Source organism: Salmonella sp. 741265116_PST, from assembly GCF_046567715.1.
GTDB classification, from domain to species: domain Bacteria; phylum Pseudomonadota; class Gammaproteobacteria; order Enterobacterales; family Enterobacteriaceae; genus Salmonella; species Salmonella enterica.
Genome location: NZ_JBKFPH010000013.1, coordinates 1 through 111252 on the forward strand (window position 1 = coordinate 1; position 111252 = coordinate 111252).

Annotated in this window: 121 protein-coding genes, 8 tRNA genes, 6 pseudogenes, 1 riboswitch and 1 other annotated feature; of the genes and pseudogenes, 59 read left to right on the top strand and 76 right to left on the bottom strand. The window is 52.6% G+C overall.

Annotated elements, in window-relative coordinates:
* Positions 1 to 201: 201 nt before the first annotated feature.
* The 10 genes and pseudogenes from ACLD11_RS10940 to uvrY form a co-directional block, all read right to left on the bottom strand.
* A pseudogene (locus tag ACLD11_RS10940) lies at positions 202 to 492 on the bottom strand (cell wall hydrolase); the annotation flags it as partial.
* A 148-nt stretch (positions 493 to 640) separates the two neighbouring features.
* Positions 641 to 1733, bottom strand: a pseudogene (locus tag ACLD11_RS10945) (SH3 domain-containing protein); the annotation flags it as partial.
* Entirely contained in the window at positions 1675 to 1818 is a 144-nt protein-coding gene (locus ACLD11_RS10950) for a hypothetical protein (protein ID WP_259468490.1), read from the bottom strand. The pseudogene ACLD11_RS10945 and the gene ACLD11_RS10950, both read right to left, overlap by 59 nt.
* Positions 1819 to 1981: 163 nt before the next feature.
* Entirely contained in the window at positions 1982 to 2314 is a 333-nt protein-coding gene (locus ACLD11_RS10955) for a hypothetical protein (protein ID WP_183060130.1), read from the bottom strand.
* Positions 2315 to 2565: 251 nt separating this feature from the next.
* Positions 2566 to 2652 (bottom strand) — tRNA-Leu (locus tag ACLD11_RS10960).
* Between the two features lie 11 nt (positions 2653 to 2663).
* Positions 2664 to 2737, bottom strand: a tRNA-Cys gene (locus ACLD11_RS10965).
* Between the two features lie 51 nt (positions 2738 to 2788).
* Positions 2789 to 2864, bottom strand: a tRNA-Gly gene (locus ACLD11_RS10970).
* Between the two features lie 151 nt (positions 2865 to 3015).
* Positions 3016 to 3564 (bottom strand): CDP-diacylglycerol--glycerol-3-phosphate 3-phosphatidyltransferase, encoded by a 549-nt coding sequence (pgsA, locus tag ACLD11_RS10975; protein WP_001160192.1) that lies wholly within the window; start codon positions 3562 to 3564, stop codon positions 3016 to 3018.
* Positions 3565 to 3620: 56 nt separating this feature from the next.
* A complete protein-coding gene (uvrC, locus tag ACLD11_RS10980; protein WP_411014901.1) occupies positions 3621 to 5453 on the bottom strand; it encodes an excinuclease ABC subunit UvrC in 1833 nt (610 codons plus the stop codon).
* Positions 5450 to 6106, bottom strand: coding sequence for a UvrY/SirA/GacA family response regulator transcription factor (uvrY, locus tag ACLD11_RS10985; protein WP_000611323.1), 657 nt, complete (start codon positions 6104 to 6106; stop codon positions 5450 to 5452). The genes uvrC and uvrY overlap by 4 nt, the downstream gene beginning before the upstream one ends.
* A gap of 311 nt (positions 6107 to 6417) precedes the next feature.
* Here uvrY and ACLD11_RS10990 point away from each other — a divergent pair, with 311 nt between their 5' ends.
* Together ACLD11_RS10990 and ACLD11_RS10995 are read left to right on the top strand one after the other, a co-directional pair.
* On the top strand, positions 6418 to 6573 hold the full coding sequence (locus tag ACLD11_RS10990; RefSeq protein ID WP_411014902.1) for a hypothetical protein: 156 nt from the start codon (positions 6418 to 6420) through the stop codon (positions 6571 to 6573).
* Positions 6570 to 6794: a DUF2594 family protein gene (locus ACLD11_RS10995; RefSeq protein ID WP_000106483.1), complete on the top strand. Its 225-nt coding sequence runs from the start codon at positions 6570 to 6572 to the stop codon at positions 6792 to 6794. The genes ACLD11_RS10990 and ACLD11_RS10995 overlap by 4 nt, the downstream gene beginning before the upstream one ends.
* A 66-nt stretch (positions 6795 to 6860) precedes the next feature.
* On the opposite strand, the gene sdiA is transcribed toward ACLD11_RS10995, so the two are convergent.
* From sdiA to ACLD11_RS11040, 9 genes are all read right to left on the bottom strand, one after another.
* The gene (sdiA, locus tag ACLD11_RS11000) at positions 6861 to 7583 is read right to left on the bottom strand and encodes a transcriptional regulator SdiA (protein WP_183060132.1); all 723 of its coding nucleotides are present in this window, start codon (positions 7581 to 7583) and stop codon (positions 6861 to 6863) included.
* 232 nt (positions 7584 to 7815) lie between these two features.
* Positions 7816 to 8568, bottom strand: a complete 753-nt coding sequence (tcyN, locus tag ACLD11_RS11005) for an L-cystine ABC transporter ATP-binding protein TcyN (protein WP_411014903.1) — start codon at positions 8566 to 8568, stop codon at positions 7816 to 7818.
* Positions 8565 to 9233 (bottom strand): cystine ABC transporter permease, encoded by a 669-nt coding sequence (gene tcyL / locus ACLD11_RS11010; RefSeq protein WP_001158238.1) that lies wholly within the window; start codon positions 9231 to 9233, stop codon positions 8565 to 8567. Before tcyL ends, tcyN begins: the two co-directional genes overlap by 4 nt.
* Before the next feature lie 20 nt (positions 9234 to 9253).
* A complete protein-coding gene (gene dcyD / locus ACLD11_RS11015; RefSeq protein WP_411012182.1) occupies positions 9254 to 10240 on the bottom strand; it encodes a D-cysteine desulfhydrase in 987 nt (328 codons plus the stop codon).
* 153 nt (positions 10241 to 10393) lie between these two features.
* Entirely contained in the window at positions 10394 to 11194 is an 801-nt protein-coding gene (gene tcyJ, locus ACLD11_RS11020; protein WP_000761631.1) for a cystine ABC transporter substrate-binding protein, read from the bottom strand.
* Positions 11195 to 11340: 146 nt separating this feature from the next.
* Complete coding sequence (gene fliZ / locus ACLD11_RS11025; protein ID WP_183060134.1) at positions 11341 to 11892, bottom strand: flagella biosynthesis regulatory protein FliZ; 552 nt, start codon at positions 11890 to 11892, stop codon at positions 11341 to 11343.
* Between the two features lie 58 nt (positions 11893 to 11950).
* Positions 11951 to 12670, bottom strand: coding sequence for an RNA polymerase sigma factor FliA (locus tag ACLD11_RS11030; protein WP_001087453.1), 720 nt, complete (start codon positions 12668 to 12670; stop codon positions 11951 to 11953).
* Positions 12671 to 12866: 196 nt separating this feature from the next.
* On the bottom strand, positions 12867 to 14072 hold the full coding sequence (fliB, locus tag ACLD11_RS11035; RefSeq protein ID WP_411014904.1) for a flagellin lysine-N-methylase: 1206 nt from the start codon (positions 14070 to 14072) through the stop codon (positions 12867 to 12869).
* Between the two features lie 78 nt (positions 14073 to 14150).
* Positions 14151 to 15419 (bottom strand): FliC/FljB family flagellin, encoded by a 1269-nt coding sequence (locus tag ACLD11_RS11040; protein ID WP_411014905.1) that lies wholly within the window; start codon positions 15417 to 15419, stop codon positions 14151 to 14153.
* A 255-nt stretch (positions 15420 to 15674) separates the two neighbouring features.
* Here ACLD11_RS11040 and fliD point away from each other — a divergent pair, with 255 nt between their 5' ends.
* The 4 genes from fliD (at position 15675) to amyA (ending at position 19424) form a co-directional block, all read left to right on the top strand.
* Positions 15675 to 17078 carry a flagellar filament capping protein FliD gene (gene fliD, locus ACLD11_RS11045; RefSeq protein ID WP_031605229.1) on the top strand — a complete coding sequence of 468 codons (1404 nt, stop codon included), beginning with the start codon at positions 15675 to 15677 and terminating at the stop codon, positions 17076 to 17078.
* 14 nt (positions 17079 to 17092) lie between these two features.
* The gene (gene fliS, locus ACLD11_RS11050) at positions 17093 to 17500 is read left to right on the top strand and encodes a flagellar export chaperone FliS (protein ID WP_000287764.1); all 408 of its coding nucleotides are present in this window, start codon (positions 17093 to 17095) and stop codon (positions 17498 to 17500) included.
* A complete protein-coding gene (fliT, locus tag ACLD11_RS11055) occupies positions 17500 to 17868 on the top strand; it encodes a flagella biosynthesis regulatory protein FliT (protein WP_000204899.1) in 369 nt (122 codons plus the stop codon). The genes fliS and fliT overlap by 1 nt, the downstream gene beginning before the upstream one ends.
* Before the next feature lie 71 nt (positions 17869 to 17939).
* Entirely contained in the window at positions 17940 to 19424 is a 1485-nt protein-coding gene (gene amyA / locus ACLD11_RS11060) for an alpha-amylase (protein WP_411014906.1), read from the top strand.
* 39 nt (positions 19425 to 19463) lie between these two features.
* Here amyA and yedD read toward each other — a convergent pair whose 3' ends face one another.
* Complete coding sequence (gene yedD / locus ACLD11_RS11065) at positions 19464 to 19877, bottom strand: lipoprotein YedD (protein WP_000754694.1); 414 nt, start codon at positions 19875 to 19877, stop codon at positions 19464 to 19466.
* Between the two features lie 185 nt (positions 19878 to 20062).
* Here yedD and yedE point away from each other — a divergent pair, with 185 nt between their 5' ends.
* The 3 genes from yedE (at position 20063) to ACLD11_RS11080 (ending at position 22149) form a co-directional block, all read left to right on the top strand.
* Complete coding sequence (gene yedE / locus ACLD11_RS11070) at positions 20063 to 21268, top strand: selenium metabolism membrane protein YedE/FdhT (protein WP_001531105.1); 1206 nt, start codon at positions 20063 to 20065, stop codon at positions 21266 to 21268.
* Positions 21265 to 21498: a sulfurtransferase-like selenium metabolism protein YedF gene (gene yedF / locus ACLD11_RS11075; RefSeq protein WP_000790504.1), complete on the top strand. Its 234-nt coding sequence runs from the start codon at positions 21265 to 21267 to the stop codon at positions 21496 to 21498. Before yedE ends, yedF begins: the two co-directional genes overlap by 4 nt.
* Positions 21499 to 21762: 264 nt before the next feature.
* Positions 21763 to 22149 carry a hypothetical protein gene (locus tag ACLD11_RS11080; RefSeq protein ID WP_077944706.1) on the top strand — a complete coding sequence of 129 codons (387 nt, stop codon included), beginning with the start codon at positions 21763 to 21765 and terminating at the stop codon, positions 22147 to 22149.
* A gap of 120 nt (positions 22150 to 22269) precedes the next feature.
* On the opposite strand, the gene fliE is transcribed toward ACLD11_RS11080, so the two are convergent.
* A complete protein-coding gene (gene fliE, locus ACLD11_RS11085; RefSeq protein WP_000719037.1) occupies positions 22270 to 22584 on the bottom strand; it encodes a flagellar hook-basal body complex protein FliE in 315 nt (104 codons plus the stop codon).
* A 216-nt stretch (positions 22585 to 22800) separates the two neighbouring features.
* Between fliE and fliF the strand changes: the two genes are divergently transcribed.
* From fliF to rcsA, 14 genes are all read left to right on the top strand, one after another.
* The gene (fliF, locus tag ACLD11_RS11090) at positions 22801 to 24483 is read left to right on the top strand and encodes a flagellar basal-body MS-ring/collar protein FliF (RefSeq protein ID WP_023202360.1); all 1683 of its coding nucleotides are present in this window, start codon (positions 22801 to 22803) and stop codon (positions 24481 to 24483) included.
* Positions 24476 to 25471 (top strand): flagellar motor switch protein FliG, encoded by a 996-nt coding sequence (gene fliG, locus ACLD11_RS11095; protein ID WP_023202361.1) that lies wholly within the window; start codon positions 24476 to 24478, stop codon positions 25469 to 25471. Before fliF ends, fliG begins: the two co-directional genes overlap by 8 nt.
* On the top strand, positions 25464 to 26171 hold the full coding sequence (gene fliH / locus ACLD11_RS11100; RefSeq protein WP_000064158.1) for a flagellar assembly protein FliH: 708 nt from the start codon (positions 25464 to 25466) through the stop codon (positions 26169 to 26171). The genes fliG and fliH overlap by 8 nt, the downstream gene beginning before the upstream one ends.
* Positions 26171 to 27541 (top strand): flagellar protein export ATPase FliI, encoded by a 1371-nt coding sequence (gene fliI, locus ACLD11_RS11105; RefSeq protein ID WP_000213257.1) that lies wholly within the window; start codon positions 26171 to 26173, stop codon positions 27539 to 27541. The genes fliH and fliI overlap by 1 nt, the downstream gene beginning before the upstream one ends.
* Positions 27542 to 27562: 21 nt before the next feature.
* Positions 27563 to 28006, top strand: a complete 444-nt coding sequence (gene fliJ / locus ACLD11_RS11110; protein ID WP_000046981.1) for a flagellar export protein FliJ — start codon at positions 27563 to 27565, stop codon at positions 28004 to 28006.
* Positions 28003 to 29226, top strand: a complete 1224-nt coding sequence (gene fliK, locus ACLD11_RS11115; protein ID WP_411014907.1) for a flagellar hook length control protein FliK — start codon at positions 28003 to 28005, stop codon at positions 29224 to 29226. Before fliJ ends, fliK begins: the two co-directional genes overlap by 4 nt.
* A 104-nt stretch (positions 29227 to 29330) precedes the next feature.
* Entirely contained in the window at positions 29331 to 29798 is a 468-nt protein-coding gene (gene fliL / locus ACLD11_RS11120; protein ID WP_411012189.1) for a flagellar basal body-associated protein FliL, read from the top strand.
* Between the two features lie 4 nt (positions 29799 to 29802).
* Positions 29803 to 30807 carry a flagellar motor switch protein FliM gene (fliM, locus tag ACLD11_RS11125; protein WP_000502811.1) on the top strand — a complete coding sequence of 335 codons (1005 nt, stop codon included), beginning with the start codon at positions 29803 to 29805 and terminating at the stop codon, positions 30805 to 30807.
* Positions 30804 to 31217 (top strand): flagellar motor switch protein FliN, encoded by a 414-nt coding sequence (fliN, locus tag ACLD11_RS11130; protein ID WP_001282115.1) that lies wholly within the window; start codon positions 30804 to 30806, stop codon positions 31215 to 31217. The genes fliM and fliN overlap by 4 nt, the downstream gene beginning before the upstream one ends.
* A complete protein-coding gene (fliO, locus tag ACLD11_RS11135) occupies positions 31217 to 31594 on the top strand; it encodes a flagellar biosynthetic protein FliO (protein ID WP_000978276.1) in 378 nt (125 codons plus the stop codon). The genes fliN and fliO overlap by 1 nt, the downstream gene beginning before the upstream one ends.
* Positions 31594 to 32331 carry a flagellar type III secretion system pore protein FliP gene (fliP, locus tag ACLD11_RS11140; protein WP_001253414.1) on the top strand — a complete coding sequence of 246 codons (738 nt, stop codon included), beginning with the start codon at positions 31594 to 31596 and terminating at the stop codon, positions 32329 to 32331. The genes fliO and fliP overlap by 1 nt, the downstream gene beginning before the upstream one ends.
* 9 nt (positions 32332 to 32340) lie before the next feature.
* On the top strand, positions 32341 to 32610 hold the full coding sequence (gene fliQ, locus ACLD11_RS11145) for a flagellar biosynthesis protein FliQ (protein ID WP_000187355.1): 270 nt from the start codon (positions 32341 to 32343) through the stop codon (positions 32608 to 32610).
* Between the two features lie 8 nt (positions 32611 to 32618).
* Entirely contained in the window at positions 32619 to 33413 is a 795-nt protein-coding gene (gene fliR, locus ACLD11_RS11150; protein WP_108638430.1) for a flagellar biosynthetic protein FliR, read from the top strand.
* Positions 33414 to 33694: 281 nt separating this feature from the next.
* Positions 33695 to 34318, top strand: coding sequence for a transcriptional regulator RcsA (rcsA, locus tag ACLD11_RS11155; protein ID WP_000103971.1), 624 nt, complete (start codon positions 33695 to 33697; stop codon positions 34316 to 34318).
* 38 nt (positions 34319 to 34356) lie between these two features.
* On the opposite strand, the gene dsrB is transcribed toward rcsA, so the two are convergent.
* Positions 34357 to 34551, bottom strand: coding sequence for a protein DsrB (gene dsrB, locus ACLD11_RS11160; RefSeq protein ID WP_000867218.1), 195 nt, complete (start codon positions 34549 to 34551; stop codon positions 34357 to 34359).
* Positions 34552 to 34679: 128 nt separating this feature from the next.
* Here dsrB and yodD point away from each other — a divergent pair, with 128 nt between their 5' ends.
* Entirely contained in the window at positions 34680 to 34907 is a 228-nt protein-coding gene (gene yodD / locus ACLD11_RS11165; RefSeq protein ID WP_079944175.1) for a YodD family peroxide/acid resistance protein, read from the top strand.
* A gap of 309 nt (positions 34908 to 35216) precedes the next feature.
* Positions 35217 to 36032 carry a mannosyl-3-phosphoglycerate phosphatase-related protein gene (locus tag ACLD11_RS11170; RefSeq protein WP_023137972.1) on the top strand — a complete coding sequence of 272 codons (816 nt, stop codon included), beginning with the start codon at positions 35217 to 35219 and terminating at the stop codon, positions 36030 to 36032.
* On the opposite strand, the gene dgcQ is transcribed toward ACLD11_RS11170, so the two are convergent.
* From dgcQ to ACLD11_RS11185, 3 genes are all read right to left on the bottom strand, one after another.
* Positions 36011 to 37723: a cellulose biosynthesis regulator diguanylate cyclase DgcQ gene (gene dgcQ / locus ACLD11_RS11175; protein WP_411014908.1), complete on the bottom strand. Its 1713-nt coding sequence runs from the start codon at positions 37721 to 37723 to the stop codon at positions 36011 to 36013. The genes ACLD11_RS11170 and dgcQ overlap by 22 nt on opposite strands.
* A gap of 161 nt (positions 37724 to 37884) precedes the next feature.
* On the bottom strand, positions 37885 to 38070 hold the full coding sequence (locus tag ACLD11_RS11180) for a YodC family protein (RefSeq protein WP_000232161.1): 186 nt from the start codon (positions 38068 to 38070) through the stop codon (positions 37885 to 37887).
* Positions 38071 to 38146: 76 nt separating this feature from the next.
* Complete coding sequence (locus ACLD11_RS11185) at positions 38147 to 39064, bottom strand: DUF808 domain-containing protein (protein WP_411012200.1); 918 nt, start codon at positions 39062 to 39064, stop codon at positions 38147 to 38149.
* 169 nt (positions 39065 to 39233) lie between these two features.
* Here ACLD11_RS11185 and yedA point away from each other — a divergent pair, with 169 nt between their 5' ends.
* A complete protein-coding gene (gene yedA / locus ACLD11_RS11190) occupies positions 39234 to 40154 on the top strand; it encodes a drug/metabolite exporter YedA (protein WP_411014909.1) in 921 nt (306 codons plus the stop codon).
* Here the strand turns inward: yedA and ACLD11_RS11195 are convergent.
* From ACLD11_RS11195 to drpB, 4 genes are all read right to left on the bottom strand, one after another.
* Complete coding sequence (locus ACLD11_RS11195) at positions 40143 to 40613, bottom strand: very short patch repair endonuclease (protein WP_219558732.1); 471 nt, start codon at positions 40611 to 40613, stop codon at positions 40143 to 40145. The genes yedA and ACLD11_RS11195 overlap by 12 nt on opposite strands.
* The gene (locus ACLD11_RS11200) at positions 40594 to 42024 is read right to left on the bottom strand and encodes a DNA cytosine methyltransferase (protein ID WP_411014910.1); all 1431 of its coding nucleotides are present in this window, start codon (positions 42022 to 42024) and stop codon (positions 40594 to 40596) included. The genes ACLD11_RS11195 and ACLD11_RS11200 overlap by 20 nt, the downstream gene beginning before the upstream one ends.
* A 73-nt stretch (positions 42025 to 42097) precedes the next feature.
* Complete coding sequence (locus ACLD11_RS11205) at positions 42098 to 42793, bottom strand: phosphohydrolase (RefSeq protein WP_411014911.1); 696 nt, start codon at positions 42791 to 42793, stop codon at positions 42098 to 42100.
* A 79-nt stretch (positions 42794 to 42872) separates the two neighbouring features.
* Positions 42873 to 43184, bottom strand: a complete 312-nt coding sequence (gene drpB / locus ACLD11_RS11210; protein ID WP_350389490.1) for a cell division protein DrpB — start codon at positions 43182 to 43184, stop codon at positions 42873 to 42875.
* 649 nt (positions 43185 to 43833) lie between these two features.
* Between drpB and ompS1 the strand changes: the two genes are divergently transcribed.
* Positions 43834 to 45012 (top strand): porin OmpS1, encoded by a 1179-nt coding sequence (ompS1, locus tag ACLD11_RS11215; protein ID WP_411014912.1) that lies wholly within the window; start codon positions 43834 to 43836, stop codon positions 45010 to 45012.
* Positions 45013 to 45272: 260 nt separating this feature from the next.
* Here the strand turns inward: ompS1 and ACLD11_RS11220 are convergent, their stop codons facing one another.
* From ACLD11_RS11220 to ACLD11_RS11240, 5 genes are all read right to left on the bottom strand, one after another.
* The gene (locus tag ACLD11_RS11220; RefSeq protein ID WP_024131109.1) at positions 45273 to 45461 is read right to left on the bottom strand and encodes a hypothetical protein; all 189 of its coding nucleotides are present in this window, start codon (positions 45459 to 45461) and stop codon (positions 45273 to 45275) included.
* 10 nt (positions 45462 to 45471) lie between these two features.
* Positions 45472 to 45684 carry a cold shock domain-containing protein gene (locus ACLD11_RS11225; protein ID WP_000208509.1) on the bottom strand — a complete coding sequence of 71 codons (213 nt, stop codon included), beginning with the start codon at positions 45682 to 45684 and terminating at the stop codon, positions 45472 to 45474.
* Positions 45685 to 46141: 457 nt separating this feature from the next.
* Complete coding sequence (locus ACLD11_RS11230; protein ID WP_411014913.1) at positions 46142 to 47410, bottom strand: Y-family DNA polymerase; 1269 nt, start codon at positions 47408 to 47410, stop codon at positions 46142 to 46144.
* Between the two features lie 2 nt (positions 47411 to 47412).
* Complete coding sequence (locus ACLD11_RS11235; RefSeq protein ID WP_023200548.1) at positions 47413 to 47832, bottom strand: translesion error-prone DNA polymerase V autoproteolytic subunit; 420 nt, start codon at positions 47830 to 47832, stop codon at positions 47413 to 47415.
* 589 nt (positions 47833 to 48421) lie between these two features.
* Positions 48422 to 48511: transfer RNA gene (locus tag ACLD11_RS11240), tRNA-Ser, on the bottom strand.
* 88 nt (positions 48512 to 48599) lie between these two features.
* Between ACLD11_RS11240 and mtfA the strand changes: the two genes are divergently transcribed.
* The 5 genes and pseudogenes from mtfA to ACLD11_RS11265 all read left to right on the top strand — a co-directional run bounded on the left by mtfA (position 48600) and on the right by ACLD11_RS11265 (position 50703).
* Positions 48600 to 49397: a DgsA anti-repressor MtfA gene (mtfA, locus tag ACLD11_RS11245; protein WP_000598926.1), complete on the top strand. Its 798-nt coding sequence runs from the start codon at positions 48600 to 48602 to the stop codon at positions 49395 to 49397.
* Positions 49398 to 49497: 100 nt separating this feature from the next.
* A tRNA-Asn gene (locus ACLD11_RS11250) sits at positions 49498 to 49573 on the top strand.
* Between the two features lie 179 nt (positions 49574 to 49752).
* Positions 49753 to 50017: pseudogene (locus ACLD11_RS11255) on the top strand (Arm DNA-binding domain-containing protein); the annotation flags it as partial.
* 168 nt (positions 50018 to 50185) lie between these two features.
* Positions 50186 to 50261: transfer RNA gene (locus ACLD11_RS11260), tRNA-Asn, on the top strand.
* A gap of 163 nt (positions 50262 to 50424) precedes the next feature.
* A complete protein-coding gene (locus tag ACLD11_RS11265; protein ID WP_411014914.1) occupies positions 50425 to 50703 on the top strand; it encodes an Arm DNA-binding domain-containing protein in 279 nt (92 codons plus the stop codon).
* A gap of 317 nt (positions 50704 to 51020) precedes the next feature.
* Here the strand turns inward: ACLD11_RS11265 and ACLD11_RS11270 are convergent, their stop codons facing one another.
* Positions 51021 to 51362 (bottom strand): winged helix-turn-helix transcriptional regulator, encoded by a 342-nt coding sequence (locus tag ACLD11_RS11270; RefSeq protein WP_023137514.1) that lies wholly within the window; start codon positions 51360 to 51362, stop codon positions 51021 to 51023.
* Between the two features lie 114 nt (positions 51363 to 51476).
* Here ACLD11_RS11270 and ACLD11_RS11275 point away from each other — a divergent pair, with 114 nt between their 5' ends.
* A complete protein-coding gene (locus ACLD11_RS11275; RefSeq protein WP_023201872.1) occupies positions 51477 to 52034 on the top strand; it encodes an NAD(P)H-dependent oxidoreductase in 558 nt (185 codons plus the stop codon).
* 917 nt (positions 52035 to 52951) lie between these two features.
* Here ACLD11_RS11275 and ACLD11_RS11280 read toward each other — a convergent pair.
* Positions 52952 to 54406 (bottom strand): AMP nucleosidase, encoded by a 1455-nt coding sequence (locus ACLD11_RS11280; protein WP_076935361.1) that lies wholly within the window; start codon positions 54404 to 54406, stop codon positions 52952 to 52954.
* A gap of 45 nt (positions 54407 to 54451) precedes the next feature.
* Here ACLD11_RS11280 and ACLD11_RS11285 point away from each other — a divergent pair.
* Positions 54452 to 54612: pseudogene (locus ACLD11_RS11285) on the top strand (cytoplasmic protein).
* Here the strand turns inward: ACLD11_RS11285 and ACLD11_RS11290 are convergent.
* The 4 genes from ACLD11_RS11290 to ACLD11_RS11305 form a co-directional block, all read right to left on the bottom strand.
* Positions 54601 to 54927: a DUF1493 family protein gene (locus ACLD11_RS11290; protein WP_000228159.1), complete on the bottom strand. Its 327-nt coding sequence runs from the start codon at positions 54925 to 54927 to the stop codon at positions 54601 to 54603. The pseudogene ACLD11_RS11285 and the gene ACLD11_RS11290 sit on opposite strands and share 12 nt — an antisense overlap.
* Entirely contained in the window at positions 54921 to 55385 is a 465-nt protein-coding gene (locus ACLD11_RS11295; protein WP_001537992.1) for an STM2901 family protein, read from the bottom strand. The genes ACLD11_RS11290 and ACLD11_RS11295 overlap by 7 nt, the downstream gene beginning before the upstream one ends.
* A 421-nt stretch (positions 55386 to 55806) precedes the next feature.
* Positions 55807 to 55882, bottom strand: a tRNA-Asn gene (locus ACLD11_RS11300).
* A 140-nt stretch (positions 55883 to 56022) separates the two neighbouring features.
* Positions 56023 to 57480 carry an EmmdR/YeeO family multidrug/toxin efflux MATE transporter gene (locus ACLD11_RS11305; RefSeq protein ID WP_001542574.1) on the bottom strand — a complete coding sequence of 486 codons (1458 nt, stop codon included), beginning with the start codon at positions 57478 to 57480 and terminating at the stop codon, positions 56023 to 56025.
* Between the two features lie 159 nt (positions 57481 to 57639).
* Between ACLD11_RS11305 and ACLD11_RS11310 the strand changes: the two genes are divergently transcribed.
* Positions 57640 to 57715, top strand: a tRNA-Asn gene (locus tag ACLD11_RS11310).
* 225 nt (positions 57716 to 57940) lie between these two features.
* Here the strand turns inward: ACLD11_RS11310 and ldtA are convergent.
* From ldtA to pduF, 23 genes are all read right to left on the bottom strand, one after another.
* Entirely contained in the window at positions 57941 to 58870 is a 930-nt protein-coding gene (gene ldtA / locus ACLD11_RS11315) for a L,D-transpeptidase (protein WP_411014915.1), read from the bottom strand.
* Between the two features lie 71 nt (positions 58871 to 58941).
* Positions 58942 to 60018, bottom strand: a complete 1077-nt coding sequence (cobT, locus tag ACLD11_RS11320; RefSeq protein ID WP_411014916.1) for a nicotinate-nucleotide--dimethylbenzimidazole phosphoribosyltransferase — start codon at positions 60016 to 60018, stop codon at positions 58942 to 58944.
* 26 nt (positions 60019 to 60044) lie between these two features.
* Positions 60045 to 60788 carry an adenosylcobinamide-GDP ribazoletransferase gene (gene cobS, locus ACLD11_RS11325; protein ID WP_064043502.1) on the bottom strand — a complete coding sequence of 248 codons (744 nt, stop codon included), beginning with the start codon at positions 60786 to 60788 and terminating at the stop codon, positions 60045 to 60047.
* Positions 60785 to 61330, bottom strand: coding sequence for a bifunctional adenosylcobinamide kinase/adenosylcobinamide-phosphate guanylyltransferase (gene cobU, locus ACLD11_RS11330; protein WP_411014917.1), 546 nt, complete (start codon positions 61328 to 61330; stop codon positions 60785 to 60787). The genes cobS and cobU overlap by 4 nt, the downstream gene beginning before the upstream one ends.
* A complete protein-coding gene (locus tag ACLD11_RS11335; protein WP_411014918.1) occupies positions 61327 to 62847 on the bottom strand; it encodes a cobyric acid synthase in 1521 nt (506 codons plus the stop codon). The genes cobU and ACLD11_RS11335 overlap by 4 nt, the downstream gene beginning before the upstream one ends.
* Positions 62844 to 63659, bottom strand: coding sequence for an energy-coupling factor ABC transporter ATP-binding protein (locus tag ACLD11_RS11340; RefSeq protein ID WP_411014919.1), 816 nt, complete (start codon positions 63657 to 63659; stop codon positions 62844 to 62846). The genes ACLD11_RS11335 and ACLD11_RS11340 overlap by 4 nt, the downstream gene beginning before the upstream one ends.
* Positions 63660 to 63667: 8 nt before the next feature.
* Positions 63668 to 64345: an energy-coupling factor ABC transporter transmembrane protein gene (locus ACLD11_RS11345; protein ID WP_411014935.1), complete on the bottom strand. Its 678-nt coding sequence runs from the start codon at positions 64343 to 64345 to the stop codon at positions 63668 to 63670.
* The gene (locus ACLD11_RS11350; protein WP_000753212.1) at positions 64332 to 64613 is read right to left on the bottom strand and encodes an energy-coupling factor ABC transporter substrate-binding protein; all 282 of its coding nucleotides are present in this window, start codon (positions 64611 to 64613) and stop codon (positions 64332 to 64334) included. The genes ACLD11_RS11345 and ACLD11_RS11350 overlap by 14 nt, the downstream gene beginning before the upstream one ends.
* Position 64614: 1 nt before the next feature.
* The gene (gene cbiM / locus ACLD11_RS11355; protein ID WP_000764336.1) at positions 64615 to 65352 is read right to left on the bottom strand and encodes a cobalt ECF transporter S component CbiM; all 738 of its coding nucleotides are present in this window, start codon (positions 65350 to 65352) and stop codon (positions 64615 to 64617) included.
* On the bottom strand, positions 65349 to 66062 hold the full coding sequence (locus tag ACLD11_RS11360) for a cobalt-factor II C(20)-methyltransferase (RefSeq protein WP_350409831.1): 714 nt from the start codon (positions 66060 to 66062) through the stop codon (positions 65349 to 65351). The genes cbiM and ACLD11_RS11360 overlap by 4 nt, the downstream gene beginning before the upstream one ends.
* Positions 66059 to 66853: a sirohydrochlorin cobaltochelatase gene (gene cbiK / locus ACLD11_RS11365; RefSeq protein WP_000709784.1), complete on the bottom strand. Its 795-nt coding sequence runs from the start codon at positions 66851 to 66853 to the stop codon at positions 66059 to 66061. Before cbiK ends, ACLD11_RS11360 begins: the two co-directional genes overlap by 4 nt.
* Before the next feature lie 2 nt (positions 66854 to 66855).
* Positions 66856 to 67647 carry a cobalt-precorrin-6A reductase gene (locus ACLD11_RS11370; protein WP_001001975.1) on the bottom strand — a complete coding sequence of 264 codons (792 nt, stop codon included), beginning with the start codon at positions 67645 to 67647 and terminating at the stop codon, positions 66856 to 66858.
* Complete coding sequence (locus ACLD11_RS11375) at positions 67644 to 68369, bottom strand: precorrin-3B C(17)-methyltransferase (protein ID WP_411014920.1); 726 nt, start codon at positions 68367 to 68369, stop codon at positions 67644 to 67646. The genes ACLD11_RS11370 and ACLD11_RS11375 overlap by 4 nt, the downstream gene beginning before the upstream one ends.
* Positions 68369 to 69424, bottom strand: a complete 1056-nt coding sequence (cbiG, locus tag ACLD11_RS11380) for a cobalt-precorrin 5A hydrolase (RefSeq protein WP_411014921.1) — start codon at positions 69422 to 69424, stop codon at positions 68369 to 68371. Before cbiG ends, ACLD11_RS11375 begins: the two co-directional genes overlap by 1 nt.
* Positions 69405 to 70178, bottom strand: a complete 774-nt coding sequence (locus ACLD11_RS11385) for a cobalt-precorrin-4 methyltransferase (RefSeq protein ID WP_023219321.1) — start codon at positions 70176 to 70178, stop codon at positions 69405 to 69407. Before ACLD11_RS11385 ends, cbiG begins: the two co-directional genes overlap by 20 nt.
* A complete protein-coding gene (locus tag ACLD11_RS11390; RefSeq protein WP_183059244.1) occupies positions 70162 to 70740 on the bottom strand; it encodes a decarboxylating cobalt-precorrin-6B (C(15))-methyltransferase in 579 nt (192 codons plus the stop codon). The genes ACLD11_RS11385 and ACLD11_RS11390 overlap by 17 nt, the downstream gene beginning before the upstream one ends.
* Positions 70730 to 71335 carry a cobalt-precorrin-7 (C(5))-methyltransferase gene (locus ACLD11_RS11395; RefSeq protein ID WP_000958841.1) on the bottom strand — a complete coding sequence of 202 codons (606 nt, stop codon included), beginning with the start codon at positions 71333 to 71335 and terminating at the stop codon, positions 70730 to 70732. The genes ACLD11_RS11390 and ACLD11_RS11395 overlap by 11 nt, the downstream gene beginning before the upstream one ends.
* Positions 71329 to 72468 carry a cobalt-precorrin-5B (C(1))-methyltransferase CbiD gene (gene cbiD / locus ACLD11_RS11400; RefSeq protein ID WP_001292910.1) on the bottom strand — a complete coding sequence of 380 codons (1140 nt, stop codon included), beginning with the start codon at positions 72466 to 72468 and terminating at the stop codon, positions 71329 to 71331. The genes ACLD11_RS11395 and cbiD overlap by 7 nt, the downstream gene beginning before the upstream one ends.
* On the bottom strand, positions 72468 to 73100 hold the full coding sequence (locus ACLD11_RS11405; RefSeq protein WP_000558986.1) for a cobalt-precorrin-8 methylmutase: 633 nt from the start codon (positions 73098 to 73100) through the stop codon (positions 72468 to 72470). The genes cbiD and ACLD11_RS11405 overlap by 1 nt, the downstream gene beginning before the upstream one ends.
* A 10-nt stretch (positions 73101 to 73110) precedes the next feature.
* A complete protein-coding gene (gene cbiB / locus ACLD11_RS11410; RefSeq protein ID WP_000153655.1) occupies positions 73111 to 74070 on the bottom strand; it encodes an adenosylcobinamide-phosphate synthase CbiB in 960 nt (319 codons plus the stop codon).
* Positions 74067 to 75446: a cobyrinate a,c-diamide synthase gene (locus ACLD11_RS11415; RefSeq protein WP_411014922.1), complete on the bottom strand. Its 1380-nt coding sequence runs from the start codon at positions 75444 to 75446 to the stop codon at positions 74067 to 74069. The genes cbiB and ACLD11_RS11415 overlap by 4 nt, the downstream gene beginning before the upstream one ends.
* A gap of 96 nt (positions 75447 to 75542) precedes the next feature.
* Positions 75543 to 75718: riboswitch (cobalamin riboswitch) on the bottom strand.
* Between the two features lie 325 nt (positions 75719 to 76043).
* Complete coding sequence (gene pocR / locus ACLD11_RS11420) at positions 76044 to 76955, bottom strand: transcriptional regulator PocR (protein WP_097363194.1); 912 nt, start codon at positions 76953 to 76955, stop codon at positions 76044 to 76046.
* Positions 76956 to 77171: 216 nt separating this feature from the next.
* Complete coding sequence (pduF, locus tag ACLD11_RS11425; RefSeq protein WP_411014936.1) at positions 77172 to 77966, bottom strand: propanediol diffusion facilitator PduF; 795 nt, start codon at positions 77964 to 77966, stop codon at positions 77172 to 77174.
* Positions 77967 to 78490: 524 nt separating this feature from the next.
* Here pduF and pduA point away from each other — a divergent pair.
* The 21 genes from pduA (at position 78491) to pduX (ending at position 95259) form a co-directional block, all read left to right on the top strand.
* Positions 78491 to 78775 (top strand): propanediol utilization microcompartment protein PduA, encoded by a 285-nt coding sequence (gene pduA / locus ACLD11_RS11430; protein WP_001183618.1) that lies wholly within the window; start codon positions 78491 to 78493, stop codon positions 78773 to 78775.
* A complete protein-coding gene (pduB, locus tag ACLD11_RS11435) occupies positions 78772 to 79584 on the top strand; it encodes a propanediol utilization microcompartment protein PduB (RefSeq protein WP_000097500.1) in 813 nt (270 codons plus the stop codon). The genes pduA and pduB overlap by 4 nt, the downstream gene beginning before the upstream one ends.
* 18 nt (positions 79585 to 79602) lie before the next feature.
* Positions 79603 to 81267 (top strand): propanediol dehydratase large subunit PduC, encoded by a 1665-nt coding sequence (gene pduC / locus ACLD11_RS11440; RefSeq protein WP_001256899.1) that lies wholly within the window; start codon positions 79603 to 79605, stop codon positions 81265 to 81267.
* Positions 81268 to 81277: 10 nt separating this feature from the next.
* The gene (pduD, locus tag ACLD11_RS11445; RefSeq protein WP_411014923.1) at positions 81278 to 81952 is read left to right on the top strand and encodes a propanediol dehydratase medium subunit PduD; all 675 of its coding nucleotides are present in this window, start codon (positions 81278 to 81280) and stop codon (positions 81950 to 81952) included.
* Positions 81953 to 81966: 14 nt separating this feature from the next.
* Positions 81967 to 82488 (top strand): propanediol dehydratase small subunit PduE, encoded by a 522-nt coding sequence (gene pduE / locus ACLD11_RS11450; RefSeq protein ID WP_001090599.1) that lies wholly within the window; start codon positions 81967 to 81969, stop codon positions 82486 to 82488.
* Positions 82489 to 82497: 9 nt separating this feature from the next.
* The gene (pduG, locus tag ACLD11_RS11455) at positions 82498 to 84330 is read left to right on the top strand and encodes a propanediol dehydratase reactivase alpha subunit PduG (protein WP_001268884.1); all 1833 of its coding nucleotides are present in this window, start codon (positions 82498 to 82500) and stop codon (positions 84328 to 84330) included.
* Entirely contained in the window at positions 84320 to 84670 is a 351-nt protein-coding gene (pduH, locus tag ACLD11_RS11460) for a propanediol dehydratase reactivase beta subunit PduH (protein WP_097363188.1), read from the top strand. Before pduG ends, pduH begins: the two co-directional genes overlap by 11 nt.
* Positions 84671 to 84688: 18 nt before the next feature.
* A complete protein-coding gene (gene pduJ, locus ACLD11_RS11465; RefSeq protein ID WP_001057755.1) occupies positions 84689 to 84964 on the top strand; it encodes a propanediol utilization microcompartment protein PduJ in 276 nt (91 codons plus the stop codon).
* 3 nt (positions 84965 to 84967) lie between these two features.
* Positions 84968 to 85450, top strand: a complete 483-nt coding sequence (pduK, locus tag ACLD11_RS11470) for a propanediol utilization microcompartment protein PduK (protein ID WP_078054881.1) — start codon at positions 84968 to 84970, stop codon at positions 85448 to 85450.
* A complete protein-coding gene (locus ACLD11_RS11475) occupies positions 85450 to 86082 on the top strand; it encodes a phosphate propanoyltransferase (protein ID WP_000356732.1) in 633 nt (210 codons plus the stop codon). Before pduK ends, ACLD11_RS11475 begins: the two co-directional genes overlap by 1 nt.
* A complete protein-coding gene (pduM, locus tag ACLD11_RS11480; RefSeq protein ID WP_001012966.1) occupies positions 86079 to 86570 on the top strand; it encodes a propanediol utilization microcompartment protein PduM in 492 nt (163 codons plus the stop codon). Before ACLD11_RS11475 ends, pduM begins: the two co-directional genes overlap by 4 nt.
* Before the next feature lie 3 nt (positions 86571 to 86573).
* Positions 86574 to 86849: a propanediol utilization microcompartment protein PduN gene (gene pduN / locus ACLD11_RS11485; RefSeq protein WP_411014924.1), complete on the top strand. Its 276-nt coding sequence runs from the start codon at positions 86574 to 86576 to the stop codon at positions 86847 to 86849.
* Positions 86850 to 86858: 9 nt separating this feature from the next.
* On the top strand, positions 86859 to 87869 hold the full coding sequence (gene pduO / locus ACLD11_RS11490) for a two-domain cob(I)yrinic acid a,c-diamide adenosyltransferase PduO (RefSeq protein WP_001029486.1): 1011 nt from the start codon (positions 86859 to 86861) through the stop codon (positions 87867 to 87869).
* Positions 87866 to 89260 (top strand): CoA-acylating propionaldehyde dehydrogenase PduP, encoded by a 1395-nt coding sequence (pduP, locus tag ACLD11_RS11495; RefSeq protein ID WP_411014925.1) that lies wholly within the window; start codon positions 87866 to 87868, stop codon positions 89258 to 89260. Before pduO ends, pduP begins: the two co-directional genes overlap by 4 nt.
* A gap of 11 nt (positions 89261 to 89271) precedes the next feature.
* Positions 89272 to 90384, top strand: a complete 1113-nt coding sequence (pduQ, locus tag ACLD11_RS11500) for a 1-propanol dehydrogenase PduQ (RefSeq protein ID WP_411014926.1) — start codon at positions 89272 to 89274, stop codon at positions 90382 to 90384.
* Positions 90381 to 91736 (top strand): cobalamin reductase PduS, encoded by a 1356-nt coding sequence (gene pduS / locus ACLD11_RS11505; RefSeq protein ID WP_411014927.1) that lies wholly within the window; start codon positions 90381 to 90383, stop codon positions 91734 to 91736. The genes pduQ and pduS overlap by 4 nt, the downstream gene beginning before the upstream one ends.
* Before the next feature lie 2 nt (positions 91737 to 91738).
* Positions 91739 to 92293: a propanediol utilization microcompartment protein PduT gene (gene pduT / locus ACLD11_RS11510; RefSeq protein ID WP_000075777.1), complete on the top strand. Its 555-nt coding sequence runs from the start codon at positions 91739 to 91741 to the stop codon at positions 92291 to 92293.
* Complete coding sequence (gene pduU / locus ACLD11_RS11515) at positions 92293 to 92643, top strand: propanediol utilization microcompartment protein PduU (protein WP_000441100.1); 351 nt, start codon at positions 92293 to 92295, stop codon at positions 92641 to 92643. Before pduT ends, pduU begins: the two co-directional genes overlap by 1 nt.
* A gap of 4 nt (positions 92644 to 92647) precedes the next feature.
* The gene (gene pduV, locus ACLD11_RS11520) at positions 92648 to 93100 is read left to right on the top strand and encodes a propanediol utilization protein PduV (protein ID WP_000826277.1); all 453 of its coding nucleotides are present in this window, start codon (positions 92648 to 92650) and stop codon (positions 93098 to 93100) included.
* Complete coding sequence (pduW, locus tag ACLD11_RS11525) at positions 93085 to 94299, top strand: propanediol utilization propionate kinase PduW (RefSeq protein WP_097363183.1); 1215 nt, start codon at positions 93085 to 93087, stop codon at positions 94297 to 94299. Before pduV ends, pduW begins: the two co-directional genes overlap by 16 nt.
* Before the next feature lie 93 nt (positions 94300 to 94392).
* Positions 94393 to 95259: an L-threonine kinase PduX gene (gene pduX / locus ACLD11_RS11530; RefSeq protein WP_001533066.1), complete on the top strand. Its 867-nt coding sequence runs from the start codon at positions 94393 to 94395 to the stop codon at positions 95257 to 95259.
* Between the two features lie 33 nt (positions 95260 to 95292).
* Here pduX and ACLD11_RS11535 read toward each other — a convergent pair whose 3' ends face one another.
* From ACLD11_RS11535 to ACLD11_RS11570, 8 genes and pseudogenes are all read right to left on the bottom strand, one after another.
* Positions 95293 to 95628: a DUF496 family protein gene (locus ACLD11_RS11535; protein WP_000450405.1), complete on the bottom strand. Its 336-nt coding sequence runs from the start codon at positions 95626 to 95628 to the stop codon at positions 95293 to 95295.
* A 244-nt stretch (positions 95629 to 95872) separates the two neighbouring features.
* On the bottom strand, positions 95873 to 96931 hold the full coding sequence (locus ACLD11_RS11540; protein ID WP_001200858.1) for an FUSC family protein: 1059 nt from the start codon (positions 96929 to 96931) through the stop codon (positions 95873 to 95875).
* 118 nt (positions 96932 to 97049) lie between these two features.
* A complete protein-coding gene (gene sbmC / locus ACLD11_RS11545) occupies positions 97050 to 97517 on the bottom strand; it encodes a DNA gyrase inhibitor SbmC (RefSeq protein ID WP_000384326.1) in 468 nt (155 codons plus the stop codon).
* 150 nt (positions 97518 to 97667) lie between these two features.
* Entirely contained in the window at positions 97668 to 98840 is a 1173-nt protein-coding gene (gene dacD / locus ACLD11_RS11550) for a serine-type D-Ala-D-Ala carboxypeptidase DacD (RefSeq protein ID WP_031610656.1), read from the bottom strand.
* 123 nt (positions 98841 to 98963) lie between these two features.
* Entirely contained in the window at positions 98964 to 99728 is a 765-nt protein-coding gene (gene phsC / locus ACLD11_RS11555) for a thiosulfate reductase cytochrome B subunit (protein WP_411014928.1), read from the bottom strand.
* Positions 99725 to 100303, bottom strand: a complete 579-nt coding sequence (gene phsB / locus ACLD11_RS11560; protein WP_001016236.1) for a thiosulfate reductase electron transport protein PhsB — start codon at positions 100301 to 100303, stop codon at positions 99725 to 99727. The genes phsC and phsB overlap by 4 nt, the downstream gene beginning before the upstream one ends.
* A gap of 14 nt (positions 100304 to 100317) precedes the next feature.
* A complete protein-coding gene (phsA, locus tag ACLD11_RS11565; protein WP_411014929.1) occupies positions 100318 to 102594 on the bottom strand; it encodes a thiosulfate reductase PhsA in 2277 nt (758 codons plus the stop codon).
* Between the two features lie 259 nt (positions 102595 to 102853).
* Positions 102854 to 102946, bottom strand: a pseudogene (locus tag ACLD11_RS11570) (heavy metal-binding domain-containing protein); the annotation flags it as partial.
* A 266-nt stretch (positions 102947 to 103212) separates the two neighbouring features.
* On the opposite strand from ACLD11_RS11570, the gene sopA reads away from it, so the two are divergent.
* Complete coding sequence (gene sopA, locus ACLD11_RS11575) at positions 103213 to 105561, top strand: SPI-1 type III secretion system effector HECT-type E3 ubiquitin transferase SopA (protein ID WP_411014930.1); 2349 nt, start codon at positions 103213 to 103215, stop codon at positions 105559 to 105561.
* Positions 105562 to 105690: 129 nt separating this feature from the next.
* Here sopA and ACLD11_RS11580 read toward each other — a convergent pair.
* Positions 105691 to 105768, bottom strand: a pseudogene (locus ACLD11_RS11580) (hypothetical protein); the annotation flags it as partial.
* A 135-nt stretch (positions 105769 to 105903) separates the two neighbouring features.
* On the opposite strand from ACLD11_RS11580, the gene sbcB reads away from it, so the two are divergent.
* Positions 105904 to 107334 (top strand): exodeoxyribonuclease I, encoded by a 1431-nt coding sequence (gene sbcB / locus ACLD11_RS11585; RefSeq protein ID WP_183059550.1) that lies wholly within the window; start codon positions 105904 to 105906, stop codon positions 107332 to 107334.
* 135 nt (positions 107335 to 107469) lie between these two features.
* On the opposite strand, the gene plaP is transcribed toward sbcB, so the two are convergent.
* From plaP to ACLD11_RS11605, 4 genes are all read right to left on the bottom strand, one after another.
* Positions 107470 to 108828, bottom strand: a complete 1359-nt coding sequence (gene plaP / locus ACLD11_RS11590) for a putrescine/proton symporter PlaP (protein ID WP_001519005.1) — start codon at positions 108826 to 108828, stop codon at positions 107470 to 107472.
* Positions 108818 to 108880: a membrane protein YoeI gene (gene yoeI / locus ACLD11_RS11595; RefSeq protein ID WP_096335044.1), complete on the bottom strand. Its 63-nt coding sequence runs from the start codon at positions 108878 to 108880 to the stop codon at positions 108818 to 108820. Before yoeI ends, plaP begins: the two co-directional genes overlap by 11 nt.
* A 233-nt stretch (positions 108881 to 109113) precedes the next feature.
* Positions 109114 to 110028: a LysR family transcriptional regulator gene (locus ACLD11_RS11600; protein WP_411012345.1), complete on the bottom strand. Its 915-nt coding sequence runs from the start codon at positions 110026 to 110028 to the stop codon at positions 109114 to 109116.
* Positions 110029 to 110073: 45 nt separating this feature from the next.
* Entirely contained in the window at positions 110074 to 110898 is an 825-nt protein-coding gene (locus tag ACLD11_RS11605) for an SDR family oxidoreductase (RefSeq protein WP_000754712.1), read from the bottom strand.
* A gap of 162 nt (positions 110899 to 111060) precedes the next feature.
* Here ACLD11_RS11605 and hisL point away from each other — a divergent pair, with 162 nt between their 5' ends.
* Positions 111061 to 111111 carry a his operon leader peptide gene (hisL, locus tag ACLD11_RS11610; protein WP_001364200.1) on the top strand — a complete coding sequence of 17 codons (51 nt, stop codon included), beginning with the start codon at positions 111061 to 111063 and terminating at the stop codon, positions 111109 to 111111.
* Positions 111087 to 111210, top strand: a sequence feature (His leader region). (Overlaps the previous gene by 25 nt.)
* Positions 111211 to 111252: the final 42 nt, after the last annotated feature.

Genomic DNA, 111252 nt, shown 5'->3' on the forward strand with positions numbered 1-111252 from the left:
TATACCCAAAATAATTCGAGTTGCTTAAAGGCGGCAAGGGAGTGAGTCCCCAGGAGCATAGATAACTATGTGACTGGGGTGAGCGACAAATCTGCCGGGAGCAGATTTGAACGTCGCGTGCGACGGCCCGTCAGGGCGAGGCCCATGGATGGGCCGAGTAATCCGTAGCCAACACATAAGCGACTTGAAGTATGAAGGGTATATATAACCAAGCTGAAACAGAACCTTACCAGCCAGCGATATCAGTTCAGGATTTTCAGGATAAAAACGCAGTAACGGCAAAAATACCGCCTCACCGATAATGCTCCGGCTATTAGCATGGTTTGGGCGCAATCCCCAGATATTCTGATAAGTGACCGGCACGACCTGTCCATTCATGCTTGTGTTACCGATATACAGCATAATATGCCCTGGAATATAGACCAGCGTAGTAAACGGTTTTCCGTATCTGGTGAGATAATCGATCCGCATTTGGGGATTTTTATGACTAAGAGCCTATCCCACCAGGCGTTATTGGCGCAGCCAGTTTGGATACGGACAGCGCGCAAAAAACGGAGCGTACACGTAGTACGTGAGGATTTTGAGCACTGCCCAGGACCAAAATGGCAAGTAAAATAGCCCTAATGGGATAGGCTCTAAGATCGACTACCCGTCCAGCAGCTTCTACCTGCGCGGATGAATGTCTGGCCAGGAATATGCCAAACGGCATTAACAGGCTGCGGACTTCGGCTGAACAATCATTATAAAAGTTAAAATTTCCCCAACCGTAGGGGGCGCCGTGCATTGCTTTTATTAGCACGGCGATATTTTCCACGGCATAGCCGTAAACTCGTTACCGCTTAGCCAGACCCAATGGATAAACGCGCGACCGTTGCTGTCGCGAACTGGCGCCGCAATCAGAAACTGGCCCGCCCGTTGATGTCGGAACGGTAAAATAGTGCCCGGCCGCCCGGTGAAATAATAGACGCCTGCGGCATGGACAGAAACCGGCGCGTTGATAAATGCCCCCAGTTGCTTGTGAGCAAGTAAAACCCACTGTGTTATAAATTTCTGATCCGCACTGGCAATATCTTCACTATGAACTCAGCCTGTTACCGCTGGTGAAACGACATATTGCCAGCGTTGGTCTTTGTTCTCCGTCAGCGTATAGACCGGCGTACCGGGACGCAGCGAAGACATTTGTAAATTATCAAACGGGTACCCCTCGCCCGCCTGACGGGGATCGTTAAAGAGCGGATCATCCGTTGGCAGCGCTCTGACTAAACTTTCTCTGACCATAATGCCTCGCCGGGAGGCATGATAGATATTGTCAATCTGCGTATCCGTATTCCCTCTAACTCCCGCTTTCCAGTGAGAGGTATAAAGTCTGAAGTTTTCCCCCCAATAAGCACTGCCGTTGCTAAGAAACTGCTTAATACTGGCATCCCGCGCCTGTGCTGCGCTTTTTTTCAGCAACGCGGTAATATAAAAACTATTCCACGGCGAGTGAGCTTCACTGTCCATTCCGAAATAATGAGATTTTAGTGCGCTAAAGTAGCGTTGTTGGGTTGCACTATCAATAACCGGAATAGTGTAATCAGCCGAGTCCGGAGGTATCCATTTATCAACCGACTGTGAATAATCCGCTAACGGAAAGCGTGTTTTGTCGGGTCAATATAGCTCCCTGCGAGAATTTCATATTTGGCTGTTGATCGGCAGGTCGTCTGGTGGCAAGCGGTGAGGCACAATGGCATCAATAAAACGACCCAGGTTTTCTTTTGCATCATCATCGCCATAAAACGGGGAAAGCATAATATAGAGACTGACCAAAACCACCATTCACGAAACCCGAAATTATCTATAGTTGACCCGTTATTAAGACAATATTGCAAAACGTGATTAAAGCATGATGCGGATCACATTACCTTGCGATGAATATTAGCCCGCTATCTACCTTTAATTAAATTGTACAGAAAATACCCCTGAACAGTTATATACTCGTTTAATCTGCATAAATACTCCACTGACCCGCCCCTGTTTTTTTCAGACAATACATACTGTAGCGCGTCAGTTCTACTGTTTTTATATACTCGGCAAAATCATTTGCATCGACGTAGCCAATAAAATTACGCGCATCACATGTCGAAGAGGAAAGCTCACCTGGAAGAGAGTAGGTTACGATTGCACTATCAGGCTCATGCAAAATAAAAAAAAGTAGAAAAGTGCAACCTACAATCCCAATATTAATGAAGCTAATAAATAATTTTGCATTATCGGTATATTTCACTGGCAGACCTACTCTCTTTAATAAAGCAGGCATAAAACATATCAGCATTTTTTATAGAGATTAATGGATTTTATCGGCTGATTTACCCGACGTTTAGTATTTACCAGGCATAAGTTCTTGCGGGTCGGTAGCACGATAACTACTGTACTGGCAGAAATGCCGCTACCGGTGTTTTTTTACTGTGTATCGCGCTGGAGAGTTCACGCTCGCGGTCGGCATACAAACTGAAGGCACAAAAAAACCACCCGTAGGTGGTTTCACGACACTGCTTATTGCTTTGATTATTCTTGTCTTTCCCATGGTACCCGGAGCGGGACTTGAACCCGCACAGCGCGAACGCCGAGGGATTTTAAATCCCTTGTGTCTACCGATTCCACCATCCGGGCTCGGGAAAAATTGGAGGCGCGTTCCGGAGTCGAACCGGACTAGACGGATTTGCAATCCGCTACATAACCGCTTTGTTAACGCGCCAAATTTTTTTGGCTTTCAGCCAGCATCCGCTTTACGCCAATGCTTTTAAACTGGAGCGGGAAACGAGACTCGAACTCGCGACCCCGACCTTGGCAAGGTCGTGCTCTACCAACTGAGCTATTCCCGCAGTATCAAGCAACTTTGTTAATCACTTGATTTTGTTATCGTCTGGCAATCAGTGCTGCCGTTCGATGCGTTGCATTCTACTTACCTGACGCACTGAGTCAACGATATTTTTCGTCACTCACGATCGTTTGCTGAAATTTGCGGCGAAACGATCACTGATCAAGCAAATCTCCGCGTGCAGCGCTCAAATATTGCAACATGGACCACAACGTTAGTACCGCTGCGACAAAGAAAAGCGCGATCCCGGCATACTCTACCCAGATATTCGGACGCCACAAGAGCCACGCCAGCGCCACCATCTGCGCGGTAGTTTTGACTTTACCGATCCAGGAGACCGCTACACTACTGCGTTTGCCCAGCTCCGCCATCCATTCACGCAGAGCAGAGATAATAATTTCGCGGGCTATCATCGTCGCCGCAGGTAACGTCACCCACCAGCTATGATAATGCTCGGTGACCAGCACCATGGCGATCGCCACCAGCACCTTGTCGGCGACGGGGTCGAGGAAAGCGCCGAAACGCGTACTCTGGTTCCAGCGTCGCGCCAGAAAGCCGTCAAACCAGTCGGTAATAGCGGCAATACAGAAAATCAGCGCGCTGACCATCGGCGCCCAGGCGAACGGCAAATAAAACACCACGACAAAGAATGGAATCAGGATGACGCGAAACAGCGTGAGCAACGTAGGGATATTAAATTGCATAGTGACGGGTAACTATCTGTTGTCAGTGAAATTACCCCTATGTTGCTACAGTGGCCTCAATGTTTCAACGACCAGAAGATCTTTTCTGCCAGACCTTGCGAAATACCCGGCACTTTTGCAATTTCTTCTACGCTGGCGTTACGTAGTCCTTGCAAACCGCCCATATATTTCAGCAGCATCTGGCGACGTTTAGGTCCAACGCCTTCAATAGTTTCCAGCGTACTGGTATTTTTAACCTTCGCGCGTTTTTTACGGTGCCCGCCGATCGCGTGATCGTGCGACTCATCGCGAATATGCTGAATAACATGCAGCGCCGGCGAGTCCGGCGGCAGGCTAAACCCCTCGCCTTCTGGTTCAAAAAAGAGTGTTTCCAGACCAGCCTTTCTGTCCGCGCCTTTGGCGACGCCGAGCAGCAAAGGGCGATGCTTATCCCAGGGAACATCCAGCTCAGCGAAAACGGCTTTCGCCTGGGCGAGCTGCCCTTTTCCGCCGTCGATCAGAATAACGTCCGGAATCTTACTTTCTTCTATGGCCTTGCCATAACGCCGACGTAGCACCTGATTCATCGCCGCGTAGTCATCACCCGGCGTGATGCCCGCGATATTATAACGACGATACTCGGCGCGTAACGGCCCGTTAGCGTCAAATACCACACAGGATGCGACCGTTTGCTCCCCCATGGTATGGCTGATGTCAAAACATTCCATCCGCTTGATCGCAGGAAGTTTTAATACCGCCGCCAGCGCAGTCAAACGCTGCGTGATGGTGGACTGCTGCGAGAGTTTAGTGATTAAGGCCGTTGCCGCGTTGGTCCGCGCCAGCTTGAGATAACGGGCGCGATCGCCGCGCGGTTTTGTCTGGACATGAATACGCCGTCCGGCAAGTTCCGACAACGAGTCGGCCAACAGCGTTTTATCACTAAGATTAAAATCGAGCAGTATCTCGCCCGGTAGCGTGCGCATCTGGCTACCCTGCAGGTAAAACTGCCCGACAAAGGTTTCCACCACTTCGCCCAGTTCCGTACCACCAGGCACTTTTGGAAAATAGCTGCGGCTACCCAGCACCTTACCCTGGCGAATAAACAGCACATGCACACAGGCCATACCCGCATCAAAAGCCACGCCGATAACGTCGAGATCGTCGCCCGCATTGGAGACAAACTGTCTCTCCGTGACCCGGCGTACCGCCTGGATCTGATCGCGAATACGCGCCGCCTCTTCAAATGCCAGATCCTGGCTGGCCTTTTCCATCCGGGCAATCAGCTGTGTTAAGACCTGGTCGTCCTTGCCGGACAAAAACAACCGGACATACTCCACCTGTTGCGTGTACTCCTCCTCGCTGACCAGTCCGGCAACGCATGGGCCTAAGCAGCGGCCAATCTGGTATTGCAGGCAAGGACGCGAGCGGTTGCGATACACGCTGTTTTCGCACTGGCGGATAGGGAAAATTTTCTGTAACAGCGCCAGCGTTTCCCGCACGGCATAGCCATTAGGAAATGGACCGAAGTACTCGCCTTTCGCATGTTTGGCGCCACGGTGCATCGCCAGACGCGGATGGGTATCGCCGCTCAGAAAAATAAAAGGATAGGATTTATCATCACGTAACAACACGTTGTAACGCGGTTGATACAACTTGATGTAATTATGCTCAAGCAGCAGCGCTTCCGTTTCGGTATGCGTTACCGTGACATCAATGTGTTGAATTTGCGCAACTAGCGCTTCAGTTTTACGCGAAGCCAGGTTGCTGCGAAAGTAGCTGGAAAGACGCTTTTTCAGGTCTTTTGCTTTACCGACATAAATAACCGTACCGCCGGCGTCATACATACGATAGACGCCGGGTTGGCTGGTAACGGTTTTCAAAAACGCTTTTGCGTCAAACATTTCACTCACTGGCTTGTTAACGTCTCCGCATTACACAGGCCATGGCGGATTGCCAGGTGAGTCAGCTCAACATCACCATGAATGTTTAATTTACTGAACATACGATAGCGATAGCTGTTCACCGTTTTAGGACTGAGATTCAGCTGTTCTGAAATCTCATTGACCTTCTGACCCTTGGTGATCATCAGCATAATCTGCAACTCGCGTTCAGACAAACTGGCGAACGGCGTTTCCGTTTTTGCAGGCTCGATCTGACTGAGCGCCATCTGCTGAGCGATATCGGAGGCGATATAACGTTGTCCGGAATACACCGAACGAATAGCGCTCACCACCTCCTGAGGCGCAGCGCCTTTGCTGAGATAGCCAGCTGCGCCAGCCTGCATCACTTTGGCGGGCAACGGGTTCTCCGTATGGACGGTCAGCATGATCACTTTGATATCCGCTGTCGATCGGGCAATTTTACGCGTCGCCTCAAGGCCGCCAATACCGGGCATGTTCATATCCATCAGCACGACGTCAACGGCGTTAGTACGGCACCATTTTACCGCATCCTCTCCGCAGCACGCTTCACCGACAACTTTAATGCCCTTTATATCTTCAAGAATGCGTCGTATCCCTGCGCGCACCAGTTCGTGGTCATCAACAAGAAGAACGTTGATCAAAGGAATATCTCCAGAATAGGGATAACGCTACTGATAGTTAATCGTCCTTATATTAGCTGGTTTTATCTCAACTTTGAAACGTAAAAAAACACCGGGTATTCGATTTTGCTCTCGTTTTTGGAAATTATGTTGTACGTCATGCGGAAACTGCCAACGTTGTCGCCCCTTCTGGCGGCGCTGTTCCGGGCTGTCATTTCATAATGGTGACAAAAATTTCACGTTCCGCTGTCTAAACACTAATTAGGGAATCAACTTTGTAACAATAATTAACGAATGAAATACGCGTAATAAACAAAGAATGAAGAAAATATATGCATCGCGCGGCAACGTTTATTTTGTGGGTAAACCTTCCGCTTCTTGATCAAAAAACAACCACTGCTATTTTTAGCGTAGCTTATGGTATACTCCGCCGCCTTAACATCTGCTATCGCACATTTTCACTGAAACATAACGAGGAAAATAAATGAGTACGCCTGATTTTTCCACCGCTGAGAATAATCAAGAACTGGCTACTGAAGTCAACTGCCTGAAAGCCATGTTAACGCTGATGCTGCAGGCGATGGGCCAGGCCGATGCAGGGCGCGTGATTCTTAAAATGGAAAAACAGATCGCGCAGATGGATGATGAAGCACAAGCGGCGGTATTTTCCAGTACGGTTAAGCAAATTAAACAGGCTTACCGCCAGTAGTAAAAAACCGGCTGTTAGCATCGCTTTCAGCCGGTTTCGCGTCTGGCGCGAAGCATCGTCAGCACGTCATATCAGACCTGTCGCCGCAGCGTAGCAGGCAATCTGTGTTTTATTTGGCGCATTGAATTTCTTCTGCATGTTTTTCTGATGGAAGTTAACGGTATTTTCAGAAATCGACAGAATAATGGCGATCTCCGATGAGGTCTTCCCTTCCGCCGTCCACTTCAGAATCTCTTTCTCACGTTTACTGAAACGCATCTCAGGCGCCATCACCGTGTCGTCTTCAAGTCTTGTCAGCGCCGAAAGACTCTCCCGCGCCAGCAGTTGCAACCTCAGTTCCACTTCATCGTAGGTAAATGAGGAGCAGCGTAAACTGCTACGGGAAACAGATAAAAAGCCCAGCGCCCGGTTCGGCAACATCACACACTGGGTTACGCCTCTGCGTAATCCGAAACGCTGAGCGGCATCCCACATTGCCTGCGCTTCATGAAATAGCACGTCATCCCAATGTAAATGACCCTGCCTGAAATTTTCCGGCTTTAATACCGGATCGATCGCAAAATAGTTTTCGGACTGGTAATGCGTTACCCACGCCGGAGGATAAGTGGTACGAAGCGATATTTTAGGCCGGGTAAAGGGGACGGGATGACGAACACACAGGGCATAATAATCAAATTCCAGCCGCTGTGTCTGATATTGCAATTCAGTATAAACATCCTCTGCTGCCGCCATCTCCTGAAAGCGTAACAACATTGCGCGTCGCCAGGTGAAGAAATCATTTTCCTGCATATTTTATGGTCACGCCTTTGATATTGATAATCATTATTATGAATGACTTAAATTAACACATAAATAGCGTTTATATATAAGAAATATCGGACGAAACGTAGAATACTTGAGCGGCATTACAGTTTTTCGGCTTCCGCCAGAGAGCGAGGTTAATAATCTGGCAGAATGACTTCATAATTATTCATTGCGCTCGCCCAAGGCGCGGCTAATTCGGGCGAGCGTTGAAAAGGTATTATTTCACTAAAAATTTCTCAAGGAACTGGCGGGTACGCGGATGCTGAGGATCGGCGAACAAGGTTTTCGCCGGCCCCTGCTCAACGATTTGCCCCTGATCCATAAATATTGCCCGGTCAGCCACGTCACGCGCAAAGCTCATTTCGTGAGTGACGATCACCATCGTGCGCTTTTCCTGCGCCAGCTGGCGAATCGTATTAAGCACCTCGCCGACTAATTCAGGATCAAGCGCCGACGTGGGCTCATCAAACAGAATCACTTCCGGGCGCATCGCCAGCGCACGCGCAATCGCCACGCGCTGCTGTTGCCCGCCCGACAGGCGGCGCGGATAACGGGTCTCTTTACCGGCCAACCCGACTTTGGCTAACAGTTCCCGCGCCAGCGCCGTCGCCTCGGCTTTCGGCTCTCCCTTTACAATCACCGGACCTTCAATGATATTTTCCAGCACGGTACGATGCGGGAACAGGTTAAAACTCTGAAAGACAAAGCCGACATGCTGACGTAGCTGGCGAATCAACCCTTTTTGCTGGCTGAATGGGCGGGCGGTATCGATGATAATATCGCCCACTTTAATGGTGCCCGCTTCCGGTTGTTCCAGCAGGTTAATGCAGCGTAATAACGTTGTTTTCCCTGAGCCGCTCGGACCGATAATGGCGACGACTTCTCCGGGCTCCACCTCAAGGTCGATACCGTGCAGCACCGTTTGACCATGAAATTTTTTGACCAGGTTGGTGACTTCGATCGCACTCATTTTGGCTCTCTCTCCTGGCGGTTAAGCTGGTTTTCAAAATAGTTTTGCAGTGCCGATAAGACGGTCGCCATTACCCAGTAGATTAACGACGCGGCCAGATACATGGTAAACACCTCCAGCGTTCGCGAGGTAATTAACTGCGCCTGGCGGAACAACTCCGGCACCTGGATCGTCGCGGCGAGCGACGTATCTTTCACCAGGCTGATAAAGCTGTTGCTCAACGGCGGAAGCGCAACGCGAGCGGCCTGCGGCAAAATAGCGCGACGTAGCGTTTGCCACGGCGTCATGCCAATGCTCGCCGCCGCTTCCCATTGTCCCTTGTCGATAGCCGAGATCGCCGCGCGCAGCGTCTCGGACGTGTAAGCCGCGGTATTGAGCGATAAACCAATCATCGCCGCCGGGATAGGGTCCAGCTCAATACCAAATTGCGGAAGGCCGTAATAGATCATAAATAACTGGGCGATAAGCGGCGTACCGCGAAAAATCGAGATATAAAAGCGCGCCAGCCAGCGAACCGGCCATAGCGGAGACATCCGCATCAGCGCCAGCACAAATCCCAGCAGCAGACCAAAAAACATACCGCCAATACTCAGTTGCAGGGTAAAGACGGCACCTTTAAGCAAATACGGCAGCGATTCAATAACCAGTTGGATACTTTCTTGCATTCGCGTTGATTACCTGGAGGTTATACATGAGGATGGTAGGCAAACAGCGCAGGCGCCCCACCGGTGTGAATAAAGAGAATCGGCCCGTCATCGTTAAAGCGTTTCTGGCTGATGCCGTCTATCAGACCCGCCATCGCTTTGCCGGTATATACCGGATCCAGCAGCACCCCCTCCAGGCTCGCCAGCAGTTTCACCGCCTCCATCCCCGCGTCATTTGGCACGCCGTACCCCGGGGCAAAATAGTCATCCCATAAATGAATATCCGCCGTCGCCGTCAGCGCCAGCTGACCGGCAATAGCCTGCTGTAAGGCAATCACTTTGGGTTTCTGCTCGGCGACAGAACGTGAAACGGTCACGCCAATCAGTTCGACATCCGGCATCAGATGTTCCAGCCCGACAGCTAACCCGGCGTGCGTTCCGGCGCTGCCGGAGGCCACCACCACTGAAGAGAGCCCGACGACCTCTTCACACTGCTGGGCGATTTCCAGGGCGCTCTCTACGTATCCCATTGCCCCCAGCGCGCTGGAGCCGCCGACCGGAATCACATAGGGCCTGAACCCTTGCGCTTCAATGCGCGTCGCCAGCGTTTGCAGCTGCGCATCCGGATCGGTCAGCGCATCGCACATCTCAATTTGCGTATTAAATAAATCCAGTAACAGGCGATTACCATTCGTCAGGTAATTTTCCGCGGTGGTACCGATTGGATTTTCCAGCAAAGCGACGCAATGCAGCCCCAATTTGGCCGCGACCGCCGCCGTCTGACGGACATGGTTCGACTGAATCGCCCCTGCGGTTATCAGCGTATCCGCCCCTTCTCGCAGCGCGTCGGCCACCAGAAACTCCAGCTTACGCAGTTTATTGCCGCCCATTGCAATGGGCGTAACGTCATCGCGCTTAATGTAAATCTCACGGCCAAGAAAATCAGACAATCGCGGCAGGTATTCGAGCGGGGTCGGCGCGCCGATAAACTCCAGGCGAGGAAAGCGCGTTAAGTGATGTAGTGGCATTGAGCCTCCGGTAACGTTGTGGTGTGTTCTTTTTATTATGCACGTTGATCTAACGGAAATAAAAAAGGCGCCGATTCACGCGCCTCCGTTTGCTGACATAGTATGAGGTTGATATTGCCCGGCGGCGCACTGCCTGCCGGGCAACGTAGAGCATTATTGGGTCACGTCAGCGCCAAACCATTTTTCAGAGAGCGCTTTTAAGGTGCCATCTTTTTGCATTTCCGCAATGGCGTTATCTACCGCCTTCAGCAAGTCTTCGTTGCCTTTACGTAACGCAACGCCGGACTCCTGACGCGAAAACGCATCACCGGTGACGGCCAGCGTACCTTTGGTTTTTTTCACCAGATCCAGCGCCGCCAGACGATCGACTAAAATCGCGTCAATACGGCCTACGCGCAGATCCTGGTATTTTGTAGGATCATCGTCATAAGTACGGATATCCACGCCCTGAACATGTTGACGTAGCCACTCTTCATAGTTAGTCCCCAGCCCAACGCCGACTTTTTTGCCCTGCAGATCGGCCGCCGTTTTGATCGTGCCTTCATTGCCTTTTTTCACCAGCGCCTGAACGCCGGAGATAGTGTAAGGCGTAGAGAAATCATATTTTTTCTTACGGACGTCTGAAATCGTGACCTGGTTTATCACTACATCAATGCGTTTAGCGTCCAGCGACGCCAGTATTCCGTCCCATTTGGTCGGCTTCAACGACGCTTTAACGCCCAGATGTTTTGCCAACGCCTCGGCGAAATCGACTTCAAAACCGGTTAATTTGCCGTCTTCGCCCTGAAAGCTAAACGGCGGATAGGTACCTTCCAGCCCTACCAGCAGCGTGCCGCGTTCTTTAACTTTGTTCAGCAAACCCTCATCGGCAAAGCTCTTCGCGCTCATTCCCGCCACCAGCGCTACAGCCATTACTCCCATCAGTGCCTGACGTCCCAGCAGTGCTAATTTCATAGTAACCCCGAATATTGCCGTTAATGACCATAGACTGTGTCCCGCCATGGCGCATCGTCACGTCTCGCGAACCTTTGGGGGACTCAGCCTAATGTAGAAGGTTTGCCACGTTTCACCAACACGACTCTGCTACATCTTATGCTTTTTTAATATATATCAGAACTGGCGGTAAAGGGGGATTTCTGTCTGGGCGCAATCTGCTGATGCGCTTTATATTGCTGGTATTTACGTAGTGCGATACGGTAATTACTGGTGCTGGTTTCCGGCAACCATGGCGCCAGGCTTTCATCGAGAAAACCGTCCTGCAGCAGATCGTGGGAAATGTTTTGCTCGCTGAGGTAATTGCCAAGACGTCGTAAACGCACGACATATTCCCGCACCGTGCCATGGCTCATCTCGGTTTGTTCAAACAAATACTGTTTGAAACCGATAATATCGAAAAAATCACTCTGCTTTTTGCAGTGCAAATCGCCGCAAAAGCGACACAGCGCCACCCACTCCTTCTGCTCCCGCTGCCAGGCAGCGTCGTCAAGTAGCATATCCAGCTGTGAAATAGCGATTTTATTAACGATCTTGCCACGGCGAACCAGCGTAATGCGGTCGAGCAGTTTGTGACAATGCGCGCAATGCGTCTGGCTGTGTTTAAAGTCTTTAAGATAGCGGCTCAAGGGCCGCCTTTTAGGTTGCTGCACCGTCATGAGAACTCCTGGTAGTCTATACGTTGTGCGGCACTTTTCGGGTGCGACCATGCGCGACCTATAACTTACCCAGTTTGGTGCGTAATCGTTTGATGGCCTGACTATGCAACTGGCTGACCCGCGATTCGCCAACTTCCAGTACCGCGCCAATCTCTTTGAGATTGAGCTCTTCCTGGTAATACAGCGTTAACACCAGTTGCTCGCGTTCCGGCAGCGATTCAATCGCATCCATTACCCGCTGTCGCAGGTCGCCCTCCAGCAGTTGATGTAACGGGTTTTCCTGTTGATGTTCTTCAGTCACCAGTTCGATGCTATCGCCATGCTCTTCCCGCCACTCATCGTAAGAGAAAAGTTGGCTGTTGTTGGTATCGAGCAACATCTGACGATACTCCGCAACAGGAATGCCAAGACGTTCCGCCACTTCGGTTTCCGTCGCATTACGCCCCAGTTCCTGCTCCAGTTGTCCCATCGCCTGCGCCACTTCGCGGGCATTACGCCGGACGCTACGCGGCACCCAATCGCGGCTGCGTAATTCATCCAGCATCGCCCCACGAATACGCTGCACTGCGTAAGTGGTAAATGCCGTTCCTTGCAAAGCGTCATATCGGTCGACCGCATTTAATAACCCGATGCCGCCCGCTTGTAGCAGATCGTCCAGTTCCACGCTCGCCGGCAATCGCACCTGCAGGCGCAATGCTTCGTGACGCACCAGCGGTACATAACGCTGCCACAGCGAGTGTTTATCCATTACACCTTCAGCGGTATACAGTGAATTCACGATAAACAGCCCTGCGTTAAATGAGTTATCGGCATGATTATCCGTTTCTACAGAGGGTTCTATCGAAGGAATAAGGCTATAAAAGAAGGGTTATTTCACTTATGTAACCTGTAGCGCCTTTTTAGCGGCTCAAAGAGCAGAATAAAATCAGCCAGATAGGATAAACGGGATGCGCAAAAGCCCACCCCGAACAAAACTATGTCAGAAGATGAATCATCGACAGATCGTCGCCAGTACGCACCGTTTCTATATGGCGATGAAAATTCTTCGCCACCTCACTGTTATGCTGGCTGCGGGAGTGAAAACTATACACAATATTAGTAACGTCATCCCACTCAAGCCGCCCGCGCTCATACACGCTGGCTGCCGTTAATAGCTTAATAAAGGCATATTCCGCCACGATAATATACAGCGCGCGTAACGGGTCGACATTCGGCTGGTTGGGGAAATTATTTTCCCAAATTTTATAGAGAATTAAATTTCTGAAGGCCCAGTTCTTCTGCTGCTCATCCGCCTGTAAACAGCGCGCAAATGAGGACTCAATATCGCTCACCTTCTGCTCCATTGAAACGCCCTCTTCCGCCGTCAGCACCCGCAGAAGGCACTGGATGTAGTGATCGAGGACATAGCTTCCTCTGCTCGGTGGGAGCGCCCTGAAATAATCCTGCATCAACAGTACCAGGGATGTTTTGAATTTCTTATCCGGCGTAATATTAGCGAGTTCCTGAGTTAACGAACCGGACTGCAGCTGGGAAACTAACGTGCCATACACTTGCTCAATCTCCCCTAATGCAGCGTCATCAATCCGGGGAAACTTCTGCACATACATTACAAACTTGATCAACGCGTATAATGCCGCATCCGGATTGCTGGCAGCATGGTTAATCAAACTCAGGCAAAACAAGTTAAGTAGTTTTTGCTGTGGGGAGAATAGCGGCGCGGTATTGTACTTCTGCTGAATGATCGCCTTTTCATTGAGTGTTACCGCATCGGGGTCGTTTAAAAGATGAGCTGTCACTTCCGGGCAGGCAAGGCTTAGAGAATGTCGTACCTCGTTTTTATAAGTATGGAACACCCGCGGAAACGTAGTGCAGGTATAACTTAATGCTTTAGCTCCCAGTGTTTTTTGTACCCTGCACAAACGATCGTCATCCAGATAAGGGCAGCTTCCTGTCCCAGATGGTAATTTAATCTCCCCCCAGTTATTTGGGTCTTTCTTTAAAAGAATAATACTATTTTTGGCAATCTCTCTGATGGTTACATCCTTGCTGGTAAGGTACTTTTTGACCGTCGTCTTATCCAGCGTGATTTTCCAGCCCTTACAACAGTGGTCGCGGCAGGCCGAGCCAGAACAGGAAAAGCGGGTGACAAAGGCAGGTTCAGTGACGGTGATTTCTTTCATTACACAGGCTCCGGAATTAAAAAAGGCAGCTTTCGCTGCCTTGATTGTGTACCACGTGTCGGTGAATCAATCGCCGGATTAACGCAGTAAAGAGAGGACGTTTTGCGGAACCTGGTTAGCCTGCGCCAGAACGGAAGTACCAGCCTGCTGCAGAATCTGCGCGCGAGACATGTTGGAGACTTCGGTCGCGTAGTCGGAATCTTCGATACGGCTACGTGCAGAAGACAGGTTGTTGACGGTGTTGCCCAAGTTAGTGATGGCAGATTCAAAACGGTTCTGCACCGCACCCAACTGGCTACGGAAAGCGTCAACGGTTTTAAGCGCATCATCGATTTTTGCCAGCGGATCAACGTTTGCAGCCAAGTCTACGGCAGTACCCTCTGTTGTTTTACCGTCCGCGGCAAACGTGACAGATTTGAAAGTTGCATTTCCGTCTTTATCTAAGGTTTGGATAGCATAGAGATCTTTACCCTTATCATCTTTATATTTCACTAAAGACTGATCGGCTTTTAGATCTGCTCCATCAAATTTCACTTCACGTGATAAGGTAGTTACTGCTGACGGAGTCCCCGCAGTTGCAGTTACATCTTTATCCGAATCAAAACTAATTTTACCCGTTGTCGTATCTACGGTAGCTGCATAGTATTTAGCCGTCGCAGTAACATCTTTGACAAAGTAATTACCTTTATCATCTTTTGTCAGAGATAATTTATCTGCAGCCGGACCACCAGTTGTTTTTGCGTTATCGAAATCAGCTGCCGCAATTTTTACATCACCAACTACCGAGGCTCCAGAGCTTACAGTGGTTGCGATTCCTTTAGTCACATCTAATTTATCTAAGCCCAGCTCAGTTTTATCGATTTTCTGAAGATCGATTGTGATAGTTTCGCCGTCATTCGCCCCAACCTGAATGGTCAGCTGTCCATCCTGGCTTAATACTTTTTTCCCGTTAAAATCGGTTTGTTCCGCGACACGGTTAATTTCGTTCAGGCGCTGATCGATTTCATCCTGGATGGATTTAAGATCGGAACCAGAGTTTGAGCCGTTCGCTGCCTGGACAGACAGTTCGCGCACACGCTGCAGGTTGTTGTTGATTTCGTTCAACGCGCCTTCAGTGGTCTGCGCAATGGAAATACCGTCGTTCGCATTACGGGAAGCCTGAGACAGACCTTTAATGTTAGACGTGAAACGGTTAGCAATCGCCTGACCTGCCGCATCGTCTTTCGCGCTGTTGATACGCAGACCGGAAGACAGACGCTCGATAGCGGTACCCAGAGCAGACTGGGATTTGTTCAGGTTATTCTGGGTCAACAGCGACAGGCTGTTTGTATTAATGACTTGTGCCATGATCTTTTCCTTATCAATTACAACTTGATGTTATTGGGCTGTTGCCCACGGTTTCTCACCGTAACCCTTGTATCGGCACCTGAATTTCGAACTTTAGAAAATTTTTCACTTCCCCCGATCTTTTTCTTAGCCTGCGAAATAGCCGCTTTATACATCATTATTCCGCGCATTATTTTTATAAAATTATCATTAAACTTTACCTCCAGATTGCCGATAACGCGCTTAACTACTGTTTGCAATCAAAAGGAATCAGGTATGGCTTCATTTTCATCATTGGGCGTTGGTTCAGGCTTACCACTAGATACGTTGCTGACAAACCTGACTATTGCTGAAAAAAAGCGCTTAAACCCGATCACTCAGCAACAAACCGATAATACTGCTCGCTTAACCGCATACGGTACGTTGAAAAGCGCCCTGGAAAAATTCCAGACCGCGAATAGCGCGTTAAACAAAGCTGAACTGTTCAGAAGCAGTAACGTCACTAGCAGCACTGAAGATCTGAAAGTATCCACTGAAGCAGGCGCCGCGCCCGGGATTTACACGATTAGCGTGTCGCAATTGGCTCAGGCTCAGTCGTTAAGCACGACGACGAAAATAGCCTCAACGAAAGAAGCGTTGGGTGACGCCGCTGCCACACGTACCATTAAAATTGAACAGCCTGGCCGTAAAGAGCCGCTGGAGATTACGCTTAATAAAGATCAGACCTCGCTAGATGACATCAGCAAAGCGATTAACGATACAGATAGCGGCATTTCAGCCAGTATTGTTAAGGTTAAAGAGGGGGAATATCGCTTAGTTTTGACGGCTGCAGAGGGACTGGAAAATAAAATGACCGTCTCCGTGGAAGGAGATAGCAAACTAAACGATTTGCTGGCCTATGATAGCAATACTGGTACTGGAGAGATGGAAGAGTTAGTCAGCGCACAGAATGCAAAACTAACGATGAACGGTATTGATATAGAACGTCCGAGCAACAAAATTACCGATGCACCTCAGGGGGTTACGCTTGAGCTGACTAAAAAAGTTACCGACGTGCGGGTCACCGTTACCAAGAGTAATGAAAAAGCGACTGAAGCGATTAAAGGCTGGGTCGATGCCTATAATTCTCTTATTGATACATTCAATACGCTCACCAAATATAAAGAAGTAGACCCCGGCGCGGAAACTCAGGACAAGGACAATGGCGCGCTGATAGGCGATAGCGTAGTTCGTACAATTCAAACAGGAATTCGCGCTCAGTTTGCTAATGGCGGTAGTACTGGCGCATTTAAAACGCTTAATGAAATTGGTATTTCATCTGACGGTACGACTGGCAAACTAAAAATTGATGATACCAAGCTTAAAAAAGCGCTGGATGAAAATACCGCCTCTGTGCGCGAGTTATTAGTGGGCGATGGTAAAGAAACGGGCATCACCACCAAAATTGCCACCGAAGTGAAAAGTTATCTGGCGGATGACGGTATTATCGACAATGCTCAGGATAGCATTAACGCCACGCTGAAAAAACTGACCAAGCAATACCTGGCTGTTAGCGCCAGTATTGATGACACCGTTGCCCGTTACAAAGCACAGTTTTCGCAGCTGGATACCATGATGAATAAACTGAATAACACCAGTACTTATCTAAGTCAGCAGTTTACTGCTATGAACAAGTCCTGATAACAGAGGTCACCATGTACACCGCGAGCGGTATCAAAGCTTATGCGCAAGTCAGCGTGGAAAGCGCCGTGATGAGCGCCAGCCCGCACCAGTTGATTGAAATGTTATTTGATGGCGCGAATAGCGCTCTGGTGCGCGCTCGCCTGTTTTTAGAACAGGGCGATGTTGTCGCGAAAGGTGAAGCGTTAAGCAAAGCCATCAATATTATCGATAACGGTCTGAAAGCCGGCCTCGATCAGGAAAAAGGCGGTGAGATTGCGACGAATCTTTCCGAACTATACGACTATATGATTCGCCGTTTACTGCAGGCTAATTTGCGTAACGACGCTCAGGCCATCGAAGAAGTGGAAGGGTTACTCAGCAATATTGCAGAAGCCTGGAAGCAGATTTCACCGAAAGCATCTTTCCAGGAGTCTCGTTAATGACCTCAACCGTGGAGTTTATCAACCGTTGGCAGCGTATTGCGCTGCTCAGTCAGTCGCTACTTGAACTTGCGCAGCGAGGTGAATGGGATCTCTTACTGCAACAAGAGGTCTCCTATCTGCAAAGTATTGAAACGGTGATGGAAAAGCAAACTCCACCGGGTATTACGCGTAGTATTCAGGATATGGTCGCCGGGTACATCAAACAAACGCTGGATAATGAGCAGCTCCTGAAAGGGCTGCTGCAACAGCGACTGGATGAACTCAGCAGTTTGATCGGACAATCCACCCGCCAAAAATCACTCAACAACGCTTATGGCCGTCTTTCCGGTATGTTACTCGTGCCAGACGCGCCTGGCGCCTCATAATATTTTCCCGTCTCGTATGAAAATTCTTCCATACTCCAGAGGTCGGCTAAACGACTTCTGGAGCACGGAAGATGAAAAACCCCACGTTATTGCAGTACTTCCACTGGTATTATCCCGACGGCGGTAAACTCTGGCCTGAGCTGGCGGAACGTGCTGATGGGCTGAATGATATCGGTATCAATATGGTCTGGCTACCGCCCGCCTGTAAAGGCGCCTCCGGCGGCTATTCCGTTGGCTATGATACCTACGACCTGTTTGACCTCGGCGAATTTGACCAAAAAGGAACTATCGCGACAAAGTACGGCGATAAACGCCAGTTACTGACGGCGATAGACGCGCTCAAAAAAAATAATATTGCGGTGCTGCTCGACGTCGTCGTGAACCACAAAATGGGCGCAGACGAAAAAGAACGTATTCGCGTTCAGCGCGTGAATCAGGATGACCGCACGCAAATCGATGACAACATCATTGAATGCGAAGGCTGGACGCGCTACACCTTCCCTGCCCGCGCGGGCCAGTATTCCAACTTTATTTGGGACTATCACTGTTTCAGCGGCATTGATCACATCGAGAATCCCGACGAAGACGGCATTTTTAAGATCGTCAATGACTATACCGGCGATGGCTGGAACGATCAGGTTGATGATGAGCTGGGTAATTTCGATTATCTGATGGGTGAAAATATCGATTTTCGCAATCACGCGGTTACGGAAGAGATTAAATATTGGGCTCGTTGGGTCATGGAACAAACCCACTGTGACGGCTTTCGCCTGGACGCGGTAAAACATATACCCGCCTGGTTTTATAAAGAATGGATTGAGCATGTACAGGCGGTTGCGCCAAAACCGCTGTTTATTGTCGCAGAATACTGGTCGCATGAAGTGGATAAACTGCAAACGTACATCGATCAGGTCGACGGGAAAACCATGCTGTTCGACGCGCCGTTGCAGATGAAATTTCATGAAGCCTCGCGCCAGGGCGCGGAGTATGACATGCGCCACATATTCACCGGCACGCTGGTAGAAGCCGACCCTTTTCATGCGGTGACGCTGGTCGCTAACCACGATACACAACCGTTACAGGCGCTGGAAGCACCGGTAGAACCCTGGTTCAAACCATTGGCCTATGCGCTGATCCTGCTTCGTGAAAACGGCGTACCGTCAGTGTTTTATCCCGATTTATACGGTGCCAGCTATGAGGATAGTGGCGAAAATGGCGAGACCTGTCGGGTCGATATGCCGGTGATTAACCAACTGGATCGGCTGATCCTCGCTCGTCAGCGTTTTGCGCACGGTATACAAACACTCTTTTTCGATCATCCTAACTGTATCGCCTTTAGTCGCAGCGGCACTGAAGAGAATCCAGGCTGTGTGGTCGTACTTTCCAATGGCGACGACGGTGAAAAAACCCTCCTGCTCGGCGACAATTACGCTAACAAGACCTGGCGTGATTTTCTGGGAAACCGCAGTGAGCATGTTGTAACTAATGATCAAGGCGAAGCGACGTTCTTCTGCAACGCAGGCAGCGTCAGCGTGTGGATCATTGAGGACGTGTGATGAGCGTTCCCGGCGGCAGAGCGCTGCCGGGAAGCGAAATTACGGCAGCGGCGTCGGCAGCGGCGTTTTTTCTAACGCGGCGGCGCACTCCGGCGTCGGACGAGCGACCCGTTGCAGCGTCATGCCATCATATTCCAGGGTATTCCCGTCGCGCTCAATCTCATAGAGCTCACGCTTAACCGTAACATTGGTTAAGTCATCGGAGAGCATGGTCAGCTTGCCCGGCAGAGCAATAACGCGCTGCCATTGGCGGCAGTCCAGCGTATCGCCTTCTTTAGTCACCACCAGGCTGGCGATAGCTTCAGGGCTCACCAGCTTACGTTGCGGGCCTTTTGACTGCCAGTACCCTTCCAGACCGGCCGGCGCGGGCGTTTTCACCACATCATTATAGTTTTCCACCTCGGCGCATCCGGCCAGAACCAGCAATGCGCCAACGATCGCTACTTTTTTCATCATTCATCCTGCATCAGAAGAAAGAGGAATTGTGGCATTAAAGCTCTGACGCCGCCAGCCTTTCCAGGCGCTGGCCGCAATTTGATCCAGTCGGTATTACCGCTTATTAGGTGTAGGCAAATTCTGTGATCGGTGTAGTATGCGCACTTCTTGTTTCACACCTTCTGAGTTCAGAGGCTAAACACATGTCATGGCAACACTTCAAGCAAACCTGGTTAATTAAATTCTGGGCGCCGGCCCCTGCGGTGATCGCAGCCGGTATTCTCTCTACCTACTATTTTGGCATCACCGGCACGTTCTGGGCCGTGACGGGCGAATTTACCCGCTGGGGCGGGCAAATTTTGCAGCTTTTTGGCGTCCATGCCGAACAGTGGGGCTACTACAAGCTGATTCATCTGGAGGGTACGCCGCTGACGCGTATCGACGGCATGATGATCCTCGGCATGTTCGGCGGCTGTTTCGCCGCGGCGCTGTGGGCCAACAACGTAAAACTGCGTATGCCGCGCAGCCGAATCCGTATCGTACAGGCGGTGGTCGGAGGCATGATCGCTGGCTTCGGCGCGCGTCTGGCGATGGGGTGTAACCTGGCCGCCTTTTTTACCGGAATCCCGCAGTTCTCCCTACACGCGTGGTTCTTTGCGCTGGCGACCGCTATCGGCTCCTGGTTCGGCGCCCGCTTTACGTTGCTGCCGATATTTCGCATACCGGTGAAAATGCAAAAGGTCTCCGCGGCTTCGCCACTGACGCAGAAACCGGATCAGGCAAGACGGCGTTTCAGGCTCGGTATGCTGGTCTTTATCGGCATGATTGGCTGGGCGTTATTAACAGCAATGCATCAGCCGAAACTGGGGCTGGCGATGCTGTTCGGCGTCGGGTTTGGGCTGCTGATCGAGCGCGCGCAAATCTGCTTTACTTCGGCCTTTCGCGATCTGTGGATCTCCGGACGCGCCCATATGGCGAAAGCGATTATTTTCGGCATGGCGGTCAGCGCTATTGGTATTTTCAGCTACGTGCAGTTGGGCGTTGCACCTAAAATTATGTGGGCTGGGCCGAATGCGGTCATTGGCGGACTGCTGTTCGGTTTTGGCATCGTGCTGGCGGGCGGCTGCGAAACCGGCTGGATGTACCGCGCCGTAGAAGGCCAGGTGCATTACTGGTGGGTGGGCCTCGGCAATGTCATCGGTTCGACCATCCTGGCTTACTACTGGGATGATTTCGCGCCCGCGCTGGCGACCAGTTGGGATAAAGTTAACCTGCTGAATACCTTTGGTCCGCTGGGCGGTCTGCTGGTCACCTACCTGTTATTATTTGCCGCGCTGATGTTAATTATCGGCTGGGAAAAACGTTTTTTCCGCCGTGCGGGGCTGACGCCTGCTAAGGAATCTGTATGAAAAATATCGTCCCTGATTACCGTCTGGATATGGTTGGCGAACCTTGTCCGTACCCGGCGGTCGCCACTCTGGAAGCGATGCCGCAGTTAAAAAAAGGTGAGATCCTGGAGGTGGTGAGCGACTGTCCGCAATCCATTAATAATATTCCGCTGGATGCGCGCAATCACGGCTATACGGTGCTGGATATTCAGCAGGATGGCCCGACAATTCGTTATCTGATTCAAAAATAAGCGCATACTCCCGCTGTACGTTACGGCGGGAGACCTTTTACGGCGTAACCGGCAAAAATCTAAAACGCATAAAAGAAATCAGACAAGGTCGTCTTGTGCGCCGTGGCATAAATCTATTATATAACGTATACCGTTTTAATTTTGTCTGAGCCGATGAAAAATCCAGGGTTATTTTAATCAAAATATAAAATAATTATTATTTTCCGTCTACGTCATAAAAGACTATCAGATATTAATACTTTTACTCACTGACGTCATCAGGTGATGATTTATTTATGCACAGCAGAAGCCAAAAAAATGATAAAAATTATTTTCATCTCCATTATTGGAGTCGTCTGTCTTGCCGCTGCCCGTTACTCACCCGTCACAGTGGTCAATGCACATCCGAGCGTCATTGCCCGCTGTCTCGCTGATAATCTGTCCCCGTATGGGTATATACTGGATCTCCATGAAACAGATATTCCAGGCATTAGTAAAGAATTTACCGTGTATTATCGCAACGGTGTATATATTGCAGGAACATTCTGGATTGCAAACTCAATGACAACAGCGCCAGAACGAATAGTAGGAATGAATGGCGTCAGTAAACAGGCGTACCCTATTTTTAATAAGTCTCTGCAACAATGTGCAACCCGCCTATCAATAAAATGAGCGCGCCTCGCAAAAAACAAGCCCACATAATCACGCACTGGTTGCATGGGCGTCGCGTCCCCCGCCGCTGACTGAGGTAAGCGCCCGGGAGTTCGCTGCGGATGTGTTGTCAGCTCTGGCTTAAACCTGCATGGACATGACTTCCTGATACGCGGCGACCAGCTTGTTGCGCACCTGAATCCCCATTTGCATGGAGACGGACGCTTTTTGCATATCGGCCATCACGTCATTAAGCGCAATGCCCGGCTCACCCAGAGTGAATTTTTCCGCCTGAACGCGCGCCGCCGTCTGTCTGTCGCTAATACGATCCAGCGCAGCATGTAGCTGGCCAGCAAAACTCACCGTCGACTGCGAGTGCGTGTCTTGCCCGCGCGCGGCCATCGCCGTCGCCTGTAACTGGCTAATAACCCCTTCAATCCCCTGTATTGCTGCCATGCTATTCCCCTGGATGATTTTTTACACAGCAGAGATTACCAGTTTGTCAATAAGATAAAGGCGTTAAATAACGATAAAAAACCTCGGTTTTTAGCGCATAGAAAAATTCGAAACCACAAATAATGAGACCGTCAATTTTTCGAGTTTGCTGACCCGGGAGTGAGTCTTGTTCCACTTTGCAAAAAACGCCGTCCACGATCAGTCACGAGGTGCGAGATGAGTGCGACTGCATCGGCTGCAACCCAACCTAAACCTCTCGAGTGGCTTAATCGCCTACGCGCGAATCCCCGAATTCCGTTAATTGTGGCGGGTTCCGCTGCCGTGGCGATCGTCGTTGCGATGGTGCTGTGGGCCAAAACGCCCGATTACCGCACGCTATTTAGCAACCTTTCCGATCAGGACGGCGGCGCGATCGTCGCGCAGTTGACCCAGATGAATATCCCCTATCGCTTTGCCAATGGTAGCGGCGCGATTGAAGTGCCCGCCGACAAAGTGCATGAACTGCGTCTGCGTCTGGCGCAGCAGGGACTGCCTAAAGGCGGCGCGGTAGGCTTTGAACTGCTTGATCAGGAAAAATTCGGAATCAGTCAGTTCAGCGAGCAGGTGAATTATCAGCGCGCGCTGGAAGGTGAACTGGCCCGGACGATCGAGACTCTGGGTCCGGTAAAAAGCGCCCGCGTTCACCTGGCGATGCCAAAGCCGTCGCTATTTGTGCGGGAACAAAAATCCCCTTCCGCCTCCGTCACCGTCACACTGGAACCGGGCCGGGCGCTGGATGAAGGACAAATTAGCGCTGTGGTACATCTGGTTTCCAGCGCTGTCGCCGGTTTGCCGCCAGGAAACGTCACTCTGGTCGATCAATCCGGTCATCTGCTCACGCAATCCAATACCAGCGGTCGCGACCTTAATGACGCGCAATTAAAATTTGCTAATGATGTGGAAAGCCGCATCCAACGCCGTATCGAAGCCATTCTGTCGCCTATCGTCGGGAACGGTAATGTTCACGCTCAGGTAACCGCCCAGTTGGATTTTGCCAATAAAGAACAGACGGAAGAGCACTACAGCCCGAACGGCGATGCGTCGAAGGCCACCCTGCGTTCACGTCAGTTGAATATTAGCGAACAGGTAGGCGCGGGCTATCCCGGCGGCGTGCCTGGCGCGCTGTCGAACCAACCAGCGCCGCCTAACGAGGCGCCGATCGCCACGCCGCCGACCAATCAACAAAACGCGCAGAATACGCTACAAACCAGCACCAGTACCAACAGTAACAGCGCTGGCCCGCGCAATACACAGCGTAATGAAACCAGTAATTACGAAGTGGACCGCACCATTCGTCACACCAAAATGAATGTGGGCGATATTGAGCGTCTCTCCGTGGCCGTCGTGGTGAATTACAAAACGCTGGCGGATGGCAAACCGCTGCCATTGACCGCCGATCAGATGAAACAGATCGAGAATTTAACCCGTGAGGCGATGGGTTTTTCTGATAAACGCGGCGATACGCTAAACGTGGTGAATTCACCGTTTAGCGCAGTGGATGAAACCGGCGGCGAACTGCCCTTCTGGCAACAGCAGTCCTTTATTGATCAGTTGCTCGCGGCAGGTCGTTGGTTACTGGTGCTGGTGGTGGCCTGGATTCTGTGGCGCAAAGCGGTACGTCCGCAGTTGACGCGCCGCGTTGAAGAAGCGAAAGCGGCGCAGGAACAGGCACAGGTTCGCCAGGAAACCGAAGAAGCCGTGGAAGTACGCCTTAGCAAAGACGAGCAGCTCCAGCAACGCCGGGCTAACCAGCGTCTGGGCGCTGAGGTGATGAGCCAGCGTATTCGCGAAATGTCAGACAACGATCCGCGCGTAGTGGCGCTGGTCATTCGCCAGTGGATGAGTAACGATCATGAGTAATCTTAGCGGTATCGATAAAAGCGTCATTTTGTTGATGACCATTGGCGAAGACCGGGCGGCAGAGGTGTTTAAACACCTCTCCACCCGCGAAGTGCAGGCGCTAAGTACGGCGATGGCTAACGTGCGTCAGATCTCCAACAAACAACTGACGGACGTACTATCAGAGTTTGAGCAAGAAGCGGAGCAGTTCGCCGCGCTGAATATCAACGCCAACGAATACCTGCGCTCCGTACTGATTAAAGCGCTGGGCGAAGAACGCGCCTCCAGCCTGCTGGAAGATATTCTGGAAACGCGCGATACCACCAGCGGTATCGAAACGCTCAACTTTATGGAACCGCAGAGTGCCGCCGACCTGATTCGCGACGAACACCCGCAGATTATCGCCACCATTCTGGTCCACCTCAAACGCAGTCAGGCCGCCGATATTCTGGCGCTGTTTGACGAGCGTCTGCGTCATGATGTGATGCTGCGTATCGCGACATTTGGCGGCGTACAGCCGGCGGCGCTGGCGGAGTTGACCGAAGTGCTGAATGGCCTGCTCGACGGTCAGAACCTGAAACGCAGCAAAATGGGCGGCGTAAGAACCGCGGCAGAAATTATCAACCTGATGAAAACGCAGCAGGAAGAAGCGGTTATTACCGCAGTGCGCGAATTCGACGGCGAACTGGCGCAGAAAATCATCGACGAGATGTTCCTGTTCGAAAATCTGGTGGATGTGGACGATCGCAGTATCCAGCGTCTGCTGCAGGAAGTGGATTCCGAATCGCTGCTGATCGCTCTGAAAGGCGCCGAACCGCCATTACGCGAGAAGTTCCTGCGCAATATGTCCCAGCGCGCCGCCGATATCCTGCGCGACGACCTTGCCAACCGTGGCCCGGTTCGTCTGTCTCAGGTGGAAAACGAGCAGAAAGCGATTCTGCTTATTGTGCGTCGTCTGGCGGAAACCGGCGAAATGGTGATTGGCAGCGGCGAGGATACCTATGTCTAATGAATTGCCGTGGCAAGTCTGGACCCCCGACGATCTCGCCCCGCCGCCAGAAACGTTTGTGCCGGTTGAGGCTGATAACGTGACCTTGACAGACGATACGCCGGAGCCCGAACTCACTGCCGAACAGCAGCTGGAGCAGGAGCTGGCGCAGCTAAAAATACAGGCCCATGAACAAGGTTATAACGCCGGGCTGGCGGAGGGACGGCAAAAAGGACACGCGCAGGGATACCAGGAAGGGTTAGCGCAGGGGCTGGAGCAAGGACAAGCCCAGGCGCAGACGCAGCAGGCGCCGATTCATGCCCGTATGCAGCAGTTAGTGAGCGAGTTTCAGAACACGCTTGACGCGCTCGATAGCGTTATCGCCTCACGGCTGATGCAAATGGCCCTGGAGGCTGCGCGTCAGGTCATCGGCCAAACGCCGGCGGTGGACAACTCAGCGCTGATTAAACAGATCCAACAACTGTTGCAGCAAGAGCCGCTCTTTAGCGGCAAGCCGCAGTTGCGCGTGCATCCGGACGACTTACAGCGGGTGGAAGAGATGCTGGGCGCCACGCTCAGTCTTCACGGATGGCGGTTGCGCGGGGACCCAACGTTGCATCACGGCGGGTGTAAAGTCTCTGCCGATGAGGGCGATCTGGACGCCAGCGTCGCCACTCGCTGGCAAGAGTTGTGTCGCCTGGCGGCGCCGGGAGTGCTCTGATGACCACGCGCCTGACCCGCTGGCTTACCGCGCTCGACAACTTTGAAGCAAAAATGGCGTTATTGCCGGCGGTGCGTCGTTATGGACGTTTAACCCGCGCCACGGGCCTGGTACTGGAGGCCACCGGTCTCCAGCTTCCGCTGGGCGCCACCTGCATTATTGAGCGCCAGGACGGCCCTGAAACCAAAGAGGTGGAATCGGAAGTCGTCGGTTTTAATGGCCAGCGTCTGTTTTTAATGCCGCTGGAAGAGGTCGAAGGCATTCTGCCCGGAGCCCGCGTTTACGCCCGTAACGGGCATGGCGACGGTCTGCAAAGCGGCAAACAGCTACCGCTCGGCCCGGCCCTGCTTGGTCGGGTGCTGGATGGCGGCGGTAAACCGCTCGACGGACTGCCTGCGCCGGATACGCTGGAAACCGGCGCGTTAATCACGCCGCCGTTTAACCCGCTACAGCGAACGCCAATCGAACATGTGCTGGATACCGGCGTACGCGCTATCAACGCGTTGTTAACCGTAGGGCGCGGTCAGCGTATGGGACTCTTTGCCGGTTCCGGCGTCGGTAAATCGGTTCTGCTTGGCATGATGGCGCGCTACACGCGGGCGGACGTGATTGTCGTGGGACTTATCGGCGAACGTGGCCGCGAAGTTAAAGATTTTATCGAAAATATTCTCGGCCCCGACGGTCGCGCGCGTTCGGTGGTGATTGCCGCCCCGGCGGATGTTTCGCCGCTGCTGCGAATGCAGGGCGCCGCCTATGCCACCCGCATCGCCGAAGACTTTCGCGATCGCGGACAGCATGTGTTGCTGATTATGGATTCGCTGACGCGCTATGCGATGGCGCAGCGTGAAATTGCGCTGGCAATCGGCGAACCGCCAGCCACCAAAGGTTATCCGCCCTCGGTGTTCGCAAAGCTGCCGGCGCTGGTCGAACGTGCCGGTAATGGCATCCACGGCGGCGGCTCTATCACCGCGTTTTATACCGTGTTGACCGAGGGGGACGACCAACAAGATCCCATTGCCGACTCGGCACGCGCAATCCTCGACGGGCACATTGTCTTGTCCCGCCGTCTGGCGGAGGCCGGGCACTATCCGGCCATTGATATCGAGGCGTCAATCAGCCGGGCGATGACCGCGCTCATTACCGAGCAGCACTATGCGCGGGTACGGCTATTTAAACAGTTGCTTTCCAGTTTCCAGCGTAACCGCGATCTGGTCAGCGTCGGCGCCTATGCCAAAGGCAGCGATCCGATGCTCGATAAAGCCATTACCTTATGGCCGCAACTGGAAGCGTTTTTACAGCAAGGCATTTTTGAACGGGCCGACTGGGAAGACTCTCTGCAGGCGCTCGATTTAATTTTCCCGACGGTGTGATAAAGCAGGAAGGCGACGATCATGGCACAACATGGCGCTCTGGAAACACTCAAAGATCTGGCCGAAAAAGAGGTAGATGACGCGGCGCGTTTACTGGGCGAAATGCGTCGCGGCTGCCAACAGGCGGAAGAACAGCTCAAAATGCTGATCGATTATCAGAATGAGTATCGCAGTAATTTGAACACCGATATGGGCAACGGCATCGCCAGTAATCGCTGGATCAACTATCAGCAGTTTATTCAGACACTGGAAAAGGCGATAGAGCAGCATCGCCTCCAGCTTACGCAGTGGACGCAAAAAGTCGACCTGGCGCTGAAGAGCTGGCGTGAGAAAAAGCAGCGACTTCAGGCCTGGCAAACCTTACAGGACCGACAAACCGCGGCAGCGCTGTTAGCTGAAAACCGCATGGATCAGAAAAAGATGGATGAATTTGCTCAGCGTGCAGCAATGAGGAAACCCGAATGATCACCCTGCCCCAACTGATCACCACCGATACCGACATGACCGCGGGTCTGACGTCAGGAAAAACCACCGGTTCAGCCGAGGACTTTCTGGCGCTCCTGGCGGGCGCGTTAGGCGCAGACGGCGCACAGGGCAAAGACGCCCGCATCACGCTGGCCGATTTACAGGCGGCAGGCGGCAAATTATCGAAAGGGTTACTGACCCAACATGGCGAGCCGGGCCAGGCGGCGAAGCTTGCCGACCTGCTGGCGCAAAAAGCGAATGCGACGGATGAAACGCTTACCGATCTGACACAAGCGCAGCATCTACTGTCTACGCTAACGCCATCGTTGAAAACCAGCGCCCTGGCCGCATTGAGTAAAACGGCGCAGCATGATGAGAAAACGCCCGCGCTGAGCGATGAGGATCTTGCCAGTCTGAGCGCTTTATTCGCCATGCTGCCCGGACTACCTGTCGCGACGCCTGTCGCCGGAGAGACGCCGGCTGAAAATCACATCGCCTTGCCGTCACTGTTGCGCGGCGACATGCCATCGGCGCCGCAGGAAGAGACACATACGCTCTCTTTTAGCGAGCATGAAAAAGGGAAAACCGAGGCGTCGCTTGCGCGCGCCAGCGACGATCGCGCCACGGGGCCATCACTGACGCCGCTGGTGGTTGCTGCCGCCGCGACCAGCGCGAAAGTGGAGGTGGATAGCCCGTCCGCGCCAGTAACGCATGGCGCGGCAATGCCGACGCTCAGCAGCGCCACGGCGCAACCGCAACCGCTACCTGTCGCCTCAGCCCCGGTACTCAGCGCGCCGTTAGGCAGCCATGAATGGCAGCAAACGTTCAGTCAGCAGGTCATGTTATTTACGCGTCAGGGACAGCAAAGCGCGCAGCTTCGATTGCATCCGGAAGAGTTAGGTCAGGTGCATATTTCGCTCAAGCTGGATGACAATCAGGCGCAGCTCCAGATGGTATCGCCGCACAGCCATGTCCGCGCCGCGCTGGAAGCCGCTCTACCCATGTTGCGCACTCAGTTGGCGGAAAGCGGCATTCAGTTGGGACAAAGCAGTATCAGTAGCGAAAGCTTTGCCGGACAGCAGCAGTCTTCATCGCAACAGCAGTCTGCCCGCGCCCAACACCCGGACGCGTTTGGCGCTGAAGATGACATAGCGTTAGCGGCGCCGGCCTCGCTTCAGACCGCCGCGCGCGGCAATGGCGCAGTGGATATCTTCGCCTAACGCCAGAGGTAGCATGATTATCCGCGTCTTTTCCACGCTTTGTCGTGGACAGGACACGGGATAATCAGCCAATAAGCAGTACCGAAACAGGAAGCCCGTATTAGATGACTGACTCCGCGATTAACAAAAAGAGCAAACGCTCGATTTGGATACCTTTGCTGGTGTTGATTACCCTCGCCGCCTGCGCGACCGCCGGTTATAGCTACTGGCGTATGCAGCAGCAACCGACCACGAACGCTACAGCGGAACCGGCTCCGCCGCCTGCGCCGGTATTTTTTGCGCTGGATACGTTTACCGTCAATCTGGGCGATGCGGATCGCGTGTTGTATATCGGCGTGACCCTGCGTCTGAAAGACGAAGCGACGCGTGCGCGATTAAATGAATATCTGCCGGAAGTGCGCAGCCGTCTGCTGTTGTTGTTTTCCCGCCAGAATGCCGCCGAGCTCTCAACACAAGCTGGCAAACAAAAACTGATTGCCGCCATTAAAGAGACGCTGGCCGCGCCGCTCGTTGCCGGACAACCAAAACAGGTCGTCACTGACGTGCTTTATACAGCTTTTATTCTGCGGTAACGATATGGGCGATAGTATTCTTTCTCAGGCTGAAATCGACGCGCTGTTGAACGGCGACAGCGACACCAAAGACGAACCCACTCCCGGTATCGCAAGCGATAGCGATATTCGCCCTTACGATCCCAATACCCAGCGTCGCGTCGTGCGTGAACGCTTGCAGGCGCTGGAGATTATTAACGAGCGTTTCGCACGCCAGTTCCGGATGGGATTATTTAACCTGCTGCGCCGCAGCCCGGATATTACCGTGGGCGCCATACGTATTCAGCCGTATCACGAATTTGCGCGTAACCTGCCGGTACCGACCAACCTGAACCTGATCCACCTGAAGCCGCTACGCGGCACCGGGCTGGTGGTGTTTTCGCCGAGTCTGGTGTTTATTGCCGTCGATAACTTGTTCGGCGGTGACGGCCGTTTTCCGACCAAAGTCGAGGGCCGCGAGTTTACCCATACGGAACAGCGTGTCATCAACCGTATGCTGAAACTGGCGCTGGAAGGCTATAGCGACGCATGGAAAGCCATTAATCCGCTGGAAGTGGAGTATGTGCGTTCCGAAATGCAGGTGAAATTTACCAATATCACCACCTCGCCGAACGATATCGTCGTCAATACGCCGTTTCATGTGGAGATCGGCAATCTGACCGGTGAATTTAACATCTGTCTGCCATTTAGCATGATCGAGCCGCTGCGTGAGCTGCTGGTGAATCCGCCGCTGGAAAACTCGCGCCATGAAGATCAGAACTGGCGTGATAACCTGGTACGCCAGGTTCAGCACTCTGAACTGGAGCTGGTGGCCAATTTTGCCGATATTCCGTTACGTCTTTCCCAGATTTTGAAGCTGAAACCCGGCGATGTACTGCCGATTGAAAAACCCGACCGCATTATTGCTCATGTGGACGGCGTTCCGGTACTCACCAGCCAATATGGCACCGTAAACGGACAGTATGCGCTACGCGTAGAACATTTGATCAACCCAATTTTGAATTCGCTGAATGAGGAACAGCCCAAATGAGTGACATGAATAATCCGTCCGATGAGAATACTGGCGCATTGGATGATCTGTGGGCTGACGCGTTAAACGAGCAAAAAGCGACCACCACTAAAAGCGCCGCCGACGCGGTTTTCCAACAGCTTGGCGGCGGCGATGTCAGCGGTGCTATGCAGGATATCGATCTGATTATGGATATCCCGGTCAAACTGACCGTAGAGCTGGGCCGCACGCGAATGACCATTAAAGAACTGTTGCGTCTGACGCAGGGGTCGGTCGTCGCGCTGGACGGGCTGGCCGGCGAGCCGCTGGATATCCTGATTAATGGCTACCTGATTGCCCAGGGTGAAGTGGTCGTCGTGGCGGATAAATACGGCGTACGTATCACCGATATTATTACGCCATCCGAGCGTATGCGTCGTTTGAGTCGTTAATGATGAAGACAGAGGCCACGGTTTCTCAGCCCACCGCGCCAGCCGGATCGCCGCTCATGCAGGTGAGCGGCGCATTAATTGGCATTATTGCGCTCATTCTGGCGGCGGCCTGGGTGATTAAGCGTATGGGATTCGCGCCCAAAGGAAATAGCGTCCGGGGGCTCAAGGTGTCAGCCAGCGCCTCGCTTGGCCCGCGCGAACGCGTGGTGATTGTCGAGGTCGAAAATGCGCGTCTGGTACTGGGCGTGACCGCCTCGCAGATCAACCTGCTGCACACCCTGCCGCCCGCGGAGAATGACACGGAAGCACCCGTTGCCCCACCGGCGGATTTCCAGAACATGATGAAGAGCTTACTCAAGCGTTCCGGGAGATCCTGATGCGCCGTTTGTTATTCCTTTCTCTGGCGGGTCTGTGGCTTTTTAGTCCCGTCGCTGCTGCGCAACTGCCGGGGCTTATCAGCCAACCATTAGCGGGCGGAGGCCAAAGCTGGTCATTATCCGTCCAGACGCTGGTTTTCATCACCTCGCTGACGTTTCTGCCGGCGATTTTACTGATGATGACGAGCTTCACGCGTATCATCATTGTTTTTGGCCTGTTGCGTAACGCGCTGGGCACGCCCTCGGCACCGCCAAATCAGGTGTTACTCGGACTGGCGTTGTTTTTGACCTTTTTTATTATGTCGCCCGTCATTGACAAGATTTACGTGGACGCTTACCAGCCGTTTAGCGAGCAGAAAATTTCTATGCAGGAAGCGCTGGATAAAGGCGCGCAACCGTTACGCGCGTTCATGTTGCGCCAAACCCGCGAAGCCGATCTGGCGCTGTTTGCCCGTCTGGCCAATAGCGGTCCGTTACAGGGACCGGAAGCAGTACCGATGCGTATCCTCCTGCCCGCTTATGTCACCAGCGAATTAAAGACGGCGTTTCAGATCGGTTTTACGATTTTCATCCCTTTTTTGATTATCGACCTGGTGATCGCCAGCGTATTGATGGCGTTGGGGATGATGATGGTGCCGCCAGCGACAATCGCCCTGCCGTTTAAGCTGATGCTGTTTGTGCTGGTCGATGGTTGGCAATTGCTTGTGGGGTCGCTGGCCCAAAGCTTTTACAGTTAGAGGCGCAAAATGACTCCTGAATCCGTCATGATGATGGGCACCGAGGCGATGAAAGTCGCTCTCGCCCTGGCTGCGCCGCTGTTACTCGTCGCGCTGATTACCGGCCTCATTATCAGCATCTTACAGGCCGCGACTCAGATTAATGAAATGACGCTGTCGTTTATCCCTAAAATCGTCGCGGTATTCATCGCAATTATCGTTGCCGGCCCGTGGATGCTCAACCTGCTGCTGGATTACGTACGCACTCTGTTCAGCAATTTACCTTATATCATCGGATAAACAGAACGATGATACAGGTTACAAGCGAGCAATGGCTATACTGGCTGCATCTCTATTTCTGGCCTTTGCTGCGCGTACTGGCGCTGATTTCAACGGCACCCATTCTCAGCGAGCGCGCTATACCCAAGCGGGTAAAACTGGGGTTGGGAATAATGATTACCTTCGTTATCGCACCGTCGCTACCGGCAAACGATACGCCGCTTTTTTCTATTGCCGCCTTATGGCTGGCGATGCAACAAATTCTGATCGGTATTGCGCTGGGATTTACCATGCAATTCGCCTTTGCGGCGGTGCGTACCGCAGGTGAGTTTATCGGTCTGCAAATGGGGCTTTCCTTTGCCACCTTCGTCGACCCGGGCAGCCACCTGAATATGCCGGTTCTGGCGCGTATTATGGATATGCTCGCCATGCTACTGTTTCTCACCTTTAATGGCCATTTGTGGCTTATTTCGCTGCTGGTCGATACCTTCCATACTCTGCCCATCGGTAGTAACCCGGTGAACAGTAATGCATTTATGGCGCTCGCCAGGGCCGGAGGACTCATTTTCTTAAACGGACTGATGCTGGCATTGCCGGTCATTACCCTCCTGCTTACGCTCAACCTGGCGCTGGGGCTATTAAACCGCATGGCGCCGCAGCTCTCGATATTTGTTATCGGTTTCCCGCTTACCCTCACCGTCGGCATTATGCTGATGGCCGCGCTAATGCCATTAATTGCGCCGTTTTGCGAACATTTATTCAGCGAAATTTTCAATTTGCTTGCTGATATTGTTAGCGAGATGCCGATAAATAATAACCCATGATTTTTATCCTGTTTTACTAAGGTTTATCCGAAAATAAATTTTAAAAAACATTCACCAGGATATATCCGCTGCCCCTTATTTGTTTTTACTTCACTCACATAACGCAACATTCACTTTACTTTAAGATGATTCCTGGCAAATTATATGTAACTTTACGGGATAGTAAGTTCGCCTGAAAAACCGCGTAAGCGTTGTCTAAGGTGACTATTCGTGTTCCGTCTGATTATGGTGAGTTATTCAGGTAAGGGGAATTATCGTTACGCATTGAGTGAGGGTATGCCATGTCAACGATTATTATGGATTTATGCAGTTACACCCGGCTAGGGTTAAGCGGGTATCTGGTCAGCAGAGGGGTGAAAAAAAGGGAAATCAACGACATCGAAACCGTTGACGAACTCGCTATCGCTTGTGGCGCGCATCAGCCTTCGGTGGTGTTTATTAATGAGGACTGTTTCATTCATACGCCTTCAGACAGTCAACAAATAAAGCAAATCATTAATCAACATCCTGACACGTTATTTATTGTTTTTATGGCAATTGCTAATGTGCATTTTGATGAATATTTATTAGTAAGAAAAAACTTATTGATTAGCTCGAAATCGATTAAACCTGACTCGCTGGATACCATTCTTGGCGATATTCTGAAAAAAGAGTCGGGTATTTCAGGAACCATAAATTTACCAACATTATCGTTAAGTCGAACTGAATCCAGCATGTTGCGAATGTGGATGGAAGGTCAGGGAACCATTCAGATTTCTGACAGAATGAATATTAAAGCAAAAACAGTATCCTCCCATAAGGGGAATATAAAAAGAAAGATAAAAACGCATAATAAACAAGTGATCTATCACGTAGTGCGGCTGACAGATAACGTCACTAACGGCATTTTTGTTAACATGCGCTGAGACATCCGGACTGGCAATGTACCTCCAGTCCGGCTCAATTAGTCCTGCTCCGCCTTCTCGACAAAAATACCATCCTGGTGACCTGACTCATTGAAGAACCAGATGCCGAGCGGGTAATCCTCCAGCGAAACCAGGTACATTGTGCCTTCACTAAATTCTTCCACTGCCAGTACCACGCCCGGTCGGCGGGGACCGCCGTCCGTTTTAACGGTTACCCGATCATTCACCTTCATCATTTTCCTCCTGTCGCTTTGTGCCAGTGTAGAACAATTTTCTGCGTCTGACAGCGCCTTGCCGGCGTGTTTGCTGGTTTTCTCAACGGTCTATACTTAGGCTGTCAGGAACCCGTGAGGTAGTGAAGATGAAAACGGCAAAAGAGTACAGTGATACGGCCAAGCGCGAAGTGAGCGTCGATGTAGATGCGCTACTGGCGGCCATCAATGAAATCAGCGAAAGCGAGGTTCACCGTAGCCAGGAAGATCCTGAGCGGGTGAACGTAGACGGACGGGAATATCATACATGGCATGAATTAGCTGAAGCATTCGAGCTGGATATTCATGATTTTAGTGTAACAGAAGTAAACCGTTAAAAATGGCCGAAAAAAATCCCGGCCCTACGGGTCGGGATCAAACTTGCTTATGCAAGAAGCACTTGAAAATTCGTTACACCAGGAAATCTGATGTGAGATTTACCTTATCTGCAATTTTTTTGCATGACAAGTAAATATTTTTTACATGAATGATTAAGTGCGCTAATAGTTCGGTAGCAAAAGTGTGACAACGCATGTGCTGCCTGGAAGCGACGGGATCGGTTCCAGTTAGCGTTCGACTTCTTTCGGGTGTGCTTTAGGACTTTTCCTGGAAATAAGCCCGCCGTTGCAACGGAAAATGAGGAAAAAATGCTCTCAATCCATGACCCCTTGCTGATTTTTACCGATCTGGACGGCACATTGCTGAACAGCCACACTTTTGAGTGGCAGCCCGCGGCTCCCTGGCTTACACGCCTGCATGAAAGCGGCGTGCCCGTGATCCTCTGTAGCAGTAAAACCGCGGCTGAAATGCTCCAGCTCCAGACGACGTTAAATCTACAGGGACTGCCGCTGATTGCGGAAAACGGCGCGGTGATCCAACTGGACGTTCATTGGGAAGACCATCCCAACTATCCCCGCCTGATAGCCGGTATTTCTCACAACGAAATCCGCCTCGTCCTGCATAAGTTGCGTGAAAAGGAACAGTTTAAGTTCACCACATTTGATGACGTTGACGATCAGGTGATAAGCGAATGGACGGGCCTAAACCGGGCACAGTCTGCCCTAACCCGTCTGCATGAAGCGTCGGTGTCGCTGATCTGGCGCGATAGCGATGAACGCATGGCGCAGTTTGTCACCCATTTAAATGACCTGGGACTGCAATTTGTCCATGGCGCCCGTTTCTGGCATGTGCTGGACGCCTCCGCCGGTAAAGATCAGGCTGCTAACTGGCTGATAGAAGCATATCGTCGGCAGTGGCGCGCGCGTCCTCTGACGTTGGGACTAGGAGACGGCCCCAATGATGCGCCTTTACTGGATGTGATGGATTATGCGGTTGTCGTTAAAGGGCTAAACCGGGAGGGCGTACATTTGCGTAACGACGATCCTCAGCGCGTCTACCGTAGCCAGAACGAAGGGCCGGATGGCTGGCGCGAAGGAATGGACTATTTCTTTTCCCGCTCCTGAGTCGCGTCGCTGGCGCAAATACGGTTACGTCCGGACTGTTTGGCGTAATAAAGCCGTTTGTCGGCCAGCGACTGCAACTGCTCAAAATCATAGTCGCCGTATTCCTCCGCGCTACTAATCCCCATTGACGCGCTGATACGAAGCGTCGTGCTTTTCGTCACCAGAATCTCTTTGTCATTAATGCGCTGGCGTATGCGTTCGGCAATCTGCAGCGCCTGCGCTTTCGTCGCGCCAGGCAGCACGATACAAAACTCTTCGCCCCCTACCCGTCCGGCGATGTCGTGCGCTCGAATGGTGCTGCCAATGAGCCCAGCGGCATGGGACAACACGCGATCGCCTGCCTGATGGCCAAAGCGATCGTTAACGCTTTTAAAATAATCTAAATCCAGCTGTATCACAGAAAATGGCTGGCGGGCTTCCCGGTAGCGCTTTGCCAGCCTGGACGCTTTTTCAAACAGCGCGCCACGGTTATACAGCCGGGTCAGCGGATCGTGCCATGCCTGCCATTGCAGCGAATTTTGCAGAACAAACATGTTTTTGACCATATGTCGAATAACGCCCCAGGAGATCAACAGCATCGCCGTAAAAAGCACCCATAACAGCGTCAGCGCGATACTAATACTGCCAAAATTCCCTTGTATGCCTTCACGTAATGTATGCACGCGCAGCAGGACGCCATCAAAATGATCCAGCCGCTCCCAGCTTACATAATGCGTTCCTAAACGCAGCCCGCCCAGGGTATCTTTTTCTATTTCACGCGCCAGTAAGGCGCGCTCACGGTCATTTAACGTATTCGCGGTTTGTTGTTCCGGCGCGGAGTCCGTCAACAAACGGAGATGGTTATCGTATAGCTGATATTCCCCTTCAATATCCTTTTCGGCCGCATCGCGCAGGAACCGCTGTAATGACGCAACGGGAATATCCATTGCCAGTACGCCATACCAGTAATTATCGTGATCCAGCGGTAGACTGGCTGTCACTTTTTTCTGCTCGTCAGCAACATAGGGCTGTGCGGAGGTAACCCACCGCACGCCGCGCTGTGGGTTACGCCGTTGGCTTTGCTCGATAAACCAGGGCTGGGTCACGTACTGATAGTAACGGGAGACAATATCGCTACCGTACGCCGTAGGGAGAGTTGAGAGGTAAAACCCTGAGCGAGAAACATACATCGTCTCCAGCGTCAGCATGGCGGATGAGCGCGCCAGACGCGCCAGATACCCTAACTCCAGAGTGGCGGTTAATTCATTTGCCAGGTCACGACTCTCCCGCGAAAGAAGCGTCGTCCGGGCGACAAATTGATCGGAAACGCCATATAACGGCAATGTCCGCCGCTTATCCAGCTCCAGTTGCCAGAAATGTCTGACGCGTCGTTGCTCAAATTGCATCACCGCGCTTTGCAATGCGGAAAAAGCCAGCGGCGCCACCAGCGCTTCATGCATACCGTTGCGTAAAAAGATCAACCTATCCATGTTGAATTGCAGTTGGCGGTCAAGGACATTCGCGACGCTCCCCAGATGATTGCGCTGACTGGCGACATACGCGTCTTTCAGTATTATCACCTCCCGCCAGGTAAGTAGCGTCGAGAACAGCATCACGATCAGAAAACAGGTGTTGACGACATGACCGGGACCAAAACGCCGCGCCAGCTTTTTAAACCAGCCTTGATTGTCTAACAGTGTTTCGTGCGGCACCCTGGTAACTCCTGGTTATTGATACAACGCCCCCTGATGGCTTGCGGCAGCCAGACATCAAGGGATACCACTCAATCCTGGCATAACCAGGTAGCAGCATGTCGCAGCGCGACGACTCTTTTTCTCCACAGCAAAACGCCCGGCATTAACCGGGCGTTTTGTCATCGGGCTTCGTCCCGCACGCGCCTTTCCTTGCCTGGCACGAGCTCATTCTCATGGAATGCCTCCCGCTTTACGCCAAAACCATCATACCAGCGACACTCTACCATTCCGCTGGAATAACCGGTGACGATCATCCGGGGCCCACCCTCTTTCACGGTAACTTCCTCACTGACAGAAAAGACCATACCTGCCTCCTGTATCAGATGAAACGTTTTCACCTTAGACGAGGATGGGCAATTTTGCATAATTCATTGTAGAAAATCAGTGCGAAACACCGCGAATTTTCGCCACACCTTTCACCAGCGCCACCACAATGGCGCCGATAATAAAGCCGAGCACCAGATTCAGCCCCGCAGGGATCGTATGCGCCATGAAAGCCCCCTGCTGCTGCGCAAAATGTTCAATGGCATGGTGTAGCGGCGCAATACCGTGTACGACAATCCCGCCGCCGACCAGAAACATCGCCAGCGTACCGACAATGGATAATGCTTTCATTAACCAGGGCGCGGTAATCAGTAATCCTTTACCGACGCCCTGCGCCAACACGCTACGCTTTTCCGCCAGCCAGTACCCCATATCATCCAGTTTGACAATAATACCCACCAGGCCATACACGCCAATAGTCACAACCAAAGCAATCCCCGCCAGCACCAACACCTGATTAAGCAGCGGCGCCTGCGCGACAATCCCCAGGGTAATGGCCACAATTTCAGCGGACAGAATGAAATCGGTACGGACCGCCCCTTTTACTTTATCTTTTTCAAAGGCCAAAGGATCTTGCGCAGCCAGCGCCTCAAGACGTTTTTGCCGCTCCGCCGGGTCTTCTTTGTGTTTTCGCGCCTCAAAGGTATGCAGGACTTTTTCTACCCCTTCAAAGCAGAGAAACGCGCCGCCTAACATTAATAAAGGCGTAATGGCCCACGGGATAAATGCGCTTATCAGCAGCGCCAACGGCACCAGAATAACCTTGTTGATTAATGATCCTTTCGCCACGCTCCATACCACTGGCAGCTCGCGATTAGCGCGAACGCCGGTCACTTGCTGCGCATTGAGCGACAGGTCGTCCCCCAGTACGCCCGCGGTTTTTTTCGCGGCCAATTTGCCCATTACCGAAATATCGTCCAGCAGCGTGGCGATATCGTCGAGTAATGTCAGTAAGCTACTTCCTGCCAAAATGATTTCCTCGGTCTTTTCTTCTAAGACGTTAAGTATGTAGCAAAACGCGCAATGCCGAAACCGGCGGCGCGGGTCAACGCCTTTTTATTCCAAAAGGACAATTATAATGCTCGCCAGCATAATAATTTTGACGTTTACTATATTCACCCTTTTTATTTCACCGTGAGTGATTATGCGTTTCCGGCAGTTATTACCTCTTTTTGGCGCGCTTTTTGCCTTGTACATCATTTGGGGGTCTACCTATTTTGTTATCCGCATAGGCGTTGAAAGCTGGCCGCCGCTGATGATGGCAGGCGTACGTTTTCTCTCGGCGGGGATGTTGCTCATGGCGTTTTTGCTGCTGCGCGGCGAAAAACTTCCGCCGCTACGCCAGACCATCAACGCCGCGCTGATTGGTCTACTGCTGCTGGCGGTGGGTAACGGTCTGGTGACGGTGGCGGAGCATCAAAACGTGCCATCGGGCATTGCTGCCGTCGTGGTCGCCACTGTCCCGCTATTTACGCTGTGCTTTAGCTACTTTTTTGGTATTAAAACGCGCAAATTAGAATGGGTGGGGATTGCCATTGGACTTGCCGGGATTATTCTGCTGAACAGCGGCGGCAATTTAAGCGGCAATCCGTGGGGCGCGATGTTGATCCTGATAGGTTCGATGAGCTGGGCATTTGGTTCCGTTTACGGCTCGCGCATCGCCCTCCCTGTAGGCATGATGGCGGGCGCGATTGAAATGCTGGCGGCGGGCGTGGTATTGCTTTGCGCGGCGTTTCTTTCCGGCGAAAAGCTCACCACGCTGCCTGGTTTATCGGGGTTTATGGCCGTCGGCTACCTGGCGTTGTTCGGTTCTATTATCGCCATTAATGCCTATATGTACCTGATTCGCAACGTCAGTCCGGCGCTGGCGACCAGCTACGCCTATGTGAATCCGGTTGTCGCCGTGTTGCTTGGCACTGGCCTGGGCGGCGAAAGGTTATCGCCCGTTGAATGGGCCGCGCTGGGTGTGATTGTGTTTGCCGTAGTGCTGGTGACTCTGGGTAAGTACCTGTGTCCCGCCAGGGCAGTGGTCACGCCGTGTAAAACGGAAGATTCACGCCAGTAGATGAATCCCCTGGGTGTCGATCTGCGCGCTGGCGCCGCCGCCGCAGATCCACTCTTCCAGGCGCTCCGCCAACGCCGCGTCGCTCAATTTCGCTCGCCCGCGCAAGGCGCACTCCCAGACGATCAGTACCCGCCAGCCAAGCGCCTGTAAACGCTGAATATCGCGCTCATCGCGCTCAACGTTCTTACCGATTTTTTCCAACCAGAAAGCCGTCCGCGTGGCCGGTACTTTGAACAGATAACAGTGGTGATGATGCCAAAAGCAGCCGTGAGTAAAAATCACACAATCATAGTCATTCACCACAAAGTCCGGCTTGCCCGGTAATGCCGCGTCCTGAGTATGAAACGTAATCCCCTGCGCGCTTAGCAGGCCGGCAAGACGTTTTTCAATAGCCGTATCGCGGGTCGCTATCGCGCGCATATTTTTACTGCGCGTGGCTTTATCGTGAACGTCCGCCATCTACCGTCTCTCTCTGACGCAGCGTCACCGCCTGGTGAATTTTGGGTTCCAGCAGCTTTGCTACCGCGGCAAATACCGGCACCACCACGGAGTTGCCAAACTGGCGATAGGCCTGCGTATCCGAGACAGGTATCCTGAACTGGTACGTTTGCGGCGCCTCAAATCCCATTAAACGCGCGCACTCTCTCGGCGTGAGTCGGCGGGGACGATGTTGTTGGTTGCCAGCATCGTCGAAATTCACTTCGCCTTTCGCCATATCCCAACCACGATCGATCAGAATTTCGGCGCCATCTTTGTAGTAGCGAGCAGATAACGTGCGCGCCACACTTTCCGGATTGTCAGGATAAACCATGCCATAGCCAAAACCGTTTCCCCGCGCCTGGTGCTTTTTCGCGTAGCGATATAAATATTTCCACAGCACCGGCGTCAGGATATATTTGGCTTCGACGACGGGCTCCAGCAGTTCTGCCAGCGTCGGACGGCGCGGTGGATAACAACGGGCGATATTGCGTAACGTAAAATCGGTTTTCAGGTTTAAATCGCGGCGGAATCCCACCAACACAATACGTTCCCGATGCTGAGGCAGAAAGTGCTGCCCGTCGATAATTTTCGGATCGTCCGGGCCATTGTTAGCGGCATCCGCCACGTCATATCCCAGTTCATCGAGCGTTTGCATAATAATGCGGAAGGTGTTGCCCTGGTCGTGACTTTTAAGGTTTTTCACGTTTTCCAGCACAAACAGCGCGGGGCGGCGAGCGTCGATAATTCTTACGACATCAAAAAATAACGTCCCCTGAGTCTCGCAGGCAAAGCCGTGGGCGCGGCCCAGCGCATTTTTCTTGGAAACGCCCGCCAGAGAAAATGGCTGACAGGGAAAGCCCGCCAGCAGGACATCATGTTGCGGAATATGCTGGCGAATGTGTTCCGCCGCCTCATCATCGCTGACCCCTTCCCGGTGGCTCAATGTGATATCGCGGATATCTTCATTAAAGCGATGTTGCAGCGGATCGCAAAAATAGTTCGCTTTATATGTCCGTACCGCGTGCTTATTCCATTCGCTGGTAAACACGCACTGTCCGCCTATCGCTTCAAATCCGCGGCGAATGCCGCCGATGCCCGCGAAGAGATCGATAAAGCGAAAGGCGTAATGCGGATGATGCGCTGGCGGCGTCGGCAACTCTGTTTTAAGACAGGTGAGTTCATTGTCGCTCAAACGATGCCATGCCGCGTTCATCATTACGCGCTTTAAGATGGCCGGGCTCCAGTGCTGTTCGCCCAGGCCGTTAAGGTGCGCCACCAGCGTTTTAACATCGTAGATTTCCAGCAATTGACTCAGCATCGCCTGGATCTCGCTTCCGGCGTCGTCGGCGATGAGGTTCCGGGCGTGTGTTACTGAAATATTTTCCTGCATACATTTAACCGGCCAAAAATAATTGCCGACAGACTAACATAAAATGACGCGGTTTACGTTTTAGCGGCAGGGGTTACTGATGCGTAGCAAACATCTGGATGACCGCCTCATCCCGTGTTTCATAGTCGCCTTTCAGCTCAGCGCTCAGTTTCGCCATGTACGACACCAGAAAATCCGCATTACGCTGCGCCAGGGACTTGCCCCGTTCGGTCTGCATCGTCAGCGGCAGTTTCAGCAGTTTGGTTTGAAAATGGTCGAGCGCGAATTGCTTATCGTTAAGAGGCCGTCTGTCGGCAAAGGGATCGTCGGCATCAAACAGCGCGACGCCCAGCGCGCCGGAGACCGCGAAGACCCGCGCCAGACCAATGGCGCCCAACGCCTCCAGCCTGTCTGCATCCTGTACGATTTTTGCCTCTGGCGTGGTAGGCGCAATTTTTGCGCTGAAGCTATGCGCTTCGATAGCATGGCAAATGCCCGCCAGTTTTTCTGCCGGAAAGTCAGGAAAATCCCGCAGAAAAATACGCCGGGTTTCTGCCGCCGCCAGAATGGAAGAACGATGCCGCTGCGGATGATTTTTCGCCAGGCTGACAATGTCATGGAAATAACATGCCGATAGCACCACCAGCCAGTCGACAGGACTGTTTTTCCCCAGCGTTTGCGCGGTTGCCCAAACACGACGAAAATGGAAGATGTCATGCGCGGCATCCTGTTCCTGGTGGTGGTGACGTAGCCAGTCTTCAAACTGCGATTGCCAGTATCCTGAGTCCATACGCCCTCTCTTTATAGCAGACCATTTTTATTACATGCCTGAGCACAGGGTTCGCTATCCTGACATATCCGCCACCACTTTACATCCCTGCGTGCTTGCGCGTTTCTGGCTGAGTGTCGGCGGGATAAGCCCTGTTTTTGCGAGGCCGGGTATACCAGGCAATACTCCCCAGAATAAGCCAGACGACGCCCAGCGAAAGCGCGTTAAGCCATTTTTCCGTTGCGCTGCCAGGAGTGCTGATTGGGCTGAGAACCGGCTCGGTTTGTATGGCGGACATCAGCCACACGCAACGCGCCATCGCCCAGATGAAGTAGCCGCAAAAGGTATAAAAAACCCATAACGCTAATTTGCCGCCCATGCTACGGGTGGCGTTGTCCTCCCTGGTACTCAAACTTTACTCCGCTTTTGTGATGTAAGTCATATGACATTAATTACATTATAATGTGACATTAGTCACATTTCGACCATAAAATACCTTATCCACCTGTTCTGGTTATTCATTTCACAAATAGTTTATTCTCAGATAATGTTACGCCTGGCGCTGAACCTGCTGTTAAATAAGGGGATGGTGATTGAATCGCATTCTGATATGGAATAACCTATAACCAGAACAACTTATTTTTGCCCACCGCGATAGCGTTTTATTTTATTAGCATTAAATGTCAGAATGATTCGGTTATTAGCCTTTTATCATTTATTTTATCATTACCCACATTACCGGCATTTATGCCGGTTTTTTTTATGCTTTTTCATAATCGAAACATCAAACACATATAAAAAGCAAATTATATTCACATCAATAATTATCAAGTAAAAATACATAACTTACTGATAAAAAATGATAATTATAGAATATACATTCTTGGTTACTTATATAATCAGTATTATAAAAAACCAAATAGAAACAAATTGAAATATTTTAAATACCTTTGTTACATGTTATTTTTTAAATCTCGTGAACTTAATAGAATAGTATCAAACCGTAGTTTTGTTGAAGTAGTTACATATTCATATAAATTATTATCACAAGGGAATACATAATGAACAGAAAAGTTCTGGCACTGCTTGTCCCGGCGTTATTAGTGGCAGGCGCAGCAAATGCGGCTGAAATTTATAATAAAAATGGCAACAAACTCGACCTGTACGGCAAAGTTGATGGTCTGCGTTACTTCTCTGACAATGCAGGCGACGATGGCGACCAGTCCTACGCCCGTATTGGCTTTAAAGGCGAAACGCAAATCAACGATATGCTGACCGGCTATGGTCAGTGGGAATACAACATTAAGGTAAACACCACCGAAGGCGAAGGTGCAAACTCCTGGACTCGTCTGGGCTTTGCCGGTCTGAAATTCGGCGAGTACGGCTCTTTCGATTATGGCCGTAACTATGGCGTTATCTACGACGTTGAAGCCTGGACCGATGTGCTGCCGGAATTCGGCGGCGACTCTTACACCCAGACAGATGTCTATATGCTGGGCAGAACCAACGGCGTTGCCACCTACCGTAATACCGACTTCTTCGGTCTGGTGGACGGCCTGAACTTCGCGTTGCAGTACCAGGGTAATAATGAAAACGGCGGTGCTGGTGAAGGTACAGGTAACGGCGGCAGCCGCAAACTGGCCCGTGAAAACGGCGACGGTTTCGGTATGTCTGCCTCCTACGACTTTGACTTCGGGTTAAGCCTGGGTGCGGCCTACTCTTCCTCTGACCGTACGGACAATCAGGTTGCTCGTGGTTATGGCGACGGCATGAATGAGCGCAACAACTATGCTGGTGGTGAAACCGCTGAAGCCTGGACCGTAGGTGCCAAATATGACGCCTACAATGTTTACCTGGCGGCGATGTACGCTGAAACCCGCAACATGACCTATTATGGCGGCGGCAATGGCGAAGGTAATGGCGGTATCGCTAACAAAACCCAGAGCTTTGAAGTGGTTGCGCAGTATCAGTTCGATTTCGGTCTGCGTCCGTCCATCGCCTACTTGCAGTCTAAGGGCAAAGATTTAGGCGGTCAGGAAGTCCATCGTGGCAACTGGCGTTACACCGACAAAGATCTGGTTAAATATGTTGACGTCGGTATGACTTACTACTTCAACAAAAATATGTCCACCTACGTTGATTATAAAATCAACCTGCTGGACGAAGATGATGACTTCTACGCAAACAACGGTATTGCAACCGATGATATCGTAGGTGTTGGTCTGGTCTACCAGTTCTAAGACGCTTTATGTTATTCAAGCCCGTGCTTAGCGCGGGCTTGTTATTATAGGGCAAGAATTAAATAACGGATAACGGCGCAAAGACAGGTGACCTGGCTTCATCGGATAGATGAGGACAACGTCGCTCTTTTCAGGCGCTGTCTGCAAGAGAAATAACACTTTTGAGGAAAAGAAAATGCCACTATAGATGATGGATGTCAGCGTCTATAGATGATAATCATCCGGGCATAAAAAAAGCTCCTGTACGGAGCTAATATGAATTATTTTCTAAAATCTGGCGGAACCTGCCCTGAGCGAATATATAATCCAACATTATCAAAAGTGATCATAGTTGACTTACAAAAAATACATTTCGCGCCAAATGGGTTTTGCTCAGTAACATCGAATGTCGATGTTCTGTATTGTGAACCATGGCAACATGGACACCGGAAGTGAATTTTATTAGTAATATCAGTTGCCTTAAAGCGCCACAACGTTAACCGCTGATGGACCTTTTGGTCCCTGCTCTACTGAAAACTCCACTTCCTGATTTTCATTCAGAGTGCGGAATTCATTACTTTGAATGGCGGAAAAATGCACAAACACATCTTTGCTGCCATCTTTAGGCGTAATGAAACCAAAGCCCTTTTCAGGGTTAAACCATTTTACTAAACCAGTGATTTTCGTCGTCATAATATTGTTACCTTTTGAATGAGCCCTTGGGCAAAATGGCCTGAAGAAAATTATCAGAGAGAAAAAAACCTAAAGGAGATCTCAAGAGGAACAAATGATGAGAAATATTACAATCACTACTTCAGATAAGTTTGTATCAAACCGCACAACCATTAACGCATGGTTAACTGAACATAGCAAGCTTTAGTTTTGTTAAAAAAATATTAATTGTTTTTTAGCATTATCACGCTGATTGCCATACTCTTTTTTATCTATGCTCGTCGCTACGGCTGAAACCTGGCGTAAATAAGTTACGTCTCACAACGCTTACATAGCAATAAACGAGCAATAAACGCGCCACATTTCCTGATGTCGTAAACCAGGATACATGCGCCTCATCGTGAGAGGTTCCTGTGATCTTGTGCGACCAAAAGAATGGGGACGATTTGGCAACCATCTCAGGCATTGATCGCACAAGTTACTTAACACGCAGTAGATCAGAGTATCTTGTGGTGTACCGAGGCGAAAGCATTTCTCGCTTCATAGCCCACTGTTGCGACATCCCCTGCCCGGCGAAGTACAGCGTCCCCTTCCCGTCTTTTGCGTTAAGATGGTCCAGTACTTCCATCAGCTTCTCACTACCGGCGCGCGGCGCGTTATCGTCGAAAAGGTTGAGTTGCGCTACACCCTGACTGAAGAAGTCACCCAGCATCACCCCCGCTTTCTGGTAGCGATGGCCGTCGCGCCATATTTTATCCAGGCACTTCACAGCCGCATTGATAATGTCGCGTGAATCCTGCGTGGGGGTGAGAAGCGTCACCGCGGCGCTGTTACCGTAGTAGGGCTCGTTCAGGGCAAAGGGCGATGTTTTGACAAATGTTGAGATGAAACGGCAGTACTGATGCTCGCCGCGGAGTTTTTCTGCCGCGCGCGCAGCGTAGCTGTAAACAGCCTGGCGCATTTCCTCATAGTCTGTGACCCGCTCGCCGAAAGAGCGGCTACAAACGATTTCCTGCTTTGCCGGCGCAAACTCTTCAAGCTCCAGACATGGCTCTCCGCGAAGCTCTCTCACGGTACGCTCCAGCACGACATTGAAGTGTTTCCTGATGATCCAGGTACTTTGTTCAGAGAGATCGAGAGCAGTCTTGATGCCCAGGGCATTGAGCTTCTTACTGATGCGCCTGCCGACACCCCAGACATCCTCTACGGGTATCAGGGCCAGCAGCCGACGCTGGCGATCGATGTTCGACAGGTCAACCACCCCGCCGGTCTGGCGCTGCCACTTTTTCGCAGCATGGTTAGCCAGCTTGGCAAGGGTTTTCGTCTGGGCAATGCCTACACCGACAGTCAGGTGCGTGCGCTTCAGGACCGTCGCTCTTATCTCGCGCCCGAAATCTGTCAGATCCCGGCAGTTTCGTACCCCCGTCAGATCACAAAAAGCCTCATCAATGCTGTAAATTTCTACTCGCGGCACCATCTCCTCGAGTGTGGTCATTACCCGGTTCGACATATCAGCGTAAAGCTCGTAATTACTGCTGAAGCAAACAACACCGGATCGCCGGAAGCGTTCTTTCTGTTTGAAGTATGGCTCACCTGGTGCGATACCGAGCTGTTTCGCCTCGGCGCTACACGCGATAACGCAGCCATCATTGTTTGATAACACCACCACCGGTCGGCCACATAAATCAGGACGAAAGACCGTTTCGCAGGAGGCGTAAAAGCTATTAACATCGCAGAGCGCGAACATAATCAACTGACCGCTTTAATGATAAAGGTCACCACCCCGAATATGTCGAGCGTGTCTTCACTGCCGACAGGTATGGGTCGATAGGCACCGTTCATGGGGATTAACTGCACTGTCGGACGCAACTGCAACCGCTTTACGGTGAACTCTCCTTCAATTGCCGCAATGACAATGTCACCGTGGTCAGCGTTCCGTGAGCTATCCACCACCAGCAGGTCGCCGTCGCTGATGCCTGCTTCAATCATTGAATCACCCGTGGCTTTGACAAAATATGTTGAGCTGGGATGAGAAACGAGCAACTCATTAAGATCGATACGCTGCTCAATGTAGTCCGCCGCGGGGCTGGGGAATCCACACGGTACTAAGTAACTGAAAAATGGGAGAGGAATAATTTCGCGCAACTCTATAGGTCTGAAAAATTCCATAATTCATACCTCTAATACTGTTTTTATATACAGTAGTATTATTTAAACATGCGCGCAAGATACCGGAGTCGCTACGGCTGTTTAAATCTTCGTCGCTTCGTTTGTAAGTTTCTCTCTCAGTTCAAATTATGGGTTTTGTAAATTTTCCGGTTGTATTGTCATGTGCGCATATTTAAGCCAGTCTGGAGGCCAGATTTCTGTACAGCGTCGACAGTCCCGCAGCGTAAGTTATCGCCACGCGCCAGCGCGTTTCCCTGACAGCAAGTAATCTTTTGCCTGGCGACCATGTCTACAGGGGAACATTTCGGGCAACAGGCCGGGTGCGATGATTACCGAGGACGACGGCGTTAAGTCGCCGCGAGTGACATCACTGTGAATCCCGATGGGGTACAGCGAAAGACCGGGGCTGAAAACCAGGAGTTGACTTATAATCGAAAAGTAAAAATCACACCATCACTGGCCCCCTCTTCTGGCAGAAAAAGCATAAGATGGCGATACGTTTTTCACGTACTATTCTAACAGAATATTCTAAGTGTATTCTAAGTGTGAGACTGATCGCTGAAAGAAGATGAGCTAAGTGTTTGAATTGTGGCGGAGAGAGGGGGATTTGAACCCCCGGTAGAGTTGCCCCTACTCCGGTTTTCGAGACCGGTCCGTTCAGCCGCTCCGGCATCTCTCCGTATATTGCAATGATGCCAGGTAATTTGGCATTTTAACAGACCCTATTCGGGTAATTTTGTTCAAGTGACGAGTTTACGAGCAAAACGATGATTAAGTGGCCCTGGAAAGCACAAGAAATAACCCAGAACGAAGACTGGCCGTGGAATGATGCGCTGGCTATACCTCTTCTGGTAAACCTCACCGCGCAAGAACAGGCTCGGCTTATTGCGCTAGCCGAACGTTTTTTGCAGCAGAAAAGACTGGTAGCGCTACAGGGATTTGAGCTCGACTCGTTAAAAAGTGCGCGTATTGCGTTAATTTTTTGCTTACCGATCCTGGAGCTCGGTATTGAGTGGCTTGATGGTTTTCATGAAGTGCTCATTTATCCCGCGCCCTTTGTGGTAGATGATGAATGGGAAGATGACATAGGTCTGGTGCACAGCCAGCGTGTCGTACAGTCGGGGCAAAGCTGGCAACAAGGGCCCATCATTCTGAACTGGCTGGATATCCAGGACTCGTTCGATGCTTCGGGTTTCAACCTCATTATTCATGAAGTCGCGCACAAACTGGATATGCGTAATGGCGATCGCGCCAGCGGCATCCCTTTCATCCCGTTGCGCGATGTGGCTGGCTGGGAACACGATCTCCACGCGGCAATGAATAATATTCAGGATGAAATCGATCTTGTTGGCGAAAGCGCTGCCAGTATAGATGCCTATGCCGCCACCGACCCTGCAGAATGTTTTGCCGTGTTGTCAGAGTATTTTTTCAGCGCGCCAGAACTGTTTGCTCCACGTTTCCCGGCGCTATGGCAGCGTTTTTGCCAGTTCTATCGCCAGGATCCTTCTCAGCGCTTACGGGTAAACGCTGCTGAAGGCGACTACGGCGAGGAATCCGAACATTAATTCCTCACTTTGTGGGTTAATTAACCAATTGAATTGGCGCGTTAATTTTACTGTTGACACGTTATAGCTGGCCCAGTATTATGCGCCTCGTTGAAACAATTCCTCTGTAGTTCAGTCGGTAGAACGGCGGACTGTTAATCCGTATGTCACTGGTTCGAGTCCAGTCAGAGGAGCCAATTTAAGGAAAGCAGACGTTCACTGACGTCTGCTTTCTGCATTTATATCAACTGGTTATTCCCTTCTTCAGGTTCACTCTCGTTCACTAAAAACCACTCGAAGCCATACCCTTTTGCTGGTAAAAATGCTGGTAAAGCTGGTTCGATTTGCGTTTTACCAGCACGCGGAGGGAACCGTCATGTCACTTACTGATACTAAAGTAAAAAATGCCAGACCAGCGGAAAAGGCTGTCAAGCTCACTGACGGGTTTGGCCTCTATCGGTTCGAAATACTGGCAGTTGGGCTACCGCTATTATGGCAATCAGGAGGTGTTTTCCATTGGGGTTTACCCTGCTGTATCGCTTGCCGATGCCAGATAATGCCGTGACGAGGCTAAAAGGTAGCTGGCTCAGGGGATTGACCCGAACGCAAAAAAACAGGCTGATGAAAAAATCCTTCAGGAAAATTTGACTTGTGTAATTACAGACAAAGTTGCGCCATGCCGGAGCAAAGTATGGATTAGATCAAAACTTCAACGCTTTGTTGTTTTTGTCAGCAAACAAACGCGCAACCTTATTTCCCCCTTTGACAAGCCGATCGCACATCGTTACTATGCGCCCCGTTCACACGATTCCTCTGTAGTTCAGTCGGTAGAACGGCGGACTGTTAATCCGTATGTCACTGGTTCGAGTCCAGTCAGAGGAGCCAGATTTTAGTTTCGGGACATCCTGGCGAGTCCGGAGACATTTAAAAAACAAGAAGTTATCTTTACCCGGTTGATCTGATAAGGTTTGCCGGGTTTTTTGACATCCATAGTTTTTGGGGCTTAATCGGGGCCTCACGGTTCGTTGAGTAAATGGAGCCCCCTCCTATGGCATTAACCGATACCGCTATCCGCAAGATCAAATTCACCGAGAAATCCTTCAAGATCACCGACAGTTTAGGACCCAACCTGCTGCTCAAACCCAACGGCTCAAAACTCTGGTACATGAAGTACGTTGATGGCAAAGAGAAGAGGCTAGAAGCTAGCCTTCGTTACTATCTGGCGCAGGGGCTTAGCAGGAAAGAGGCGCTGGCGATGGTAGCGATGGATTTGGGGCATGGTGACGGGCGTGGGCGGTATGTGGCGCAGGTGTATAGCCAGTTCTGACAGTCGGCTAAGAACGGGATATAGCCATTCGCCCCCTAAGGCTTACACTTTGAAGTGATTCAGAAAATATCTGCATTTATCTATCATGATATGCAGGCTATCAGCTAAGCTACGATAACGTGTTCCTAAATAGTGTGGAATAGCAGATCGCTTTGAGGGAACTCAGCCCGGATTGTGCGATCTGATCAATCGCTAAGCATCACCAGTCACCAGCCGGACTGAGCGATGCCAATCATTACACCGATCGCCGAAGTCTGCTATGAACAGTTGAGAATTACTCAGAGTTGTTCATCATCTGTATCCACACCACTAAATTATTAGTTGCGGTTTTTCCCACCCCAATCACACATTAAATCCAGAATTGGCATTAATGATTCCCCTCGTTTTGAAAGACTGTATTCAACTTTGGGCGGTATTTGAGGATACTCCACCCTATTGATTATTCCATCTTGTTCGAGTTCTTTCAGAGTATTACTCAGAGTTTTGAAAGAAATCGTACCGATGCGGCGTTTAAGCTCGTTGTATCGCATGACTGGTTTATTTTCATTTAACCAGTACATAACTATCATTTTATATTTCCCGCTAATTAAGGAAAGCGTATAACCAAAATCGGTTTCCTCCAGGTTGATACCAGTCTGTGAGCATGTCTCAGTCACCATTTACACTCTCCTTTTGGTAAGTATATAACCTAAATTTGCGTACTTCACAAACGACAGGGCCAATCATATACTCCTGAGTAACCCAATCGCAAGTCAGTCCTGAATGAGGAAATGATGAAAAAAACGCTTATAGTTGTCGCTCATCCAAATATTGAAAATTCAGTTGTTAATCAGTGTTGGATAAATGAGTTAAAAAAGTATCCTGATCAGTTTACTGTCCATGAGCTTTATAAAGCATACCCTGACGGCAGGATCAATATCGAGACTGAGCAAAGACTGGTTGAGCAACATGAGTCGCTGGTTTTGCAGTTCCCAGTTTACTGGTTCAACTGCCCTCCCATGTTGAAACAATGGCTGGATGAAGTGTTTCTTTATGGATGGGCATACGGCTCTACAGGCGATAAGCTGAAGAATAAAAAAATAGCTTTGGCTGTAACTGCCGGTATTGAACTTGCAGACTATATGGCGAATGGCCGTTATAAATTTACCATGCAAGAAGTACTTCGCCCATTTGAAATTACGATTAAATATGTTGGTGCTGAATATGTTCCACACTTTGCCTTTTATGGTGCAGAATATAATCCTTCCAGAGAAGTGATTAAAGAAAACGCAGTAGGCTATGTTAAGTACTTAACTAAATTAACTTACAGTGAGTTAGTAACAAGTAAGTAATGTTAATTTGATAGCCCGTTCTCATATATTTTCGCTTATGATGCAGTAAATAATATGGTTCTGCTTGCTGCATCAATTAGTGTCTTGATTGCCTTATTTGTAATTAAGCCAAAAGAACACAGTGAAATTTAACCGAACCATTACAAACCAACTCACAAATTTCGTATTGAGTTGGTTATCGTACTGATATTTTGGCTTTGGCACTCAGGTAATTACATAACCGATGTCCACTTTGACACAAAGCTGTCTGTTATGCCCACTTACGGCCAAAGAGTAATCTAAAACATGACAAATATCACATTTCAGAATAGTTATTGCGTTTGGCGCCTTATTGAGGGCTTCACTCCAATTTTAAAAATAAAATCTTCATAAATTCAATATGATAAATCAATATCAGTATCCAGTCAGAGGAGCCAAATTCCTGTTTTCAGGCTTACTTATAAATTCTTATTACCTTAGATTTCAATAAGTTAGCGTGAAAATCTTTCCCGATGTGTGTCTGGTTTTTCCTGCGTATCCGGCGAAATTGGTGGTCTGATTTGGGGTCATTTCAGTTCGATAATGGCGTGACCACCCTATATCCCTGTCCGACGCGAAAATCCACAGTATCAAGCCTTCTGACACCCCTTTAAACTGACCGCTTCTCACGGTCTGTATTCGCTTGTCAATCCGGGCTTGTGGGTCAGGCGCTCAAGGAGCGCGAAGTGCGACGCAATGTTTTCGCCTTCCGGCGCGTTTCCTGGCGTAGACGCGATTATCAGCGACAGGTATCCGGTGATGGTGATGGAGCTCGCGGCACAATAAGGCCTTAGCGGGATGCAGAATCGCCTCCCGCTAAGGCTTCACTCAGCCACTTTCCATATCATATAAATACGCCTCTTCCGCTCCTGTCCAACAGCAGGCGACAGCTCATTTCGTTAGCGAAACGGTGGCTCATTAAACGTGCGTAATTTACGTGAGTGCAAACGATCACCTTCTGCGCGTAGCAAATCAATAGCACGAATACCAATTTGCAAATGTTCTGAAATAGCCCCCTCATAAAACCGGTTTGCCTGCCCGGGCAGTTTAATTTCACCGTGTAAAGGTTTGTCAGAAACACAAAGCAACGTGCCGTAAGGCACACGAAAGCGATAGCCCTGGGCTGCAATCGTCGCGCTCTCCATATCAATCGCAACCGCGCGGCTAAGATTGAATCGCAACGCCGATGCGGAATAACGAAGCTCCCAGTTACGGTCATCCGTGGTGACGACCGTTCCCGTGCGCAGTCGCTGTTTCACCTCTTCGCCGGGCATTCCGCTAACCGCTTTGGTAGCGTCGTACAGCGCACGCTGTACTTCCGCAATGCTTGGAATAGGAATATCAGGCGGCAGAACAGCATCCAGCACATGATCATCGCGTAAGTAGGCATGGGCCAGCACATAATCACCAATCGCCTGACTTTCTCGTAACCCTCCACAGTGCCCAATCATAAGCCAGACGTCAGGCCGCAACACGGCCAAATGGTCGCAAATCGTTTTAGCATTTGAAGGGCCGACACCGATATTTACCAGCGTAATCCCCTGCCCATCTGCCGTTACCAGGTGCCAGGCGGGCATCTGATGCTTCTTCCAGGCCAGATCGGAAATAGCCTCTTCCGGCGCTTCCGTTTCTGCCGTGATCCAAACTCCGCCGGCACAGGAAAGCGCGACATAGGGACTGTCAGGATCAAGAATTTGGCTGCATCCCCAGCGCACAAACTCATCGACATAGCGGGTGTAGTTGGTAAACAAAACGAAGGGCTGAAAATGTTCAACCGGCGTACCGGTATAGTGCCGTAACCGGGCCAACGAGAAGTCAACACGACGCGCGTCGAAGTGCGATAACGGATAGAATTCGCCGGGGTGGAACAGGCCGTCAGCTGTCTCATCGCCAATCTGCGCCAGTTCTGTGGTAGGAAAATGGCGCGTTAGCCCGGCGCTCATAGAACGATCCAGCGTCAGAGCTGAGCCGTCGATCACGTAAGGATACGGGATCTCATGGTGCGAGGCCTCCACCGTAATATGCGCGCCATAATCATGGTAAACGAGGTTAAGCTGTTCCAGAAGATAAGCGCGAAATAGCGCAGGCCGCGTAACGGTAGTGGTATAACAACCGGGATGAGTAAAGCGTCCAAAAGCGCGTGTTTTAGGCGGATTCGGTGTCGCGCCATCCCAGCTTACAGACAGCGAAGGATAAACAAACAGTCCGTTAAGCCTGGCGTGGGGATCGGGCAGCGTACCGTTATCAACATAGTCAGCGATGGCTTCACGGAGCGCGTTAACCGACTGCTCGTACAGCTCCTCCAGGCGATCCAGCGCCTGCTCGGGCGTCAGGTTTGTGCCTTTATTTTCCATATTATTCTCCTTAGCGTTCACAGGTGAGGCACGTCATTCGATAGTATGACAGCAAAGGAAGAAACTAAAGGGGTTAGCGTAAGGCCGGCAGCAGTAAACATGAACCCTTTAAAAAGAAAAGAGAACTATCTTAGGCCACCATCATCGCTCAAAAAGAAGGGTACTGGTACAGCCATTTGTTAAGTTCATTACAATTAGTCATATAACCATTTCCCGGCTTTTGCTGACTCGATCAGCATGCTGATAGTGAAATCTGGGACGGGTACAGGCTCCGTTTTCTTGAACGGATGCCATGAAAAAGGGTGATTAGGAAAATAGGTTTCTATTCTGAAGTTACCTCGCTCGACATTGAGTTTCTCGAAGAACTTATTCATGAGATCTTCGGCTTCAAGTTCATCAATGCTCAGATCAGTATCAAGGTCAATCTCTGGTGTTAATTCCACTTGCTTAATGTTGAACAGATATGTGCCAGCATAAGGCCGTACAAGCTCGTAAACTTGCTGTTCAATATTGTCTACCATAACTTATCATTGCCCCGAGCAATGGTATTGTAGTCGCGTATAGTGCGATATGTTATTTGTGACACATCTGCGGCAAGGATAATTTCCCCGATCAAAGGAATGGAACGTCCAACAAACGGCGCAATGTTACGAACCATAACACGTCTGGCTGTCCACGGGGTGTAACCGCCTAACCATGTCGGAAGGGATATTCCAAAGGGAAATTTTGACTTTTTAAACACTGCACGTGCAGTCCTGGACGCGTATGATGTGCCTTTAGTCGCTCCAGCGGGTTTCGCCCTTGTCCAGAGATTATTGCGACCTGATACCAGAGCAACAACGGCCCCGAAATCTGCAACACCAATCCCAAACTGGCTTGCGGTATTCTCACAAAAAATCATAAACAGAAGTTCGGCAGCAGTCAGATTGGATTTTCCTGCATAGAAGTATGTTCCATTTAGTTCTTCTACTGTATCCATTAGAAACTCTATAGCTGCTATTTTGGTTTACTTATTATACAGCCTTGTTTCGAATGAAAGAAATCAATCTTTTGGGAAAGAACGGATCAAGATCACGGGAAATATCTGAAATCAGATGAAAGAGACAGTCGCGATTCCCACCAGGGGCATCACCTGGCAAGCTTGTGTGATCGCTCCGTTTGAACCGAACACATCTATATGTCAGCATACTGATACGGGTTTGATCTTGCGGATAGCGGTATCGGTTAATGCCATCGGCGGGGGCTCCATTTTTCCAACGAACCGTGAAGCCTCCGATTAAGCCCTCAAGAAACTATGGATGTCAAAAAACCCGGTAAACCTTCTCAGGTCAACCGGGCAAAGATAATTTCTTGTTTTTTAAACGTTTCCGGACTCGCCAGGATGTCCCGAAACTAAAATTTGGCTCCTCTGACTGGACTCGAACCAGTGACATACGGATTAACAGTCCGCCGTTCTACCGACTGAACTACAGAGGAATCGTTTGAACGGGGCGAATATTAACGAGGTGCCCCTGGCTTGTCAAAGCCTGTTTTCACAAAAAAAGTTCGTTTGCTGTTTTATTCCACACTTCGGTTAAAATTCACCGTTTCCTGATGATTTTCACAGCAAAAAGCGCTTACTCCCTCTTTACGCGCGGGTATCTCCACAGCCAGCGCCCGCTTACCAGACGCCAGTAAAACAGCGCGCCGCGCACGGCCCAGTCAAGAAACATCCCCAGCCAAACCCCTACAACCCCCATACCCAGCACAATACCAAGCGTATACCCTGCCACAACGCGACAGCCCCACATCCCCAGCATTGATACCCACATCGCAAATCGCACATCGCGCGCGCCTTTAAAACCCGACGGCAACACCCACGCGGCCGCCCAAATTGGCATAAAGGCGGCATTAAGCCAGAGCAGAACTTTCACTACCTCTTTTACGTCCTGCTCCTGGGTATAAAATGAGGCAAACAGACCCGCGAACGGCGCTGTCCCCCAGGCAATTGCCGTAAGTACGATAGTTGACATCCAGAATACATGGCGCAGTTGACGCTCTGCCTGACCAATTTGCCCGGTACCAAGACGCTTACCGGTGATAATAGTCGACGCCGAACCAAGGGCGTTACCCGGCAGGTTGATAAGCGCCGCCACGGAAAAGGCAATAAAGTTACCCGCAATAACGTTAGTGCCCATTCCGGCGACAAACATTTGTGTCAGTAGCTTGCCACCGTTGAACAGCACTGACTCAATGCTCGCCGGAATACCAATACCCATCACTTCCCAGATAATGCCGAAATTCAGCGGCTTCAGATAGCTTTTCAGCGGAATGCGCAGCGCCGGATTAAAACCAATCATCAGCACCCAAATAATCGCTACCGCGCCGATGTAGCGCGAAATGGTTAACCCCAGCCCCGCGCCGGCAAAACCCAGCCCTTGCCAGGAGAAAGCCCCGTAAATCAGGATGCTGCTGATGATAATATTGAGAATGTTCATCCCGCCGTTAATCATCAACGGGATTTTCGTATTACCAGCCCCACGCAGCGCACCGCTACCGATTAGCGCAATTGCCGCAGCCGGATAACTCAGCACCGTCAGTTCAAGGTACGTTAACGCCAGCCCCTTTACTTCTGGCGTCGCCTCGCCTGCGACAATATTAATAATTTCACTGCCGAAATAATGAATGACCACTGCCAACACAACGGCAAATAGCGTCATAATCACCAGCGACTGGCGCGCCGCCGCCCTTGCCCGTCGCCTGTCGCGCTTGCCCAGGCTAAAGGCGACCACCACCGTAGTACCAAGATCGATAGCCGCAAAAAAAGCCATAATTACCATATTAAAACTGTCGGCAAGCCCCACGCCCGCCATTGCTTCCTTGCCCAGCCAACTGACGAGAAAAGTACTGAGCACGCCCATTAGCAAAACACAGGTATTTTCCAGAAAAATGGGGATAGCAAGTGGGGTGATTTCACGCCAGAACAACACCTTGTAACTCTTGCGTTTGGCATACCAGGGCGTACGGACAACAACCTGGCGTAAGGCAGTGGAGACGTTCAAAATGGACCTTAAAGAAGAGAGTTGAAACCACATTTCAATAATGAGCGAGAAATCGTAAGGCTGCAAAGCTTTTTGCAGAAAAAATGTCTGCAAATGCAACAAAGTGATGAGATAACCCGCAATCGAATCTGTAAGGGGTTAAATGGGGTTTGACAAAAATTTTTCCGCCGCTAATATACGACCCCACACAATTCCTCTGTAGTTCAGTCGGTAGAACGGCGGACTGTTAATCCGTATGTCACTGGTTCGAGTCCAGTCAGAGGAGCCAGATTTTAGTTTCGGGACATCCTGGTGAGTCCGGAGACGTTTAAAAAACAAGAACTTATCTTTACCCGGTTGACCTGATAAGGTTTGCCGGGTTTTTTGACACCCATAGTTTTTGGGGACTTAATCGGGGGCCTCACGGTTCGTTGAGAAAATGGAGCCCCTGCCATGACACTCACTACTAATACAGATACTCCAGCCCATGAAAACCAGCAATGTGGCAGGATATTTAAAGGCCAGACCTGCCCGCGCTAATGTTGACCGGCATTCCGGAACGGCGCTCCAGCACCTCATTAACCCGCGAAGTATCAACGCCATCCCCTTTGATAAACGTGCGCAGTACTGGCGTAACGGGCAATGGAACCTTTTTGTCTGACTCAAATTCAGCACGGTTGCGAGAAAGCGGTTCGTGTACCTCCAGCCAACGACTGCCATCCGGCTCTACCGAAAATTTAACGGGCCTGTCGATAATCTGAACGCGGGTTCCTACAGGAACATGGTCGAATAAATATTTAATATCGTCATTGCGTAAACGGATACAGCCCTGACTGACGCGAAGGCCAATACCAAAGTTAGCGTTAGTGCCATGGATGGCATATAACCTGCCGATATATATTGCGTATAGCCCCATAGGGTTATCCGGCCCCGCAGGCACCATCGCGGGCAGCGTTTTTCCCTCTTTAGCATATTCCCGACGCGTATTAGCCGTTGGCACCCAAACCGGGCCATCTTGTTTGCGTTCAACCGCAGTTACCCAGTTGCGCGGCGTTTCACGGCCAGCCTGACCAATACCAATAGGTAGCACCTCAACCGTATTCGTGCCTGCGGGATAATAATAAAGGCGCATCTCGGCGACGTTTACCACAATACCTTCACGAACGGTGTCAGGCAGAATCAACTGCTGCGGCACCACCAGTGTGGAACCAGACTGAGGTAAAAACACATCCACACCGGGATTCGCTTCAAGCATATTACTCAGCCCCTGACCGTAGCGGGCGGCAAATGACTCTAAGGGCTGAGTATTGTTCTGCGGTACGGCGATTGTGACAGGCTGTCCTATCAGACGACTGCCTTCGGGCGGCAACGGATAGCTTATAGCCAGCGAGAAATGGCTTACCAACAAAACGAAAAACGGAAAAAAAGGTGTGGTACGACGCATTATATCCCTTCCTCTGTCGCGGCAGGTGTGCGTTAAGTATAGCTTTTTTCTCACATGGCTGGTGTTGTGCCTCAGGGGTATGTTGCGCTTGCGTTCCCCTCCGGCAGGACAATATTACTGGCCGCCAACTCCCCCATGTTGTGGAACATGGCGCACGCGGCTTCCACGATCGGCATCGCCAGCGCCGCACCGCTTCCTTCACCTAACCGCATCGCCATATGCAAATAGGGTTCCATAGACAAATGCGCGAGCGCGATGCGGGTGCCCTTTTCCGCCGAAAAGTGCGACGGGATCAGATAAGGTCTCACCGCAGGCGCAATCTGACAGGCCGCCAGCGCTGCCGAGTAGGAAAGAAAGCCATCCAGCAATACGGGTAAGCCACACCTTGCCGCGCCAAGCATCACGCCGGTCATCCCGACCAAATCAAAACCACCCACCTTCGACAACACATCAATGCCGTCGCGCGGATTGGGCTGATTAATCGCAATCGCCCGCCGCACGACGTCCACTTTATTATCGATGCGGGAAGGCGGAAGATTCGCGCCAATCCCCACCACCTCTTTTGCATCACTTCCTGTAAAAACGCTGACCATCGCGGCGGCTGGCGTGGTGTTCGCCATTCCCAGCTCCCCTACGCCAAATAAGGTCACGCCGTGTTGCGCCAGGTCGCAGGTGTAGCGGGAAACCTCCAGCAAAAGCGCCTCAGCCTGCGAGCGACTCATCGCTGGGCCAACGGCAATATTTCCGCAGCCGCGCGCGACGCGCATATTAACTACGCCAGGAATAGGTTCAGCATCAATACCGACATCAATGACATGCACCTTCGCACCGGCCTGAGCGGCAAGCACGCATACGCCGGTTGTTCCCCGCGTCATATTCGCCGCCTGAATCGCCGTCACGATTTTGGGCGAAACCGCTACGCCTTCATCCCAGACGCCATGGTCGGCGCACATCACCAGCATCGCCTTTTCACCTACCTGCGGCATACCGTTAAGACCCGGCATTCCTGCGAGCTGAACGGCTAAGGCCTCCAGCCTGCCCAGGCTGCCCGGCGGTTTGAGCAGGCCGTCAATATGTTGCTGCGCACGCGCCATCGCCTCGGCGTCCGGCGCAGGAATGTCACGGAGTAAAGCGTGTAGTGTCTGCATAAGATGTCTCGTCCGTAATAATCGGCTCATAACAGAGCCAGCAGAAAGATCAGTTCGCCAAGTTCGATCGCCGCGCCCAGCGTATCGCCGGTTTGACCGCCAAGCGTACGTTTAAGCAACTGGCCAAGGATGAAAATCGCCGCGAGTGTGACCACCATTGCGGCCAGTCCTTGCATACCAGGCAGTAATACCGTGGCGACGATTACCGCCAATCCCAGAGTAATGCAGGTTTGCCGTCCGCTGACTTTACCGATAAATACATTGCCAAGCCCCTCTTCACGGGCGTAGCGATGACGGTACATCAATAAAACGGCGCTGCCGCGCCCAGCCGCACAGGCCGCTGCCAGCGCCGCCAACATTGGCGTTCCACGTAACGCCAGTTCGCTGACCACCAGAATTTTTGCCAGTAGCACAAAAATAAGCGCCAGCCCGCCATGGGTTCCCAGACGACTATCGCGCATAATCTCCAGCATTCGCTCACGGCGGCGCGCGGAAAAAATGCCATCGCAGGTATCGGCCAGCCCATCCAGGTGAAAACCACCGGTCAGCAGCGCCAGCGCCAGAATACAGAACAACGCCGCTAGCGGAATACCGCACCAGGGTTGCAGGAGGATGAAAATCAGGCCGCTTATCCCCCCCAGAATCAACCCGATAAAGGGAAACATCACGATCCCACGCGAATACTGCTCGAAATCCAGTCCCTGCGACCAGCGTGACGGCACGGGCAAGCGGCTAATAAAAGCGAGCATGGCCCAAAACAGCTTACTCATTTAATTTTGACTCCAATACCTGAGACCACCAGCCAGACCTCATCCGCCGCTGCCGCCAGTCGTTGGTTGACCCGACCGGCAATATCACGAAAATGGCGCGCCAGACGGTTTTCCGGGACGATCCCCATTCCCACCTCATTTGTCACCAGTACCACTTTCGCCGGGCAGCGCTGGCAGGCTGCAATTAAAATCTGAATTTCATCGTCAATGGCGCGCTCCATCGCCGCATAATCCCACTGTTCGGGATCTTTTTCGCCTCCCAGCGCAAACAGCAGATTCGTCACCATGGTGGTAATACATTCCAGCAAAATCGCGTCGTCAGGGGCAAGATCCGCGGTAATCAACGTATCAAGATGCCGCCAGCATTCTGCGGTCCGCCAGTGTGCCGGCCTGCCATCTTTATGATGCTGAATTCTCGCCGCCATCTCGTCATCAAGAATCTGCGAGGTGGCGATATACAGTACCTGCGGCGCATCGCCAATTAAGGCTTCAGCATGACGGCTTTTACCACTACGCGCCCCGCCCGTCACCAGAATCATCATACCGGCTCCTGATGTTGTTGCATGATGGTATAAATTTTATCAATATCAATATGTTGCCGCATCGTTTCCGCCAGCAGATCAAATTGCCGCGCTTTATGCTCCGCATAACAAAAAGTCGTTTCCCACGGCACAAGTCCTTTTCGTGCCCGTAACCCATTGACCACCGCACGGGTAAACGCATCGCTGTCAAACAGGCCGTGAAGGTAAGTGCCAAACGCCAGTCCGTCGGCGGTGACCGCGCCATCCGCCACAGAGCATCCATTTTTCTGTAACGTCATGGCCGTACAGCATCCTTCCTGCAGCACCGTTTCCCCCATGTGGATTTCATAGCCGCGTACCGGTAGCCCCGCCGCGGCAGCCAGCCAGCCGGGCAGCTCGCCTGACATTGTCGCGTTAACCTGCGTCGTGGTTTTATCCTGTGCAAAGCGAGTGATCGTATTAAGCAGCCCCAGACCCGGCTGCGTACCCAGCCCCGACTCCACCTCATCCACAATGGTGTCGCCCAGCATCTGGTAGCCGCCGCAAATTCCCATCACCGGCACGCCCTGCCGATGTGTCTGCAATACCGCATCCACCATCCCGCTTTCGCGCAGCCAGGCGAGGTCGCTCAGCGTATTCTTACTGCCCGGCAGGATCACCAGATCAACGTCAGTCAACGCTTCCGGGCGGCGAATATAGCGTATGCGCACATCCGGCTGCGCCGCCAGAGCGTTAAAATCCGTAAAGTTAGAAATATGTGGCAGTTGCACAATGGCAATAGTGATATCACGGGGGGCGTTACCGCGATATTTATCGTTTTGCAGCGCGACGCCATCTTCATCTTCCAGATCCACATCCAGCCACGGCATCACTCCCAGGACCGGGACGCCGGTAAGCGATTCGATTTGTTCGATACCGGAATAGAGCAGCGCCACATCGCCGCGGAATTTGTTGATAATGACGCCCTTTACTCTGTCACGCTCCTGTTTATGCAGCAGCGCCAGCGTGCCATAAATAGCGGCGAATACGCCGCCCCGGTCGATATCCGCCACCAGAATAACCGGACACTGGGCCATTTCCGCCATTCCCATATTGACGATATCACGATCGCGCAGATTGATTTCCGCCGGGCTTCCGGCGCCTTCCAGCACAATAACGTCATATTCCTGCGCCAGGCTGTTATAGACCGCAAGGATTTGCTCACGCAAACGCGGTTTATAGTCATGGTAACTCACCGCATCCATATTGGTCGCCACTTTCCCCATCAGCACGACCTGCGCCTGGCGATCGCTGGTCGGTTTGAGCAGCACCGGATTCATACGCACATCTGGCGTGATCCCCGCGGCTTCCGCCTGAAAAATCTGCGCCCGCCCCATCTCTTTACCATCCGGCGTAATACCAGAATTAAGCGCCATATTTTGCGATTTAAACGGCGCGGTACGCAGACCATCCTGATAAAAAATGCGGCATAAACCCGCCGCCAGCACACTTTTGCCGACGTCGGATGCCGTCCCCTGCAACATAACTGCCTGTGTCATGACGCCTCCCTGAATGCGCACTTTTGCATTCGATGAAAAAACTCCGTTTCTGTTTTACACAGCGGCAGTCCCAGTTGAGTATGAAGTTTGACCAGCCAGGGCTGGGTTAGCCCCGCGTGTTCCATCGCTTCCGTACACGCGAAAACCTCGCCAGGCGCGCCATGCGTCAGGATCTGGCCTTGACGTAACACGTATACGACATCGCTAATTTCATAAATAAGATCGATATCATGGCTGGAGATAATGACATGATTTCCCTGCGCCACAATCCGCCTGATGATAGCAAGCATCTGAGTGCGCCCTGCGGGATCGAGACCAGCAGTGGGTTCATCCAGCAATAGATAGCGCGCCTGTAGCACCAGCGCTCCGGCGATAGCCACACGTTTTTTTTGCCCATGACTCAAACACTGAATGGGCTGATGGCGAAAATGTTGGGCGTCAACCAGCGTTAGCGCCTCGTCGACGCGGCGCGTGATTTCCGCTTCCGGCACCCCCAAATTACGTAAACTAAACGCAATATCGCTATCGATATCAGTATAAAAAATCTGCTGTTCAGGGTCCTGAAAAACCGTCGCAACTTGCTGGCGCAGCGCCAGTAGTCCGCGCTTGCTGTAATCCAGCGGTTTTCCCTGCCACAACACGGCCCCTTTTTGCGGACGCAACAGGCCGCTCAGGTTCATAAAAAGCGTAGACTTCCCACAGCCGTTCGCGCCCACCAAACCGGTAACAGGCGAAAGCGAAAAATCCAGATTTACCCCTTTAAGTACAGGCTCATCCTGATAACGAAACCACAGGTCTGAAGTGGCAAGCATAATAGTCCTTACAGGTGAAAATCACCCTGATACAGTTTGATATCCAGCGTGGTGGTCATTTGCTGATAACGCATTAACACTCGCGTAAACAGGAGTCCAGCCAGCATCGCCAGAGATCGATAGCCGTTCGGCAGGCTGCAATAACCAAAACGCAGCGTTTGCGCGCGACGAATTGCCGCCGCCTCATCCAGAAGAATAAAGAGAAAGCGCCACGTTAACAGGATTTGCTCGGTAAGCAGGCGTGGAATACGCGCGCGCTTAAGCAAGTTAATTAACTGCGGAAACGGTAGGTTCATCACCAGCCACAACGTCGCGGACAGCGCCGTCAGGCTACGCCAGAACGTTTCATTCGCCGTAACTACGCCCGCACGGGTAATCCCGATCCAGTACGGCCCGACAGATATGCCAGCCAGCAGCATTTGCGGCTCGCGGCTGATGCTGAAGATAATCGTTATCACGCCGACCAACAAAAATCCAAAAGGTATCGCCATCCATCGACACCAGCGCCAGAGGGATATGCGCAATAGCCAACAGCTCAATCCGGCAATGATCAGCAGCTCAATGCCCTGTCCTACAGGCGGCAGAACAAACGCCAGTATCATCATCGCCAGCCACAGCAAAAACTTGCGCTGCGGCGCAACGTGTGCCCAGCGGCTTTGATAGCTGAGTCGATCAAGCCCGGTCATCACGGCGTTGTTTACCTTTGCAATACCCCAGGATATAAAAAATCACCGCCGCGCCAAGAGAGCCCTGAAGGGTAAACAGCAGGCTTTCAATTTCACCGCTGGCAGGTTCATATAACGGCTGAAACCAGGGTTTATACTGCGGCGCAATAGCCTGAATCTGGCTTTCCGCTTCGCCGTCTGAACCGCCATATTCACCGCCATGGTTAATAAAAAACGGCAGAATCACCAGCGCTACCACCATCGCTAACAACATCAACGTTTTTTTCATTTTAATGTCCTTGTACGGTAATCACTTGCCGTTTGGTTAACTGGTCATAAATCATGACGGTTAATAAACCTTCGGCAATGGCGACAGGAATCTGTGTGAGGCAGAAAATCCCCATAAACTTCACAACAGACCCTGTCGCTCCGGCATGGGGATCGGGAAACGCAACGCCAAGCTGGACTGAAGTCACAAAATAGGTCGCCAAATCCGCCAGCATCGCGCACAGAAAAACGGCGACATCACGGCGCAGTCCGGCACGGCAGGCCATTTTCCACACCAGATAACCGACAACCGGGCCAATCACCGCCATCGACATTCCATTTGCGCCAAGCGTCGTCAGGCCGCCGTGCGCCAGCAATAGCGCCTGAAACAACAGCACAACCGCGCCGAGAATCGCCACCACCCCGGGCCCGAACAAGATAACCGCCAGACCAACGCCGGTCGGATGTGAACAACTCCCCGTTACCGACGGAATTTTGAGCGCGGACAGGACAAAAATAAACGCGCCGCACAGCGCCAGCAGTACCTTCTGATGATTATCCTCCTGCACAATACGCCGTAAGCGCACCAGCCCATACCACAAGCAGGGTAAAAACAGTAACCACCAGGCCAGCGCCCACACTGGCGGTAAAAAGCCCTCCATGATATGCATCGCAAACGCCTGTTGCGGGACAACCATCAGCAATAGCGCTGCAGCCAGTCCACTGAAAGACAACTGTCGAAGCTGCTGTTCAAGTTTCATTCTGCATACTCCCACTGTTTATTGACCAGAATGGTCGAAAAATAGGGCAACGGTCGATCATCGTTGACCTCGTGGAGATGGCGCCAGCACTGCTCGCCGGGCAGCGTGGCCTCGGACATCATTAAGGCGCATTCCAGCAGGCCAGCCTGCGCCAGCAACGCTTTAATACGAGCGAACCGGCCATACACTTTCATCAACACCAGGCTATCATGCTGTTGTAGCGCCTGGGCTATTTCCGCTTCCGGCGCGGTACAAGAAATAACCGCCAGCGATTGCCGTTCTATGGCGAGCGGCATTTTCGCGCGGGCGGCTATCGCGGCGAAGGACATGACGCCGGGGACAATCTCCAGCCACTCCGGGCAGCCGATTCGCTGGAGTAAAAAAATCCAGGTACTGAATAGCATCGCATCGCCCAGGGTAATAAAACCGACCTGTTTACCTGCTTCCACCGCTGCGGTAAGCGCGGCGGCAACCTCATTCCAGACCGCTTCTTTCTCGGCGCCGTCAGCGCTCATAGGGAAATGGCAACAACGTACTTCCGTCTGCTCGCCGAGATAGTCGCGCACAATCGACAGCGCCAGACTATCGCCCCCCTTACGACCGGCGGGCGCATACAGAATGTCCAGCGAGCCAAGAATCCGCGCTGCGCGGACGGTTATCAGGTCGGGCGCGCCTGGCCCGGTACTTAATGCGTATAATTTACCGTTCATGCCGCCTCCTCTACCGCCATGTTCAGCGCCTGGTGCAAATGCGCGACAAACATCGCCCGGATAGCCGGGTTTTCTCCCAGCCCGCTCAGCCACGGCGTCGCCGGAATGCCCGCCGCGTTAAAGCGCATTTTCCATGAGTCGCCGTCGTCTGAAGCCATATCATTAATGGCGTGATCGCCCGCCACCAGCATTAATGGCATCAAATGTACGCCGGTGACGCCTTCGTCACGCAGGCTGTCGATCAGAATGTCGACCTCCGGGTAGCTTTCTACGGCGCCGACGCGCGCCGGGAAGCGCTGCGCGGTCATCATATGATCGAGACAGGCATAAGCTGCGAATGCGTGATGGCTGGCGCCGTGGCCCATAAAAACGACTTTCTCCGTTTGTCTGAGCGATGGCATCTGTTGTCGCAACGCCTGCATTAGCTGCACATAATCGTTATGGCTGCTCAGCAGCGGCACGCCCAGCGTCAGGCGAGTGAATAACGGACGCAAGAGTTGTACCTCACGGACAATTTTTTCATATTCGTCGCCGTTAATAATGTGCAACGACTGAATCGCCACGTCCTGATATCCCTGTGCGGCAAGCTTTTGCAAAGCCTGTAATGGCGTATCGATGTCGATACCGTCACGCTGGCGAAGCTTGCGAATGATCATTCCGGAAGTGAAGGCGCGAAACAGGTCGCGATCGGGACAGGACGCCGCCAGATCACGTTCGCACGCCACAATGTTTTTTTCACAGGTGTCGTGATAGCTGGTGCCAAAACTGACTACCAGAAGCGCTTTTTTCATTTTTACTCCTTAGCTGCGGCCAGCCAGCGCGATAAACGCTGCGCAAAGGCGGCCTGGCTTTCCAGTAACTCATCACCCGTCACAAGCGGCGTCGGGCGCGCAATAACGATGCAGGGAATGCCCGCATCCAGACAGGGCTGAACTTTTTCCTGATATCCCCCCTCCGCGCCGGACGCTTTGGTAATGACTACGTCGGCCCGGCACTGGTGGTAAAACGCGGCGTTAAAATCAGCGCTGAACGGCCCACACAGTGCGAAAATTTCTCCAACGCCGAACCCCAGTTCGCTGCAGCGTTGAATCACCTCCGCCACGGGCAGTACGCGCGCCAGCAACGTTTTTTCCGCCAGCCCGGCACGCCAGACGGCCAGATCTTTACTGCCGGTCGTCAGTAACACGCGCGGACCAAAACGCCTCGCTATCTCGCAGGCATCGGCAATACTGCGCGCCGTATAGAGAAGCGGATGCGTCAGATTGCTAAGCTGCTCCGGACGCTGATAACGACTTAACAACACGCCTGCCGTTTCACAGGCGCGAAGGAGGTTATGGCTGACCATTTCTGCATAAGGATGCGATGCATCTATTACCCAGCGAGTACGGTTTTCTTTTAGCCAGGCGACCATCTGCCCGTACTCCAGACGACCACAGCGCACCTGTCCTTTAATGTCGCCAGCCAGCGCTTTTCCGGCTGGCGTCGCCACGGATAAGGTGTACGCGACGTTCGCCGCATCCAGTTGTCGGCATAACGCGCGCGCATCGCTGGTGCCGCCCACCACCAGCACATCCCCCTCATTCACAGCGTGTAACCTCGCGGCGTTATCATCAGCCCATCCTGAACATAGGTCGTTTTATTACCGACGATGACCAGACTGGTCATATCTACCGGTTCAAAATCCATATCGCCGAGCGTAGTCAGCCATTTTTCCTCTTTCTTACGTCCGGCGGATTTCACCACGCCAATCGGCGTTTGCGCGCTTTTACTGGCGGCAAGCAGGTCACACGCGCGCGCCAGATGCCCTTCGCGGCCGCGGCTGCGCGGGTTGTAAAAACAGATAACGAAGTCGGCTTCGCCTGCGGCAACAATGCGTTTTTCAATCACCGGCCACGGCGTCAGCAGGTCGCTGAGGCTGATATGACAGAAGTCGTGCATCAGCGGCGCACCCAGCAGCGAGGCGGCTGCGATACTGGCGGTCATCCCCGGAATAAGGCGAACCTCTACATCCAGCTTCTGCTTGCCGACCAGTTCCAGCACCAGCCCCGCCATGCCGTAAATGCCCGCATCCCCGCTGCTGATGAGCGCTACGTTATGCCCAGCCTGCGCCAGTTCAATAGCCGCCTGGCAGCGTTCAATTTCCTTACACATGCCGGTCTTGATCACCTGTTTGTCGCCGGTGAATGCTTTAACCAGATGGGTATAGGTTTTGTAGCCCACGACGATTTCCGCCGCCTGTAACGCCTCAATCGCCTCCATCGTCATCATTGCCTGCGAACCGGGGCCAATACCAATTACGCTCAACATCAGTGTGCAACTCCTAAAGTAATAGTGACGCCCTGTTCTCGCAGGGTCTCGCCTAACAATTGTCCCTGGCTTAATAACCACGCAGCTGGGCCGGATACGCTGCCAACGCCCACCGTTTTTCTGACGAAGCCAGAACCAGGAAAATGGTGTTCGAATTCGCGCAACGCTTCGGCGGTAAAGGTTTTAAAAGGCACGCGGCAGCAGGAGGCGAGCTGAATAAGCCCCGGCTCCCCTTTTTTGAGCGTGACGCTGCCAATCGCTTTTAACGCCAGCGGATCGAGTTTCTGCGCTTCAAGCTGACGCGCCAGTAATGTCGCTAACAGGGGAAATGGCGTATCGCGGCAACAGCCAATTCCCGCCACCACACGCTGGGGCACCAGTTTCCAGTGCGGTACGGGAAGCTCAGGGAGGTCATTACGCAAAGAGACGCAGATAAGCGCATCCAGTTCAGGCAACCGCTGCAAATCATCAACAGGGATAAAACCGCGAATATCGCACTGGCCGATCTCTTCCGTTAGTTCGGCATCCCACCATAACCCCACACGTTGATGACTGACCAACATCTGGTTAACGGTTTTTACCGCCGTTCGAAGATCGGACATGCGGGCGTTAAGCTGGAAAGCTAAGGTGTCCAACGCGGACATCTCATTGACATCCGTTGCCGTGGTAATCACCGGATCGGCGCCTAACATTCCTGCCAGGTAGCGCGTCAAGGCATTGGCCCCGCCCGCATGACCGGAAAGCAGGCTAATGACATGCTGACCACGTTCATCAATGACGACCACCGCCGGATCGCTGAACTTGTCGTTCACTAACGGCGCCAGGACACGAACGGCAATGCCGGTCGCGCCGATAAAAATAAGCGCGGTATAAGTGGTAAAAGCCTGCCGGGCGGTATTAGCGAATCCGCCATCGAAGGGAATAAATCCCTCTTCCCGCAGTTTTTCACTGGTAAAGCAGGTTAACGGCAGCATCGCGGCGAGTCTCTTTGCCAGTGCCACGCCGCCGGGCGTCAGGCAAAACAACGCAATGGATTCAGGCTTTACGGTATTCATGGCTAAAGTCCGCTGCATAAAGTCTTGAGTAGTGATACTCCTTACCCAGAAAATTCCCGACCAGGATTAGCGCCGTCTTACGGATGCCAGCATCACGTACTTTGTCGCTAATATCCGCTAACGTGCCGCGAACGGTCTGACTTTCCGGCCAGGTAGCCTTATAGATGACCGCGACAGGCGTAGTTGCCGGATAACCGCCGGCAATGAGACGTTCCGACACCCGATGAATACGCTGAACGGAAAGATAAATCGCCATCGACGTCTGGTGACTGGCGAAAGCCTCCAGTTGTTCGCGCGCCGGTACTGGCGTACGCCCTTCCAGACGGGTAATAATGAGACTCTGCGATACCTCCGGTACGGTATATTCCACACCCAGCTCCGCCGCAGCACCGAGAAACGCGCTGACGCCAGGCACTACCTGCCAGTCGATACCACGGCGAGTTAACTCTTCGCCTTGCTCACGTACGGAGCCGTACAGCGAGACATCGCCCGTTTGCAACCGCACCACCGTTTTTCCCGCTTTCACGCCCGCAGCCATCAGCTCGATAATCTGCTCAAGATGCAGTTCGGCGCTGTCGTAGCGTTCTGCCTGCGCGGGGCAGTAATCCAGCAGTTCGGTATTGATCAGCGAACCGGCATAGATAACTACCTGCGCCTGTTGCAGCAGGCGGTAGCCTTTAAGCGTGATCAGCTCGCGATCGCCCGGCCCGGCGCCGACGAACCATACACAGCGTGGATCAAATGTCTCTGACATGGTTTTCTTCCTTCTGACAGGCGATAACAAAAACAGGATTGTTCGGTTTGAAATAGTGTCCCGCCCCCAGCGGCGTTAACGATGAAAGCTGAAGCTGTACACAGTCCATTCGACATGCGCCGATGTGCGCAAGATGCGCCAGCGCGCTATGAAGGTTTTCCTGCAAGATAAAGGTCATCACCAGACGGCCACCGGGATGCAGATGGCCCATCGCCCAGTCAATCAGCGCCGTCAGATGCCCGCCGCTGCCGCCCATAAACACCGCATCGGCTTTCCCGGTTATGGTCATTGGCGCTTCGCCGGGGAGAATATCGATATTGCTGCAGGCAAAGCGCTGACGATTCTCATCAAGCAGCCGTAGCGCGGCAGGATTACGCTCGATAGCCGTCACCTGCAACGAAGGAAATTGCAGCGCCGCTTCAATTGAGACGCTTCCCGTTCCCGCCCCGACGTCAATCAGGTGACTGGCGCGGTGGAGCTCAAGTTTCGACAGTGCCAGCGCCCGTACCGCCTCTTTGGTCATTGGCACGTTCTCGCCGCGCAGAAAAAGCTCATCTTTCATCCAGGATCACCACTGCATTCATTTCATAGTCGGCGTTGACCGCACTGACGGGTAGCCAGTGGATCCGCTCATTTTCCATCGCCAGATTTTCACCAATCACCATTAAGCGATGCCCTTTACCGCGCGCGACCAGTTCCCGCGCGATTTCTCGCGGCCCGCAGCGGGCATCCGTGACCATCGCCACTTTGCGATGGTTCGCCAACTGCTCGAAGCTGACGCAACGACCGTGGCTACTGGTCAACCACATGTCATTCATATCAATTCCAGCCTGTGCGCACAGATACTGTACGGCGCTGATGCCAGGGATAATGCGAACCTGTTCGATACCAAAATGCGCCACCAGGCGTGTACCGATGCCATAAAACAGCGGATCGCCGGAGGCCAGCACCACGATCCCTTTATCCCAACGGGCGGCAATCCAGGACAACAACGCGCCAATATCCGCGCCCAGCGTAAATCGTTCGCCGCCAAACGCCGGAAACTGCGCCAAATGCCGTTTACCGCCTGCCAGCGCATCGGCGTGGTCTATCGCTTCCAGCGCCGCAGGCGTCATCAAATGCCGTCCAGCGGGCCCCATTCCCACGACCGTTAGCATTGCAGCTCCTTAGCAATCTCGTCGACGGGACGATTACTGCCGAGAATATGGTTATCAAAAGAAAACAGGATGGCGTCGCAGACAGGCGGCGTTTTGGTAAAACGCAGCATCTGCATGACTCGCAAACAAATACGCCTGGCAAGATGGTTATAGATATGCCCGAAGCCATATGCTTCAATGTGCTCCATTGCCGCTTCAGTGGTATCGCAATCGCCGACCAGGGTGAGTAACTCCAGCGGCGCGCCCAGTAAAGCTAAATGCGCGACCAGCGTTTCCATGCGCGCATCGGCAATATGGCTATGGGTATGAAAGATCCCGGCGGCGATTTTGATCAGTTTTCCAGGATGCCCCACCAGCACTATCTGGCAAAATCCCAGCCGTACCGCCTCTTCAATCATGTAGCCGACAAAATTGCTCATGGTGACGACTGCCTGTGTGTCGACGCCCATTTGTTCGCGAACAAACCGTTCGCCGTGGTTGCCCGGCACGAGTATCACCCGCGTTAATCCTGACGCCCGTTTGATCTCCAGTTCCAGCGATAGCGAGCGTTTCCAGCTTTCTTCCGACATCGGCGTCACAATGCCGGTAGTGCCAATAATGGAAATGCCGCCAAGAATGCCAAGCCGCGAGTTATACGTTTTTTGCGCCCGCACTTCGCCTTCCGGGGCAAAAATCTCCACATCGGCCCCACGCGCCGGGCCTATCGCTTCGCGCACCGCTGACTCAATGGTATGGCGCGGCGTACGATTGATGGCGGCGCTCCCGAGGGGTAGTCCAATCCCTTTACGCGTTACTGTACCAATACCTTCGCCGCCAGTGAGCGTAATCTCACCGCTGTCGTTGAGCGTAACGCGGGCAAAAATCAGCATTCCGTGCGTGGCATCCACATCATCGCCGCCATCTTTACGAATTGCGGCTATCGCCTGCTGGCCTTCAATGTGCGGCGACTCCACGTTCAGACATAGCGTGACGCCCGACGGCGTGACGATGGAGACCTGATGAATCAGATGTTGACGCAATACCATCAGCGCGGCGACTTTTGCCGCCGCCGTCGCGCAGGAACCAGTGGTATATCCTTTACGTAACGCTTTACCGTGGTGCCAGACCGGCGCGTCAAAAGAAAGCTCGCTCATCAGGCCTCCCGGAGGTGATAGAGCAGCGCATTGACGATAGCGGCAGCCACGTTACTGCCGCCTTTCCGCCCTAACGCGGCAACCGCGGGGAAATGGCTATGGGTGAGCGCCTCTTTGGACTCCGCCGCGCCGACAAAGCCTACCGGTACGCCCACCACGCCGCTCACCTTCACGTTATGTTCAAGCAAACGGAACAGGGCCGTCGGCGCATTACCGAAAACAAAGAGTTTGTTTTTCTCCTCCTCGGCGATAGCGATATCGACGGCGGCCATTGAACGGGTAATCCCCTGCGTTTTTGCGGCGCGCACCACGCGCGGATCGCTGATATAACAGCGACACTCGCCGCCAAACGTCGCCAGTAATCTTTTATTAATGCCGGACAGCGCCATCGTGGTATCGGTATAAATAATGCACGGATGGCGTAGCGCATCACAAAGCTGCTCCAGCGCATCGGCAGAGAACCACAAAATGTCCAGCCAGTCGAAATCGGCGGTGGTATGAATAACCCGCTTGATAATGGCCTCATGGAGCGGACTGGCGAAACGGTAATCAGGACGCGTTTCGCGAATAATGTCGCTAATAATGGTGAAACTGTTGGCCTCAATGGTTTGGGGCTGCTGGATATAATGCATACTGTCGTCCTCAGGCCACGCCAGATAACCCGCACCGCGCTACAATAAACAGCGCCAGCGCCAGGGTTGAAGCGACCCACATTAATCGAATCGTTCGGGAAATATCGTCCACGGAAATATCGCGCTGCGCGTCGCCGATCCAGGGCTTGTCCACACGCTCGCCAAAGTAGTTATTTGGGCCACCGAGCTGGATACCTAAGGCGCCGGCCACACACGCTTCCGACCAGGCGCAATTTGGGCTACTGTGGTTATAACGGTCACGCCAGCCAATACGCAGCGCACGCCAACCACTCAGGCGACACAGTCCTGCCGCAATGCCCAGCAACAGCCAGCTCAGGCGGGCGGGAAGATAGTTCGCTACGTCGTCCATACGGGCGCTGACCATACCAATCGCCCGGTATTTTTCATGTTTGTAGCCCACCATTGAATCCAGGGTATTGACGGCTTTGTAGGCCATCGCCAGCGGCGCGCCGCCGAGAAAGAGGAAAAAGAGCGGCGCGATAATGCCGTCAACGGTGTTTTCTGCAACCGTTTCCACCACGGCGCGATTGATCTGCGCTGGCTGAAGTTGCGACGTATCGCGCCCGACGATCCAGGAGAGTTTTATTCGGCTTTCCGCAAGGTCGTTCTCCCGTAACGGTCGCTCAACCTCCTGCGCGGCGCGGGCCAGAGAGCGTCCGGCCAGCGTGGTAAAGATCATCCAGACTTCGACGCTCCAGCCAAACCAGGGGTGAATCCGCTGCGCCAGCGCCAGTACGCCCCATGCCACGCCCCAGGTCGCCCCGACAACCACAACCCACATTACGCCGCCGCCAATCCGCAGCGCTTTATCGCCGGGACAATAGCGACGCACAATACGCTGCACAAACGTGATTAAACGACCTATCCAGCGTACCGGATGGGGCCAGTGTTGAGGGTCGCCGATGATAAAATCCAGCACCCAGGCGATACACCAGGCAAGAATCGTCATAATACGCGCCTCGCCGTCGCCAGCCAGTGCTGCAACATTTCCGGACGCTGGGCGAAATGGACGTGCAGATAGCTGGCAAACGTGTTGCCTGTCTGCCAGCCGCCAGTCCATTCCTGTAACACGCGGCCATCGCGAACCTTACGACAGGCCATAACGGCGGGTGTTTCGGGGATAAAATCTGAGTAGTGAAATTCATGGCCGCGCACTATCTCGCCAGGCACCGCCAATAGCGTTGGCTGCATAGCCTGCGCCTCACAGTAACCAAAGCGGGTAAGTCGCTTACCCATTTTGCTGTGACCGGGGATAATATTCGCCATCTGATGAATTTCCCCACCGCTATCCTCCAGAGTGCTTCCCAGATACATCAGACCGCCACACTCCGCGTAAATCGCCACGCCGCGCTGATGCGCCGCCCGCAAATGTTTTAACATCGCCGTATTTGCCGCCAGCTCTGCGGCGTATAATTCAGGATATCCACCGCCCAGCCAGATCATCTGGCAATCAGGCAATGCGCGGTCATGCAGTGGGCTAAAACGTACAATGTTAACGCCGGCACGCTCCAGCAAATCGATGTTATCGGGATAATAAAAGTTAAAGGCCTCATCATCCGCCAGAGCAAGCGTCAGCCCTGCCCCCGCTGTGTTATCGGGGCGCTCAGGCCACATTCCCGTCGGAAGCGCTGATAACACGCTCAGCGAGAGTAGCGCATCCACATCCACTGTTTGTTCCAGCGTGGCGGCAAAATCATGCCATGATTGCTGATTGACGAGGGATTCTCTGGCAGTAATCAACCCCAGGTGGCGTTCAGGTAATGCGACGCCGTCGCAAGGAGGGACATACCCCAGTACCGGCAGTGAGCAATAATGCTCAATGGCATTTTTGAGGAGCTGATAGTGGGCGTCGCTAGCGACGCGATTCACAATCACGCCCGCGAGGTTGAGGGTCGGGTCGAAGTGCTGAAATCCCATAACGGTAGCCGCAAGCGACGTTGAAACAGCCTTGCCGTCCACCAGTAGGATGACCGGGCAACCAAGCTGTTTCGCCATTGCGGCAGTGCTGCAATAATTGGGGTCGACGCCATAGCCGTCATACAGCCCCATGACGCCTTCAATGACAGCGATATCCGCCTGCCGCATTTGTTCGCAAAATAAGGCGTTGAGAACAGGAGGAGGAAGCATGAAACTGTCAAGATTACGGGACGCCACGCCACAGATAGCGGTATGCCAGCCGGTATCAAGGTAATCTGGCCCAACTTTAAACGGCTGTACGCGCAGCGCGCGTTTTTGCAGCAGCCTCAACAAACCAAGCGTCAGCGTGGTTTTGCCGCAACCGCTTCCTGTGCCTGCAAGAATAAATGCGTGATGCCTTGCCGCCATTACCCTGATCCTGTTCAGGGTGGTAGGGGTATACAGGTACGCGCATGTTCAGTCTTTCGACTGTACGCGTCTTCGCAACCCACTTCCCACCGAAGTTGTTGGTTATCACCGACAGGCAGGTCTTCTGGCTTAGCGTCCTCCTCGCCCGTCCTTCCCAATCTTGCGATCAGTGGTCTTTACGGGGTCGTCAGCATCACAGCAGCGGGGGCTGCGGGGGATTTTCACCCCCTTCCCTACCACAAATGTGGCAAACCTGTTGGTTTACGTTATGGCTGTACGGCACACCCATAACGGCAATTAATAATGTACTACGTTTTACATTTCTGTGAGCAATAGCCTGAACGGTTGCTCATCTGACGTTAATCTACTCATCCTTACCGGTATATTGACGATAAAACGTATCGACAAAGCGTAATAAAACTTATCTTTCCTGACACTGTACTTCATCACAAAAATAAAAACTGGTGCAGTTTATGCCCTAAATTTTATTATTTTGTTGCGCTATGACAATTTATTGTTACACCAGATAAATTTTCTTTCTGAAATGATTAAGATACAAAACACTATCAAAAATCGGCAATAGCAAAATATTGCTATTTATATCGTTGGAGGATGAGAGTTCTCATTTATCTGCTGGCGATAAGCCTGCGGCGTAACCTGATAGGTCTGGCGGAAGACTTTGCAAAAATAGCTGGTTTGCGAAAAGCCTAAATTACGCGCAATACTGGCAATACTCCAGTCACTATGGCAAAGCAATTCTCTGGCGCTAACCATTCTCTGCCGATTCACCCACGCATTAAATCCGATTCCCTGATATTTTTTGAATAGTTTACTGAAGTAATAGGGGCTGAGATAGACATGTGAGGCGACATCCTCAAGACGAAGATCGTCGGACAAATGCGCATCAATATAGCGAAGCGCTTTTTTCATTTTACTGTCATGCGGAGTGGGACCACGAGCGGCTTTATTCGCCTCCGATTGCTGGGGATTGTCTTTGATAACCACGAAATTGAGCTGTTTTTTCAGGCAATTCTCAACAATCAGTTTAAGAAGATCGGCGGAAGCGATAACGCGTGAATAGTCCATTTCTGGCACATTCCGAAATTCATTCAAGAGCTCAGGGTCAGCCTGCCAGCGATCGTCGACATTAAGAATATCTACCAGCCCCACGTCATTACTTAATCGAACCTGCCCGCATAAAACAAAGCCAACTAAATGCCCTGCGATTACCAGCGGAATAGAAAAATCCGTTAGTCCAGCATGACAACGATAAATACAGGGTTGGTCGGACTTCGATGCCTCCAGCCCCCCGCAGCGATCGCTCATACGACAACGTGTACTATGTTGGGGATGCTGTCGCATCAACTGACAAAACGGCGTGAAATTGAATAGCTCAGATATTTCATCACCATGAATATTGACAACCACAACCGCCAGACCGGTGGCTTGTGCAAAATCCTGTGCGATTTTATTAATGAGTTCTGAGTTCAGAGCGCTCGCAGAAATCATGATAAAACCCCTCAGTTAATTTATTGTTATAAACAAAACACATTATTTACATTCACTTTTTATTACCATTATCCTGGCCCTGATAAAAAGTACAATGACAATATCAAAAGTCTCCCATTGCTGGGAGACGTTTTGATCAGTTCGTGAAAGCAGATCACGAAATTATCTCACCTGTTTTTACGATACATCATTGCTGTGAATCTGGTTCGCAGTTTCTTACAGTTTACAGCGATTACAAGGTAAATTCTTACCAATAAAATAGCGATATATGGCTGCTCCGGCACAGGCGCCGATAACAGGCGCGACAATCGGCACGATAAAATAAGGGATCTCTCGCCCACCGCTCATCGCCATGTTCCCCCACCCCGCTAACCATGTGAACAGTTTGGGACCGAAATCACGCGCTGGGTTCATTGCAAAACCGGTAAGAGGTCCAGTAGACGCGCCGATAACGGCAACCAGTATCCCAATAAGCAAAGGCGCAAGCGGCCCTTTAGGAATGCCATTGCCATCATCCGTCAATGCCATGATCATGCCCATCAGAATCGACGTAATGATCACTTCCACCAACGCAGCCTGCCATACATTTAGCGCTGCGGCCGGATAGGTACTGAAAATGCTGGCTAATTGCAAACTTTCGACGCTACCGCGCACCATATGATGCGCAGTCTCAAATTCAGTAAAAAGGCTACTATAAAGCACATACGCCAGCAGAGCGCCGCCAAAAGCGCCGGCAAACTGGGCAATAATATAAGGCAATACTTTCTGTTTGGGGAAGCAGGCAAACAGCCACAGCGCAATCGTCACCGCAGGGTTAAGATGTCCGCCTGAGATCCCGGCCGTAAGGTAAACGGCCAGTGAAATCCCAAGCCCCCAAATAATGCAAATCTCCCATAATCCGAGGCTGGCACCTGCGACTTTGAGCGCGCTCAAACAACCGATACCAAAAAACAAAAAGAGTCCGGTGCCTAAAAATTCCGCACCACATTGCGCCTTTAGAGAATCATTCATGTGACACCTTCTGAGCAAAGTTCGTGTCCTGGCCAGCGCAAGTTTCGGCTGGCGGTAGAGTACAGCTAACCTCACTATAAAAAGTACCGCCTGTAAATTGTTGGCAACCTGCGGACCTGTTTCCCGGAAAAATCGTGTTGCGATAGCAAAATTTTGCTTTTCCAATATTTTTATCAGCCCATCACACGGGAAATTTGAGCTATAAAATAAGCCTGTGAAAATAATAAAATATTGCACAAGCCAACTTATCAATTTCGAATAAGCATCACATTTTGCGTCTTTCGCCATATCAAATAAAAAGAATTCAGTCACTAACAAAAATGTAAAAATGAAATAACAAAAACAAAATAATCATATAAACAATAATAAATTAAATCTTTATTATCAACTGGTTATAAAAACAAAAAGCAATTTAGTCACATTGCTTTCCCATTATTTTCTGATGTTCAATAGCAAGTCAGCCATTCTTTTTCCTCGCATCTTCTTATAGTCCCCACTATCGGAACACTCCATGCGAGGTCTTTATGCAACAAGAAGCACTAGGAATGGTAGAAACCAAAGGCTTAACCGCAGCCATAGAGGCCGCTGATGCAATGGTTAAGTCAGCCAATGTGATGTTAGTGGGCTATGAAAAGATTGGCTCCGGGCTGGTAACCGTCATTGTGCGCGGCGATGTTGGCGCGGTCAAAGCGGCCACCGATGCAGGTGCCGCAGCCGCACGCAACGTGGGTGAAGTGAAAGCCGTACACGTCATTCCACGCCCTCACACCGATGTAGAAAAAATCTTACCGAAGGGAATTAGCCAATGAGCAGCAATGAGCTGGTGGAACAGATCATGGCGCAGGTGATTGCCCGTGTGGCAACACCGGAACAACAGGCCATCCCTGGTCAACCCCAACCTATACGAGAGACGGCTATGGCAGAAAAAAGCTGCAGTTTAACGGAATTTGTCGGGACCGCCATTGGCGACACCCTTGGCCTGGTTATCGCTAACGTCGATACCGCCCTGCTGGATGCGATGAAGCTTGAGAAGCGCTATCGCTCCATCGGCATTCTCGGCGCCCGCACCGGCGCAGGCCCGCACATTATGGCGGCGGACGAAGCGGTGAAAGCCACCAACACCGAAGTGGTCAGCATTGAGTTGCCGCGCGATACCAAAGGCGGCGCGGGCCACGGTTCGCTGATTATTTTAGGCGGCAACGACGTGTCCGACGTCAAGCGCGGTATCGAAGTCGCGCTGAAAGAGCTGGACCGCACCTTCGGCGATGTTTACGGCAACGAAGCCGGACATATCGAGCTGCAGTACACCGCTCGCGCCAGCTACGCGCTGGAAAAAGCGTTCGGCGCGCCGATTGGCCGCGCCTGCGGCGTCATCGTCGGCGCTCCGGCTTCCGTCGGCGTACTGATGGCCGATACCGCCCTGAAGTCAGCCAACGTTGAAGTCGTGGCGTACAGCTCTCCGGCGCACGGCACCAGCTTTAGTAACGAAGCCATTCTGGTGATTTCCGGCGACTCCGGCGCGGTCCGTCAGGCGGTGACCTCCGCCCGCGAAATCGGCAAAACCGTCCTTGCGACCCTCGGTTCTGAACCGAAAAACGATCGCCCGTCCTACATCTGATACCCACGAGGCTGATTCATGAGATCGAAAAGATTTGAAGCACTGGCGAAACGCCCTGTGAATCAGGACGGCTTCGTTAAGGAGTGGATCGAAGAAGGCTTTATCGCGATGGAAAGCCCGAACGATCCAAAACCGTCGATTAAAATCGTTAACGGCGCGGTGACCGAGCTGGACGGAAAACCGGTTAGCGAATTCGACCTGATCGACCACTTTATCGCTCGCTACGGCATCAACCTGAACCGCGCCGAAGAAGTGATGGCGATGGATTCGGTCAAGCTGGCCAATATGCTGTGCGATCCTAACGTCAAGCGCAGCGAAATCGTTCCGCTGACCACCGCCATGACCCCGGCGAAAATTGTTGAAGTGGTTTCGCATATGAACGTCGTCGAAATGATGATGTCGATGCAAAAAATGCGCGCCCGCCGCACGCCATCTCAGCAGGCGCACGTCACCAACGTTAAAGACAACCCGGTGCAAATTGCCGCCGATGCCGCCGAAGGCGCATGGCGCGGGTTTGACGAACAAGAAACCACGGTTGCGGTAGCACGCTACGCGCCGTTCAACGCCATCGCGCTGTTGGTCGGCTCTCAGGTTGGTCGTCCGGGCGTACTGACGCAGTGCTCGCTGGAAGAAGCCACCGAGCTGAAGCTCGGCATGCTGGGCCACACCTGCTACGCCGAAACCATCTCCGTTTACGGCACCGAGCCGGTCTTCACCGACGGTGACGATACCCCATGGTCGAAGGGCTTCTTAGCCTCTTCCTACGCCTCTCGCGGCCTGAAAATGCGCTTCACCTCCGGCTCCGGATCCGAAGTGCAGATGGGCTATGCCGAAGGCAAATCCATGCTGTATCTGGAAGCGCGCTGCATCTATATCACCAAAGCCGCGGGCGTTCAGGGACTGCAAAACGGCTCCGTAAGCTGCATCGGCGTACCGTCTGCCGTGCCGTCAGGCATTCGTGCCGTGCTGGCGGAAAACCTGATCTGCTCGTCACTGGATCTGGAATGCGCCTCCAGTAACGACCAGACCTTCACCCACTCCGATATGCGTCGTACCGCGCGCCTGCTGATGCAGTTCCTGCCGGGAACCGACTTTATCTCCTCTGGTTATTCCGCGGTGCCGAACTACGACAACATGTTCGCCGGTTCCAACGAAGATGCGGAAGACTTTGACGACTACAACGTTATCCAGCGTGACCTGAAAGTAGACGGCGGTCTGCGCCCGGTTCGCGAAGAGGACGTTATCGCCATCCGTAACAAAGCCGCCCGCGCGCTGCAGGCCGTGTTTGCCGGAATGGGGCTGCCGCCGATTACCGATGAAGAAGTTGAAGCAGCGACCTACGCCCACGGTTCGAAAGATATGCCGGAGCGTAACATCGTCGAAGACATCAAGTTCGCCCAGGAAATCATCAATAAAAACCGCAACGGTCTGGAAGTGGTGAAAGCGCTGGCGCAGGGCGGGTTTACCGACGTGGCCCAGGACATGCTCAACATCCAGAAAGCCAAGCTAACCGGCGACTATTTGCACACCTCCGCCATTATCGTCGGCGACGGACAAGTGCTCTCTGCGGTTAATGACGTCAATGACTATGCCGGTCCGGCAACAGGTTATCGCCTGCAGGGAGAACGCTGGGAAGAGATTAAAAACATCCCTGGCGCTCTTGATCCCAACGAGATTGATTAAGGGGTGAGAAATGGAAATTAATGAAAAATTGCTGCGCCAGATAATTGAAGACGTGCTCCGCGATATGAAGGGCAGCGATAAACCCGTCTCGTTTAATGCGCCTGCGGCCTCCGCTGCACCACAAACCGCTGCGCCTGCGGGCGACGGCTTTCTGACCGAAGTGGGCGAAGCGCGCCAGGGCACTCAGCAGGACGAAGTCATTATCGCCGTCGGCCCGGCATTTGGCCTGGCGCAAACCGTCAATATCGTCGGCTTACCGCATAAGAGCATCCTGCGCGAAGTCATTGCCGGTATTGAAGAAGAAGGCATCAAGGCGCGCGTGATTCGCTGCTTTAAATCTTCCGACGTGGCGTTCGTCGCCGTGGAAGGTAACCGCCTGAGCGGCTCCGGCATCTCCATCGGCATCCAGTCGAAAGGCACTACGGTTATCCACCAGCAGGGGCTACCGCCGCTCTCCAACCTGGAGCTGTTCCCGCAGGCACCGCTGCTGACGCTGGAAACCTACCGTCAGATTGGTAAAAACGCCGCCCGTTATGCGAAACGCGAATCACCGCAGCCGGTCCCTACGCTCAATGACCAGATGGCACGCCCGAAGTACCAGGCAAAGTCGGCCATTTTGCACATTAAAGAGACCAAGTACGTCGTGACGGGCAAAAACCCGCAGGAACTGCGCGTGGCGCTTTGATAAAGGATAACTCCATGAATACCGACGCAATTGAATCGATGGTCCGGGACGTATTGAGCCGCATGAACAGCCTGCAGGGCGATGCGCCAGCAGCGGCTCCTGCGGCAGGCGGCACGTCCCGCAGCGCAAAGGTCAGCGACTACCCGCTGGCGAACAAGCACCCGGAATGGGTGAAAACCGCCACCAATAAAACGCTGGACGACTTTACGCTGGAAAACGTGCTGAGCAATAAAGTCACCGCTCAGGATATGCGTATTACCCCGGAAACCCTGCGCTTACAGGCGTCTATCGCCAAGGACGCGGGCCGCGACCGGCTGGCGATGAACTTCGAACGCGCCGCCGAACTGACCGCGGTACCGGACGATCGCATTCTTGAAATCTACAACGCCCTTCGTCCGTATCGCTCGACGAAAGAAGAGCTGATGGCTATCGCCGACGATCTCGAAAATCGTTATCAGGCAAAGATTTGCGCAGCTTTCGTTCGTGAAGCGGCAGGGCTGTACGTTGAGCGTAAAAAACTCAAAGGCGACGATTAAGGATTTCGTATGCGATATATAGCTGGCATTGACATAGGTAACTCATCAACGGAAGTCGCGCTGGCGCGGCAAGATGAGACTGGCGCACTGACGATTACGCACAGCGCGCTGGCGGAAACCACCGGGATCAAAGGCACGTTGCGTAACGTGTTCGGCATTCAGGAAGCACTTGCCCTCGTCGCAAAGCGCGCGGGGATCAATGTCAGCGATATTTCGCTCATCCGCATTAACGAAGCCACGCCGGTGATTGGCGATGTGGCGATGGAAACCATTACCGAAACCATCATCACCGAATCGACAATGATCGGCCATAACCCAAAAACGCCGGGCGGAGTAGGCCTTGGTGTGGGTATCACGATTACGCCGGAGGAGCTGTTAACCCGCCCGGCGGACTCGTCCTATATTCTGGTGGTGTCATCGGCATTCGATTTTGCCGACATCGCCAATGTTATCAACGCCTCAATGCGCGCCGGATACCAGATTACTGGCGTCATTTTGCAGCGCGACGATGGCGTACTGGTCAGCAACCGGCTGGAAAAATCGCTACCGATTGTCGATGAAGTTCTGTACATCGACCGCATTCCGCTGGGGATGCTGGCGGCGATTGAAGTCGCCGTGCCGGGAAAGGTTATCGAAACCCTCTCTAACCCTTACGGCATCGCCACCGTATTTAATCTCAACGCCGATGAGACGAAAAACATTGTTCCGATGGCGCGCGCGCTGATCGGCAACCGTTCCGCCGTGGTGGTTAAAACGCCATCCGGCGACGTCAAAGCGCGCGCAATACCCGCCGGTAACCTGGAGCTGCAGGCTCAGGGTCGTACCGTGCGCGTGGATGTTGCCGCCGGTGCCGAAGCCATCATGAAAGCGGTGGACGGCTGCGGCAAGCTCGACAACGTCACCGGCGAGGCCGGGACCAATATCGGCGGCATGCTGGAGCACGTACGCCAGACCATGGCCGAGCTAACCAATAAGCCCAGCAGCGAGATTTTCATTCAGGATCTTCTGGCCGTTGACACCTCGGTTCCGGTGAGCGTCACCGGCGGTCTGGCCGGGGAGTTCTCGCTGGAGCAGGCCGTCGGCATCGCTTCGATGGTGAAATCAGACCGTCTGCAGATGGCGATGATTGCCCGTGAAATTGAGCAGAAGCTTAATATCGACGTACAGATCGGCGGCGCTGAGGCTGAAGCCGCCATTCTGGGTGCGCTGACCACGCCGGGTACCACCCGACCGCTGGCGATCCTCGACCTCGGCGCGGGCTCCACCGATGCCTCCATCATCAACCCTAAAGGCGAAATCATCGCCACCCATCTCGCCGGGGCAGGCGACATGGTGACGATGATCATTGCCCGTGAACTGGGGCTGGAAGACCGCTATCTGGCGGAAGAGATCAAAAAATACCCGCTGGCTAAGGTCGAAAGCCTGTTCCACTTACGCCACGAGGACGGCAGCGTCCAGTTCTTCCCGACGCCGCTGCCTCCCGCCGTGTTCGCCCGCGTCTGCGTGGTGAAACCGGACGAACTGGTGCCGCTTCCCGGCGACTTAGCGCTGGAAAAAGTGCGCGCCATTCGCCGCAGCGCTAAAGAACGCGTCTTTGTCACCAACGCCCTGCGCGCGCTGCGTCAGGTCAGTCCAACCGGCAACATTCGCGATATTCCGTTCGTGGTGCTGGTCGGCGGCTCGTCGCTGGATTTCGAAGTTCCGCAGCTGGTCACCGATGCGCTGGCGCACTACCGCCTGGTCGCCGGGCGAGGAAATATTCGCGGTAGCGAAGGCCCAAGAAACGCGGTAGCCACCGGCCTGATTCTCTCCTGGCACAAGGAATTTGCATATGGACAGTAATCACAGCGCCCCGGCCATCGTCATTACCGTTATCAACGACTGCGCCAGCCTCTGGCACGAAGTGCTGCTGGGTATCGAAGAGGAAGGCATCCCTTTCCTGCTTCAGCATCACCCGGCTGGAGATGTCGTTGACAGCGCCTGGCAGGCGGCGCGCAGCTCGCCGCTGCTGGTCGGCATCGCCTGCGATCGCCATACGCTGGTCGTACATTACAAGAATTTACCCGCATCGGCGCCGCTTTTTACGCTGATGCATCATCAGGACAGTCAGGCCCATCGCAATACCGGTAATAACGCGGCACGGCTGGTCAAAGGGATCCCTTTTCGGGATCTCCATGCTTAATCACAGGAGAACGGCAGTATGAATAACGCACTGGGACTGGTTGAAACAAAAGGGCTGGTCGGCGCCATTGAAGCCGCCGATGCAATGGTTAAATCCGCCAACGTACAGCTGGTGGGCTACGAAAAAATTGGTTCTGGCCTGGTTACCGTCATGGTTCGCGGCGACGTCGGCGCGGTTAAAGCAGCCGTAGATGCAGGCAGCGCGGCGGCAAGCGTCGTGGGTGAAGTGAAATCCTGCCACGTTATCCCGCGTCCGCACAGTGATGTTGAGGCCATTTTACCGAAATCAGCCTAATCGATGGCAAATAAGGAGCACCGCGTGAAGCAATCACTGGGATTACTTGAAGTTTGTGGTCTGGCACTGGCTATCAGCTGCGCCGATATCATGGCGAAATCCGCTTCTATCACGCTGCTCGCCCTCGAAAAGACCAATGGTTCAGGCTGGATGGTGATTAAAATTACCGGTGATGTGGCCTCCGTGCAGGCGGCCATCACCACCGGTGCGCATTTCGCCGAACAGCGGAATGGCCTGGTGGCCCACAAGGTTATCGCCAGGCCCGGAGAAGGGATCCTGCTCGCAGAGGCTCCCTCCCCCTCCGTCATAGAACCTGAGCCTGAAGCGTCAGAGATGGCCGATGTCGTTTCTGAAGCGCCAGCAGAAGAGGCCCCGCAGGAATCAGAACTGGTCAGCTGCAATCTGTGTCTGGATCCAAAATGTCCGCGCCAGAAGGGCGAACCTCGTACGCTTTGCATTCATTCCGGCAAGCGAGGTGAAGCGTAATGGATAAAGAGCTTCTGCAATCAACGGTCAGTAAAGTTCTCGACGAGATGCGCCAGCGGCCTATTCCGCTGGGCGTCTCAAACCGTCATATCCACCTGTCCGCACAGGATTATGAGCGGCTGTTTCCCGGCCATCCCATCAGCGAGAAAAAAGCGCTGCTGCAGCCGGGACAATACGCCGCGGAGCAAACCGTCACTCTGGTGGGACCGAAAGGGCAGCTCAAAAATGTGCGCCTGCTCGGCCCGCTGCGCTCGGTAAGCCAGGTGGAAATTTCGCGTACCGATGCGAGAACGCTGGGGATTGCCGCGCCGCTGAGAATGTCCGGCAACCTGAAGGGGACGCCGGGCATCCGCCTGGTCAGCCCCTTTGCCGAACTGGAGCTGCCTTCCGGGGTTATCGTCGCGCAGCGGCATATCCATATGTCGCCGCTTGATGCGCTGATCCTGCGGGTTTCCCACGGCGATATGGTCTCCGTGGCGATTGAAGGCGACGATCGCGGGCTGATTTTCAACAACGTGGCGATTCGCGTTTCACCGGACATGCGCCTCGAAATGCACATTGATACCGATGAAGCCAACGCCGCTGGTGCCGATAACCCGCATGCCTTTGCCCGGCTGGTAGGCCCGCGATGAACGGCGAAACTCTGCAGCGCATTGTCGAGGAGATTGTCTCCCGGCTGCAGCGCCGTGCCCAGAGCACGGCGACGCTGAGCGTTACGCAACTTCGTGATGCCGACTGTCCAGCACTGTTCTGTCAGCACGCGTCGCTGCGCATCCTGCTCGTCGACCTGCCGCTGCTGGGTCAGCTTGCGGATGCAGAAACCGACGATGCCGCCGCCCGGAAAATTCACGACGCGCTGGCGTTTGGCATCCGCGTACAGCTCAGCCTGCACAGCCAGTTGCTGCCGGTTATCCCGGTAAAAAAACTGGCTCGTCTGCCGCTGGTATTCACCGACGAGCACGGACTGCCGCTGGTTCTGCATGCGGGTTCGGTGCTGAGCTATCGCGATGTCGCGCTGCTAAGCCGGGGGCGTGTGGTTGTCCACCGCAAATGCATCGTGACCGCCATGGCGCGTGACGCGGCCAATGCGCGGAATATTCAATTAATTAAGCAGGAGTAAATCATGCATCTGGCACGAGTCACGGGCGCGGTTGTCTCCACGCAAAAATCACCTTCTTTGATTGGGAAAAAGCTGCTGCTGGTGCGTCGGGTCAGCGCCGATGGCGAACTCCCCGCCTCGCCCACCTCCGGCGATGAAGTGGCCGTGGACTCCGTCGGCGCGGGCGTCGGCGAACTGGTTTTGCTCAGCGGCGGCTCCAGCGCCAGGCACGTTTTTTCCAGGCCAAATGAGGCCATTGACCTCGCCGTTGTCGGCATTGTAGATACGCTTTCGCGTTAAGGGGCGGTTATGGCGATTTATACCCGAACAGGTGACGCTGGCACCACATCACTGTTTACCGGCCAGCGGGTGAGCAAAACCCACCCGCGGGTTGAAGCCTACGGCACGCTGGATGAGCTGAACGCCGCGCTGAGCCTGTGCGCCTGCGCCGCTGCGGATGAAAATCACCGCACCTTACTCGAGGCCATCCAGCAGCAACTTTTTTGGTTTAGCGCAGAGCTGGCCAGCGACAGCGAGCAGCCGTCGCCCAAACAGCGCTACATCAGCAGCGAAGAGATTTCGGCCCTGGAAGCCGCTATCGATCGGGCAATGGCCCGCGTCGAACCGCTGCACAGCTTTATTTTACCCGGACGCTGCGAAGCCGCGAGCCGCTTACATTTTGCCCGCACGCTGGCGCGCCGCGCCGAACGCCGTCTGGTTGAACTGGCAACTGAAGTCAACGTACGCCAGGTGCTGATGCGCTACATCAACCGCTTATCGGACTGCCTGTACGCCCTGGCCCGCGCGGAAGATAGCGATGCGCACCAGGCCAACATCATCCGCGAAGTTAGTAAGCGCTATCTGGCTGCCAGCCAGCCGACCCGCAGCAAGGAGACAACGCCCGTGGCCCTCTCATTCCACGATCTGCACCAGCTCACCCGCGCCGCCGTTGAACGCGCGCAGCAACTGCAGGTTCCGGTAGTCGTCAGCATCGTTGACGCGCACGGCACGGAAACTGTGACCTGGCGGATGCCGGACGCCCTGCTGGTCAGCAGCGAACTGGCGCCAAAAAAGGCATGGACCGCAGTGGCAATGAAAACGGCGACCCATGAGCTGAGCGATGTTGTTCAGCCGGGCGCGGCGCTTTATGGCCTGGAAAGTCATTTACAGGGAAAAGTGGTCACCTTTGGCGGCGGTTACGCCCTATGGCGCGACGGCATATTAATTGGGGGTCTTGGCATCAGCGGCGGCAGCGTTGAGCAGGACATGGACATAGCACAGACCGCCATCGCGGCTATTAACGTGGGAACACATCAATGAATACTTCTGAACTCGAAACCCTGATTCGCACCATTCTTAGCGAGCAATTAACCACGCCAGCGCAAACACCGGCCCAGCCTCAGGGCAAAGGGATTTTCCAGTCCGTGAGCGAGGCCATCGATGCCGCGCATCAGGCGTTCTTACGTTATCAGCAGTGTCCGCTGAAAACCCGCAGCGCTATCATCAGCGCGATGCGTCAGGAGCTGACGCCGCTGCTGGCTGCTCTGGCAGAGGAGAGCGCCAATGAAACGGGAATGGGCAACAAAGAAGATAAATTCCTCAAAAACAAGGCTGCGCTGGACAACACGCCGGGCGTAGAAGATCTCACCACCACCGCGCTGACCGGTGACGGCGGCATGGTGCTCTTTGAATACTCGCCGTTTGGCGTCATCGGTTCAGTCGCCCCAAGCACCAACCCGACGGAAACCATCATCAATAACAGCATCAGCATGTTGGCGGCGGGCAATAGTATCTACTTTAGCCCGCATCCGGGCGCGAAAAAGGTCTCTCTGAAGCTGATTAGCCTGATTGAAGAGATTGCCTTCCGCTGCTGCGGCATCCGCAATCTGGTGGTGACCGTGGCTGAACCGACTTTCGAAGCAACCCAGCAGATGATGGCCCACCCGCGAATCGCAGTACTGGCCATTACCGGCGGCCCGGGCATTGTGGCAATGGGCATGAAGAGCGGTAAGAAGGTGATTGGCGCTGGCGCGGGTAACCCGCCCTGCATCGTCGATGAAACGGCAGACCTGGTGAAAGCGGCGGAAGATATCATTAACGGCGCGTCATTCGATTACAACCTGCCCTGCATTGCCGAGAAGAGCCTGATCGTAGTGGAGAGCGTCGCCGAGCGTCTGGTGCAGCAAATGCAAACCTTCGGTGCGCTGCTGCTAAGCCCTGCCGATACCGACAAACTCCGCGCCACCTGCCTGCCAGAAGGCCAGGCGAATAAAAAACTGGTCGGCAAGAGCCCATCGGCCATGCTGGAAGCCGCCGGGATCGCTGTCCCTGCAAAAGCGCCGCGTCTGCTGATTGCGCTGGTTAACGCTGACGATCCGTGGGTCACCAGCGAACAGTTGATGCCGATGCTGCCGGTGGTGAAAGTCAGCGATTTCGATAGCGCGCTGGCGCTGGCCCTGAAGGTTGAAGAGGGGCTGCATCACACCGCCATTATGCACTCGCAGAACGTGTCGCGCCTGAACCTCGCGGCCCGCACCCTGCAAACCTCGATATTCGTCAAAAACGGCCCCTCTTATGCCGGGATCGGCGTCGGCGGCGAAGGCTTTACCACCTTTACTATTGCCACACCAACCGGTGAAGGGACCACGTCAGCGCGTACTTTTGCCCGCTCCCGGCGCTGCGTACTGACCAACGGCTTTTCTATTCGCTAACCGAGGTTGCGATGAATACCTTCTCACTACAAACGCGGTTGTACAGCGGTCAGGGCAGCCTGGCGGTGCTCAAGCACTTTACCAATAAGCACATCTGGATAATCTGCGATGGCTTTCTGGCGCGCTCGCCGCTACTGGATACCCTGCGTAACGCGCTGCCCGCAGATAACCGCATCAGCGTATTTAGCGAGATAACGCCGGACCCCACCATCCATACCGTGGTGCAGGGCATTGCGCAAATGCAAGCCCTGCAGCCGCAGGTGGTGATTGGTTTTGGCGGCGGCTCGGCAATGGACGCGGCGAAAGCGATTGTCTGGTTTAGCCAGCAAAGCGGGATCAACATCGAAACCTGCGTGGCGATCCCGACCACCAGCGGCACCGGTTCGGAAGTCACCAGCGCCTGCGTAATTAGCGACCCGGATAAAGGCATCAAGTACCCGCTGTTCAACAATGCGCTGTATCCAGATATGGCGATCCTCGACCCGGAGCTGGTAGTCAGCGTACCGCCGCAGATTACCGCCAACACCGGTATGGACGTGCTGACCCACGCCCTGGAGGCCTGGGTGTCACCGCACGCCAGCGACTTTACCGACGCGCTGGCGGAAAAAGCCGCCAAACTGGTGTTCCAGTATCTGCCCACGGCGGTGGAAAAAGGTGGCTGCGTAGCGACGCGCGGGAAAATGCATAACGCCTCAACGCTCGCCGGGATGGCCTTCAGCCAGGCGGGGCTGGGGCTTAACCACGCGATAGCCCACCAGCTCGGCGGACAGTTTCATCTGCCGCACGGGCTGGCCAATGCGCTGCTGCTCACAACGGTTATCCGTTTTAACGCCGGAGTTCCGCGCGCCGCCAAACGCTACGCGCGGATGGCCAAAGCCTGCGGCTTTTGCCCGGCAGAAGCCAATGACATTGCGGCGATCAATGCGCTGATTCAGCAAATCGAACTGCTTAAGCAACGCTGTGCCCTTCCCTCACTGGCCGTTGCGCTTAAAGAAGGAAGATCCGACTTTTCCGCACGCATTCCGGCGATGGTGCAGGCTGCGCTGGCTGACGTTACGCTGCGCACTAACCCGCGCCCGGCCAGCGCCGAGGAAATTCGTGAACTGCTGGAGGAACTGCTATGAGTACCGCCGTCAACGCCGTTGAAATGCCCCATAGTGCCGATGAAATTCGCGAGCGCGTTCGCGCAGCGGGCGTTGTGGGTGCGGGCGGCGCAGGTTTTCCCGCTCACGTCAAACTACAGGCGCAGGTAGAGATTTTTCTGGTGAACGCCGCCGAATGTGAACCGATGCTCAAAGTTGACCAGCAACTGATGTGGCAGCAGGCCGCGCGTCTTGTTCGCGGCGTGCAGTACGCGATGACGGCAACCGGCGCGCGCGAAGGGGTGATAGCCCTGAAAGAAAAATACCGCCGGGCCATCGACGCCCTCACTCCACTGCTGCCAGACGGTATCCGCCTGCATATCCTGCCGGATGTATATCCCGCGGGCGATGAGGTGCTGACTATCTGGATGGCAACCGGTCGTCGGGTCGCCCCTGCCGCGCTGCCTGCCAGCGTCGGCGTGGTCGTCAATAACGTGCAAACGGTGCTGAATATTGCCCGGGCGGTCGAGCAGCGGTTTCCGGTCACTCGTCGCACGTTGACCGTGAACGGCGCGGTCGCCAGACCGTTGACCGTTACCGTTCCTATCGGCATGTCACTGCATGAAGTGCTGGCGCTGGCGGGCGGCGCAACGGTCGACGACCCTGGTTTTATTAACGGCGGCCCGATGATGGGTGGCCTGATTACCTCTCTTGATAACCCGGTGACGAAAACTACCGGCGGCCTGCTGGTGCTCCCCAAAAGCCATCCGCTTATCCAGCGGAGAATGCAGGACGAGCGCACGGTGCTTTCCGTCGCGCGCACCGTCTGCGAACAGTGCCGACTGTGTACCGATCTCTGTCCGCGACACCTGATCGGCCACGAACTCTCTCCGCACCTGCTGGTGCGGGCAGTGAACTTTCACCAGGCCGCCACGCCGCAGCTGCTGCTGAGCGCCCTTACCTGCTCGGAATGCAACTTTTGCGAAAGCGTGGCCTGCCCGGTGGGGATCTCGCCGATGCGCATCAACCGCATGTTAAAACGCGAGCTGCGGGCGCAAAACCAGCGCTACGAAGGGCCGCTGAATCCGGCCGACGAAATGGCGAAATATCGCCTGGTGCCGGTGAAGCGGCTGATCGCCAAACTGGGACTAAGCCCCTGGTACCAGGAAGCGCCGCTGGTTGAAGAAGAGCCGTCAGTAGAAAAAGTCACTTTGCAGCTGCGCCAGCATATTGGTGCCAGCGCAGTACCGACTGTTGCCGTCGGCGAGCGCGTGACGCGCGGGCAATGCGTTGCCGATATCCCGCCTGGCGCGCTCGGCGCACCCATTCACGCCAGCATCGACGGCATTGTTTCGGCCATCAGCGAACAGGCCATCACGGTTGTAAGAGGTTAACCATGTCTCAGGCTATAGGAATTTTAGAACTCACCAGCATCGCCAAAGGCATGGAGCTTGGTGATGCCATGCTGAAAAGCGCCAACGTTAATCTGCTGGTCAGTAAGACCATCTGCCCAGGTAAGTTTTTACTGATGCTGGGCGGCGATATCGGCGCTATCCAGCAGGCCATTGAAACCGGTACGTCGCAGGCCGGCGAGATGCTCGTCGACAGCCTGGTGCTGGCCAATATTCATCCCAGCGTACTTCCGGCCATCAGCGGCCTGAACAGCGTCGATAAGCGCCAGGCGGTAGGTATCGTCGAAACCTGGAGCGTAGCGGCCTGCATTAGCGCCGCAGACCGGGCGGTAAAAGGCTCAAACGTCACCCTGGTGCGGGTGCATATGGCCTTCGGCATCGGCGGTAAATGCTACATGGTGGTGGCGGGCGACGTTTCTGACGTCAATAACGCCGTGACGGTTGCCAGCGAAAGCGCGGGCGAGAAAGGGTTGCTGGTTTACCGCTCGGTGATCCCGCGCCCGCATGAAGCCATGTGGCGACAGATGGTGGAGGGATAATGGAAAGACAACCGACAACGGATCGCATGATTCAGGAATACGTGCCGGGAAAACAGGTCACCCTCGCGCACCTGATTGCCAATCCCGGCAAAGATCTCTTTAAGAAGCTGGGCCTGCCGGATGCGGTTTCCGCCATTGGCATCCTTACCATCACGCCGAGCGAAGCCTCGATTATCGCCTGCGATATCGCCACTAAATCCGGCGCGGTGGAAATTGGTTTTCTCGATCGCTTTACCGGTGCCGTGGTGCTGACCGGCGACGTTTCTGCTGTGGAATATGCCCTCAAGCAGGTGACGCGCACGCTGGGCGAAATGATGCAGTTCACCACCTGTTCGATCACCCGGACGTAACGTCATGAAGCGTTTGATGTTTATCGGCCCCAGCCAGTGCGGGAAAACCTCGCTGACCCAAAGCCTGCGCGGCGAAGCGCTCCATTATAAGAAAACCCAGGCCATTGAATGGTCGCCGATGGCCATCGATACGCCGGGCGAATATCTGGAGAACCGCTGCCTGTACAGCGCTCTGTTGACCAGCGCCTGCGAGGCCGACGTTATCGCCCTGGTGTTAAATGCCGACGCCCAGTGGTCGCCCTTTTCTCCGGGTTTTACCGCCCCGATGAACCGCCCGACGATTGGCCTGGTCACCAAGGCCGATCTCGCCGAGCCGCAGCGTATTTCGCTGGTTGCGGAGTGGCTTACGCAGGCTGGCGCACAGCAGATTTTTATTACCAGCGCGCTGAATAACTCGGGTCTCGACGCCGTGCTGGATTTTCTGAATTCGAAGGAACCTTTATGTCTTACAAAATAATGGCCATTAACGCCGGCAGCTCATCGTTAAAATTCCAGCTGCTGGAGATGCCGCAGGGCGACATGCTCTGTCAGGGGCTGATTGAGCGTATCGGTATGGCGGATGCGCAGGTGACAATTAAGACGCACAGCCAAAAATGGCAGGAAACCGTCCCCGTTGCCGATCATCGCGATGCGGTAACGCTGCTTCTGGAAAAGCTGCTGGGTTATCAAATCATTAACAGTCTGCAGGACATTGACGGGGTGGGCCATCGTGTGGCGCACGGCGGTGAGTTTTTCAAAGACTCGACGCTGGTCACGGATGAAACGTTAGCGCAAATCGAACGTCTTGCTGAACTGGCCCCGCTTCACAACCCGGTAAACGCCTTGGGTATTCACGTTTTTCGTCAACTGTTGCCTGATGCCCCTTCCGTAGCCGTGTTTGATACGGCATTTCACCAGACGCTGGATGAACCCGCCTATATTTACCCGCTTCCCTGGCATTATTACGCTGAACTGGGGATTCGCCGTTATGGCTTTCATGGCACCAGCCATAAGTATGTCAGCGGCGTTCTGGCGGAAAAGCTGGGCGTACCACTCAGCGCATTACGGGTGATTTGTTGTCATCTTGGAAACGGTAGCAGCATTTGCGCCATCAAGAACGGGCATTCGGTTAATACATCGATGGGCTTTACGCCGCAGTCAGGCGTGATGATGGGCACCCGTAGCGGAGATATTGATCCCTCTATTCTGCCGTGGATAGCCCAGCGCGAAAACAAAACGCCGCAACAGTTGAATCAGTTATTAAATAATGAGTCAGGCTTGCTGGGCGTTTCTGGCGTGTCGTCTGATTACCGCGATGTCGAACAGGCAGCCAATACCGGTAACCGGCAGGCTAAACTCGCTCTCACTCTGTTTGCCGAACGCATTCGCGCCACCATTGGCAGCTATATTATGCAAATGGGAGGACTGGATGCGCTGGTATTCACTGGGGGCATTGGCGAGAACTCAGCGCGCGCCAGATCGGCGGTGTGCCATAATTTGCAATTTTTGGGCTTAGCCGTTGATGAAGAGAAAAATCAACGTAATGCGACATTTATCCAGACGGAGAACGCCCTGGTGAAAGTCGCCGTCATCAACACCAACGAAGAGTTAATGATCGCACAAGACGTTATGCGCATTGCGCTACCGGCCACGGAAGGGCTTTGTGTACCAGCCTGAGAGGGTTATACGACGTATTGCGGCAAGTCATGGTAATAACGCTTTTACCATGACACTATGCGCGCACACTATTCGTACCTGAAAGGTGATAACGTGGCTGTTGCGCAATGCCCCGCCTCATGCGGGGAACTTATCCAGGGATGGATTCTGGGCAGTGAGAAACTGGTCTCCTGCCCCGTTGACTGGTACAGCACCGTAGCAGTCACGGCTGCGCCGCCGTTGGTAAACGAACGCCCATTGTCGCGGGCGATGGTGGAGCGCGTTCTGGCGCACTGGCAGTATCCTGCGCACTGGAGTAACGAGATTCGCGTCGATGTGCGTTCGTCAATTCCTGTTGCCAAAGGCATGGCCAGCAGCACCGCAGATATTGCCGCTACGGCGGTGGCAACGGCGCATCATCTTGGCCATTCGCTGGATGAAACCACCCTTGCACAGCTTTGCGTCTCAATCGAACCCACTGATAGCACCGTTTTTCATCAGTTAACGCTGTTTGATCATAATAATGCGGTCACGCAAATCGCCTGCGAGCCACCGCCGCCAATCGATTTGCTGGTACTGGAAAGTCCGGTCACACTGCGCACGCAAGATTACCACCGTCTCCCTCGCCAGCAGAAATTAATAGCAAGTTCAGCAACCTTGCAGCAGGCCTGGAATCTGGTGCAGGAAGCCTGTATAACGCAAAATCCGCTCCGACTGGGTGAGGCGGCTACGCTTAGCGCTATCGCCAGCCAGACGCTGTTACCTAAGCCAGGATTTACCGCCCTGTTGTCGCTGGTCGAAGAGTGTGATTTATACGGATTGAACGTGGCACATAGCGGTAGCGTGGTGGGTCTGATGCTGGACCGGAAACGTCATGATATTGCGCGCCTGAAAGGTAAGCTGGCAGAGAAAAAACTTACCCGACACTGGCCAAAACAACATTTACTCAAGATGGTCACTGGCGGGGTCAAACTGCAGTGAGAGCCTGATATACGCTCCCACTGCCGTAGCGCATTATTCGGCTTTTACATCGGCGTGTTTCATTTCGCCCATCGCTTTCAGCTTTTTGGAAATGTCGCGACGCTCTTTGGAGATTTCGGCATTTTTAATGATGTAGTCATCAACGCGATCTTCATAGTCGCTTTTCATGCTGGCGATGATACCCTGAATCGCCTCAACGCTCATACCTGGCTTGATGTAGTCGCTCAGGTTGTCCAGCAGCAGCACACGCTTCTGGTTGTCACGGATCTTCTTCTCAATGTCCTGAATTTCACGCTGCAGTTTATTTTTGCGACGGAACAGACGAACAAACTCCAGCACGTCCTGGAAAGAAGGCTTGGTTGTTTCCATTTTTACACCCCTGATAATGTGAGATTCGGATTCGTTAAGCAACTGCTAGTGGATAAACATTACGTTTATCCCCGTCATACTTCAAGCCGCCAGAGGAAACACCGTTACGTCGCCGTCTGGGGAAACCTGAAGGTTCGGGGATAAAATCGTTGCCAGTAGCACTCATTTTATCCTTATATTAGTATCATACTCTTAATCTTTGCTGAATCGAAGCAGCAACAAATTCATTCGCCCCATCTGCTTTTTATTTGCGCAAAGCCCGGCAGATCAAGTGTGAAAGCAGTTCCAACTGTCGGGCCGTTTCCATACTTAGCCAAACATAGCCGTGGATGGGGGTTTCAGCCACCGCGTCGCCCTGCTGCTCGTTCATTAGCTGTCGCAACTCGGCAGCAATATCATTCAGTTTACCGGTATTTGCCAGTACCGGCTGCGGGTTGCCTTCAAACAACGCGTGGGCGATCGTTAACAAGGTTTGCTGCGTCATCTGCTGGGTTTCACGCAATGTGTGCGCGTTAAGCATCACAAAATGGCTGGCGCGCGTCGCCCAGTGGGCGTTGATTTGTAATTCAAGCATACAAACCAGATTGCGGTTGATGGTCTGAATGGCCTCGAAAATAGATTTTTGTATCCGGGTTTCTTTACTGGCGGGCGTTATCAGCCCGCGCATTTTGACGACATCGTTCAGCAACCGTTGCAAATGTTTATCCAACCGGGGGCGCTCCAGCAAATTCGGCGACAGCGCTGCCTGATACACCCGATTATACGCCGTGACGCAATGCGCCAGTTGGATGCGCCAGTGCAAAAAGGCGCGCTGGGGCCAGATGCCGGTAAACAACATCGCCAGTAGCGACCCCAAAATCACATCCCCGCCACGCCATAATGCCGTATTCATATCACCAGCGGGAGCGCCGACAACAACGGCGAGCGTTATGCCTATCAGTAGCGCCTGATACGGTTTTTTCCCTAAGGCCAGCCAGCCGCACAAAAACATCGCTATCGCACACCACACCAGCATCAGCGGTAAGGAAAAGAGCTCCAGGCGTAGCGCCACCAGCCCTAACGCCGCGCCCAGGATCGTACCGCCTATGCGCTCAAAAGCACGAGGCACTACATTTCCCCAGAATGAGATGGGCCCCATAATCACCACTAACGTGATTAGCGGCCATGTGCCTTCGGGAATAGAAAACAGACGAACCAGCAGAAAGGTAAGAATGAACGCCAGGGCGATACGTATGCCATGCACGATGCGATAATGACGGTACAACCGTATTTCAAAAGGGCTTAATGACTTATCGGCACGCACGCTTGCGCTCCTTACGGGAATGGCAAAAAATGCATTGTACCTGCTTTATAGCAAAAATAGCGCACTGGCGGACGGAACACATTATCCGTCCGCTCTTTTCAGATGGGAAACCAGTCGATTACTTCCGCTGTACCGGAATATACATTTCAATATCCCAGTATCCATCTTCCATGCCGTTATTCAGATAGGTTTCAAAACAGGGCGCAGAGGCTATCTGATAAGCGCTATCCTGCTCCAGGACGTCAAAAAACCGCTCCCACGGCTTCGCAAAGTCACGGTCTTCCACTCGCGCGACAGCAGTGGCATATTCGCCGCCTTCAATGGCGGTCACGATTACGCCTTCACTATTGTCCGGCAGGATGAAATTCTCTGCCACGGACACCACGGTATCGCAGCGGAGTTTTTCCGCAGGTACGACATCTGGATTGTCGTAATAGACGGCAATCCATTCAACTGGCACGATCCGCTGTCGATCCACCCACGTCATCAGTTGTTCAAAACCCTGCTTCACGGTGTGTTCCCATGGACCGACCATGTGGAAACCGGCTATCTTGCGTTTTTGTTCCTGCCTGATTTCGTAATCCATGCTGCCTCCGTCACTTTACTATACTGTATGAATATACAGTATAATTGCAGCATTTTACGGTCACAAGGACAGCGTGATCATTTTGTGAGCAACCTCGCAATCCCGCCCTTTTGACACCTCAGATGACGGTGAACGATGTGTGACAACGGCTTACGCTTTATGCTGAAAATAGTCGCTCAGACGAGAGAACATACCGCCTTTACCCACCGATTCCAGAGTGACCAGCGGCCACTGAGCGATCAGTTTATCCCGATCGTAGAGCTCTATTTCACCTACCTGTTGATGAGCGGCGATTGGCGCCTCCAGCTCTTTTCTATCCAGCACATATTTTGCTTTGATATGCGGAATTTCCGCTTTAGGCAGCGCCATCCAGAAATCCTGTCCCGTACCCAGCGCAATCTTTTCTTTGTCTCCATACCAGATTCGCTCGCTGCCCACTTTTTTACCGCTGTGCAAAATCTGCACCGTCGCAAAGTTTTGCTGGCCCCACTGCAACAGTTTTCGCGCCTGTTCCTCACGACCTTTCGAACTTTTCGCTCCCATCACGACGGCGATAAGTCGACGCTGCCCGTCCACCGCCGATGCGATAAGATTAAATCCCGCCCCCGATGTGTGTCCGGTTTTAAGCCCATCGATATGCATGGTCTTATCCCATAACAAGCCGTTGCGGTTCTGCTGTGTGATGCCGTTCCAGGTCAGGCTTTTCTCGCTGTACATGTGATAAAATTCAGGTTCGCCGTGAATAATCGCCCGGGAGAGTACGGCCAGATCATACGCGGAGCTATGTTGTCCCGGCGCATCCAGACCGTGGACGGTTTCAAAATGGGTATCCTGCAAATTGAGTTTTTTCACATAGCTGTTCATCATCGCCACAAACTGCGGCTGCCCGCCCGCGATATAATCCGCCAGCGCCACACAGGCATCGTTACCGGAATCCACAATTAAGCCACGGCTTAAATCACGCACCGACACGCGATCTCCTTCTTTTAAAAACATCAACGAGGAGCCGACAAACACCGGATTATCCTTCGCCCAGGCGTCGCGCCCAACGGTGACGATATCGTCAGGGCTGATACGATGACTATCGATGGCGCGATCGACGACGTAGCCCGTCATTAGCTTGGTAAGGCTGGCGGGATTACGTTGCTGGTGTTCATTACCGGCGGTAAGAACCTGTCCCGTAGTGTAATCCATCAACACCCAGGCGCCTGCATCAATGGCTGGCGGTTGGGGAGCAAAACTTACGGCATCGGCCGCAAGCGCAGGAGAAAGGTGCATCGCGAATAAAGAAGCGGCAATAAACAAACGGCGTTTCAACAGCATGTCCTCAGGATAGTCTCAATTTGCCGTTCTTTTTACGGAAGTTCAGTTAAACAAACATGGATAAATTGCAAGAAAATGTGACACAAGGCACATTTTCTTGCTGACTTTATTTTATGGATACGCTCAGACGGCGGACTTATCCCCGCGCGGCGCGGTACGATGACGGTGATAGCCGTCAACCATGCTACGGAAAATTTGTCCCGGCGAGTCGCCCAGAGTACACAGATAGAGATGCGCGCAAATAAACAGTAAGCCGATGATAGCAAGCGCCATATGCAGCACCAGCATCACAGGGCCCAGACCCGCAACCTGCGGATAGAGACACAGCAAACCTGTGATGATTAACAGCGGTACCAGCGCGTACATAATCGCCAGATATGCCAGTTGTTGCAGTGGATTGAACTTATTCTGCTCTGTTGCCGCGAACGGATGCGCTTCCCCTTTCATAATGCCAAAAAGGTAAAAACGCGTCTGGCGTATGCAGCGCGTCACCAGTCCGGAAAAATTTACCCGATAGTGACGCCCGTTATCTGTGGTGAGGTTGATCAGCACAAACCCGACCCAGAAAGCCAGTAAGGCAAAACCACACCAGGTATGCACTTGTACCATTAGCGCTACAGGGCCGAGAGAAAAATGACCAAATAAACCGCTTAACAGTAATAAAACAAACAGTAACGCATTTCCCCAATGCCAACGGCGAATCGCCAGCGAGTAGAGATAGTCACGATGCTCTTCGCCGCCCGCCGTTTTTGGCGCCAGCATCCGGCGCAATAACGCATGGATAACCAGCCCAACAAGCATGAGCAGTACCACGACGCCTGCGTAAATTAACCACAGCGGCCAATAATCTGGCGCATAATGTAGTTCCGTTCCCCAGATAGTATTCATGCTTTACCCTCCTGATGGACTTCTTTACGACGGTACAGACTGACCGCGCCGCTACGCGCCTCCTGCTGGCGATAGACCTCTTTCTGACCGACCCAGCGCTGGATCTCGCTCTCATCCAGTCTGCCGAATTTCAGCGCGTCCGTTGGGCAAACGGATACGCACGCCGGAGACTGGCCAGCCGCCAACCGCGTGTCGGCACAGAAGTTACACTTGTCGGCGACGCCGGTTTGCGGATTCAAATAGCGCACATGGAAAGGACACGCGGCAACACAATAATCGCAGCCAATACAGCGCGATTTATCCACCTGCACGATCCCGTTTTCATCACGATATGACGCTCCGGTAGGACAAACGCTGACACATGGCGCATTTTCACAGTGCTGACAGGAGACGCGGACAAATTGAAAATGGGTTAGTGCGTTGGATGCCTGTTCAGGGGCGCGAATTTGTACCTGTACGCGGCTAAAGCCCTCCGGTACGTCATTAAGCACTTTGCAGGCAACGGTACACGCCTGGCAGCCGATACAACGTTTTTCATCATGCAGCATGACGTACTGATTCGTTAAATGATTCATGGTTCCCTCCTCCCTCATGCCCGGCTCAGCGTCACGCCTGCGGTATGCACTACTGTACCGGATACCGGACTCGTCACGTGCGGCAGTAAATTTCCGCAATGGATACCGTGTGTCGTCGCCGCCGTTTTGGCCCCAGCTTTAGCGCCAAATCCCATATAGACAAAAAGCGTGTCCGGGCGGATTCCGGGCGTCACCAGCGCCTTACCTTTCTCTTTACCCGTGGCATTTTCCAGCCAGATCTCATCGCCGGTCTTAATGCCTTTTTCTTGCGCCGTTTGCGGATGGACCCAGACCGCGTTATCCCACATTAGCTCGCTGAGTAAAGGTACGTACTGCGTCGCGCCATTGGTATGCACGGCCACTTTGCCCTGAATGAAGTAAAGCTCATTCTCTTTTTTAAGCGCAAAGTCACGAACGCGCGGAACGCCGTAGCCTGGGAGCAATTCCTCCAGGGTTGCAGAATAAAGTTCGATTTTGCCGGAGGGCGATTTGAAGCGAAGCTGTTCGCCATAGGTGTTGTCGCTGTCCGTCGCGATAGCGCCGGGGTAATGTGCCGTAAACTGACGAACGGATTCTGGTTCGCGTAATAGCAGCGGAACGCCCCATTCGAGATACCCTTTCTGTCGCAGTTCCTTCGCTAAGGCATGGTCGCCGTTCAACTGATAGAGTTGGCGCGTCTGCATATCCTGCCACGGATAGTACTGCCCTAATCCCAACTGCTCGCCAAGTTCTTTCCAGATTTGCCAACTCGGACGCGCCTCGCCAATCGGCTCTACGACCTGTTGGCGCAGAGCGTAAGCCGGGTGCAGTCCCGACATATCCGATACCTCTTCGTCCCGTTCGAGATAAGTGCATTCCGGCAGCAGATAGTCGGCATACGCCGCGCTCTCGCTCAAATAGACATCGCAGCTGACCACCAGATCCAGTTGCTCAACGGTTTTTACCAGGTCCGAACGACAGGTGACGGTCTGGAAAGGATTATGCCGCGACATAATCCACGCCTTTATTGGGTAAGGCTTCTGGGTTAACGCCGCGTCAATAATGCTTTGCACCACGCCGCCGCCAGCGGCGATATATTTAAACTGCGGTGCGACCAAATCGATTCGTTGCGCCGTCGGTTTCGGCATATTTTTAATGTTGAGTTTCGCCAGCGTTGGCGCGACCTTTTCTCCGGCCAGTTTGTTGTAAACCGACGCGCTTTTTTTCTGATATAGCCCGCCTTCGCGCTCAATATTACCGAGCAGTACATTAAGCGTAAAAATCATACGCCGCATATCGATCTCTTCCTGCGAGAACGTCGCGCGATGACCAGGACTGACAATAGCGTGAGGCGCGCAGGCGGCCAGTTCGCGTGTCACCCGGACAATAACGTCGGCTGGGACATCGGCCTGCGCGGCGGCCCATTCCGGCGTCGTCTCTTTTACCGCCTGTGCTAACTGTTCAAATCCGCTGGTATAACGCTCAACAAAAGACGCATCGTAGAGTTGTTCATCAATCATGACGTGGCACATCGCCAGCAGAACCGCTAAATCTCCCCCGGGACGAATAGCGTGCCACTCATCCGCCTTGCTGGAAAATATCGACAGACGCGGATCGAAGCTCACCATTTTGGCCCCCTTCTCCTGCGCGGTCATTAACTCATGGGTATCGGCAACTTCAATGCCTTCATACAAATTGTGGCCAAACGAAACCAGATAGCGCGTGTTAGCGATATCCATCGCCAGATCGCCGCCCATCATCACTTTTGCCGCAATGGCTTTCCCGGCAGGGCATGTTGAGGCGTGAGTAAAGGTATTAGGCGAACCAAAGGCCGTAGCCAGATGGAAAAGATGGCTGGAGAGCGAGCCCGATTTGGAAGAGAAAGCCACGGTCTCGGGGCCATGCTGCGCTTTGATGGCATTCATTTTCGCCGCGATTTCCTGGTAAGCCTGTTGCCAGCTAATCACCTGCCATTCACCGTCGCCGCGTGGCCCGGTGCGTTTCATAGGTTTTACAATCCGTTGCGGGTCATTGACCAGGCTGACGCCGCTCCCGCCCCTGGCGCATATGCGCGTCCCCTGCTGCGGCGCAGAAGGATTGCCCTGGATAAAAACGGTCTTGTTATTGACTACCTGCGCCTGAATAGGGCAACGAAAGGAACACATTTCGCACAAGCTTGGCGTTAGCGCGGTTTTACCGTTAATGCCGGCAATCGGGTTGCGCGCCAGCGCCCCGGGCGGAAAAGCGCCCAGCGCGCAGGCAGAGCAGCCTATGCCTACCCCCTGCAAAAAAGAACGACGACTAATGCTCATATAACCTCCTGTTATTAGATATAGCTGAAGATTATATTTAATTTGTATTATGAAATGTCGGCTTCAATCACAATTTGAAATAGTTGTTAAAATGAACACACCAACACGATAAAACCTTTTATTTTATAAATATTTTATATTTCCTGAACACGCACATGGACTGTCATTGAATAATCAGCAGAATTACCAAACAACCCGCTGTTAATTATAAAAATGATACAATTCCAATAACACGTAATAATATTTAAAAGAAAACGATTATTTCCTGAAAAGCGATTTCACGCGCTTTACGCAGTTCTTTCTCATACGCGCCGGAACGTCCGCCGACGATATCCCGAATGCCGGCGAAAAACGCTGGTTGAGCATCGAAGCGGGTTTACTTTTGCGTGCACACGGGCTTCGTTACCCGACCCGCTCTCTTATGCCTGGATTTTTCCGCAGATACGTCAGCGTCCCACAATACGGTGACATGATGACAGGATGGACACTTTCTGAAAGAAACCTGCCAGATAACATGGTGAATTGTGATCTCCATCGCCATACCGACATATGAAGATTACTTTTAAGGCGTTAAAAATCCAGACCGTTTTTCCATAATGATGTTGATAAGGAATTCTAATGAAGATATCATCAGGCGCAATTAATTTTTCTACTATTCCTAACCAGGTTAAAAAATTAATTACCTCTATTCGTGAACATACGAAAAACGGGCTCGCCTCAAAAATAACCAGTGTTAAAAACACGCATACATCTTTAAATGAAAAATTTAAAACAGGAAAGGACTCACCGATTGAGTTCGCGTTACCACAAAAAATAAAAGACTTCTTTCAGCCGAAAGATAAAAACACCTTAAACAAAACATTGATTACTGTTAAAAATATTAAAGATACAAATAATGCAGGTAAGAAAAATATTTCAGCAGAAGATGTCTCAAAAATGAATGCAGCATTCATGCGTAAGCATATTGCAAATCAAACATGTGATTATAATTACAGAATGACAGGTGCGGCCCCGCTCCCCGGTGGAGTCTCTGTATCAGCCAATAACAGGCCCACGGTTTCTGAAGGTAGAACACCACCAGTATCCCCCTCCCTCTCACTTCAGGCTACGTCTTCCCCGTCATCACCTGCCGACTGGGCTAAGAAACTCACGGATGCAGTTTTACGACAGAAAGCCGGAGAAACCCTTACGGCCGCAGATCGCGATTTTTCAAACGCAGATTTCCGTAATATTACATTCAGCAAAATATTGCCCCCCAGCTTCATGGAGCGAGACGGCGATATTATTAAGGGGTTCAACTTTTCAAATTCAAAATTTACTTATTCTGATATATCTCATTTACATTTTGACGAATGCCGATTCACTTATTCGACACTGAGTGATGTAGTCTGCAGTAATACGAAATTTAGTAATTCAGACATGAATGAAGTGTTTTTACAGTATTCAATTACTACACAACAACAGCCCTCTTTTATTGATACAACATTAAAAAATACGCTTATACGTCACAAAGCCAACCTCTCTGGCGTTATTTTAAATGAACCGGATAATTCATCACCTCCGTCAGTGTCAGGGGGCGGAAATTTTATTCGTCTAGGTGATATCTGGCTGCAAATGCCACTCCTTTGGACTGAGAACGCTGTGGATGGATTTTTAAATCATGAGCACAATAATGGTAAAAGTATTCTGATGACCATTGACAGCCTGCCCGATAAATACAGTCAGGAAAAAGTCCGGGCAATGGAAGACCTGGTTAAGTCATTGCGGGGTGGCCGCTTAACAGAGGCATGTATCCGGCCAGTTGAAAGTTCGCTGGTAAGCGTACTGGCCCACCCCCCCTATACGCAAAGTGCGCTTATCAGCGAGTGGCTCGGGCCTGTTCAGGAACGTTTTTTTGCCCACCAGTGCCAGACCTATAATGACGTTCCCCTGCCGGCTCCTGACACATATTATCAGCAGCGCATACTGCCTGTGTTGCTGGATTCGTTTGACAGGAACAGCGCCGCCATGACCACTCACAGCGGACTCTTTAATCAGGTGATTTTACACTGTATGACAGGCGTGGACTGCACTGATGGCACCCGCCAGAAAGCTGCAGCGCTTTATGAACAGTATCTTGCTCACCCGGCGGTGTCTCCCCACATCCATAATGGGCTCTTCGGCAATTATGACGGCAGCCCGGACTGGACAACCCGCGCTGCAGATAATTTCCTGCTGCTTTCCTCCCAAGATTCAGACACGGCGATGATGCTCTCCACTGACACGCTGTTAACAATGCTAAACCCTACTCCTGACACTGCATGGGACAACTTTTACCTGCTGCGAGCCGGAGAGAACGTTTCCACCGCGCAAATCTCTCCGGTAGAGTTATTCCGTCATGACTTTCCGGTGTTTCTCGCCGCATTTAATCAGCAGGCCACGCAGCGACGCTTTGGGGAGCTGATTGATATCATCCTCAGCACTGAAGAGCACGGGGAGCTGAACCAGCAGTTTATTGCCGCCACGAACCAGAAACATTCCACCGTGAAGTTGATTGATGATGCCTCAGTGTCGCGTCTGGCCACCATTTTTGACCCCTTGCTTCCTGAAGGCAAACTCAGCCCGGCACACTACCAGCACATTCTCAGTGCTTATCACCTGACGGACGCCACCCCACAGAAGCAGGCGGAAACCCTGTTCTGTCTCAGTACCGCATTCGCACGCTATTCCTCCAGCGCCATTTTCGGCACTGAGCATGACTCTCCGCCGGCCCTGAGAGGCTATGCGGAGGCGCTGATGCAGAAAGCCTGGGAGCTGTCTCCGGCGATATTCCCATCCAGCGAACAATTTACCGAGTGGTCCGACCGTTTTCACGGCCTCCATGGCGCCTTTACCTGTACCAGCGTTGTGGCGGATAGTATGCAACGTCATGCCAGAAAATATTTCCCGAGTGTTCTGTCATCCATCCTGCCACTGGCCTGGGCGTAGTCCAGCCTCAACCCGCATGGAATTAAGGGACACAGCGTTGTGTCCCTCTGTACATAGACCCGTTTTAGTCCATGCATTTTTTGAGATCCCGGCCAGATTGACCCTGGCCTAAATTCCATACAGTACTAAATCAGAATCAGTAATTTCAGATGGACCGGAATATGGTTTACCATAGAGGGAGCGCAGCTTAGTGTCGCTGATGATCATTTTAGTATTTTGTACTCACCATCGCATGTACGAACATTAGCAACAATATCAATTGGTGTACAAATACAATCAATCAACGACAAAATAAAAGAATAAAATATTTCATATACAGATAACATCAGGCGTGTACATCAAGTGACAGTTAAAAACGACAGCATACAGAGCACATTCCTCTTCCACGATTACGAAACCTTCGGCACGCATCCGGCCCTCGACAGACCTGCGCAATTCGCCGCGCTCCGTACGGATAACGACTTCAACGTTATTGGCGAGCCGGAGGTGTTTTATTGCAAACCCGCCGATGATTATCTACCGCAGCCCGGCGCGGTGCTGATTACCGGCATCACGCCGCAGGAAGCGCGTGAGAAAGGAGAAAACGAAGCCGCTTTCGCCAGACGCATTCATGCGCTGTTTACCGTTCCTAAAACCTGCGTTGTGGGCTACAACAATGTGCGCTTTGATGATGAAGTCACGCGCAATATTTTTTATCGCAACTTTTACGATCCCTATGCCTGGAGCTGGCAGCATGATAATTCACGTTGGGATCTATTGGATGTCATGCGCGCCTGTTATGCGCTGCGCCCGGAGGGAATTAACTGGCCGGAAAACGACGACGGCCTGCCCAGCTTTCGTCTGGAACATTTAACCCAGGCGAACGGGATCGAACACAGCAACGCGCATGATGCGATGGCGGATGTCTACGCCACTATTGCGATGGCGCAACTGGTGAAAACACGCCAGCCGCGGCTGTTTGATTATCTTTATAGCCACCGCAGTAAACATAAACTGGCGGCGCTGATTGACGTTCCGCAAATGAAACCGCTGGTGCATGTCTCCGGCATGTTTGGCGCATGGCGCGGTAATACAAGCTGGGTCGCGCCGCTAGCGTGGCATCCTGAAAACCGTAACGCGGTGATCATGGTCGATTTAGCAGGCGATATTTCTCCTCTTCTTGAGCTGGACAGCGACACCCTTCGCGAGCGGCTTTATACGGCCAAAGCCGATCTTGGCGATCACGCCGCAGTGCCGGTAAAGCTGGTGCATATCAATAAATGTCCGGTACTGGCGCAGGCGAATACCTTGCGCCCGGAGGATGCCGACCGGCTGGGAATTAACCGCCAGCACTGCCTGGATAACCTGAAAGTGCTGCGTGAAAACCCGCAGGTCCGCGACAAAGTGGTGGCGATTTTTGCCGAAGCCGAACCTTTTGCCGCCTCGGATAACGTTGATGCCCAGCTCTATGATGGTTTTTTCAGCGATGCCGATCGCGCAGCCATGAAAATCGTACTCGAAACCGAGCCGCGTAACCTGCCCGCGCTGGACATTACCTTTGTCGATAAGCGCATTGAGAAGCTGCTGTTTAATTACCGCGCACGCAATTTTCCCGGTACGCTGGATGACGCAGAGCAGCAGCGCTGGCTGGCGCATCGCCGTCAGGTGCTGACGCCGGAGTTTTTACAACAGTATGCCAATGAATTGCAGATGCTTTCTCAGCAGTATGCGGAAGATAAAACGAAGCTGGGGCTGCTGAAATCACTGTGGCAGTACGCAACTGAGATTGTGTAATTGACCAATGCCTGACGGGCATTGTTAATCCAGAGCGGATAAAGAGTGACGTCGCCATCCGGCAAGCGTGCTGGATGGCAGACAAAAAACCGGAGGCACTGCCTCCGGTTTTACTATTGCCGATAATACGCGCGATTACGCGACGTCTTCGTACTGTGGAACCGGGTTACGGAAGCTTTTAGTTACGCACGCCAGATAAATCAGCCCGATACCTGCCCAGATCAAGCCCAGTACCATTGAGCTCTCTTCCAGGTTAACCCACAACGCACCAACCGTAAGCGCGCCGCACATCGGCAGGAACAGATACTGGAAGTGATCTTTCAACGTTTTATTACGCTTCTCACGGATCCAGAACTGCGAAATCACCGACAGGTTAACGAAGGTAAACGCGACCAGCGCGCCAAAGTTAATCAGCGCCGTCGCCATCACCAGGTCAAAATTAATCGCCAGCAGCGCGATCGCCCCGACCAGGATGATGTTCATCGCTGGCGTACGCCATTTCGGATGAACGTAACCGAAGAAGCTTTTCGGGAATACGCCGTCGCGCCCCATCACGTACATCAGGCGCGCTACGCCTGCATGCGCCGCCATACCGGAAGCCAGTACGGTGATAGTAGAGAAGATCAGCGCGCCAACCTGGAAGGTTTTACCCGCCACGTACAGCATGATTTCCGGCTGAGACGCATCCGGATCTTTAAAGCGAGAGATATCCGGGAAGTACAATTGCAGGAAATAGGTTGCAAAGATGAAGATCAGGCCGCCAATCAGCGCGGTCAAGAAAATCGCACGCGGGATCACGCGCTCAGCATCTTTGGTCTCTTCCGACAGGTTACTGATGCCGTCAAAGCCGGTAAAGGAGAAGCACAGGATCGTCGCTCCCGTAATCATCGGGATAACGTGCGCATCGCCGGACCAGAACGGACGGGTGCTCGCCAGCGTACCGGCGCCTTCGCCTTCAAATACGCCATAAACCACCATGCCCAGAATGACCGCAATCAGCACCACCTGTAGCACTACAATCACGGTGTTGAAGTTAGCGACCGATTTGAGGCTGCGCAGGTTAAAGGCCGTCATAAAGGCCACCAGCGCCACGACAAACACCCATGACGGAATGGAGGGCACCAGCGCTTCAAAATAAATTTTCGCCAACAGAATGTTGATCATCGGCGCGAACAGATAATCGAGCAGAGAAGACCAACCCACCATAAAGCCAACGGTCGGGCTGATGGATTTCTGGGCATAGGTGTACGCCGAACCCGCGGAAGGATAGCGACGCACCAGTTTCCCGTAGCTCAACGCCGTAAACAGAATCGCGATTAACGCGAATGCATACGCCGTCGGTACGTGACCGTCAGTGAGGCCTGAAACGATACCAAATGTATCGAACAGCGTCATCGGCTGCATATAGGCAAGACCCATCATTACAACCGGAACTAACGTAAGCGTTTTACGTAATTCCACGCGAGAGGTGTTTGGAGTAACGTTATGCGACATGGTCATTCTCCTTTACGGCGAATGCCGTCGCGTAAGCAAAAAATTGCCCCATTTTCTGGATTCCTCAGCGACAACAACTGTCGATTTTTAAGTAAGTATCTATCCGGTACGAAGCCCGGCCTCTTGGTATTGAATGATGTGTTTGAAGCAAAAAAATAACCGACGCGTATTAAAACGTCGGTTAGTGTCATTTTTTGCAAGCGGCGTATTCTGCCCTAAATTGAAGTGAAATGACAAGAGAATGCGAGCGCGTTCAAAAAATTATTTTTCATAAGCGATTGATTTTTAAACCGGCGATTTTGCATACACCCCAGCAATAGCATTATTTGCTAAAATTTCATCCCGCCACCAGCCGCTGGCCAGCCCGGCGGTCTGTACATTCCAGCCAACCCACACCGGTTCATAGGCGATTTGCGCCACAACTTTCTTCTCTATAAGCGCGCCGCTTTCCAAAAATCGCTGCGCCAGATAACGCGGTAAATAGCCGCACCCCAGTCCGCTAATTTGCAGCTCCAGCTTGGTTTTAAAATCAAACACGGTAATCGCTTCCTGAGCGTCGAGCAGTTCAGACCCTATTGATCGCGAGGAATGGACGCTATCGCCAACCACAATCGCGCGAAAACGTTTGATCGTCTGGCGGCTAAGCGGTTCCTCTTCATGAACCAGCGGATGATGCGGGGCGACAGCAAACACCAGTTCAAGATCGCCCAGTCTTGCAAAGCCAAAGCCGGTGTCAGGCGGCGGCGCGCGCATGGCGCCAACAATAATATCCGCCCTTCCCTGCGTCAGCGTCTCCCATGAACCGCCGAGAACGCCATTGACAAATTTAAGGCGCGTCACGCTGTGGCGTTGATAAAAAGCGTCGATAAGCGGGGCCAGAAGAGAAAAGGGAAAGGTATCATCCACACCGATGACCAGTTCGTTCTCCCAGCCTTCATGCAGTTTAATCGCCTGCTTTTCCAGCTCGCGAACGGTGTGCAGCACTTCACGGCCTTTTTCCAGTAGCATTTTACCGGTTCGCGTAAATCGCGCGCGATGCCCGCTACGGTCGAGCAGTTGGATATTAAGATCGTTTTCCAGCTTATGAACGGTATAACTGAGGGCGGACGGCGTTTTAAATAATTTTGCCGACGCCGCCGCGAAGCTGCCTTCTTTTTCTAACGCATCAAGAATAATCAGAACGTCCAGCAGTGGTTTCATACTCGTCCCCTTGCGCTATATGGCGACCACCTGCTGGACAGCGACTCACTCCATCGGCATCACCAGCGGATCGGGATATTGATATTCAAATCCCAGCTCATTACAAATCCGGCTACCGTCGATAATCTTCCCTTTGCCGTTGTCCGGTGCGTCACGAAAATGCGGCGGCGCCATTCCCAGCAAGCGCGTCATTTGCGGATAAAACACGTTGCGGGCTGGATGCGCCGGCGCACATATATTATAGATGTGCCCTCCTTTCGGCGCCTGTAACAAGAGGGTAATTGCGCCAACCACGTCTTCAAGATGCACCAGATTGACCCCGTGTTGACCATCCGGCGCGGTTTTTCCGGCAAAGAAACGTCCGGGATGGCGCCCAGGCCCGACCAACCCCGCCAGCCGCAGAATATCCACTGACGTGCCCGGCAGATTATGCAGCCAATCTTCCAGTTCCTTCAGGGTACGCCCGCTGGCCGTGACCGGATTACGCGGCGTATTCTCTTTCACCACGCCTTGCGCATCGCCGTAAACAGACGTCGAACTGGTAAAAATAATACGCGGGATACGATAAGCCAGCGCGCTGTCGACCAGCTCCTGCATCGCCTGCAGATAAAAATCCTCTCCCGGACCGCTACGGCGCGCGGGCAGTGTTATCACCAGCGCATCGACATCCAGCAGAGCGTCAAGATCGTCCGCCTCACAGACCAGCTCCGGCTCCAGACGCAGCGGATAGCTTTCAATTCCACTCATACGGGCCGCTTCCACCCCGTCAAGGGTGGTTTTGCTGCCGGTAACCTGCCAGCCTCTCGCTGCCAGCGACATTGCCAGCGGCATGCCTAACCAACCTAAACCGACAATTGCGACCTTTTTCATCCATTTTCTCCTGACTTTAACGCCTCATACATAAGGCTACGCCAGCCCGCCGTGACTGACAATTCATACTATAAATGCGAAATGAAAAAAGCGCTTGCTTTAAGGCGTAAAAGTGGTTTAGGTTAAAAGGTATCAAATGAATAAGCATTCATCGGAATTTTTATGACACGCGTTCAATTTAAACACCACCATCATCACCATCATCCTGACTAGTCTTTCAGGCGATGTGTGCTGGAAGACATTCAGATCTTCCAGTGGTGCATGAACGCATGAGAAAGCCCCCGGAAGATCATCTTCCGGGGGCTTTTTTTTGGCGCGCGATACAGACCGGTTCAGACAGGATAAAGAGGAACG

Bases quoted from the DNA above. Each gene is read 5' to 3' on its own strand.
- ACLD11_RS10950 (WP_259468490.1), bottom strand. From the start codon at position 1,818: ATGGTGGTTTTGGTCAGTCTCTATATTATGCTTTCCCCGTTTTATGGC.
- ACLD11_RS10955 (WP_183060130.1), bottom strand. From the start codon at position 2,314: ATGCTGATATGTTTTATGCCTGCTTTATTAAAGAGAGTAGGTCTGCCA.
- pgsA (WP_001160192.1), bottom strand. From the start codon at position 3,564: ATGCAATTTAATATCCCTACGTTGCTCACGCTGTTTCGCGTCATCCTG.
- ACLD11_RS10990 (WP_411014902.1), top strand. From the start codon at position 6,418: ATGCATCGCGCGGCAACGTTTATTTTGTGGGTAAACCTTCCGCTTCTT.
- ACLD11_RS10995 (WP_000106483.1), top strand. From the start codon at position 6,570: ATGAGTACGCCTGATTTTTCCACCGCTGAGAATAATCAAGAACTGGCT.
- sdiA (WP_183060132.1), bottom strand. From the start codon at position 7,583: ATGCAGGAAAATGATTTCTTCACCTGGCGACGCGCAATGTTGTTACGC.
- tcyN (WP_411014903.1), bottom strand. From the start codon at position 8,568: ATGAGTGCGATCGAAGTCACCAACCTGGTCAAAAAATTTCATGGTCAA.
- tcyL (WP_001158238.1), bottom strand. From the start codon at position 9,233: ATGCAAGAAAGTATCCAACTGGTTATTGAATCGCTGCCGTATTTGCTT.
- dcyD (WP_411012182.1), bottom strand. From the start codon at position 10,240: ATGCCACTACATCACTTAACGCGCTTTCCTCGCCTGGAGTTTATCGGC.
- tcyJ (WP_000761631.1), bottom strand. From the start codon at position 11,194: ATGAAATTAGCACTGCTGGGACGTCAGGCACTGATGGGAGTAATGGCT.
- fliZ (WP_183060134.1), bottom strand. From the start codon at position 11,892: ATGACGGTGCAGCAACCTAAAAGGCGGCCCTTGAGCCGCTATCTTAAA.
- fliB (WP_411014904.1), bottom strand. From the start codon at position 14,072: ATGAAAGAAATCACCGTCACTGAACCTGCCTTTGTCACCCGCTTTTCC.
- ACLD11_RS11040 (WP_411014905.1), bottom strand. From the start codon at position 15,419: ATGGCACAAGTCATTAATACAAACAGCCTGTCGCTGTTGACCCAGAAT.
- fliD (WP_031605229.1), top strand. From the start codon at position 15,675: ATGGCTTCATTTTCATCATTGGGCGTTGGTTCAGGCTTACCACTAGAT.
- fliS (WP_000287764.1), top strand. From the start codon at position 17,093: ATGTACACCGCGAGCGGTATCAAAGCTTATGCGCAAGTCAGCGTGGAA.
- fliT (WP_000204899.1), top strand. From the start codon at position 17,500: ATGACCTCAACCGTGGAGTTTATCAACCGTTGGCAGCGTATTGCGCTG.
- amyA (WP_411014906.1), top strand. From the start codon at position 17,940: ATGAAAAACCCCACGTTATTGCAGTACTTCCACTGGTATTATCCCGAC.
- yedD (WP_000754694.1), bottom strand. From the start codon at position 19,877: ATGAAAAAAGTAGCGATCGTTGGCGCATTGCTGGTTCTGGCCGGATGC.
- yedE (WP_001531105.1), top strand. From the start codon at position 20,063: ATGTCATGGCAACACTTCAAGCAAACCTGGTTAATTAAATTCTGGGCG.
- yedF (WP_000790504.1), top strand. From the start codon at position 21,265: ATGAAAAATATCGTCCCTGATTACCGTCTGGATATGGTTGGCGAACCT.
- ACLD11_RS11080 (WP_077944706.1), top strand. From the start codon at position 21,763: ATGATTTATTTATGCACAGCAGAAGCCAAAAAAATGATAAAAATTATT.
- fliE (WP_000719037.1), bottom strand. From the start codon at position 22,584: ATGGCAGCAATACAGGGGATTGAAGGGGTTATTAGCCAGTTACAGGCG.
- fliF (WP_023202360.1), top strand. From the start codon at position 22,801: ATGAGTGCGACTGCATCGGCTGCAACCCAACCTAAACCTCTCGAGTGG.
- fliG (WP_023202361.1), top strand. From the start codon at position 24,476: ATGAGTAATCTTAGCGGTATCGATAAAAGCGTCATTTTGTTGATGACC.
- fliH (WP_000064158.1), top strand. From the start codon at position 25,464: ATGTCTAATGAATTGCCGTGGCAAGTCTGGACCCCCGACGATCTCGCC.
- fliI (WP_000213257.1), top strand. From the start codon at position 26,171: ATGACCACGCGCCTGACCCGCTGGCTTACCGCGCTCGACAACTTTGAA.
- fliJ (WP_000046981.1), top strand. From the start codon at position 27,563: ATGGCACAACATGGCGCTCTGGAAACACTCAAAGATCTGGCCGAAAAA.
- fliK (WP_411014907.1), top strand. From the start codon at position 28,003: ATGATCACCCTGCCCCAACTGATCACCACCGATACCGACATGACCGCG.
- fliL (WP_411012189.1), top strand. From the start codon at position 29,331: ATGACTGACTCCGCGATTAACAAAAAGAGCAAACGCTCGATTTGGATA.
- fliM (WP_000502811.1), top strand. From the start codon at position 29,803: ATGGGCGATAGTATTCTTTCTCAGGCTGAAATCGACGCGCTGTTGAAC.
- fliN (WP_001282115.1), top strand. From the start codon at position 30,804: ATGAGTGACATGAATAATCCGTCCGATGAGAATACTGGCGCATTGGAT.
- fliO (WP_000978276.1), top strand. From the start codon at position 31,217: ATGATGAAGACAGAGGCCACGGTTTCTCAGCCCACCGCGCCAGCCGGA.
- fliP (WP_001253414.1), top strand. From the start codon at position 31,594: ATGCGCCGTTTGTTATTCCTTTCTCTGGCGGGTCTGTGGCTTTTTAGT.
- fliQ (WP_000187355.1), top strand. From the start codon at position 32,341: ATGACTCCTGAATCCGTCATGATGATGGGCACCGAGGCGATGAAAGTC.
- fliR (WP_108638430.1), top strand. From the start codon at position 32,619: ATGATACAGGTTACAAGCGAGCAATGGCTATACTGGCTGCATCTCTAT.
- rcsA (WP_000103971.1), top strand. From the start codon at position 33,695: ATGTCAACGATTATTATGGATTTATGCAGTTACACCCGGCTAGGGTTA.
- dsrB (WP_000867218.1), bottom strand. From the start codon at position 34,551: ATGAAGGTGAATGATCGGGTAACCGTTAAAACGGACGGCGGTCCCCGC.
- yodD (WP_079944175.1), top strand. From the start codon at position 34,680: ATGAAAACGGCAAAAGAGTACAGTGATACGGCCAAGCGCGAAGTGAGC.
- ACLD11_RS11170 (WP_023137972.1), top strand. From the start codon at position 35,217: ATGCTCTCAATCCATGACCCCTTGCTGATTTTTACCGATCTGGACGGC.
- ACLD11_RS11180 (WP_000232161.1), bottom strand. From the start codon at position 38,070: ATGGTCTTTTCTGTCAGTGAGGAAGTTACCGTGAAAGAGGGTGGGCCC.
- yedA (WP_411014909.1), top strand. From the start codon at position 39,234: ATGCGTTTCCGGCAGTTATTACCTCTTTTTGGCGCGCTTTTTGCCTTG.
- ACLD11_RS11195 (WP_219558732.1), bottom strand. From the start codon at position 40,613: ATGGCGGACGTTCACGATAAAGCCACGCGCAGTAAAAATATGCGCGCG.
- ACLD11_RS11200 (WP_411014910.1), bottom strand. From the start codon at position 42,024: ATGCAGGAAAATATTTCAGTAACACACGCCCGGAACCTCATCGCCGAC.
- ACLD11_RS11205 (WP_411014911.1), bottom strand. From the start codon at position 42,793: ATGGACTCAGGATACTGGCAATCGCAGTTTGAAGACTGGCTACGTCAC.
- ompS1 (WP_411014912.1), top strand. From the start codon at position 43,834: ATGAACAGAAAAGTTCTGGCACTGCTTGTCCCGGCGTTATTAGTGGCA.
- ACLD11_RS11225 (WP_000208509.1), bottom strand. From the start codon at position 45,684: ATGACGACGAAAATCACTGGTTTAGTAAAATGGTTTAACCCTGAAAAG.
- ACLD11_RS11230 (WP_411014913.1), bottom strand. From the start codon at position 47,410: ATGTTCGCGCTCTGCGATGTTAATAGCTTTTACGCCTCCTGCGAAACG.
- ACLD11_RS11235 (WP_023200548.1), bottom strand. From the start codon at position 47,832: ATGGAATTTTTCAGACCTATAGAGTTGCGCGAAATTATTCCTCTCCCA.
- mtfA (WP_000598926.1), top strand. From the start codon at position 48,600: ATGATTAAGTGGCCCTGGAAAGCACAAGAAATAACCCAGAACGAAGAC.
- ACLD11_RS11265 (WP_411014914.1), top strand. From the start codon at position 50,425: ATGGCATTAACCGATACCGCTATCCGCAAGATCAAATTCACCGAGAAA.
- ACLD11_RS11270 (WP_023137514.1), bottom strand. From the start codon at position 51,362: ATGGTGACTGAGACATGCTCACAGACTGGTATCAACCTGGAGGAAACC.
- ACLD11_RS11275 (WP_023201872.1), top strand. From the start codon at position 51,477: ATGAAAAAAACGCTTATAGTTGTCGCTCATCCAAATATTGAAAATTCA.
- ACLD11_RS11280 (WP_076935361.1), bottom strand. From the start codon at position 54,406: ATGGAAAATAAAGGCACAAACCTGACGCCCGAGCAGGCGCTGGATCGC.
- ACLD11_RS11290 (WP_000228159.1), bottom strand. From the start codon at position 54,927: ATGGTAGACAATATTGAACAGCAAGTTTACGAGCTTGTACGGCCTTAT.
- ACLD11_RS11295 (WP_001537992.1), bottom strand. From the start codon at position 55,385: ATGGATACAGTAGAAGAACTAAATGGAACATACTTCTATGCAGGAAAA.
- ACLD11_RS11305 (WP_001542574.1), bottom strand. From the start codon at position 57,480: ATGTGGTTTCAACTCTCTTCTTTAAGGTCCATTTTGAACGTCTCCACT.
- ldtA (WP_411014915.1), bottom strand. From the start codon at position 58,870: ATGCGTCGTACCACACCTTTTTTTCCGTTTTTCGTTTTGTTGGTAAGC.
- cobT (WP_411014916.1), bottom strand. From the start codon at position 60,018: ATGCAGACACTACACGCTTTACTCCGTGACATTCCTGCGCCGGACGCC.
- cobS (WP_064043502.1), bottom strand. From the start codon at position 60,788: ATGAGTAAGCTGTTTTGGGCCATGCTCGCTTTTATTAGCCGCTTGCCC.
- cobU (WP_411014917.1), bottom strand. From the start codon at position 61,330: ATGATGATTCTGGTGACGGGCGGGGCGCGTAGTGGTAAAAGCCGTCAT.
- ACLD11_RS11335 (WP_411014918.1), bottom strand. From the start codon at position 62,847: ATGACACAGGCAGTTATGTTGCAGGGGACGGCATCCGACGTCGGCAAA.
- ACLD11_RS11340 (WP_411014919.1), bottom strand. From the start codon at position 63,659: ATGCTTGCCACTTCAGACCTGTGGTTTCGTTATCAGGATGAGCCTGTA.
- ACLD11_RS11345 (WP_411014935.1), bottom strand. From the start codon at position 64,345: ATGACCGGGCTTGATCGACTCAGCTATCAAAGCCGCTGGGCACACGTT.
- ACLD11_RS11350 (WP_000753212.1), bottom strand. From the start codon at position 64,613: ATGAAAAAAACGTTGATGTTGTTAGCGATGGTGGTAGCGCTGGTGATT.
- cbiM (WP_000764336.1), bottom strand. From the start codon at position 65,352: ATGAAACTTGAACAGCAGCTTCGACAGTTGTCTTTCAGTGGACTGGCT.
- ACLD11_RS11360 (WP_350409831.1), bottom strand. From the start codon at position 66,062: ATGAACGGTAAATTATACGCATTAAGTACCGGGCCAGGCGCGCCCGAC.
- cbiK (WP_000709784.1), bottom strand. From the start codon at position 66,853: ATGAAAAAAGCGCTTCTGGTAGTCAGTTTTGGCACCAGCTATCACGAC.
- ACLD11_RS11375 (WP_411014920.1), bottom strand. From the start codon at position 68,369: ATGTTGAGCGTAATTGGTATTGGCCCCGGTTCGCAGGCAATGATGACG.
- cbiG (WP_411014921.1), bottom strand. From the start codon at position 69,424: ATGAATACCGTAAAGCCTGAATCCATTGCGTTGTTTTGCCTGACGCCC.
- ACLD11_RS11385 (WP_023219321.1), bottom strand. From the start codon at position 70,178: ATGTCAGAGACATTTGATCCACGCTGTGTATGGTTCGTCGGCGCCGGG.
- ACLD11_RS11390 (WP_183059244.1), bottom strand. From the start codon at position 70,740: ATGAAAGATGAGCTTTTTCTGCGCGGCGAGAACGTGCCAATGACCAAA.
- ACLD11_RS11395 (WP_000958841.1), bottom strand. From the start codon at position 71,335: ATGCTAACGGTCGTGGGAATGGGGCCCGCTGGACGGCATTTGATGACG.
- cbiD (WP_001292910.1), bottom strand. From the start codon at position 72,468: ATGAGCGAGCTTTCTTTTGACGCGCCGGTCTGGCACCACGGTAAAGCG.
- ACLD11_RS11405 (WP_000558986.1), bottom strand. From the start codon at position 73,100: ATGCATTATATCCAGCAGCCCCAAACCATTGAGGCCAACAGTTTCACC.
- cbiB (WP_000153655.1), bottom strand. From the start codon at position 74,070: ATGACGATTCTTGCCTGGTGTATCGCCTGGGTGCTGGATTTTATCATC.
- ACLD11_RS11415 (WP_411014922.1), bottom strand. From the start codon at position 75,446: ATGGCGGCAAGGCATCACGCATTTATTCTTGCAGGCACAGGAAGCGGT.
- pocR (WP_097363194.1), bottom strand. From the start codon at position 76,955: ATGATTTCTGCGAGCGCTCTGAACTCAGAACTCATTAATAAAATCGCA.
- pduF (WP_411014936.1), bottom strand. From the start codon at position 77,966: ATGAATGATTCTCTAAAGGCGCAATGTGGTGCGGAATTTTTAGGCACC.
- pduA (WP_001183618.1), top strand. From the start codon at position 78,491: ATGCAACAAGAAGCACTAGGAATGGTAGAAACCAAAGGCTTAACCGCA.
- pduB (WP_000097500.1), top strand. From the start codon at position 78,772: ATGAGCAGCAATGAGCTGGTGGAACAGATCATGGCGCAGGTGATTGCC.
- pduC (WP_001256899.1), top strand. From the start codon at position 79,603: ATGAGATCGAAAAGATTTGAAGCACTGGCGAAACGCCCTGTGAATCAG.
- pduD (WP_411014923.1), top strand. From the start codon at position 81,278: ATGGAAATTAATGAAAAATTGCTGCGCCAGATAATTGAAGACGTGCTC.
- pduE (WP_001090599.1), top strand. From the start codon at position 81,967: ATGAATACCGACGCAATTGAATCGATGGTCCGGGACGTATTGAGCCGC.
- pduG (WP_001268884.1), top strand. From the start codon at position 82,498: ATGCGATATATAGCTGGCATTGACATAGGTAACTCATCAACGGAAGTC.
- pduH (WP_097363188.1), top strand. From the start codon at position 84,320: ATGGACAGTAATCACAGCGCCCCGGCCATCGTCATTACCGTTATCAAC.
- pduJ (WP_001057755.1), top strand. From the start codon at position 84,689: ATGAATAACGCACTGGGACTGGTTGAAACAAAAGGGCTGGTCGGCGCC.
- pduK (WP_078054881.1), top strand. From the start codon at position 84,968: ATGGCAAATAAGGAGCACCGCGTGAAGCAATCACTGGGATTACTTGAA.
- ACLD11_RS11475 (WP_000356732.1), top strand. From the start codon at position 85,450: ATGGATAAAGAGCTTCTGCAATCAACGGTCAGTAAAGTTCTCGACGAG.
- pduM (WP_001012966.1), top strand. From the start codon at position 86,079: ATGAACGGCGAAACTCTGCAGCGCATTGTCGAGGAGATTGTCTCCCGG.
- pduN (WP_411014924.1), top strand. From the start codon at position 86,574: ATGCATCTGGCACGAGTCACGGGCGCGGTTGTCTCCACGCAAAAATCA.
- pduO (WP_001029486.1), top strand. From the start codon at position 86,859: ATGGCGATTTATACCCGAACAGGTGACGCTGGCACCACATCACTGTTT.
- pduP (WP_411014925.1), top strand. From the start codon at position 87,866: ATGAATACTTCTGAACTCGAAACCCTGATTCGCACCATTCTTAGCGAG.
- pduQ (WP_411014926.1), top strand. From the start codon at position 89,272: ATGAATACCTTCTCACTACAAACGCGGTTGTACAGCGGTCAGGGCAGC.
- pduS (WP_411014927.1), top strand. From the start codon at position 90,381: ATGAGTACCGCCGTCAACGCCGTTGAAATGCCCCATAGTGCCGATGAA.
- pduT (WP_000075777.1), top strand. From the start codon at position 91,739: ATGTCTCAGGCTATAGGAATTTTAGAACTCACCAGCATCGCCAAAGGC.
- pduU (WP_000441100.1), top strand. From the start codon at position 92,293: ATGGAAAGACAACCGACAACGGATCGCATGATTCAGGAATACGTGCCG.
- pduV (WP_000826277.1), top strand. From the start codon at position 92,648: ATGAAGCGTTTGATGTTTATCGGCCCCAGCCAGTGCGGGAAAACCTCG.
- pduW (WP_097363183.1), top strand. From the start codon at position 93,085: ATGTCTTACAAAATAATGGCCATTAACGCCGGCAGCTCATCGTTAAAA.
- ACLD11_RS11535 (WP_000450405.1), bottom strand. From the start codon at position 95,628: ATGGAAACAACCAAGCCTTCTTTCCAGGACGTGCTGGAGTTTGTTCGT.
- sbmC (WP_000384326.1), bottom strand. From the start codon at position 97,517: ATGGATTACGAAATCAGGCAGGAACAAAAACGCAAGATAGCCGGTTTC.
- dacD (WP_031610656.1), bottom strand. From the start codon at position 98,840: ATGCTGTTGAAACGCCGTTTGTTTATTGCCGCTTCTTTATTCGCGATG.
- phsC (WP_411014928.1), bottom strand. From the start codon at position 99,728: ATGAATACTATCTGGGGAACGGAACTACATTATGCGCCAGATTATTGG.
- phsB (WP_001016236.1), bottom strand. From the start codon at position 100,303: ATGAATCATTTAACGAATCAGTACGTCATGCTGCATGATGAAAAACGT.
- phsA (WP_411014929.1), bottom strand. From the start codon at position 102,594: ATGAGCATTAGTCGTCGTTCTTTTTTGCAGGGGGTAGGCATAGGCTGC.
- sopA (WP_411014930.1), top strand. From the start codon at position 103,213: ATGAAGATATCATCAGGCGCAATTAATTTTTCTACTATTCCTAACCAG.
- plaP (WP_001519005.1), bottom strand. From the start codon at position 108,828: ATGTCGCATAACGTTACTCCAAACACCTCTCGCGTGGAATTACGTAAA.
- ACLD11_RS11600 (WP_411012345.1), bottom strand. From the start codon at position 110,028: ATGAAACCACTGCTGGACGTTCTGATTATTCTTGATGCGTTAGAAAAA.
- ACLD11_RS11605 (WP_000754712.1), bottom strand. From the start codon at position 110,898: ATGAAAAAGGTCGCAATTGTCGGTTTAGGTTGGTTAGGCATGCCGCTG.